The 86,295-nt window shown below is 69.0% G+C and carries 80 protein-coding genes; 35 read left to right on the top strand and 45 right to left on the bottom strand.

Translation table 11 applies throughout. The features are described 5' to 3' along the window. Positions 1-224: 224 nt before the first annotated feature. The gene (locus tag AC07EQ_RS36850) at positions 225-1,067 is read right to left on the bottom strand and encodes a hypothetical protein (RefSeq protein WP_478392440.1); all 843 of its coding nucleotides are present in this window, start codon (positions 1,065-1,067) and stop codon (positions 225-227) included. A gap of 209 nt (positions 1,068-1,276) precedes the next feature. Between AC07EQ_RS36850 and AC07EQ_RS36845 the strand changes: the two genes are divergently transcribed. Then, on the top strand, positions 1,277-2,131 hold the full coding sequence (locus AC07EQ_RS36845; protein WP_478392439.1) for a polysaccharide deacetylase family protein: 855 nt from the start codon (positions 1,277-1,279) through the stop codon (positions 2,129-2,131). Positions 2,132-2,190: 59 nt separating this feature from the next. Here the strand turns inward: AC07EQ_RS36845 and AC07EQ_RS36840 are convergent, their stop codons facing one another. The 3 genes from AC07EQ_RS36840 to AC07EQ_RS36830 all read right to left on the bottom strand — a co-directional run bounded on the left by AC07EQ_RS36840 (position 2,191) and on the right by AC07EQ_RS36830 (position 4,389). Then, a complete protein-coding gene (locus AC07EQ_RS36840) occupies positions 2,191-2,538 on the bottom strand; it encodes a PRC-barrel domain-containing protein (protein ID WP_478392438.1) in 348 nt (115 codons plus the stop codon). Between the two features lie 221 nt (positions 2,539-2,759). Further along, the gene (locus tag AC07EQ_RS36835) at positions 2,760-3,563 is read right to left on the bottom strand and encodes a lysophospholipase (RefSeq protein ID WP_478392437.1); all 804 of its coding nucleotides are present in this window, start codon (positions 3,561-3,563) and stop codon (positions 2,760-2,762) included. A 127-nt stretch (positions 3,564-3,690) separates the two neighbouring features. Further along, positions 3,691-4,389 carry a DUF4232 domain-containing protein gene (locus tag AC07EQ_RS36830; RefSeq protein WP_478392436.1) on the bottom strand — a complete coding sequence of 233 codons (699 nt, stop codon included), beginning with the start codon at positions 4,387-4,389 and terminating at the stop codon, positions 3,691-3,693. 387 nt (positions 4,390-4,776) lie between these two features. On the opposite strand from AC07EQ_RS36830, the gene AC07EQ_RS36825 reads away from it, so the two are divergent. Together AC07EQ_RS36825 and AC07EQ_RS36820 are read left to right on the top strand one after the other, a co-directional pair. Beyond that, on the top strand, positions 4,777-5,571 hold the full coding sequence (locus AC07EQ_RS36825; RefSeq protein ID WP_478392435.1) for a GH25 family lysozyme: 795 nt from the start codon (positions 4,777-4,779) through the stop codon (positions 5,569-5,571). A gap of 185 nt (positions 5,572-5,756) precedes the next feature. Then, positions 5,757-6,896 carry a hypothetical protein gene (locus tag AC07EQ_RS36820; RefSeq protein WP_478392434.1) on the top strand — a complete coding sequence of 380 codons (1,140 nt, stop codon included), beginning with the start codon at positions 5,757-5,759 and terminating at the stop codon, positions 6,894-6,896. Here the strand turns inward: AC07EQ_RS36820 and AC07EQ_RS36815 are convergent. After that, the gene (locus AC07EQ_RS36815; protein WP_478392433.1) at positions 6,851-7,930 is read right to left on the bottom strand and encodes a copper resistance D family protein; all 1,080 of its coding nucleotides are present in this window, start codon (positions 7,928-7,930) and stop codon (positions 6,851-6,853) included. The two genes, AC07EQ_RS36820 and AC07EQ_RS36815, sit on opposite strands and share 46 nt — an antisense overlap. A gap of 953 nt (positions 7,931-8,883) precedes the next feature. Between AC07EQ_RS36815 and AC07EQ_RS36810 the strand changes: the two genes are divergently transcribed. Genes AC07EQ_RS36810 through AC07EQ_RS36795 form a run of 4 tightly spaced genes read left to right on the top strand, consistent with a single transcriptional unit; the run spans position 8,884 to position 13,192 of the window. Beyond that, entirely contained in the window at positions 8,884-9,873 is a 990-nt protein-coding gene (locus AC07EQ_RS36810; protein WP_478392432.1) for a DMT family protein, read from the top strand. Continuing rightward, entirely contained in the window at positions 9,870-11,102 is a 1,233-nt protein-coding gene (locus AC07EQ_RS36805) for a glycosyltransferase (RefSeq protein ID WP_478392431.1), read from the top strand. The genes AC07EQ_RS36810 and AC07EQ_RS36805 overlap by 4 nt, the downstream gene beginning before the upstream one ends. Before the next feature lie 6 nt (positions 11,103-11,108). Next, positions 11,109-12,029, top strand: coding sequence for an alpha/beta fold hydrolase (locus tag AC07EQ_RS36800; protein WP_478392430.1), 921 nt, complete (start codon positions 11,109-11,111; stop codon positions 12,027-12,029). Then, positions 12,026-13,192 (top strand): glycosyltransferase family 4 protein, encoded by a 1,167-nt coding sequence (locus AC07EQ_RS36795; RefSeq protein WP_478392429.1) that lies wholly within the window; start codon positions 12,026-12,028, stop codon positions 13,190-13,192. Before AC07EQ_RS36800 ends, AC07EQ_RS36795 begins: the two co-directional genes overlap by 4 nt. Positions 13,193-13,363: 171 nt before the next feature. Here AC07EQ_RS36795 and AC07EQ_RS36790 read toward each other — a convergent pair whose 3' ends face one another. After that, positions 13,364-13,804, bottom strand: a complete 441-nt coding sequence (locus AC07EQ_RS36790) for a peptidase inhibitor family I36 protein (RefSeq protein ID WP_478392428.1) — start codon at positions 13,802-13,804, stop codon at positions 13,364-13,366. A 243-nt stretch (positions 13,805-14,047) separates the two neighbouring features. Between AC07EQ_RS36790 and AC07EQ_RS36785 the strand changes: the two genes are divergently transcribed. Both AC07EQ_RS36785 and AC07EQ_RS36780 read left to right on the top strand, forming a co-directional pair. After that, a complete protein-coding gene (locus AC07EQ_RS36785) occupies positions 14,048-15,703 on the top strand; it encodes an FAD-binding dehydrogenase (protein WP_478392427.1) in 1,656 nt (551 codons plus the stop codon). A 45-nt stretch (positions 15,704-15,748) separates the two neighbouring features. Further along, positions 15,749-16,039: a YrhK family protein gene (locus AC07EQ_RS36780; RefSeq protein WP_132488424.1), complete on the top strand. Its 291-nt coding sequence runs from the start codon at positions 15,749-15,751 to the stop codon at positions 16,037-16,039. 33 nt (positions 16,040-16,072) lie between these two features. On the opposite strand, the gene AC07EQ_RS36775 is transcribed toward AC07EQ_RS36780, so the two are convergent. From AC07EQ_RS36775 to AC07EQ_RS36765, 3 genes are all read right to left on the bottom strand, one after another. Beyond that, positions 16,073-16,435, bottom strand: a complete 363-nt coding sequence (locus tag AC07EQ_RS36775; RefSeq protein ID WP_478392426.1) for a hypothetical protein — start codon at positions 16,433-16,435, stop codon at positions 16,073-16,075. Positions 16,436-16,732: 297 nt separating this feature from the next. Next, positions 16,733-18,325 carry a solute symporter family protein gene (locus tag AC07EQ_RS36770; RefSeq protein WP_478392425.1) on the bottom strand — a complete coding sequence of 531 codons (1,593 nt, stop codon included), beginning with the start codon at positions 18,323-18,325 and terminating at the stop codon, positions 16,733-16,735. Continuing rightward, positions 18,322-18,741 carry a DUF485 domain-containing protein gene (locus AC07EQ_RS36765; protein ID WP_478392424.1) on the bottom strand — a complete coding sequence of 140 codons (420 nt, stop codon included), beginning with the start codon at positions 18,739-18,741 and terminating at the stop codon, positions 18,322-18,324. Before AC07EQ_RS36765 ends, AC07EQ_RS36770 begins: the two co-directional genes overlap by 4 nt. Before the next feature lie 707 nt (positions 18,742-19,448). Between AC07EQ_RS36765 and AC07EQ_RS36760 the strand changes: the two genes are divergently transcribed. From AC07EQ_RS36760 to AC07EQ_RS36745, 4 genes are read left to right on the top strand one after another with little or no spacing between them, the layout of a single operon-like run. Further along, positions 19,449-22,406, top strand: coding sequence for a nitrate- and nitrite sensing domain-containing protein (locus AC07EQ_RS36760; protein ID WP_478392423.1), 2,958 nt, complete (start codon positions 19,449-19,451; stop codon positions 22,404-22,406). A gap of 54 nt (positions 22,407-22,460) precedes the next feature. Then, positions 22,461-22,901, top strand: a complete 441-nt coding sequence (locus AC07EQ_RS36755; RefSeq protein ID WP_358578166.1) for a roadblock/LC7 domain-containing protein — start codon at positions 22,461-22,463, stop codon at positions 22,899-22,901. A gap of 7 nt (positions 22,902-22,908) precedes the next feature. After that, positions 22,909-23,490: a DUF742 domain-containing protein gene (locus tag AC07EQ_RS36750; protein WP_478392422.1), complete on the top strand. Its 582-nt coding sequence runs from the start codon at positions 22,909-22,911 to the stop codon at positions 23,488-23,490. Continuing rightward, positions 23,471-24,100, top strand: coding sequence for a GTP-binding protein (locus AC07EQ_RS36745; RefSeq protein ID WP_132488436.1), 630 nt, complete (start codon positions 23,471-23,473; stop codon positions 24,098-24,100). The genes AC07EQ_RS36750 and AC07EQ_RS36745 overlap by 20 nt, the downstream gene beginning before the upstream one ends. A gap of 58 nt (positions 24,101-24,158) precedes the next feature. On the opposite strand, the gene AC07EQ_RS36740 is transcribed toward AC07EQ_RS36745, so the two are convergent. Continuing rightward, positions 24,159-24,974 carry an SAM-dependent methyltransferase gene (locus tag AC07EQ_RS36740; RefSeq protein WP_478392421.1) on the bottom strand — a complete coding sequence of 272 codons (816 nt, stop codon included), beginning with the start codon at positions 24,972-24,974 and terminating at the stop codon, positions 24,159-24,161. 77 nt (positions 24,975-25,051) lie between these two features. After that, on the bottom strand, positions 25,052-26,155 hold the full coding sequence (locus AC07EQ_RS36735) for a winged helix DNA-binding domain-containing protein (RefSeq protein WP_478392420.1): 1,104 nt from the start codon (positions 26,153-26,155) through the stop codon (positions 25,052-25,054). A gap of 126 nt (positions 26,156-26,281) precedes the next feature. Here AC07EQ_RS36735 and AC07EQ_RS36730 point away from each other — a divergent pair, with 126 nt between their 5' ends. After that, positions 26,282-27,025 carry a decaprenylphospho-beta-D-erythro-pentofuranosid-2-ulose 2-reductase gene (locus tag AC07EQ_RS36730; protein ID WP_478392419.1) on the top strand — a complete coding sequence of 248 codons (744 nt, stop codon included), beginning with the start codon at positions 26,282-26,284 and terminating at the stop codon, positions 27,023-27,025. A 210-nt stretch (positions 27,026-27,235) separates the two neighbouring features. On the opposite strand, the gene AC07EQ_RS36725 is transcribed toward AC07EQ_RS36730, so the two are convergent. Then, positions 27,236-27,946 carry an ArsR/SmtB family transcription factor gene (locus AC07EQ_RS36725; RefSeq protein ID WP_478392418.1) on the bottom strand — a complete coding sequence of 237 codons (711 nt, stop codon included), beginning with the start codon at positions 27,944-27,946 and terminating at the stop codon, positions 27,236-27,238. Positions 27,947-28,010: 64 nt separating this feature from the next. Between AC07EQ_RS36725 and AC07EQ_RS36720 the strand changes: the two genes are divergently transcribed. Next, positions 28,011-28,799 carry an isocitrate lyase/PEP mutase family protein gene (locus AC07EQ_RS36720; protein ID WP_478392417.1) on the top strand — a complete coding sequence of 263 codons (789 nt, stop codon included), beginning with the start codon at positions 28,011-28,013 and terminating at the stop codon, positions 28,797-28,799. Here the strand turns inward: AC07EQ_RS36720 and AC07EQ_RS36715 are convergent. The 7 genes from AC07EQ_RS36715 to AC07EQ_RS36685 form a co-directional block, all read right to left on the bottom strand. Next, the gene (locus AC07EQ_RS36715) at positions 28,754-29,497 is read right to left on the bottom strand and encodes a dienelactone hydrolase family protein (RefSeq protein WP_478392416.1); all 744 of its coding nucleotides are present in this window, start codon (positions 29,495-29,497) and stop codon (positions 28,754-28,756) included. The two genes, AC07EQ_RS36720 and AC07EQ_RS36715, sit on opposite strands and share 46 nt — an antisense overlap. Before the next feature lie 282 nt (positions 29,498-29,779). Beyond that, positions 29,780-31,285, bottom strand: a complete 1,506-nt coding sequence (locus tag AC07EQ_RS36710; RefSeq protein ID WP_478392415.1) for a PucR family transcriptional regulator — start codon at positions 31,283-31,285, stop codon at positions 29,780-29,782. Beyond that, positions 31,282-32,361, bottom strand: coding sequence for a DUF917 domain-containing protein (locus AC07EQ_RS36705; protein WP_478392414.1), 1,080 nt, complete (start codon positions 32,359-32,361; stop codon positions 31,282-31,284). The genes AC07EQ_RS36710 and AC07EQ_RS36705 overlap by 4 nt, the downstream gene beginning before the upstream one ends. A gap of 158 nt (positions 32,362-32,519) precedes the next feature. After that, complete coding sequence (locus AC07EQ_RS36700) at positions 32,520-33,620, bottom strand: DUF917 domain-containing protein (protein ID WP_397525965.1); 1,101 nt, start codon at positions 33,618-33,620, stop codon at positions 32,520-32,522. Then, on the bottom strand, positions 33,617-34,687 hold the full coding sequence (locus tag AC07EQ_RS36695) for a DUF917 domain-containing protein (RefSeq protein ID WP_478392413.1): 1,071 nt from the start codon (positions 34,685-34,687) through the stop codon (positions 33,617-33,619). Before AC07EQ_RS36695 ends, AC07EQ_RS36700 begins: the two co-directional genes overlap by 4 nt. 142 nt (positions 34,688-34,829) lie before the next feature. Then, complete coding sequence (locus AC07EQ_RS36690; protein ID WP_478392412.1) at positions 34,830-36,389, bottom strand: hydantoinase/oxoprolinase N-terminal domain-containing protein; 1,560 nt, start codon at positions 36,387-36,389, stop codon at positions 34,830-34,832. A 47-nt stretch (positions 36,390-36,436) separates the two neighbouring features. Further along, positions 36,437-37,765 (bottom strand): purine-cytosine permease family protein, encoded by a 1,329-nt coding sequence (locus AC07EQ_RS36685; protein WP_478392411.1) that lies wholly within the window; start codon positions 37,763-37,765, stop codon positions 36,437-36,439. 167 nt (positions 37,766-37,932) lie between these two features. Here AC07EQ_RS36685 and AC07EQ_RS36680 point away from each other — a divergent pair, with 167 nt between their 5' ends. After that, positions 37,933-38,841 carry an erythromycin esterase family protein gene (locus tag AC07EQ_RS36680; RefSeq protein WP_478392410.1) on the top strand — a complete coding sequence of 303 codons (909 nt, stop codon included), beginning with the start codon at positions 37,933-37,935 and terminating at the stop codon, positions 38,839-38,841. Between the two features lie 56 nt (positions 38,842-38,897). Further along, a complete protein-coding gene (locus AC07EQ_RS36675; protein ID WP_478392441.1) occupies positions 38,898-41,159 on the top strand; it encodes a molybdopterin-dependent oxidoreductase in 2,262 nt (753 codons plus the stop codon). A gap of 204 nt (positions 41,160-41,363) precedes the next feature. Here AC07EQ_RS36675 and AC07EQ_RS36670 read toward each other — a convergent pair whose 3' ends face one another. From AC07EQ_RS36670 to AC07EQ_RS36655, 4 genes are all read right to left on the bottom strand, one after another. Further along, positions 41,364-42,440, bottom strand: coding sequence for a peroxidase-related enzyme (locus tag AC07EQ_RS36670; protein ID WP_478392409.1), 1,077 nt, complete (start codon positions 42,438-42,440; stop codon positions 41,364-41,366). Positions 42,441-42,514: 74 nt separating this feature from the next. Next, positions 42,515-42,925 carry a VOC family protein gene (locus AC07EQ_RS36665; protein WP_478392408.1) on the bottom strand — a complete coding sequence of 137 codons (411 nt, stop codon included), beginning with the start codon at positions 42,923-42,925 and terminating at the stop codon, positions 42,515-42,517. A 78-nt stretch (positions 42,926-43,003) separates the two neighbouring features. Then, positions 43,004-44,452 carry an MFS transporter gene (locus tag AC07EQ_RS36660; RefSeq protein WP_478392407.1) on the bottom strand — a complete coding sequence of 483 codons (1,449 nt, stop codon included), beginning with the start codon at positions 44,450-44,452 and terminating at the stop codon, positions 43,004-43,006. Between the two features lie 17 nt (positions 44,453-44,469). Then, complete coding sequence (locus AC07EQ_RS36655) at positions 44,470-45,030, bottom strand: NADPH-dependent FMN reductase (RefSeq protein WP_478392406.1); 561 nt, start codon at positions 45,028-45,030, stop codon at positions 44,470-44,472. Between the two features lie 116 nt (positions 45,031-45,146). On the opposite strand from AC07EQ_RS36655, the gene AC07EQ_RS36650 reads away from it, so the two are divergent. Next, the gene (locus tag AC07EQ_RS36650; protein ID WP_478392405.1) at positions 45,147-45,782 is read left to right on the top strand and encodes a TetR/AcrR family transcriptional regulator; all 636 of its coding nucleotides are present in this window, start codon (positions 45,147-45,149) and stop codon (positions 45,780-45,782) included. 42 nt (positions 45,783-45,824) lie between these two features. On the opposite strand, the gene AC07EQ_RS36645 is transcribed toward AC07EQ_RS36650, so the two are convergent. Beyond that, complete coding sequence (locus AC07EQ_RS36645; RefSeq protein ID WP_478392404.1) at positions 45,825-46,709, bottom strand: NAD(P)-dependent oxidoreductase; 885 nt, start codon at positions 46,707-46,709, stop codon at positions 45,825-45,827. Between the two features lie 214 nt (positions 46,710-46,923). On the opposite strand from AC07EQ_RS36645, the gene AC07EQ_RS36640 reads away from it, so the two are divergent. Then, positions 46,924-48,585: a hypothetical protein gene (locus tag AC07EQ_RS36640; protein ID WP_478392403.1), complete on the top strand. Its 1,662-nt coding sequence runs from the start codon at positions 46,924-46,926 to the stop codon at positions 48,583-48,585. Between the two features lie 104 nt (positions 48,586-48,689). On the opposite strand, the gene AC07EQ_RS36635 is transcribed toward AC07EQ_RS36640, so the two are convergent. From AC07EQ_RS36635 to AC07EQ_RS36620, 4 genes are all read right to left on the bottom strand, one after another. Continuing rightward, entirely contained in the window at positions 48,690-49,256 is a 567-nt protein-coding gene (locus tag AC07EQ_RS36635; RefSeq protein WP_478392402.1) for a dihydrofolate reductase family protein, read from the bottom strand. Beyond that, positions 49,244-50,104: a metalloregulator ArsR/SmtB family transcription factor gene (locus AC07EQ_RS36630; protein WP_478392401.1), complete on the bottom strand. Its 861-nt coding sequence runs from the start codon at positions 50,102-50,104 to the stop codon at positions 49,244-49,246. Before AC07EQ_RS36630 ends, AC07EQ_RS36635 begins: the two co-directional genes overlap by 13 nt. 164 nt (positions 50,105-50,268) lie before the next feature. Further along, on the bottom strand, positions 50,269-50,931 hold the full coding sequence (locus AC07EQ_RS36625) for an alpha/beta fold hydrolase (protein WP_478392400.1): 663 nt from the start codon (positions 50,929-50,931) through the stop codon (positions 50,269-50,271). Positions 50,932-51,065: 134 nt separating this feature from the next. Continuing rightward, entirely contained in the window at positions 51,066-51,542 is a 477-nt protein-coding gene (locus AC07EQ_RS36620) for a MarR family winged helix-turn-helix transcriptional regulator (RefSeq protein WP_478392399.1), read from the bottom strand. A gap of 80 nt (positions 51,543-51,622) precedes the next feature. On the opposite strand from AC07EQ_RS36620, the gene AC07EQ_RS36615 reads away from it, so the two are divergent. Beyond that, positions 51,623-52,186, top strand: coding sequence for a carboxymuconolactone decarboxylase family protein (locus tag AC07EQ_RS36615; RefSeq protein WP_478392398.1), 564 nt, complete (start codon positions 51,623-51,625; stop codon positions 52,184-52,186). Here AC07EQ_RS36615 and AC07EQ_RS36610 read toward each other — a convergent pair. From AC07EQ_RS36610 to AC07EQ_RS36600, 3 genes are all read right to left on the bottom strand, one after another. Beyond that, on the bottom strand, positions 52,164-52,913 hold the full coding sequence (locus AC07EQ_RS36610) for a GntR family transcriptional regulator (RefSeq protein WP_478392397.1): 750 nt from the start codon (positions 52,911-52,913) through the stop codon (positions 52,164-52,166). The two genes, AC07EQ_RS36615 and AC07EQ_RS36610, sit on opposite strands and share 23 nt — an antisense overlap. 38 nt (positions 52,914-52,951) lie before the next feature. Next, positions 52,952-53,641 carry a deoxyribose-phosphate aldolase gene (gene deoC, locus AC07EQ_RS36605; protein ID WP_452617134.1) on the bottom strand — a complete coding sequence of 230 codons (690 nt, stop codon included), beginning with the start codon at positions 53,639-53,641 and terminating at the stop codon, positions 52,952-52,954. 218 nt (positions 53,642-53,859) lie between these two features. Next, entirely contained in the window at positions 53,860-54,756 is an 897-nt protein-coding gene (locus AC07EQ_RS36600) for a ribokinase (RefSeq protein WP_478392396.1), read from the bottom strand. 139 nt (positions 54,757-54,895) lie between these two features. On the opposite strand from AC07EQ_RS36600, the gene AC07EQ_RS36595 reads away from it, so the two are divergent. Further along, positions 54,896-55,861 carry a nucleoside hydrolase gene (locus tag AC07EQ_RS36595; RefSeq protein WP_478392395.1) on the top strand — a complete coding sequence of 322 codons (966 nt, stop codon included), beginning with the start codon at positions 54,896-54,898 and terminating at the stop codon, positions 55,859-55,861. 31 nt (positions 55,862-55,892) lie between these two features. Next, complete coding sequence (locus AC07EQ_RS36590; protein WP_478392394.1) at positions 55,893-57,293, top strand: MFS transporter; 1,401 nt, start codon at positions 55,893-55,895, stop codon at positions 57,291-57,293. A 293-nt stretch (positions 57,294-57,586) separates the two neighbouring features. Here AC07EQ_RS36590 and AC07EQ_RS36585 read toward each other — a convergent pair whose 3' ends face one another. After that, on the bottom strand, positions 57,587-58,414 hold the full coding sequence (locus AC07EQ_RS36585) for a GIY-YIG nuclease family protein (protein WP_478392393.1): 828 nt from the start codon (positions 58,412-58,414) through the stop codon (positions 57,587-57,589). Positions 58,415-58,531: 117 nt separating this feature from the next. Between AC07EQ_RS36585 and AC07EQ_RS36580 the strand changes: the two genes are divergently transcribed. Beyond that, on the top strand, positions 58,532-59,905 hold the full coding sequence (locus AC07EQ_RS36580) for a DNA cytosine methyltransferase (RefSeq protein WP_478392392.1): 1,374 nt from the start codon (positions 58,532-58,534) through the stop codon (positions 59,903-59,905). A 3-nt stretch (positions 59,906-59,908) separates the two neighbouring features. Next, positions 59,909-60,685 (top strand): very short patch repair endonuclease, encoded by a 777-nt coding sequence (locus AC07EQ_RS36575; protein ID WP_478392391.1) that lies wholly within the window; start codon positions 59,909-59,911, stop codon positions 60,683-60,685. A gap of 111 nt (positions 60,686-60,796) precedes the next feature. Here the strand turns inward: AC07EQ_RS36575 and AC07EQ_RS36570 are convergent, their stop codons facing one another. The 3 genes from AC07EQ_RS36570 to AC07EQ_RS36560 are packed head-to-tail and all read right to left on the bottom strand — an operon-like array spanning position 60,797 to position 65,428. Next, complete coding sequence (locus AC07EQ_RS36570) at positions 60,797-61,414, bottom strand: hypothetical protein (RefSeq protein ID WP_478392390.1); 618 nt, start codon at positions 61,412-61,414, stop codon at positions 60,797-60,799. A 9-nt stretch (positions 61,415-61,423) separates the two neighbouring features. After that, a complete protein-coding gene (locus AC07EQ_RS36565) occupies positions 61,424-63,082 on the bottom strand; it encodes a DEAD/DEAH box helicase family protein (protein WP_478392389.1) in 1,659 nt (552 codons plus the stop codon). Positions 63,083-63,091: 9 nt separating this feature from the next. Further along, positions 63,092-65,428 carry an ATP-binding protein gene (locus AC07EQ_RS36560; protein WP_478392388.1) on the bottom strand — a complete coding sequence of 779 codons (2,337 nt, stop codon included), beginning with the start codon at positions 65,426-65,428 and terminating at the stop codon, positions 63,092-63,094. 721 nt (positions 65,429-66,149) lie between these two features. Between AC07EQ_RS36560 and AC07EQ_RS36555 the strand changes: the two genes are divergently transcribed. Together AC07EQ_RS36555 and AC07EQ_RS36550 are read left to right on the top strand one after the other, a co-directional pair. After that, a complete protein-coding gene (locus AC07EQ_RS36555) occupies positions 66,150-67,625 on the top strand; it encodes a PIN-like domain-containing protein (protein WP_478392387.1) in 1,476 nt (491 codons plus the stop codon). A gap of 449 nt (positions 67,626-68,074) precedes the next feature. Then, positions 68,075-69,619 (top strand): HNH endonuclease, encoded by a 1,545-nt coding sequence (locus AC07EQ_RS36550; protein ID WP_478392386.1) that lies wholly within the window; start codon positions 68,075-68,077, stop codon positions 69,617-69,619. 168 nt (positions 69,620-69,787) lie between these two features. Here AC07EQ_RS36550 and AC07EQ_RS36545 read toward each other — a convergent pair whose 3' ends face one another. After that, positions 69,788-70,072, bottom strand: a complete 285-nt coding sequence (locus tag AC07EQ_RS36545) for a hypothetical protein (protein ID WP_478392385.1) — start codon at positions 70,070-70,072, stop codon at positions 69,788-69,790. Between the two features lie 365 nt (positions 70,073-70,437). Here AC07EQ_RS36545 and AC07EQ_RS36540 point away from each other — a divergent pair, with 365 nt between their 5' ends. The 4 genes from AC07EQ_RS36540 to AC07EQ_RS36525 all read left to right on the top strand — a co-directional run bounded on the left by AC07EQ_RS36540 (position 70,438) and on the right by AC07EQ_RS36525 (position 73,618). Beyond that, on the top strand, positions 70,438-71,277 hold the full coding sequence (locus tag AC07EQ_RS36540; protein ID WP_478392384.1) for a helix-turn-helix domain-containing protein: 840 nt from the start codon (positions 70,438-70,440) through the stop codon (positions 71,275-71,277). Positions 71,278-71,282: 5 nt separating this feature from the next. Next, positions 71,283-71,465: a DUF397 domain-containing protein gene (locus AC07EQ_RS36535; RefSeq protein WP_478392383.1), complete on the top strand. Its 183-nt coding sequence runs from the start codon at positions 71,283-71,285 to the stop codon at positions 71,463-71,465. A gap of 166 nt (positions 71,466-71,631) precedes the next feature. Then, on the top strand, positions 71,632-73,098 hold the full coding sequence (locus AC07EQ_RS36530) for an AlkA N-terminal domain-containing protein (RefSeq protein WP_478392382.1): 1,467 nt from the start codon (positions 71,632-71,634) through the stop codon (positions 73,096-73,098). A gap of 13 nt (positions 73,099-73,111) precedes the next feature. Then, positions 73,112-73,618, top strand: a complete 507-nt coding sequence (locus tag AC07EQ_RS36525; RefSeq protein ID WP_478392381.1) for a methylated-DNA--[protein]-cysteine S-methyltransferase — start codon at positions 73,112-73,114, stop codon at positions 73,616-73,618. Between the two features lie 305 nt (positions 73,619-73,923). Here AC07EQ_RS36525 and AC07EQ_RS36520 read toward each other — a convergent pair whose 3' ends face one another. Continuing rightward, on the bottom strand, positions 73,924-74,505 hold the full coding sequence (locus AC07EQ_RS36520) for a TIGR03086 family metal-binding protein (RefSeq protein WP_478392380.1): 582 nt from the start codon (positions 74,503-74,505) through the stop codon (positions 73,924-73,926). A gap of 61 nt (positions 74,506-74,566) precedes the next feature. Here AC07EQ_RS36520 and AC07EQ_RS36515 point away from each other — a divergent pair, with 61 nt between their 5' ends. Next, positions 74,567-75,301 carry a DUF6597 domain-containing transcriptional factor gene (locus tag AC07EQ_RS36515; RefSeq protein WP_478392379.1) on the top strand — a complete coding sequence of 245 codons (735 nt, stop codon included), beginning with the start codon at positions 74,567-74,569 and terminating at the stop codon, positions 75,299-75,301. Positions 75,302-75,583: 282 nt separating this feature from the next. On the opposite strand, the gene AC07EQ_RS36510 is transcribed toward AC07EQ_RS36515, so the two are convergent. Then, on the bottom strand, positions 75,584-76,075 hold the full coding sequence (locus tag AC07EQ_RS36510; protein WP_478392378.1) for a hypothetical protein: 492 nt from the start codon (positions 76,073-76,075) through the stop codon (positions 75,584-75,586). A 68-nt stretch (positions 76,076-76,143) separates the two neighbouring features. On the opposite strand from AC07EQ_RS36510, the gene AC07EQ_RS36505 reads away from it, so the two are divergent. Next, complete coding sequence (locus AC07EQ_RS36505) at positions 76,144-76,644, top strand: MarR family winged helix-turn-helix transcriptional regulator (RefSeq protein WP_478392377.1); 501 nt, start codon at positions 76,144-76,146, stop codon at positions 76,642-76,644. A gap of 27 nt (positions 76,645-76,671) precedes the next feature. Here the strand turns inward: AC07EQ_RS36505 and AC07EQ_RS36500 are convergent, their stop codons facing one another. From AC07EQ_RS36500 to AC07EQ_RS36480, 5 genes are all read right to left on the bottom strand, one after another. Beyond that, positions 76,672-77,814 carry an alpha/beta hydrolase family protein gene (locus AC07EQ_RS36500; RefSeq protein WP_478392376.1) on the bottom strand — a complete coding sequence of 381 codons (1,143 nt, stop codon included), beginning with the start codon at positions 77,812-77,814 and terminating at the stop codon, positions 76,672-76,674. A 77-nt stretch (positions 77,815-77,891) separates the two neighbouring features. After that, positions 77,892-78,644 (bottom strand): MerR family transcriptional regulator, encoded by a 753-nt coding sequence (locus AC07EQ_RS36495; protein WP_478392375.1) that lies wholly within the window; start codon positions 78,642-78,644, stop codon positions 77,892-77,894. Between the two features lie 101 nt (positions 78,645-78,745). After that, a complete protein-coding gene (locus tag AC07EQ_RS36490) occupies positions 78,746-79,852 on the bottom strand; it encodes a helix-turn-helix domain-containing protein (RefSeq protein ID WP_478392374.1) in 1,107 nt (368 codons plus the stop codon). Between the two features lie 27 nt (positions 79,853-79,879). Then, positions 79,880-80,572 (bottom strand): hypothetical protein, encoded by a 693-nt coding sequence (locus tag AC07EQ_RS36485; RefSeq protein ID WP_478392373.1) that lies wholly within the window; start codon positions 80,570-80,572, stop codon positions 79,880-79,882. Between the two features lie 80 nt (positions 80,573-80,652). Next, the gene (locus AC07EQ_RS36480; RefSeq protein WP_478392372.1) at positions 80,653-80,835 is read right to left on the bottom strand and encodes a hypothetical protein; all 183 of its coding nucleotides are present in this window, start codon (positions 80,833-80,835) and stop codon (positions 80,653-80,655) included. Positions 80,836-81,000: 165 nt separating this feature from the next. On the opposite strand from AC07EQ_RS36480, the gene AC07EQ_RS36475 reads away from it, so the two are divergent. After that, on the top strand, positions 81,001-82,284 hold the full coding sequence (locus tag AC07EQ_RS36475) for an MFS transporter (RefSeq protein WP_478392371.1): 1,284 nt from the start codon (positions 81,001-81,003) through the stop codon (positions 82,282-82,284). 11 nt (positions 82,285-82,295) lie between these two features. Beyond that, positions 82,296-83,261 carry a phosphotriesterase family protein gene (locus AC07EQ_RS36470; RefSeq protein ID WP_478392370.1) on the top strand — a complete coding sequence of 322 codons (966 nt, stop codon included), beginning with the start codon at positions 82,296-82,298 and terminating at the stop codon, positions 83,259-83,261. A 55-nt stretch (positions 83,262-83,316) separates the two neighbouring features. Here the strand turns inward: AC07EQ_RS36470 and AC07EQ_RS36465 are convergent, their stop codons facing one another. Together AC07EQ_RS36465 and AC07EQ_RS36460 are read right to left on the bottom strand one after the other, a co-directional pair. Further along, positions 83,317-84,693, bottom strand: a complete 1,377-nt coding sequence (locus AC07EQ_RS36465) for a serine hydrolase (protein ID WP_478392369.1) — start codon at positions 84,691-84,693, stop codon at positions 83,317-83,319. Further along, positions 84,690-84,938 (bottom strand): hypothetical protein, encoded by a 249-nt coding sequence (locus AC07EQ_RS36460; RefSeq protein WP_478392368.1) that lies wholly within the window; start codon positions 84,936-84,938, stop codon positions 84,690-84,692. Before AC07EQ_RS36460 ends, AC07EQ_RS36465 begins: the two co-directional genes overlap by 4 nt. A 189-nt stretch (positions 84,939-85,127) precedes the next feature. Here AC07EQ_RS36460 and AC07EQ_RS36455 point away from each other — a divergent pair, with 189 nt between their 5' ends. Further along, positions 85,128-86,051 (top strand): GbsR/MarR family transcriptional regulator, encoded by a 924-nt coding sequence (locus AC07EQ_RS36455; RefSeq protein ID WP_478392367.1) that lies wholly within the window; start codon positions 85,128-85,130, stop codon positions 86,049-86,051. The last annotated feature ends 244 nt before the right edge of the window (positions 86,052-86,295 follow it).

The following is an 86,295-nucleotide window of genomic DNA, read 5'->3' as shown; positions in this document are numbered from 1 at the left end:
CCCGCATCGCGTTCGGCTTCCGAAGCCCCGAAGCACTCATCGCCCTGGCCATGCTCGCCCTCGGCGGCCAGCCCCCAACCCTCCCCGGACGCGCCTGAACACCCACGGACCAGTCACAAGAGCCTGAAATTGCGGGAGTTCTCCACAGCTGACGGCGTGTCGGGGTCACGACACGCCGACGGAGTGCGGTTGCGGTTTCCATTGAAACTGCGGCCGGACGCCGGTCAGCCGCGGTCCGTGGTGCCCACTGTGGATTGAGGTTCGTCGGCTTCGGCCTCGACGGCGGACACCTCGATCGCCGCGACGCCGGACGGCGGCGTCGGCGCTGCCGACCACCGGGCGGTGGCGCGGTGTTCGTCGACGCGCAGCCGCGACCAGCCGTTGCCGCCGAGGGCCGAAATCGCGCCGAGCACGATCTCCGGCAGGTCGCCCAGCGCCGGCCCGAGGTCCATCGCGACCCGGACCAGCGGCGGATCCACCGAATACTCGATGATCGCGGCCGTGTGCGACAGGCGGCTGGCCACCGCCCGCGCCGGCCACTCCGCGCCCGCCCGCCGCTCGGTGACCACGTCCACGAGCAGCCGCAGCCGCGGGCGCGGGTTGCCGCTCTCGTCCAGGTCGCCGATGCCCTCCGGCACCTCCGCCGGCGGCTCGTCCGGGTCGCCGGGGTCGGACCTGCCGAACAGGATCGACCCGCCGGACCACGCCTCGACCAGCAGCCGCTCGCCGCCGGCGACCAGATCGCCCACCAGCTCCGGGTGCTCCACCACCGTCCACGCCGTCGGCGGCTCGCAGGACACCCGGTGCCTGGCGTAGTCGGGCCCGAGCTCGCGCAGGAAGTTGCGCACCGCTCGGGACAACCCGGCCACGTGCTGCGCGGTTTCCGCGCTGGCCCGGCTGATCGTGACCGACCAGCAGCCGGGCTCCTCGTCGGAGCAGTCCCCGGACGCCACGATCCGGCCGTCGATCCGCCGCACCAGGCCGCGGCAGGCGGCGCGGGCGGCGGTCTCGTCGTCGGCCGCGACGACAACGGTGATCAGCAATTCGAGCTCGGTGTTCTCAGCCATCGCGAGAAGCATTCTCGCGCACTGAACCGGAACGTCGAACGGATGATCAGGTGAAGTCGCGACGCGCGGGCGGACGGCTTGTGTCCGACGACACAACCGACCCGTTTGACCCTCACACTGATGTGATGGTTGGAGCATGGCCGCAACACCCGGAAAACGCCGCGATAGCAGGGAAAACCCGCCGCGGGCAGCCCGATCAGGAGGCGGCAGTGCACAACCAGCTCTTCGACTACAGCCCCATCGTCGACCGCGCCCCGGTGCGGTGGCCGGACGGCGCCCGGCTGGCGTTCTACGTGGGCCTCAACGTCGAGCACTACGAGATCGACCGGCCGTCCACCAGCATCTTCGCCGGGACCAGGGACCTGGCGCCCGACCCGCTGAACTACGGCTGGCGGGACTACGGCCCGCGGGTCGGCATCTGGCGGCTGGTGGACATCTTCGACCGGCACGGCATCCGCCCCAGCGTGCTGCTGAACTCCGACGTCACCGAGCACAACCCGCAGATCATCGACGCGGGCAAGCAGCGCGACTGGGCCTGGTTGGCGCACGGCAAGAACAACTCGATCCTGCAGGCGGACATGCCGGTCGACGAGGAGCGCGCCTACCTGCGGGACGTGGTGGACACCATCGAGGCCGCGACCGGCACCCGCCCGCGCGGGTGGATGGGGCCGGGGCTGACCGAAACGTTCCACACGCCGGAGCTGCTCGCGGAACTCGGCCTCCGGTACGTGCTGGACTGGAGCAACGACGACCAGCCGTACCGGCTGAACGTGCCCGGCCTGCTCAGCGTGCCGTACCAGACCGAGCTCAACGACGTGACGATGTTCGTGGGCACCGGGGTGAGCGGCCCGGACTTCCTGCAGGCGGTCAAGGACCAGTTCGACCAGCTCTACGCCGAGTCGGCGGACAGCGGGCGAGTGATGTCGCTGGCGCTGCACCCGTTCGTCATCGGCCAGCCGTTCCGGGCCAAGTACCTGGACCAGGCGCTGGAGTACATCACCGGCCACGCGGGCGTGTGGCTGACCACCAGCGACGAGATCGCCGAGCACCACGCCAGGAACTAGGCCTGTTCCAGGCTCGTCTGCGTGGCGGTGCAGGTGGCGGAACCTCAGGTGTCTTCTCGTCAGGGCTGCTGCTCGGCCTCGGCGGGCTGTTCACCCTGGTCCAGGCCGTAGTAGTGGTAGAGGTCGCGGCCTTCCTGGTCGGAGAGGTGGCCGTGCTCGGCCTCGATGCGCGGGGCGTTGCGCACCCGGTCCTTGGAGACGCGCAGGTCGAGGCGGTTCTCCTCGGTGGTCGCGCCGGCCAGCGGCACGAAGGTCTCCTTGACGCCGAACACGCCGATCCGGACGGTGACCCACTCCGGCTGGTGGGTCACGTCGTCGACGTAGACGTTCCCGACCCGGCCGACGCGGTCGCCGTTGCGGTCGAACACCGGAGTGCCGATCAGGTCCTGTGCGCGCTCGACGTTCATGGCCACCTCGCTCGCTCCGCCTCGCCCGGAGGCGCCGACCCCCCGTCGGCAATCCTCAAGCTGCCCGTGGAGCGCTTGGGCTGCAACTGCGCAAGCGACACGCCTCACCTGAACAGGTAATGATCGAGATTATTTGGCGCCCACTATTAATGATCCTTCATTTTCGGGCATGATCCGCGTGCCCCGGCTTTGTCCTTGCGAAATCGCGCGGAGGCCAGTGGTCACGAGTTCAGTTCGCGGCCGATGAAGGTGAGGACGTCGTTCATCACCTCGGTCTTGTTGATCTCGTTGAACAGCTCGTGGCGGCCGCCCGGGTAGATGTGCTCGTGGAACTCGCCGCCGCGAATCCGGTCGATGCCGGTGCGGGTGTCGGCCTCCGGCACCAGCTCGTCGTCCTCGCCGTGCACCCACAGCGTCGGCCGGTCCAGCACCGGCCCGTCGTTGATGGCCAGCAGGCACTCGTCGATGGCCTGCAGCGTGGCGCGCTTGAACGGGCCGTGCCAGACCAGCGGATCGGCGACGTACGCCGCGCCGACATCGGGGTCGCGGGACAGGATCGCCGGATCGATCGGGGCCTCCGGGATCTCGTCGTGCTCCAGCAGGTCCAGCATGTGCCAGGTGCCCAGCACCGGCGCGGACAGCACGACCGCCGCCAGGTGCTCCTGGTGCTCCTGCGCGTAGCGGGCGGCGAGCATCCCGCCCATCGAATGACCGATGAGGACGACCGGCAGGTCCGGGTGCTCGGCGGTGACCTGCCTGCGGAGCTCCTCCAGATCGGCAACGATCGTCTCGGCGTCCTCGAAGTAGACCCGGTCGCCGGGGGAGCGGCCGTGCCCGATGTGGTCCGGGGCGTAGACCAGCGCGCGGGCGCCGACCAGCTGCTCCGCGACCCACTGGTACCGGCCGGAATGCTCGCCGTAGCCGTGCACGACCAGCGCGATCCAGCCGGGGTTGGTCCCCGACCACTCGCGCACCGCCAGCTCGCCGTGCCGTCCGCTGACCACTCGATCCGTTGACTCGATCATGCCGCCACCCCAGCACACCTCATCCGGTCGGGCCAACCCCGGCCCTTCCCCGCCGAACGGCGATTTCGCGCGAAATCGACCGGCTCCCGGTGCGGGAGCGCCGATTCCGCGCGAAGCCGCGCTGCCGTCACTGGTGGTACGCGCTGTTGTCGATGCTGCCGAACCCGCAGACCGGGCCCACGTTCCAGGTGACGGGGAGCGCGTCGGTCTCGTCCGGCGGGATGACCTGCGCGCGCACCGGAGTCGGCTGGCAGGGGCCGTCCGTCGGCTCGCCCTCGTGCGGGACGGCCGTCCAGTGCAGCGTCGCGCGGGCCGACTCGCCGGGCGCCAGCGTGATCAGGCTCGGGCCGGGGTTCGGCGTCCGCTCCATCTTGGTGGGCACCGCCTGGCCGGAGGCATCGACCAGCTGCATCCCGCCGTAGCCGTAGAGCGTGCAAGTCTCGTTGCTGGAGTTGCGCAGCACCAGCTCGGCGTAGCGCTGGCCCGCTCCGGCTTCGGCGCCCTCCACCGAGCCCGTGAGCATCGAGGTGTGGCAGCGCTCCACCTTCTTCGGCTGGACGCGCCCCGGCGACGAGGCCGGCGTCGTGCTGCCGCCCGTGGCGGGGCCGTTCCCGGCCGCCTCGGAAGCTTGGGGATCCGGTCGCGCATCCGTGCTCGTCGCCGGTGGTGCCGGCTGGACCTTCTGCTCCGGTGCCGTGAATACCTGGCCGGTCTGCGCGGTTTGCGCGCTGTGCGCTCCGCAGCCCGCCATCAGCCCGGCGATCAGCAGGGCCCCGGACGCCTGGAGCGTCCGCGAGCCGAAAATCCGCAATCGGTTCGGGGTCACGGTGACCACCTCCCGTCCCCGGCCTCGCGGGCGGGGTCGTCGGTATTTGCTCTGCTGTTCCTGAAGACGTCCGGCCGTTGGCGAGGTTGCCCGCACGGTCGATTTTCCGCCGTCGGGGGACTTCGTGACCTGCGGCGCGGCGGATGCTCCGGTTGCCCCGATCGACTGCCTCGACCAGCGGATCGAGTGACGGACGACTGCGCCGAATAGGTCTTGTCACGGCTAGATGCACCCCGATTCGGGTAATTCACGGCGCCACGAATCCGTTACGCATCGCGCAGATATCGACCAATCGGGTGGGGATCTTGACCTGAACGGCGGGACTGCCCCTTTGCCCGACTTCGATAGTTTGGCAACTGCAGAAAGGCCGAAGTCAGGGGGTTGATCATGGCCGAGCGAATTCCGGGCATTGACGTCGCGCGATATCAGGGGGAACCGGACTGGGGGGCGGTTCGCGGCGCCGGATATGCGTTCACGTACATCAAGGCGACCGAGGGAATCGGATATGTGAGCCCGACGCTGGACGCCCAGCTGGCCGGCGCCCGCGGCGCCGGGATGGTCACCGGGCTCTACCACTTCGCCCGCCCGGACACGAATTCGCCGCAGCAGGACGCGGCCGACTTCGCCGCCCAGCTGGCGCGGCTGAACTCCAGCGCGGCGGGCAACCTGCCGCCGTGCCTGGACATCGAGACCGACGCGCCGAACCTCGGCGGCTGGGTCAAGGGGTTCATCGACGCGGTCCGCGGGCACACCGGGCGGCACGAGATCGTGGTCTACGCCTCGACGTCCTGGTTCCAGAGCAAGCTCGCGCCGGAGACCTGGGTCGACCCCGGCGTGTTCCTGTGGGTCGCGCACTACGGGCGCCCGCCGGGCGAGCCCGGCTACCTCACCGACCGGGTCGCCATCCACCAGCACGCGTCGGACGGGAAGGTTCCGGGAATCGCCGGCGACACCGACGTGAACGTCTCGCTGGTCCCGCTGGAGGTGCTCACCGGGGCCGGTGCCCCGCCGCCTCCGCCACCACCTCCGCCGCCGGCGGAGACCTACGTCGTGCAGCCCGGCGACACGCTCTCCGAGATCGGGCAGAAGCTGGGCGTCGACTGGCGGGAGATCGCGCGGGTCAACGGCATCGCCGATCCGGACCTGATCTACGTCGGCCAGGTGCTGAAGATCCCGCGCTGAGACGGTGCCGTTCTCCCGGCGGAGCCCTGGCGGTCCTCGTGACGGGCGTCCGGGGCTCTGCCGACGTGCTCTTTTCCGGCGAATTGCCCAAAACGTTACTGCCGCGTACGTCGTTGCCGCACACTCGCGATCAGTACCGACTACCGTTTTTCGCGTGAACATCGCGCAAGGTGGAGGTGAACGCGATGGCGGGTACAGCTGAGCTGGTCCGAAGCCACTGGACGCGTGGTGAGCCGGGTCGGGAGGCTCCCCCGGAACTCGTGATCGCGCTCTATCGCTGGTGGGTGATCGCGATGGCGCTCAAGATCGCGGGCGCCACCTGGGACATCTGCTGGCATTTCCGGTGGCTACGCGACGACCTCGCGCCACCGCACATGATCAACACGGTCGGCACCGTGATCGTGATCGGATTGGTGGTCTTCCACACCTACACCGGCATCGGCGCCGATCGCGCCACGCTGCGCTGGATGCAGTGGGGGCTGGGCATCTTTCTGGTCGCCGCGCCGCTGGACGTGATCAACCACCGGATCAACGGGCTGGACATCACCGCGTGGAGCCCGTCGCACGCCCTGCTCTACCTCGGTACCGGGCTGATGAGCGTCGGCCTGCTCCGCGGCTGGGCTCGCTACGGCGGCGGCGACCGGTACTACTACCCGATCACCTGCTTCCTCTGGTTCACGGTGCTGGACAACTTCCTGTTCCTCAACCAGCACCAGGAATACGGCGTGCTCGGGCTGGCGGCGTGGGAGCGCGGCACGCCCTACGCCGAGGACATCCTGCTGCAGTTCGCCGCCGACGACCTCGGGCGGCCGCTGGACTGGATCGCCGTCGAGTCCTTCACGCTCCCGGTGCCGGACTGGGTCTACCCGACCTGGGCGGTCATGACCGGGCTGGGCACGCTGCTGCTGGCCCGGCAGCTGGTCGGGCGCCGCTGGACGGCGACCACCATCACCGCCGGCTACCTCGTTTTCCGCTGCGTGGCCTGGGGATTGCTGGCGGCGGCGGACTTCCCGATCTCGACCGTGCCGTTCTTCCTGCTCGCCGGGGCGGTGGCGATCGACCTGTCGTTCCGGCTGGCGCCGCGCATCCGGCCGTTCGCCGGGGCGGCGATCGTGACCGCGGTGGCGTACCTCGCCCTGCGGGCGCAGCAGACCTACATCGCCGCGCCGCCGGTCGACTACTGGTCGGTGCTGTACACGGTGGTCATGTTCGCCGCGGTGTGGTGGGGCATCTCGTACCTGGTCGAAACCGAGCGCGGGCGCCGGCTGCTGTCGCGCGGTCAGACGATGACCGGGGCGCGGGAGAGCACGACGCCCAAGCCGTAGGCGATACCCATCACGCCGACCTCGGCAGCGGCCCAGCCGATCAACGCGGCGCGCTGGTGGCGCGCGATGCGGGGCAGCAGGCGGAATCGCATCTGCGAGGCCACGATGCCCAGCAGCACCAGGCAGCCGGTCTTGGCCAGGATGATCTGGCCGTAGCCGGTGTTGATCAGGCCGGGCAGGCCGACGGTCGGCGTGATGATCAGCACCATCAGGCCGTTGAACAACCCGGAGGCGCCGACCACGAAGATCGCGATGGTCGCGAGCTTCGAGAACCGCGGCAGGGCCTCGGCGAGCAGCCCGCGGCGAGGGGCGACGAACAGCGCGATCGCGGCCAGACCGCCGGTCCACATCGCTGCGCCGATCACGTGCAGTTCCATCGAGATCATGCTGAAGTCGTGGTACTGCCAGTCCGTGGCGTGGCCGGTCAGCGGCATCGGGAGCAGGCCGAGCAGCGCGATGATGGTGCGCAGTTCAGCCGGGACGCTCTCGCCGAACCGGACCGCGAGCAGGCCCAGCACCGCGCACACCAGCCCGGCGCCGGCGCTGGCGAGCAGGCCGGGGCCGGCCGGCACGTTCGCGACGTAGTCGATCAGCAGCTGGGTGGTCACGGGACGACCGGGGCTGAGCTCCGCGGCGTGCAGGACCAGCGAGACCAGGGCGCTGAGCATCCAGATCAGCGAGGTGATCACGGTGACCCGCCGGGCCAGCGCCATGACCGGCTCGGTGTGCTTCGGGCGGTCGAAGCCCAGCAGCTTCGGCAGCAGGCTCAGGCCGACGGTCCCGAGCGCCGCGATGTCGAGCACGGCCCGGACGACGGGCAAGCCGAAGTGCACGAGCGGCGGCGGGTCGGCGAGGCCGGGGATGGTGCCGACTGCGGTGTAGGCCGTCGCGGCGAGCGCGGTCAGCAGCGCGCCGCCCAGCAATGCGGCCACTACGGCTGCCTTGGCGCCGAACACGTTGCGTTCGTCGGCGTCGGCGGGGTGCTCCGGCTTCGCGGTCCGGCCGTGCTGGGAGACATCAGAGTCGGCAGCCACGGGTGCATCGTCTCACCCGGACGAGCGCACATCGGCCTTCGGCCCCGAGGATGAGCCGAATTTGATCACGGGTCGTGACCGATTTGTTTCGGTGTGCGAACGGTTTGCGGGGCGTGATGTTGTCGCGATGTCGCATTCGTCACCGTTTCCGCGACGATTAGTTGATCTTCATTGTTTCCGATTTCCCTGCTGACGGGGTGTTTTCGGCGGCGCATCGATATTGCGCGGCTTTGCGGTCCAGGCGCCGTCGTTGGCCTCCGGGCGAGTCGGGATGTGTTGCTGGCAAAGTCCTCAGCGACGTTGTTCTACAGTCGTGCACGTGGATCCGGCGGACAGTGCAGAAGCGCACGCGCGAGGTGCGTCCGGCGCGCCTCCATCGTGCGCGAGTGCAACGATTCTGAAACCGGTTGGGTTCATTCCGCTTGTTTCTCCTGGCGGTCGACTTTCGTTCACCGGATCGGTTCGCACATATTCGTCTGGCGTTTCACGAGCCGACGAAATTCCGTGCTTTGCTGTAATGCCCGCCGGGTGGGCCGGGATGTGCGTGCGGGTTACCCGGAGAGTTGGCCGGGTCGGTGCCGCAGTGTGTTTGCGCAGGTCCGGAAGGTTGCTGGGGTCGGTGCCGGGGCGTCGTGGCCTGGGGGCCCGGCGGACGCCCCAGGGTGCGAACCCGGAACGTCTCAGGGAAATTGGGGGTCCGGCCCCGGATGTGAGTCGGACTCGCGAGACGCGAGATTGAGCGGTGTGGACGGACAGCGAAGGCGGGAATCGGCGGGTTCCGAGCCCGATACTGGTAGCAGGCCGACGCGGCGGACGCCGCGGGGCTCGAAAGCGGGACGTGACATGGATCGCGCACTAGGGTGTTCGGTAGCCGAACGTTCCCGCAGCCTGGTGAAGAGGACTGATCCGGTCGTGCAGCACCATCCGGCCACCGTCGCGGGACGTGGTCCACGATGACTGCGCTCGCGGTACTGCTCGCCGCACTGGGGGCCTGCGGCTATGCCGTGGGGGCGAGGCTGCAGCACGCCGCTGTGCACGACGCGATGGACGGCCGCGGGCTCGGCCTCCGCAGCCAGGCCCAGCTCATCCGCAACCCCCGCTGGTTGGTCGGCCTCGCCGCGCTCGGCAGCGGCACCATCCTGCACGCCTGCGCGCTCGGCCTGGCACCACTGAGCGTGGTGCAGCCGGTCGGCGTGCTGGCGCTGCCGATCACCGTCCTGCTGAACCTCAGGCAGCAGGGCATCACCGCCCGGGACCTCAAGCCCAGCGTTGCGCTGTCGGTGGTCGCGGCCACCGGCGGCGTCGGTGCCTTCGTCTTCCTCGCCGCGGGCAGCGCGACGGCCACCCCGATCGCCGGTGACGAGCAGCTGCTGGCGACGCAGCTGGTGGCCGGCGCGATCCTGGCGGTGGGCGTGCTCGCGATGCTGACCCGCTCGAAGGCCCGCTGCGTCCTCTTCGCCGCCGGTTGCGCGGTGGCGTACGGGTACGTGTCGGTGCTGATGCGGGCGGTGGCTCAGCAGCTGGGCACGACCGAGCTGCTGGACATCAACCCGCTTCCGCTGCTCGGCATCGTCGTCGCGATGGTCGTCGGCGGTTGGCTGCTGCAGCACGGATACGCCAGCGGCCCGCCGGACCTCGTGGTGGCCTGCCTGACCGTGATCGACCCGCTGGTGGCGGTGGGGCTGGGCATCGGCCTGCTCGGCGAGGCCGATCAGGTCAGCGCCTGGACCGCCGTCGGCGAGGGCCTGTGCGCCGTCGTGGCCTGCGCGGGCGTCTTCGCGCTGGCCCGCTACCACCCCGACACCCAGGAACGGAGCGAGCCCGACGCCGCTGCGCTCCCCTCGACCACCGTGACCACTGCGACCTCACCGAACACTTCGAACGGCAGCAGTGATCTTGCCGGACCGAGTTCGACAGATCGTCCTGACGGGAGTTCCACTTGACTTCGCAACCGCCCAGCAGGCGCCCGATGCGGATCGTGGTCGGCGCGACCACCTACCCCCCCGACGTGAACGGGGCGGCGAACTTCGGCCACCGCCTGGCGACCGGGCTGTCCGGTCGCGGCCACGACGTGCACGTCGTCTGCCACTCGACGGACCGGGAGTCGCGCTCCGAGGTCGAGGACGGCGTGACCGTGCACCGCGTCGCCTCCTACAGCTCGCCGTTCCACCCGTCGATCCGGGGCCTCCTCCCTTGGCAGGCCCGCCAGGCGGACCGGCTGATCGCCGAGATCCAGCCCGACGTCGTGCACGTGCAGTCGCACTTCTTCATCTGCCGCGGCCTGATCAACTCGGCGCGCCGCCGGGACATCGGGCTGATCGCCACCAACCACTTCATGCCGGAGAACATCTTCGGCTACTTCAAGGTCCCGGAGTTCCTCCAGCAGGCGGCCGGCCGGCTGCTGTGGCACAACCTGGTCAAGCACTACGGGAAGGCGCAGCTCGTCACCGCGCCGACCCCGCGCGCAGTCCAGCTGCTGCAGGAGAACGGGTTCACCGACCTGGCGCTGCCGGTCTCCTGCGGCATCGACGTCGAGCGGTACCGGCGGCGAGCCCGGAGCTACCGCAAGCAGCACCCCGACCCCGCCACCCGCACCGTGCTGTTCGTCGGGCGCCTCGACGAGGAGAAGCACATCGACGACCTGCTGCGGGCCATGGCACTGCTGCGCACCGAGGTCCCGACGCGGCTGGAGATCGTCGGCAACGGCAGCCGTCGCGACGCCTTCGAGCAGCTCGCGGTGGAACTCGGCATCGCCGACCGGGTGCACTTCCACGGATTCCTCAGCGATGACGAACTCCTGGACGCCTACGCCCGCGCGGACCTGTTCTGCATGCCCAGCATCGCCGAGCTGCAGAGCCTGGCCACCATGGAAGCCATGTCGGCGGGCACCCCGGTGGTGCTGGCCAACGCGATGGCCTTGCCGCACCTCGTGCAGCCGGGCGAGAACGGCTGGCTCTACCCGCCGCGGGACGTGCACGCCCTGGCCCGGGCGATCGACGACGTGATCAGCGATCGCGCGACGATCGACCGGATGGGCGCGGCCAGCGAGCGGTTTGTGTCCCGTCACGACATCGACGAGATCCTGGGCCGGTTCGAGGCGATCTACCACCACGTGACGGACCCGGAGAGCACCGTCGAGCTCGACGAGATCCGCACCGAGCTGGCGAGCTGACCCACCATGATCGTCCCGGAACTCCAGCCCGCGGAGCGGGTGGAGCACATCAGCGGCGCCGAGCTGCACTACTGGGTCTACCGCGACCACCTCGCCGAGAGCGGTTCCACCGCGCCGGTCGCGTCGACCGAACCGGTTGACGCAGCCGAGACGGTGGTGATGGTGCACGGCCTGCGCGGTACCCACCACGGCCTGGAACTCGTCGCGGCGGGCCTGCCGGACCAGCGCGTCGTGATCCCGGACCTGCCCGGGTTCGGGGACTCCGGGCCGATGACCGGGCGACGGCATGACGTCGCCGGCTACGCGCACGTCATCACCGAACTCATCGAGCGGCTCGGCGGCCGAACCCGGCCGGTGGTGCTGGTCGGGCACTCCTTCGGCTCGATCGTGGCGTCGCGCGTCGCCGCCGCCTCGCCGGAACTCGTCCGGCGCCTGGTGCTGATCAACCCGATCGCGACGCCCGCGCTGCGCGGGCCTCGCGTGGTGCTGTCCGGGCTGACCTCCGCCTACTACACGCTGGGCAAGCGGCTGCCGCTCCGGGCCGGGCACTCGTTGCTGAGCAACAGGTGGGTCGTGCTCGCCGCGAGCCGGGCGATGACGCGGACGAAGGACAAGCAGCTGCGCGGGTTCATCGACGAGAACCACCTGCGGTACTTCAGCCGCTTCCACAGCCCGGCGCTGCTCAGCGAGACCTTCGAGGCTTCGGTGACGCACACCGTCGCGGACCACGTCGCCGAGCTCGGGATGCCGACCCTGCTGATCGCGGGGGAGTCCGACGAGATCGCGCCCCTGGCCGGCCAGCGGGCGCTGGCGGCTCGGTTCTCGGACGCCGAACTCGTGGTGATTCCGAACGTCGGCCACCTGGTGCACTACGAGACGCCGGAACCGGCGGCCGAAGCGATTCGACGATTCCTCGGAACGCCATGACCGGCGTCGGGCAGCACGGGAGCGGTACCTCCGGCCAGCGTTCGGGCGAGGCCGGGGCGGCGACGATGAACGTCTTCGTCGACGCGCGTTGGACGCGAACCGATCAGCACGACGGGATCAGCCGCTTCGGCGCGAGCTTGATCGAGGCATTGCACCACCTCCATCCGGTGACGATGTTGATCCATGACGAGCGGCAGCTGCGGCTGCTGCCGTCCGGGGTTCCGCACGTGAAGGTCAACAGCCCCTTCTCGCCGCGGGAGTTGTGGCTTTCCCGAACGCTCAACCGGCTCGGTGCGGATGTCGTGTTCAGCCCGATGCAGGTGATCGGCGGGTTCCGGCGCGACTACCGGCTCGTCCTCACGCTGCACGACCTGATCTACTACCGGCACCCGCAGCCGCCGGGTTTCCTGCCGCTGCCGGTGCGCATCGCGTGGCGGCTCTACCACAAGGCGTTCTGGCCGCAGCGGGTCATGCTCAACCGGGCGGACGCGGTGGTCACGGTCAGCGAGACGACCCGCAAGCTCATCGAGGAACACCGGCTCACCCGGCGCTCGGTGACGGTTGTCCACAATGCACCGTCTCCGTCGTCGGGGGACGGGGCCGGCAACGTGGAGCCCGGCGCCGATTCCGGTGCGGAGCCGGGTGGGCCGCGGGAGCTCGTGTACATGGGCTCCTTCATGCCGTACAAGAACGTGGAAACGTTGATCGTGGGCATGGCTCTCCTTCCGGAACACCGGTTGCACCTGGTCAGCCGGATCGCAGCCGCGCGCGAGGCGGAATTGCGCGCGCAGCTGCCTCCGGACGCCGATGTCGTTTTCTGGCATGGCATCAACGAAAGCGACTACCAGGCGCTGCTCGGCAGGGCGAGCGCCTTGGTGACCGCTTCGCGGGACGAGGGTTTCGGGTTGCCGATCATCGAGGCGATGAACGCGGGGACGCCGGTGGTCTGCAGCGACCTGGAGATCTTCCACGAGGTGACCGGGGGACACGCGAGGTTCTTCGACCCGGGGTCGTCGAAGGACTTCGCCGCCGCGGTGCGTGCCGTGGAGGATCCCCGGACGCGTGCGGATCTGATCGCCGCGGCTCGCGGTCAGGCGGCGAAGTTCACCTGGGCCAACTCCGCCGAACGCCTGCTGGAGCTGATGCGGGACCTGGTCCGCTGAGTTCCTGCCGGGAATCGGTGCTGCGCGTGGTTTCTGCGGCGGGTTCTCAGGCGTCGTCTCGGGGGACGACATCGGCGCTGCGCATCGGTGAATGCGCGAACGGGATGTCGTCGACGGCGTCTGAGATTCCGCCTGTGCAGCGAATTGCGTGTCGAGGCAGGCTCTCGCCGGTCAGTGCGACCAGATCTTGATTGCTCGCGCGACGTAAGTCGCCCGTGGATTCTGGGAACCTGTTGGATACGTGCTGAATTCCGCTTCGGTGTCGCAGTCGGGATCCTGGTAGACCGTCACCGGGCGGCCGGTGTTGTTCGCGAAGGACCGCGCCTCCGCGCCAGGCTGGAGCCGGACGCACTGCTCCAACGAGGTCGCCTGGAGGCCGACCTCGTGCGACCGGCCGGTGAAGTTCTCCTCCGGCCAAGTGCAGAAAGACCCTGAGGGACAAGGACTTTCCGGTGGTGCTGCGTATGCTCCGCCTGCACCGACCGCGATCGCGGCGAGGACGGACAGCACCGGGACGACTATTCTCCGGAGACCGCTTCGCCAGGTCTCTCGCCGGGCGGACGAGCGGATCGCGATTCGGCGCGGTGCGGCGGAAGAAGCGCACTTGGACATGCTAAAACCCTTTCATGGGCGGATAATGAGTGGATCGCGACCGAAATCGGCTCGCTGAAAACAAGATTCCCGAAGCCTGGATCGAAATGCCAGCGAATTTGCTGGATACACCCCGACCGGGTGGAATTCCGCGCCTACGCGCAATGTCGCGGCGCCGCGGCGATCGGCCGGACGGGCTGTCGGAGCGTCCCCGACTGCGGTATACAGGCACTCGGTTACCACTCGGTAGTGCGGAGGTCGGCAGTGACGTTGGACGCTGATGTCATCGTGGTGGGCGCCGGCCTGGCCGGCCTGGTCGCCGCCGCCGAGCTGGCCGACGCGGGCCGCCGGGTCGTGCTGGTCGACCAGGAACCCGAAGCCTCCCTGGGCGGCCAGGCGCACTGGTCGTTCGGCGGCCTGTTCCTGGTGGACTCCCCGGAACAGCGCAGGCTGGGCGTCCGCGACTCCCACGAGCTGGCCCTCCAGGACTGGCTCGGCTCCGCCGGGTTCGACCGGCCCGAGGACCACTGGCCCCGGCAGTGGGCGGAGGCCTACGTGGACTTCGCCGCCGGGGAGAAGCGCTCCTGGCTGGTCGAGCAGGGCGTGCGGTTCTTCCCGCTGGTGCAGTGGGCCGAGCGCGGCGGCCACCTGGCGACCGGGCACGGCAACTCCGTGCCGCGGTTCCACGTCACCTGGGGTACCGGCCCCGGGGTGCTCGCCCCGTTCATCCGCCGCGTGCGGGAGGCCGCCGAGCGCGGCCTGGTGACGTTCCGGTTCCGGCACCGCGTCAGCGAGCTGATCACCAGCGGCGGAGCGGTGACCGGCGTGCGCGGCGAAGTGCTCGTGCCGAGCGCGGTGGAGCGCGGTCAGCCGAGTTCTCGCGACGTGGCAGGCGATTTCGAGCTGCACGCGCAGGCCGTGGTCGTCGCGTCCGGCGGCATCGGCGGGAATTTCGACCTGGTGCGCCGGAACTGGCCCGAGCGCTACGGCGAGCCGCCCAAGGAGATGATCGCCGGCGTGCCCGACCACGTGGACGGGCGGATGCTGGAGGTGGTGTCCCGCACGGGCGGGCACATCATCAACCCGGACCGGATGTGGCACTACACCGAGGGAATCCGCAACTACGCGCCGATCTGGAGCAAGCACGGCATCCGGATCCTGCCCGGGCCGTCGTCGCTGTGGCTGGACGCGCAGGGCAGCCGGCTGCCCTCGCCGCTGTTCCCGGGCTTCGACACCCTCGGCACGCTGGAGCACATCGTGCGGACCGGCCACGACTACACCTGGTTCGTGCTCAACCGGCGCATCATCAGCCGCGAGTTCGCGCTGTCCGGCTCCGAGCAGAACCCGGACCTGACCGACCGCAGCATCCGCAAGCTGCTGCAGCGCGGCGGCGGTGCCACGCCGGGGCCGGTCGCCGAGTTCGTCCGCCGCGGCTCCGACTTCGTCGTCCGGCGCACCGTGCCGGAGCTGGCGCGCGGGATGAACGACCTGGTCGGCGAGCCGCTGATCGACGCGGCCGCGCTGGAACGCGAGATCGTCGCCCGGGACCGCCAGGTCGAGTCGGGGCTGGGCAAGGACGAGCAGGTCATCGCCATCCGCGCGGCCCGCCGCTACGTGGTCGACCGGATGATCCGGGTCGCCGAGCCGCACCGGCTGCTGGACCCGGCCGCCGGGCCGCTGATCGCGGTGCGGCTGTCCATCCTGACCCGCAAGACGCTGGGCGGGCTGGAGACCGACCTGTCCGGCCGGGTCCTGCGGGACTCGGGCGAGCCGCTGCCCGGGCTCTACGCGGCCGGGGAGGTCGCGGGCTTCGGCGGCGGCGGTGTGCACGGGTACCGGGCCCTGGAGGGCACGTTCCTCGGCGGCTGCCTGTTCTCCGGCCGGCAGGCCGGGCGAGCGGCCGCCGCTGCCGTCGGCTAGCGCTGCTGACCTGCGGAGTTCGCCCGGCTCGCGGACAATCGGATCATGCGAGATCCGGCCGAGTCGGGCCCGTTGGTGCTGCGGATCGGGCGCGAGGAGCTGCTGATCCGGCGGCGGTACGAGGTCATCAGCATCGTCAACGACTTCCTGATCGCCGTCTGGTTCGCCGTCGGCAGCCTCCTGTTCTTCCACGAGTCCACGGTGACCGCGGGCACCTGGCTGTTCCTGCTGGGCAGCTGCGAGCTCGCGGTGCGGCCGGTGATCAGGCTCGCGCGGCACGTGCGCCTGCGTCGGTTGCGGCCGGCCGGGCTGCGCGGATCTGATCAGGATTTCTGACCCGCCCATTCCCGGCGGCCGAATGCGACTCGATCACAGGAAGCAGCCGCTGACGAATCCGCTGACGCGGGTGCGGCGATTCGTGATGTCGAACCATTCCGAATTCGCGGATCCGTCCGGGCAGCGGACGGATTCCCCGCGGGCCGCCTGGCGAATGCTGACGTCGTCGCCGGGATTTCCCACGCCGCGTGCGGCGCTGCCGGTATCGGGCGCCGAGCGGATCAGCACCCCGGGCTCGCGGAAGTCGCCCGACCGGCCGCGGGAAGCTTTCTGGACCAGCTCGACCAGGCCGTTCTTGACTTCGGCCGCGATGGTGACGACCTGGGTGCCCAGCCCGGACATGGGCAGGACGGCGGCGGTGACCGCAGCGAGCAGTGCATTGCGAACCGTTCGCATGGAATACCCCCCGATTCGCCCGCCGGACCGCTTCCCATTGCCCCCTGCTATTGCCGAAGCGCCCCGTTGGCGGGCAGTTCCATTTTATGGAGAATTGCGGCCGCCCGGCAGTATCCGATTGGGTAGAGCGCAATCGAGCACGGGGACCGGACGGCCGGTGACCCATGGCGATCGGGCGCACGGCGGAGCCCACCTGTGGGTTAGCACCGGTCGGGCCACCACTGCGGTGCGTGCAGACGAAGACGGCCCCGGGACACCGAGGTCCCGGGGCCGTTCCCGAAGGGAATCCAGTCGGCGTCAGCCGGCTCGGGAGCCGATGCCGGTCAGGGCGCGGACCTCCATCTCCGCCTGGCGGTCGTCGTCGACCGAGTCCTTGCCGACGAAGGTGCCGATGATGCCGCAGATGAACGAAACCGGGATGGACACGATGCCCGGGTTCTTCAGCGGGAAGAAGGCGAAGTCCACGCTCGGGATGATCGAGTCCGGCGAACCGGACACCACCGGCGAGAAGATCACCAGCAGCAGGCAGGAGCCGAGCCCGCTGTAGATGCCCCACAGCGTGCCGGTGGTGTTGAACCGCTTCCAGAACAGCGAGTACAGCAGCGTGGACAGGTTCGCCGAGGCGGCGAACGCGAACGCCAGGCCGACCAGGAACGCGATGTTCTGCCCGATGACGAGGATGCCGCCGAGGATCGAGGCCACGCCGATCACCAGCGCCGTCAACCGGGCCACCCGCACCACGGAGTCCGAGTCGATGTCGCCGCGGCGGATCACGTTGGCGTAGATGTCGTGCGCGAACGACGCCGATGCGGTCAGCGTCAACCCCGCCACCACCGCCAGGATCGTGGCGAAGGCGACCGCGGCGATGATGCCCAGCAGCACCGTGCCGCCGATCCGGTAGGCGAGCAGTGGGGCGGCGGAGTTCTCCGCGCCCGGCGCGTCGAGGATCGCGTCCGTGCCCACCAGCGCGGCCGCGCCGTAGCCGATGACAAGGGTGCAGATGTAGAACGTCGCCACCACCCAGGTCGACCAGACCACGGAGCGGCGGGCCTCGCGGGCGTTGGGCACGGTGTAGAACCGCATCAGCACGTGCGGGAGGCCGCCGGTGCCGAGCACCAGGGCCATCGACAGCGACACGAAGTCCAGCTTGGTCAGTTCGGACTTCCCGTACTGGACGCCCGGGGCGAAGATGTCGCGGCCGTGCGGGTTGTTCTCGGCGGCGTGCTGCAGCAGGTTCGTGAAGCTGTAGCCGAACTTGCCGAGCAGGAAGATCGTGATCATCAATACCGACAGCAGCAGCATGGCGGCCTTGATGATCTGCACCCAGGTGGTGCCCTTCATGCCGCCGACCAGCACGTAGATCATCATGATCGCGCCGACCGCGGCGATCACCAGGGCCTGGCCGAACTTGCCGTGCACGTTGAGCAGCAGGGCGACCAGGCCACCCGCGCCGGCGATCTGGGCGACCATGTAGATGATCGTGATGGCCAGCGTCGAGGACGCCGCCGCGGCCCGCACCGGGCGCTGGCGCATCCGGAAGCTGAGCACGTCGCCCATGGTGAAGCGGCCGGTGTTGCGGGTGCGCTCGGCGAGCAGCAGCAGGTTGATCAGCCAGGCGACCAGGAAGCCGATGGAGTACAGGAAGCCGTCGTAGCCGTAGACCGCGATCGCTCCGGCGATGCCCAGGAACGACGCGGCCGACAGGTAGTCACCGGAGAGCGCGATGCCGTTCTGCACGCCGCTGAACGAGCTGCCCGCGACGAAGTAGTCGCTGGAGGTGCCCCGGTTGCTCACCCGGTACACGACGAACAGCGTGATCAGCACGAACGCCGCGAAGACGCTGGTGTTGATGATCGCGTTGTCGGCCGGGATCAGCTGCGGTTCGTTCACTGGTCGGACTCCCCAGCGTCCTGTCGGATTCGGTCGACCTCGGGGTCGATTCGGCGGCGGGCGAACCGGACGTAGAGCGTGGTCAGGCCCAGGGTGGTGACGAACTGGCCGACACCCATGACCAGGCCGACGTTGATCTCGCCGATGAGCGGCTGGGCCATGAATTCCCGGGCGTAGGCGGCGACCGCCACGTACCCGAGGTACCAGATCAGGAAAAACGCCGTAGCCGGGAAAATGAACCATTTCAGTCGGCGGCGCAGGTCGCGGAATTCAGGGCTCTGCTGGATAGCGGCGAAATCAGGACGTTCGTTAGTCGCGCGAACGGAGCTCTTGTCGATTCCACCGAAGGCCACCCGCGGATTTCCGGGCTGGTCGCGGGGACCGCCGCGCAGCGCGGATTGCGTTGCGTTGCTCATGCATCCTTCCTGGAACTTCGCGGTGGGCCGCTCGGCTGAAGGGCCTGGCGGTGGCGGGGAATTCTAACCATGTGTCGCGCGAGATCGACAGTGTGGCGATCCCCACGTGGTTTCGGCGGTTGCGGAGCGGCTCGCGGGCCTCGGCGATGCCGGTCGTCGACGCTTGGTTACTGTCCGGTATTGCCAGGTCAGAGGTCTGGCTTCGGCGTTCGTGATCTTGTTGACCAGGTCTTTTGCGCTGCTCGTGACCAAAGTGGATTACCCCGCTCTAGGCTGAACGAGTGAAAAAGCAGTCGGGCGCGGAGTCGGGTTCGAACACTCGGTGTTACACCGCCTGATTGTCGTAGCGGAATGGGAAAAAGCCCCCGGTGCTATCCGCGGTCCTGGGCCTTATAGTGCTTGGGCACTGAAAGACAGTCGCGCGATCTGGAAGGTCACGGTTCGGTACCAGTGTTCGAAATGCGCCAACCGGGGACGCTCGTGGTTACTCTGAGTGAATCTGATCACGCATTGATACGGTGCCGTGCCGTAAGCCGTTTCCGGGCGTCGGGTGGTGCTCGACCGCGGCTGGATTTCACTTCCGACAGCCCAGACGACGATTGCGGGACCGCACGCATGCGCCGTTCTCCAACGCATTGTTCGCCCGAGAGGGCCCAGACCTTGATTGACCTGCACCAGGCCCCGAGCTCGCAGCCTGGAGGGCGCTCGTGACCGCGGGTGGATCCGAGCGGGTGCGCGACAAAGTCGTGCAGTGGCGCAACTGGTCGCTGCCGACGAAGCTGGGCGCGGTCGTGCTGGTGCCGGTCATCTTCGCGATCACGCTCGGTATCGGGCAGATCCGGTGGCAGGTCGATCGCGCCGCCGAGTACGGCCGCGTGGCGGACGTGCTGAACGCGGTCGACCGGATCGAGCCGCTGCTCGTCGGGGTCCAGCACGAGCGCACCCGCTCCGTCGAGTTCCTGGTCGGCGACGGCGACCTCGCCGCCGCCGAAGAGCCGGCCGCCGCGGTGGACCGGGCGGTCGCCGATCTCGGGCAGATCCTGGCCTCGCCCGACGTCGACACCGGCGTCATCGCCGACCGCTACGGCGAGCTCCGGCCCCTGCTGGACGGGCTCGGGCAGCTCCGCCAGCAGATCCGCGAGCACCGGATCAGCCCGGCCCAGGCGATCGGTGACTACACCCGCGTGATCAACTCGGTGCTGGCCCTCGACCGCGCGCTGAGCAGCAGCGTCGCCGACCGGAGCCTGTCCAGCACGGCGACCGCGCTGCAGGACATGCTGGGCCTGACCGAGGAAGTGCGGTTGCAGCAGGCCTGGGTGCTGACCGGGCTGACCGAGGCCGACATCGATTCGGTGGCGCTCGGGAACCTGAGCGGTTCGCGGGCCCGTCTGCTCAGCAAGATCGGCGATGCTCGTTCCACCGTCGCCGAGTACTGGCAGCAGCGGCTGGACCAGACGCTCACCGCCCCGGCGATCGTGGATCGCAACCGGATGCTCGACGCGATCGTGCGCGAGAGCACCGACAACGTCTTCTCCGGCGAGTTCTCGGTGAAGCGCGACGCCTGGAACACCGCCACCGAAGCTTCGGTCACGTTGATCGACCAGGGTCACGACGACCTCGCGGCCGACGTCCGCGCCACCGCTTCGCGGCTGGAGGACGAGGCCAGCAACGCCGCCGGCTGGGACTCGGTGCTGCTGCTGTCCGCGCTGATCGCCGCCGCCGCGATCATCATCGTGATCGCCCGGCAGCTGCTCGGCTCGCTGCGCGACCTGCGCAGCAGCGCGCTGGACGCCGCGGAGTACGAGCTGCCCGCGGCGGTGTCCAGCATCCGGCAGGGCCGGATCGCCGACGCCGTCGTCGAGCCGTTCCCGGTGGACACCACCGACGAGGTCGGCCAGCTGGCCCGCGCCTTCGACGAGGTGAACCAGCAGGCGCTGCGGCTCGCGGTGGAGCAGGCGGACCTGCGGCGCGGCTACGGCGAGGTGTTCATCAGCATCTCGCGGCGCAGCCAGAGCCTGCTGGAACGGCAGCTGCGGCTGTTCGAGCAGCTGGAGCAGGACGAGGAAGACCCGGACCAGCTCGCGCGGTTGTTCCAGCTGGACCACCTGGCCACCCGGATGCGGCGCAACAACGAGAACCTGATGGTCCTCTCGGGCAGCGACCTGGCGCGCCGCTTCACCCAGCCCACCGACATGGCGGACGTGCTGCGCGCCGCCGTGTCCGAGATCGAGCAGTACCCGCGGGTCGTCGTGCAGCCGCCGCCGGCGGTCAAACTGCGCGGGCACGCCGCCAGCGACCTGGTGCGGCTGGTCGCCGAGCTGCTGGACAACGCGGCCAACTTCTCCGCCCCGGACACGACCGTCACGGTGTCCAGCTACCAGTCCGGCGACGGCACGGTGGTGCTCGACGTGCTGGACCAGGGCATCGGCATGGGGCACGACGAGATCGCCCGGGCCAACGAGCAGCTGGCCACCGCGGACGAGGACGACCTCGGCACCTCGCGGCGGATGGGGCTCTACGTCGCCGGGCGGCTGGCGGTTCGCCACGGCGTCGGCGTCGAGCTGCACGGCGGGCCGGACGTCGAGGGCGTTCGGGCGACCGTGATGATCCCGGCCGAGCATGTCGTCTCGGTCGAATCCGGGCCGGCCCTGCAGCCCACGGCGGCGCCGCCGGGACAGCGCAACGGGCACTCGCACACGGACCTGCCGACGTCCGGTGTGCTGCCGCGCCGCAATGCGCAGCCCGAACCGGCGCAGGACAGCTCGCCGTGGCAGGAACCGGCGACGGCAAGCCTCTTCGAGCCCGGTCCCACCCGGGAGGAATCGCCGACGGAGCACCTCTTCGACGCGCCGCTCGACATCCCGCAGCAGCCGCGCGCGGTGTCCTCGGACCTGGGCGTCGACTGGCCGAATGCCGAGCCGCCCGAGGAACGGCCCGCGCCGGAGGCGCCGCTGTTCACCGAGGCGTCGACCCAGTGGTTCCAGCCGGCCGGCGAGAACCCGTTCGCGAAGGAGCGGGCCGCCGCCGACGATTTCGGCTGGCCCGACGCGGAGGGCGAACCGGCGGGCTTCCCGTCGAGCGCGGACTTCCCGCCGGACGACCGGCAGCCGGAGGAGCCGTCGGTCACCTCGTCCGGGCTGCCGCGCCGCGTGCCGCGCGGGCAGCAGCAGCCGGAACCGCCGGCCGACAAGCCCTCCCGCAGCGCGGAGGACATCAGCCGGCGGCTGGCCCAGAACGGTGTCCAGTTCGGGCACCCGGCCGACGTGCCTGTGGAAACGCCCGCGGAGACCTCCGGGGCGGGTTCCTGGTTGTCGGAGCCTGCACAACAGGACCCGTGGACGGAGCCGGCCGGATCGGACGGCCCGGCGGCCGCCGGATCGTCCTGGATCCCGGACACCTCCGGGGCGGAAGCCTGGAACTTCGCCGCCGACAAGGCGCGCGAGGCGGCGGAGGCCGCGGCGAACCCGCAGCCGGCGTCGTTCACCCAGGCAGGCCTGCCGCGCCGGACCCCGAAGGCGCACCTGGTGCCGGGCAGCGTGACGAATGCCGAAAGTCCGGTCGAGGCCGAGCCCTTCCAGCGCGACGCGGATCAACTCCGCGGTCGGCTGGCCGACTTCCAGAGCGGTATCAGTCGTGGTCGGCATCGAGCAACCGATGAGGGCTGACATGGATTCCGCAGCGCGAAGGCGTGATCACCGCGGCAACGAACAGGAGGTTGCATGACTGCTCAGGAGATGATTTCCCGCAGGTTCGGCTGGCTGATCACTGACTTCACCGAGCGCGTGGCCGGTGTGGCGCACGCGATCGTGGTGTCTGCCGACGGCCTGGTGCTGACCGCCTCGGCGAAATTGCCCAGGGACCGGGCCGATCAGCTGGCCGCGGTCGCCTCTGGGCTGCTGAGCCTCACTCAGGGCTCGGCGAAGTGCTTCGAGGCTGGACGAGTGGTTCAGACGATCGTCGAGATGCAGCGCGGCACCTTGCTGCAGATGGGCATCAGCGACGGCTCCTGCCTGACCGTGCTCGCCGCCCCGCAGTGCGACATGGGACTGGTCGCCTACGAGATGACCATGCTCGTGGAGCGCGTCGGCCAGATGCTCACCCCGGAGATCCGGTCGCAGCTGCAGGGGGCGCCGAACGCGTTCACCGGCCAACTGGTGTGAGGATGCGATGAGTAGACGCTCTGAATATCCACGGCAGGGCCGAAGACGGGACAGCTCGGGAGACGACAGCTTCGCCCACGTCGTCAACGGGTTCACCTTCGGCAGCGGGCGCAAGAAGCGCAAGCGCGACGAGCCGCAGGAACAGCCCGTCGAGTATTACGAGGACCAGTACGACGACCAGTACGGCGACTACGGCGATTACGACGACCGGCAGGAGCCGTACCCGGACGAACCCGTCGAGCCGGAGGCGCCGGCCGCGTCCAGCATCCGCTCCTACACCTGGACCGGCGGGCGCACCAGGTCGAACCACAAGCTGGAGCTGGAAACCCTGGTCTCCACGGGGGACGTGTACCAGCCGGGCGCGGCGGTTCGGCTGGAGCACCAGTCGATCGCCGAGCTGTGCCAGCACCCCAGGTCGGTGGCGGAGGTGGGGGCGCTGTTGTCCGTGCCGATCGGGGTCGCCCGCGTGCTCCTGGCCGACATGGCCGAACTGGGGTTGATCACCGTGCACCAGACGGTGAGCGAAAGCGGTAGCGCACCACACATGGTGTTGATGGAAAGGGTTTTGAGTGGACTCCGTCGGCTATAGCGCGCCCCAGCTCGGCTCCGCGCCGCCGCAGGCCGTCAACCAGGGCAGCACCACGTCGACGTCGGCGAAGATCGTCGTCGCGGGTGGTTTCGGGGTCGGCAAGACGACGTTCGTCGGGTCGGTGTCGGAGATCGTGCCGTTGACCACCGAGGCGGTGATGACGGAGGCCAGTCGTGGCGTCGACGACCTCGGCGCCACGCCGAACAAGACGACCACCACGGTGGCGATGGACTTCGGCCGGATCTCGCTGGCCTCCGACCTGATCCTGTACCTGTTCGGCACGCCAGGGCAGCAGCGGTTCTGGTTCATGTGGGACGACCTGGTGCGCGGCGCGATCGGCGCGGTCGTGCTGGTGGACACCCGGCGGCTGGCCGACTCGTTCTCGGCGATCGATTTCTTCGAGGACCGCGGGCTGCCCTACCTGGTCGGCGTGAACCTGTTCGACGGCCAGATGCTGCACTCGATCGAACAGGTCCGCGAGGCCATGGCGATCGGCCCGGACGTGCCGATCGGGCCGTGCGACGCCCGGGACCGGGAGTCGACCAAGCGGACCCTGATCGCGCTGGTCGAGCACGCCATGAGGCACTGGACCTCTCGGCAGCCCGGCTGATCCAGGCACGAGATCGGGGGTGTTCCGGGCAGCCGCCCGGAACACCCCTGGCTCTTCTTCAGGCCTTGCGGGCGACGCCGCCGAGGAGGTTGTGCTCGGCGTCGGTCGGCTCGGTGAGGCGCGGGCCGTCGGGCCACCAGTCGAAGAGGTACGCCAGGCCCGGCTCGACCATTTCGAGCCCGCAGAACAGATCCTGGATCTCGTCCCGATTGCGGTAGTAGCAGCTGCCCATCATCGAGTTGAACCGCAGCTGGGACTCCGTCGCGAGTGTGGCCCGCGAGCTGCCGTCGGCCGGGTTGTGCAGGTGCGAGATCGCGAGGTAGGAGCCCGGCGCCAGCGCGTCGACGTAGGCCGACATGATGCCCTGCGGATCCTCGTCGTTGGTGACGTGGTGCAGGGTGTTGCACTGGATCAGCGCCACCGGGCGGCTCAGGTCCAGGTACTTGGTCACCACCGGGTCGGACAGGATCTCCGCGGGATTGCGCAGGTCGCCGACCGCGAAGTGGGTGTAGTCGTTCTCCTCCAGCAGCGCGCGGCCGTGCGCCGCGACCGACGGGTCGTTGTCGATGTAGACCACCCGGGCCTCGGCGTTGAGCCGCTGCGCCGCCTGGTGGGTGTTCTCCGCGGTGGGCAGCCCGGAGCCGAGGTCGAGGAACTGGTCGATGCCGGCGTGGCCGGACAGGAACCGGACCACGCGGATCAGCCACGCCCGGCACTGCCTGCCGACCTGCACCGCCTCGGGGGCGATCTTCTGGATCTGCTGCAGGACCTGGCGGTCCACCTCGAAGTTGTCCTTGCCACCGACGAAGGCGTCGTAGACCCGCGCGATGCTGGGCTTGGTGGTGTCGATCTGCGGCCTGTCAGCAGTTGCCATGGGGAAGGGTCCGCTCGGTCCGGGGTCGAAACGATCAAGAGCAGGGTATTCCGCCGAATGCGCCAGGTAAACACCTGTTACTGATCGACTTCGGTGATCCGGACGTCGTGGCCGGCATCCGGCTCAGCGAACTCCAGCAGCCGGCGGCCTTCCGCCTCGATGGCGTCGGCGTCCTCTTCGGACAGCTTCCGGTACGGCTCGACCAGGAGCGTCGCGGAGTTCTTCCGCCGGTCGATCCGCCAGGTGCCGTGCAGGAAGCCGTCGACCAGGATCGTGCCCGGCAGCACGGCGTTCTTGACGGCGAACAGGCGCTTGCGGTCGTCCTCCCGCATGACGCGGGTGCGGTCCTTGTGCGAGAGCAGCAGGTTGTCGAACGGCGGCAGGAAGCGCGGCGGGCTGGGCACGTCGGGATCAGGGCGGGGCGCGTCGGGGAGGTCGAGCAGTTCGCGGCCGTTCTCGTCGCGGAAGCTGCGCAGATCCAGCTTCGACGCGACCGCCTTGAAACCTGTGAGGCCGGACCAGGTCTGCACGTCCGCGACCGCGGCCGGGCCGAAGGCCGCGAGGTAGCGGCGCAGGACGTCTTCCGGCGCGGGCTCCGTGGCCAGCGGGCGGCCGAGCCAGGTTTCGGCCGTCGCGTAGGTCGGCTGGCCGCTGCGACCCCAGATCGCGCGCGGCGGGACCTGCACCAGCGGCAGCAGGCTGCGGACCGCGTGCGCCAGCGACGCCGGCTTCCGGTCCGGCCACCGCTCGGCGAGCAGCGGGCCGAGCTGGGCGGCCGTCCGGGGCTGCTCGTCGAGCAGTTCCCGGGCAGCGGCGGCGAGCTCGGCGTGGTCCAGCTCCGCGATCTCGTCCCGGTGCTGGTTGTCCGTGCGCAGGCCGCGATCCATGATCGGCTGCACCAGCGGGCGCAGCAGCAGGCAGTCGGCGGCCGAGACCAGGTGGACGGTGCCGCGCATCAGCACGATGCGGACCACGCTGCGGTCCAGCAGCCGCTGCGTCAGGTCGTCGGGCCGGAACCCGGCGATTCGGGTCCACAGGCCGAAGTAAGGCGGGAACGGCGCCTGCGCCTGCATCCCGACGAGGTGGTCGATCACCTCCACCGCGGACCGCTCGGAGCGGCGCAGCAGCAGTTGCCGCTCCAAGGTCGCGCGGTTCAGCTCGCGCAGGCTCAGCACCGTCATCGTTTTCCTCTCGACGGGGGCCGACCTTATGTCGTGGGACCGACGGGCTCGCCTCGATGGGCGGCGCGAGCAGGCCGTTCGTGCCGGTGCGAGGCCGGCGGGGTCGCCGATGGCAGACTTGCGGCGATGAGCGGAGCGGTATTGGTCCTCGGGGGCCGCAGCGAAATCGGTGTGGCGGTGGCGGAGCGCCTCGTCAAGCGCGGGCACGGCACCGTGGTGCTGGCGGCGCGGCGGTCGGCGGACCTGGACGCCGAGGAGGCCGCGCTCCGCGAGGCCGGGGCCACCGACGTGGCGCGGGTGGAGTTCGACGCCTCGGACGTCGACAGCCACGCGGAGCTGCTCCGCGGCATCGTCGACCGGCACGGGCCGATCGCCGTCGCGGTGACCGCCTTCGGCTTGCTCGGCGACCAGGAGCGGGCCGAGCGCGACGCGGCGCACGCGATCGACATCGTGCACGTCGACTACGTCGCGCACATCAGCGTGCTGACGCACCTGGCGAACCTGCTGCGCGAGCAGGGCAGCGGCGAGATCGTCGTGTTCTCGTCGGTCGCCGGCGTGCGGGTGCGGCGCGCGAACTACGTCTACGGGTCGGCGAAGGCCGGGCTCGACGGGTTCGCCAACGGGCTGTCCGACGCGCTGGTCGGCAGCGGCGTGCGGTTGCTGATCGTGCGGCCGGGGTTCGTTATCGGCCGGATGACCCGGGGCATGAGCCCCGCGCCGTGGTCCAGCACGCCCGACCAGGTCGCGGATGCGACGGTCAACGCCCTGCGGCGGGGGCGGCGAGTGGTGTGGGTGCCGCCGATCCTGCGCTGGGTGTTCGCGGTGATGCGGCTGGTCCCGCAGCCGATCTGGCGCCGCATGCCCCGCTGATCCCCAGGGCTCGTGCCGCGCGGCTGCGCCTGCCGCATGGGTGCGGTTTCAGTTGAAACCTGACCTTGGTGGGCGGTGGGGTCTGGGGTACGGCCGCAATTTCCATTGAAATCGAAGGTTCGATTTCAATGGAAATTGCGGGAGATCCGGTGTCGGTGCACGTAGGTTCCAGGTCGTGAGTGTGGACTCGGGGCGTGGGGACGTGGTCGTTCAGAGCAGACCTTGGGCCGTTGCGTCGATCGCGAGGAGATCGCGGAGGGCCTCGGTGCCCGGATCGGTCAGGCGGACCGCTCGGCCCGTGCCGATCCGCTTGATCCAGCCGTTGTCCAGGAAGCTGCGCAGGAGGTGGGCTCCGGCCGCTCCGGCCAGGTGGGAGCGGCGCTCCGTCCAGTCCAGGCAGGCTCGGGCCAGCGGGCGCCGGGTGCCGGTGAGGTCCGCGGCGGGGATGCCGAGGGTGCCGGTCAGCCAGTCCACGCCCGCCTCGGTCATCGCGAATCCGCCGGCCTGGTCGAGCAGGCCCGCGGCGGTCATGCCGTCGGCGATCGCGACCCCGATCCGGCCGGCCAGGTGGTCGTAGCAGGTGCGGCCCCTGGCCAGGGCCGCCGAGGCGCCGACCGCGCGCAGGCCGCGCGGCTGCTCCCGGCTCGGCCCCAGGTGGCCGATGAACGCCTCCAGCAGGTCCGCCGCCTGCGAGTTCGCGAGCTGGACGTACCGGTGCCGTCCCTGCCGGCGCTCGACCAGCAGCCCGCCCGCGACGAGCCGGTTCAGGTGCTCGCTGGCCGTCGAGGCGGCGACCCCGGCGTGCGTGGCGAGCTCGGTCGCCGTCCAGGCCCGGCCGTCGAGCATCGCCAGGCAGAACGCGGCACGGGTCGTGTCGGCCAGCAGCCCGGCCAGTTGCGCGACATCGCGTGCCATCGTCATGCGGTCATCCTGCAACACCCACGGTTCGGCGGCCGCCGAACCGTCCCGGTCCTACGGTGCGGGCATGTTCCGAGAATTCCACGCGCTGCACCACGCTGACGCCCCGCTGCTGCTGCCGAACGCCTGGGACTTCGCCTCCGCTGCGGCGCTGGTCGAGGCCGGTTTCGAGGCGATCGGCACGACGAGCCTCGGCGTTGCCGCCGCCCACGGCCTGCCGGACGGCGAGGGCCGCACGCGCACGCAGACGATCGAACTCGCCCATCGCCTGGCGGACCTGCCGCGGCCGGTCACCGTCGACATCGAATCGGGCTTCGGCGGTGGCCCCGGCGAGGTCGCGGAGCTGGCCGCAGAACTGGCGGCGGCGGGCATCGCCGGGATCAACCTCGAAGACGAGCTCGGCGATCCCGGGCGTCATCAAGAACTGATCGGCGCGGTGAAGGAGCGAGTGCCGGACCTGTTCCTCAACGCCCGCACCGACACCTACTGGCTGGGTGACGAACCGTCGCCGGCCGACACGATCGACCGCGCGAAGCGCTACGTCGCCGCTGGTGCGGACGGCGTCTTCGTGCCGGGCATGGCTGCGGACGACGACATCCGCGCGCTGCGGGACGCGATCGACGTGCCGATCAACATCCTCTTCCAGCCGGGACAACGCATCGAGCACCTCGCGGAGCTCGGCGTCCAGCGCATCAGCACGGGCTCGCTGCTGTTCCGCGCCGCGCTGCACGCAGCGGTCACCACGGCGCGCAGCGTCCGCGACGGTGCGCCCTTGACGACCGGTATCCCCGCTTATTCGGTTGTGCAGGACTACGCGATCGGTGGCCGTCGGCGGGGTTCCGGCGGCTTCCAGTGACCTCCGTCCGGGCCGGTCCAGCGCTCGACCCCGGCGCCGAGGTAGTTGCGGAACCAGCTCGCGGCCAGCTCCGCGACCTGGTCCAGCGCGCCGGGTTCCTCGAAGAGGTGACCGGCGTGCGGCACGATCTCGATCTTGACGTCCGTCAGCGGCAGCGACGTGAGCAGCTCGGCCGCCTGCCGGTTCAGGTTGAGCACCTCGCGGTCGTCGCCGCCGACGATCAGCAGCGTCGGCGCCTGCACCGATGCCAGCCCCTCGCCGCCGAGATCCGGGCGGCCGCCGCGCGACACCACGGCGGCGACGCGGTCCGGTCGCCGGGCGGCGGCCTTCAGCGCGGCGGCCGCGCCGGTGCTGGCGCCGAACAGGCCGATCGGCATGCGCCTGGTGGCCGACCACTCGTCGAGCTGGTCGATCGCGGGCATCAGCCGTTCGGCGAGCAGCTCGATGTCGAAGCGCAGTTCGTGGGTCCGCTGGTCGAACTTCGCCTCCTCCGGGGTGAGCAGGTCCAGCAGCAGGGTGCCGAATCCGGAGTACTGCAACGACTCCGCTACCGCCCGGTTGCGGGGGCTGTGCCGGGAGCTCCCGGAACCGTGCGCGAAAAGAACCACCGCCCGAGCAGGCGGTGGCACGACGAGATCCCCTTCGAGGTCGCCCTTGGGGGTCTTGACGATCACCGGCTCGGTTGCGACTTGAACCATGTGAGCCTCCTCCAGTTCCGCAAGCTCCGACTACCCCGACCCGCGTGCGCCGACACGCGGTGACCTGAGGTGAGACCTTCTCGGTCGAGTCACGTCGGGGCGGGCCCGGACGCCCGGTCGCGGCCGGTGCGGGCCCGGGCACTTGTTCCGTGCGGTGATTTCGCGCGAAATCACCGCACGGCACGCCTGCCAGGTGGCGATTTCGCGCGAAATCACCGCCCTGCGGCCTCCGGAACAGCCTCTGCGGCAGCCGGAAGTGCTCACGAGCCCTGAGCCGGGGGCCTAGCCCTCGGCGAGGGTGACCGCGCGGCAGGCCAGGTGGAGGGCCAGGCGTTCGTCGCGGTGGCTCAGGTCGACCGCGAGGAGGCGCTCGATCCGTTCGATGCGGGCCGCGACCGTGTTGCGGTGCACGCCGAGCACCGCCGCCGTCTCCGCGATCGACGACTCCGCGTCCAGGTAGGTCGCCAGGGTCCGGATCAGGTCGCCGGGTTGGCCGCGCAGCGGCGCGACGAGCGCGCGGGCCGCCGGTTCGAAGGTGTCCGTGCGGGTCCACTCCAGCAGCAGCTGGGCCATGCCGAGCTGGTCGACGTGCAGGAACCGGCCGGACTCCGGGCGGGTCCTGGCCATCCGCGCGGCGTCGGTGGCCTCGGCGATCGTCGTCGCCAGCCCGTCCGCCTGCGGGTGCGGGCGACCGACTCCCATGTGCGCGTCCAGCGTGCGCTGCAGCTCGTGGGTGGCGGCGCGCAGCTGGGCGGCCAGTGCCCGCACCCGGTCGGCCGTCGGCTCCTGGTCGAAGGTGACCCAGCCGGTCCAGCCGTCGCCGTGCTCGACCACCACCGCGTCGACGCCCTCGGCGTGCAGCACCCGCTCCACCTCCCGGCCGCGCGCGACGGTGTCCACTGTGGATTGGCTGCCGATCCGGATGCCGACGTGCCAGCCGCCGAGCCCCCAGCCCGCGTCCGCCGCGCGACGGCGCAGGTCGGCGGTCGGCTCGTCGTCCAGGCGCAGCAGGTCGCTCAGCAGCGCGGCCCGGGACCGGGCGTCGCGTTCGAGCTCGAGCCGGTTGGCGAGCAGCCAGCGCTGCACCGCCGCGGCGGCGACCGACAGAGCAGGCGGCACGATGTCGGCATGTGCTGCGTTGGCGTCGGGCAGCTCGGTGGCCAGCCAGAGCGTCGGTCGAGCCGTGTCGGCGAGCAGAACCGGGTGCGCGAGCAGCACGCTCTCATCGAGCTCGACGCGCTGCGGAACCGGCTCGTGCACGCGGACTTCGTTGGTGTGGGGGAGTTTTCCGGCGAGCAGCGTGCCGCTGTCGTCGAGCAACGCGACCGGCGCGTCCAGCAGGCCGTTCAACGTCGCGACGATCTCCTCGGGCGAGCGGATGCGCGAGCCGAGCGCCTCGTGGGTCGCCAGCACCAGGTCCGCGCGGTCGAGCGCGGGAGCCGCCAGCAGGAGCCGGGCGGAGATCAGCAGGTCCAGCGGCGATGCGGTGGCCGCCAGCAGCGGGATGCCGAGCCGGTCGGCGAGCAGCCGGGTGGTTGCCAGCAGCTCGCCGGCCGGCAGCAGCACGCCCGCGCCACCGCCGTCGGCGACCCGGCGGAGCAGGGCGTCGATGCGCCAGTCGGTGGCCGGCATCGGCTGCACCAACACCACGAGCTCGCCGGGCTCGACGGGACGGTCGGGCGCCATCGGCCGCGCCAGCCGCACGACGCGCTCGACGTCGCCCGCCAGCACTCCCACCGACTCGCGCCACTCCGGCAGCGCGAGCAGCCGGCGCACGCTGATGCTCATCGCCGCACCTCCAGCAGGATCGGGTCGCAGTCGATGCCGAAGGCGCGCGGCTCCAGCACCGGCAGGCGCCGCGGATCGGTCCAGAACTCCGCGGCGGGCAGCTGCAGGACGGTGACCTCGACGCCTTGGCGGACGACGTCGCAGGGGATCGGCACGCCGGTGCGGCGATCGAGCACCGCGAGAACGTCCGGTGTGGACGCCACCGGTTCGCCGTCGAGCATCGCGAACAGGTACTCGTTCTCCATCTCCAGCCGCAGCAACGACCGGCTCCGGTGATCCAGGATCGTCGCGCTGCCGCGGGCGAACCCGGTCCGGCCGTGCTCGCCGGGGCCCGGCCGCCGCGACACCTCGACCACCCGGCCCAGCCCGACCACCCGCCCGCCGGTGGCCGCCGCCAGCTCCTCGGCGCCGGATCGTTCGCCCACCGAAAGCGCTTGCCGGCCAAGGGAAACCGCGGAACTCATGGTGCCGGGAATCGTGCAGGACGGCAGCTCGCGCGCGGAGATCGGGGCGAGCGCGAGAACCGCCCAGCCGCCGGAACCGGCGAGGAAGGCGCGTGCGGTGCGCTCCAGCTCGGCGGCGGTCGCCTCGGCGAGCACCAGCACCTGGCCGCCGGGCTCGGCCAGCGCCGCGGGCGTCAGCCCCTTGCCCGCGGCGGCCACGGAGAGCTGGTTCAGCCGGGGCAGGCCGCGCCCCGACAGGTCGGCGTCCACCACCGGCAGGCCCAGCTGCCCGCCGACGACCAGCGGCAGGACCCCGTTGAGCCCGCCGACCTCGATCGAGGCCAACGCGTCCGCGCGCCGGCCGGTCCACCGCTCGATCGCGGCGATCGCCGCGCCGAACTCCGCCCCGCTGGGCAGCTTCTCGGCGAACACGGCGGTCGCGCCGACCACGCCGACCGGCACCACCTGCGCATCGGTGCCGAGCTCGCCGACCGGGGTGAGCGCCACCCGGTGACCGGCGGCGAGCCGGTTGCGCAGCAGCGCGGCGCCGGTGACGGTGTCGCCGCCACCGCCGGAACCGAGCAGCGAAACGCCCCGCTCCAGCGCGGGCACGTCCGGCAGACCGATGCGCATGCCCCACAGCCTGCCCCACCAGCGGAGACCGAGCCCGGGTGGGCACTCACCCCGCGGGTCACCGGTGGTGTGCACAGTTTCAATTGAAACTGTGCACACCACCGAAGGCCTCGCTGGACCCGTGGGTGGCCTCGAACAGTTTCAATTGAAACTGCGGATCAGGGGTCGACGAGGTCTTCCACGGGGTGGAAGTCGTAGGGGAGACCGAAGGCCGCCGGGCCGAAGACCGCCAGGGCTTCCGGGGTTCGCATCAGGTCCGGGGTGGAGATGCCGATGACCGTGACCCGCTGGCCGTAGCGCAGGGTTTCGGTGGTGATCGGCTCCGCCTGCTCGGATTCCAGCACGCACACCAGGTCCGGCACCACGCACCGCACCTCGCCGTCGACCAGCGCCACCAGGTTCTCGTTCTGGAACTCCAGCTCCAGCTTGTGCTCGCCGTCGAAGGACACCGCCGCCGCGCGCCCGCGGGCGAACCCCGCCTCGGTGCGCCGCTCCACGTCCGAAACCTTGCCCCGGAACAGCACCCGCAGGTTCCCGTACAGCGTGTCCTTCAGGACCTCGCCGAGGTGCGCGATCGGATCGCCGTTGCCCTCCCGGGCCTCGCGGATGGCCTTGCCGACGGTGTGCGCCAGCGTGAGCGTGCGCGGGATCGCGGTGCGCTTCACGTCCGCGCCGCTCATCGAGTACTCGGCGATGTGCGCGACGCCGCCCAGCCTGATGGTGATGCCGCGCGCCAGCCACTCCATCCGCTCGTTGTCGTCGCCAGCGTCGATCACCGCCGTCTCGCCGCGCTCTCCGGCCACCGCCATCGGCGACCCCGTCACGCCGTAGACGCCGAAGGTCTCCATCTGCAGTTCCGGGAACGCCCGGCCCATGCCGTCGGCGTCCACCACCGGCAGGCCGGTTCGCGCGGCCACCACCAGCGGGATCATCGAGTTGATCCCGCCGCACTCGATCGGCATGGTCGCGCTCGCCTCGGCCCCGAGGTAGGACTCCAGCGCGCGCAGCGCCGACACCGGCTCGTCGCCGCTGGGGATCTTCTCGTGCACCACCGTGGGCGCGCCCATCTGCGCCGTCGGGATCACCAGCGCATCATCGTCCACTTCGGACGGATCGAGCACCGTGATCGGCCCGGACTCGCGGATCGCCTGCTGCACCAGCAGGCGGCCCACGTACGGGTCGCCGCCGCCACCGGTGCCCAGCAGCGCCGCGCCGCGGGCCAGGTCTTCGAGGTGTTCCTCGGTCAGCTGCCAGCTCACCGCGCGACCCCCACCGGGTCGATGTCGTAGCCGAAGTAGCGCGGCCCGGCCAGCTCCAGGCCCGCCGGGGTGTGCCAGCGCGGGTCGGCCGGCGCGGCGATGACCGCGATCCGCTGGCCGAAGCGCAGCGCCTCGGTGGTGACGGCCTCGCCGGACTCCCGGTCCAGCGTGCAGATCAGGTCCGGCACCGAGGCCAGGACGGCGCCGTCGCGCTCGGCGACCAGGTGCTCGTTCTGGAACCGCAGCACCAGCTCGCTGCCGCTGTCGCCGTCCATGCCGGTCAGCCGCGCATCGCCGCGCGCGAAGCCCGAGACGGTGCGCCGCGAGACGTCGACGACCTTGCCGGTGAACAGCCGTCGCCCGCCCAGCCGCGCGACGACCGCGTCCACCGGATCGGCGTGCTCGGCCTGCGCGGTGCGCACCAGCCGGCCCAGCTCGGCGCAGAGCGTCAGGGTGCCCGGCACCAGCGAGTCGCGGGCCTGCTGCCCGGTCATCGCGTACGTGCTGATCATCGCCGAGCAGCCCATGTCGATGGTGGCGCTGCGCGCCAGCCGCTCGGCCCAGTGGTTGTCCACCGTGTCGAGAACGCCGCGGTTGCCCTTCTCATCGGCGATGGCCATCGGGGTGGCCTCGACGCCGTACAGCGTCGGCAGCACCATCTGGATCTCGGGGAACGCGCGCCCCATGCCGTCGCCATCGATCAGCGGCAGGCCCAGCTGCGCGGCGGCGGCGACCGGGATCAGCGAGTTGACCCCGCCCGCTTCGGCGCACGCGATGTGCGTGAGCTCGCGGCCGAGGTAGTCGGCGAGGGTGCGGGCCGCCAGGCCGATCTGCTCGATCGACGGCAGCTTCTCGACCATCACGGTCGGCGCGCCCATCATCGCCACCGGCAGCACCGCGGCATCGGCAGGCACTTCTTCCAGCGGCGTCAGGGAAACCGGGCCGTGCTCGCGCACCGAGGCGGCGGCCAGCAGCCGGCCGATGTGCGGGTCGCCGCCGCCACCGGTGCCCAGGATGGCCGCGCCGCGGGCGATGTCGTCCAGGTCGGAAAGCGTGATCTCGCGCATGCTCAGGCCCTGTGTTTCTGCGGGACACCCGCACCCGGTCGGCGTCGATGAGCGGGAAGTTCGGTGGTCATTCGTCGCCGCCGCTGTGTTCTGCGGGACACCCGCACCCGGTCGGCCTCGATGAGTGAAGTGTGCGTGATCGTCACTCATCGCCGCCTCCGAGCTGCAGGTCGCCGACGGCCTTCGCCCGGATCCGGGTCGCGTTGCCCGGCAGGTACGGGATCGGCACCTCGTCGAAGTCCACGATGTCCACTGTGGACGGTCTCGCGCCCGCCGCCACCGCCCGGTCGATCGCCTCCTGCTTGGCCTCGTCGACCACCGACTCGCGGCGGCCCGGCTCGATCGCGTACACCCGGTCCACCTCGCCGCCGATCTGCGCGATCGCGGCCCCGATGGCGTTGGCCACCGCGTAGTTCTCCGGCCGGTGCACCTCGCCGGCGTCGCCGAGCTCGTCCGGCAGCAGCACCGAACCGCCGCCGACGGCGACCACCGGCAGCGGCTCCGCCGAGGTCCGCATCCGCTCGACCGCGTCGGCGTTGTCCGCCGCGATGCGCTCCAGCGCGGCCCGCACCAGATCGCGGTCCAGGTGCTTGACCAGCTCCGGGTCGCCGATCTCGGCGCGCCCGGCCGCCACCGCGATGTCCGTCGCGGTCAGCGTGTCGCCGCCGAACACCAGCGCCTTCGAGGTCAGCCGGTAGCCCACCGACTCGGGCCCGACGGTCACCGCCGACGGCTCGCCGCGCACCAGGCTGCCGCCGCCGATGCCGATCGACAGCACGTCCGGCATCCGGAAGTTGGTGCGGATCCCGGCGACGCTGACCGCCGTGGTCGCCTCGCGGGGGAAGCCCTGGTTGAGCACGCCGACGTCGCTGGTGGTGCCGCCGACGTCGACCACCGCGCAGGTGTCCAGGCCGGAGAGCACGGCGGCGCCGCGCATCGAGTTCGTCGGGCCGGAGGCGAACGTCGCCACCGGGTAGCGACGGGCGAAGTCGACGTCCATCAGGGTGCCGTCGTTCTGGCTCAGGTAGAGCGGGGCGGTGATGCCCGCGCCGGTCACCGACGACGCCAGGCCGTCGACGATGTTGGCCGCGAGCTCGCGCAGCGCGGCGTTGATGACGGTGGCGTTCTCCCGCTCCAGCAGACCGATCCGGCCGATCTCGTGGGACAGCGAGATCGCCACGTCCGGCAGCTCCGCGGCGATGAGCTCCGCCGCGCGCTGCTCGAATTCGTGGTTGACGGGCGAGAACACCGAGGTGATCGCGACGCTGCGGATGCCGTTGCGGCCCATGTCGTCGATGGCCTTGCGCAGCTCGGCCTCGTCGAGCTCGGCGATGTGCCTGCCGTCGAATTCGTGTCCGCCGTGGCACAGGTAGCTGCGCCCGGAAACGGCGTCCACCAGCCGCTGCGGCCAGTCCACCATCGGCGGCAGCGACGCCCCTGCGGGCAGGCTGAGCCGCACTGCGGCGGTCGGGGCGAGGCGGCGGGCCTCGACGAGCGCGTTGATGAAGTGCGTGGTGCCGATCATCACCGCCCGCACCCCGGCCGGGTCGAACGCGTGCTGTCGCTGCAGGCCGTCGATGGCCGCGACGATCCCGGAGGTGACATCGGTGGTGGTGCTCATCTTCACCGCGGCGAGCACCAAGGTGTCGTCCAGCAGGACGGCGTCGGTGTTGGTGCCGCCGACGTCAATGCCGATGCGCAAGTCGGAACTCCTTGTCTGGGTTGGTGTCGTGAGCGCCGAGTCCGGTTCTAACCGGCGTCAGCGCTCGCGACCTCGGCGGTGGTACGGGTGCTGCCGACGCCGCGGACGAGGCCGAGCTTCCCGGCGACGACGTAGAGCACGAACGCGAGCACGAGCGAGTTGATGCTCGGCAGGCCGATCTCGACGAACCCGCCGACCAGCGAGGAGACCAGCCAGACGACCAGCGTCGCGGGCACCCAGTTCGGCGCGGAGGCCGGGATCTCGCCCAGCGCCCGCGACGCCTCCAGCTCCCCACGCCAGCGCCGCACGATGAAGTACTCGGCGACCATGATCCCGCCGATCGGCGGGAACACCACACCGAGCACGGTCAGGAAACCGGTGAACTGGTCGAGGATGCCGACGGCCGCCAGCACGCTGCCGATCAGGCCGAACACGGCGGTCGCGACGCCGCGGTTGAGCTTCTTGCCGAAGACCGTGCCGACGAAGTTCACCAGGCCCAGCCCGGACGAGTACAGGTTCCAGTCGTTGATCTTCACGGTGCCTGCGACGACCACCAGGATGCCGACCCAGCCGACCGAGGAGGTGACGATGGTGGTGATGTCGGCGGACCGCACGGCGTGCGCGAGCAGCACCCCGGCCAGCCCGATCACGTACTCGCCGAGGGTGATGCCGACCAGCGTCTGCTTGACCACGTCGCCGACGGAGCGGTTGAAGCGGGTCATGTCCGGGGTGATCACCGCGCCGGTGATGAAACCGCCCGCCACCAGCGTGGTGCCCTCCAGCAGCGACAGCTGCGGGCCGGGCGGGGCGGAGGCCATCAGCGCGCCGACGTCGTGCTGGAGGAGCTCGACGCCGATCGACCAGCCGACCAGAACCAGGAAGGCCGGCACGGTCACGTAGGCGACCCAGGCCATCGAGCCGAACCCACGCAGCACGACCGCGGTGACGATCAGCCCGAACACCAGCGCCCAGCCCCATTCCGGCAGTCCGCCGACCAGCGCAACCAGGCCCTTGGCGGACACGGCGGACTGGATGCCGAACCAGCCGATCAGGCTGATCGCGATGGCCAGGCCGATCAGCGCGGACCCGGCGCGGCCGAAACCGGTCCAGCGGGCCAGCATCGAGGTGGACAGGCCCTCGCGGGCGCCGATGATGCCGACGAAGATCGCGACGATCTCCAGGATCACCGCGCCGAGCGTCAGCGCGAGGAAGGCGTTCCAGAAGGTCATCCCGAAGCCGAGGGTGGCGCCGAGCAGGAACTGGCTGAGCGCGGACACCTGGCCGAACCGCTGCACCGCGACGGACCACCAGGAGTAACGGGCGCCGGCGGGAACCCGGGTCAGCGCGTAGTCGTCGACCCCGACGGATGAGGCCATGGCGAGCTCCTTCGGATGGGCGCCGGTGTTAGCCGGTAACCGTAAGCCCAGGTCAGCTCGCCGTCAGTGGGCTTAATGCACAGTACGGACGGTAGGAGAGTGCCACTTGCACAGTCCGCGTCCGGCCGTGTTGACCTCCACTTTGGTCGAGATTTTACGTTCGGATCATGGAACGAACAGAGCAGTGGATCAACAGCCAGGCGGTGCGGCTCACCTCGCTGGACCCCCGCGCACCGCACGAGGACCTGCGGCCGCTCCGGGACCGGCTGCGCGACGCCACGGTCGTGGCGCTCGGCGCGTCGTACCGGGGAACTCACGAGCTGGCGACCGCCGCGCACCGCCTGCTCCGGTTCTTGGTGGAGGAACTGGGGTTCCGGTCGCTGTTGCTGGAAGGCGACGACGTCGCGAGCGCCGAGCTCGACGCCTACGTGCGGACGGGGCGGGGAGATCCGCGCGAGGTGCTGGCCGGCGCCCGGTCCTTCCTGCGCACGGAGGAAGTCCTCGATGCCGTGCGGTGGATCCGCGGTCACAACGAGCGGCACCCCGACGACCAGGTGCGGTTCGCCCTGGCGGACCCGGAGGTCGGGCCGTGGGGGGATCTCGCGGACATCGAGCGCGGACTGGCCGAGAACACCATCCGCTGGCACGAGCGCACCGGGCACAAGATCGTCTACTGGGGCGGCCTCGCGCACCTCGTCGACGGTGCGGCGCGCACGGTGTCGCCGGGGGCGCTGACCCACCGCAACGCGGGCAGCTACCTGCGTGAACGCTTCGGCGCCGGATTCGTCCCCGTCGGATTGACCTTCCACGAGGGCCACGAGGTGCCCGCACCGCCCGCGGACTTCGCGGAGGCCGTGCTCGCCGCCGGGCCGGACGCCTACGTGCTCGACCTGCACGCCGACGCCCCGGCGGACGTGCGCGCCTGGCTCGACGCCCCGGCGCGGACGCGGCTGATCGGCCCGGACTACGACCCCGCCGACGACGCCTCCTACCACCTTTCCGGCGGGTCCCTGGCCGAATGGCTCGACCTCGTGGTCCACGTCCGCGAGGTCGGCGCCGCCCGTCTCCTCCGCTGAACCCGGCCGCAGGGCTTCGGTTGGGGCAGGTGATTTGCGACGATGCTGAGGTGACCATGCATCGGCAGCAGAGCTCGCACTGGGGACTGTTCACCGCGGCCGGCACGCCGGACGGACTGGACGTCATCGCCGATCCCGGCGACCCGGACCCGGCTCCGCTGCTGCGCAACGTGCCCGCAGCGCTCGACGAGCGGGTGCGCGTGCTCGCGCCGCACGTGCGGAAGGGCTGGCTGGAAGGCCGGGGCGTGCGCGGCCAGGACGAGTACGTGCAGGTCAGCTGGGCCGAGGCGGTCGAGCTCGCGGCGGGCGCGCTGGACCGGGTCCGCCGCACCCACGGCAACGAGGCGATCTACGGCGGCTCCTACGGCTGGGGCAGCGCGGGCCGGTTCCACCACGCGCAGAGCCAGATCCACCGGTTCCTGAACGTCATCGGCGGCTACACCCGCTCGGTGAACTCCTACAGCCTGGGCGCCGCCACGCCGCTGCTGCGGCACGTCGTCGGCAACGAAGACCCGATCGACCGCCCTACGGCGTGGCCGGTGCTGGCCGAGCACACCGAGCACTTCGTCTGCTTCGGCGGCATTCCGGCGAAGAACTCGCAGGTCAACTCGGGCGGCATCAGCAGGCATTCGGTTGCCGGGCACCTGCGCCGGGCAAGGGCGCGCGGCGCGCGGTTCACGCTGATCAGCCCGCTGCGCGACGACCTAGCCGCGGAGCTCGACGCCGAGTGGCTGGCGCCGGTGCCCGGCACCGACACCGCGCTGATGCTGGCGCTGTGCCACGTGCTGATCGAACGCGGTTGGCAAGCCGAGGAATTCCTCCGCACGCACTGCGAGGGCTTCGAGGAGTTCTGGAAGTACCTCTCCGGCGCAGCGGACGGCACCGCGAAGAGTCCACAGTGGGCAGAGGAGATCTGCGGCATCGACGCGGCGATGATCGTCGGGCTCGCCGAGTCCATGGCGACGCGGCGGACGATGGTGACGCTGAGCTGGTCGCTGCAGCGCGCCCGCCACGGCGAGCAGCCGCTGTGGGCGGGCATCGCGCTGGCGTGCGTGCTCGGCCAGATCGGCCTGCCCGGCGGGGGATTCGGCCACGGTTACGGCTCGGTGGCAGGCATCGGGGTGCGCCCGCTGCCGCACCGGTTGCCGACGTTGCCGCAGGGCGTGAACCCCGTGCGCCAGTTCATCCCGGTCGCGCGCATCGCGGGCATGCTGCTGAACCCGGGGCAGGAGTACGAGTACAACGGCGAGCGGCGCACGTACCCGGACATCAGGCTGGTGTACTGGGCCGGCGGGAACCCGTTCCACCACCACCAGGACCTGACGCGGCTCGCCGAGGCGTTCAACCGCCCCGAGGCGGTCATCGTGCACGACCCGTTCTGGACGGCGACGGCGCGGCACGCCGACATCGTGTTCCCGGCCACGACCACGCTGGAGCGCAACGACCTGGGCTGCGCCAGGGAGGATCGCGTGCTGGTCGCCATGCGCCAGGTGGTTCCGCCGCTCGGGGAGGCACGGTCGGACTTCGAGATCTTCGCCGCGCTGGCCGAGGAGCTCGGGCTGGCGCAGGAGTTCACCGAGGGCCGCGACGAGCGGGCCTGGCTGGAGCACCTGTACGAGCAGTGGCGGCAGAACTTCGATCCGGGCCTGGACTTCGCGCAGTTCTGGGAGAACGGCCGGCTGGACCTGCCGGGAGAGCCGGACGACCAGGTCCTCTACGACCGGTTCCGCGCCGACCCGGCCGGGAACCCGCTGCCGACGCCGAGCGGGCGGATCGAGTTGTTCTCGCAGCGCATCGACTCCTTCGGCTACGCCGACTGCCCCGGCCACCCGGCCTGGCTGGTCCCGGAGGAGCTGCAGGTCCCGCCGGGATCGGGCGAGTTCCCGCTGTTCCTGGTCGCGAACAACCCGGCGACCCGCCTGCACAGCCAGCTCGACCACGGCGCGACGAGCGCGGATTCCAAGGTCCACGACCGGGAACCGATGCGCATCCACCCCGCCGACGCGGCGGCGCGAGGACTGTCCACAGGGGACATCGCGCGGGTCGTGGGCGCGACGGGCAGCGCCCTCGCGGCGGTGGTGATCAGCGACGCCGTGCGGCCCGGCGTGGTCCAGCTCTCGACCGGCGCCTGGTTCGATCCGAGCGCGCCCGAGGTCGCGACCTGCATCCACGGCAACCCGAACGCGGTGACGCGGGACATCGGAACCTCGAGCCTGGCCCAGGGCTGCACGGGCCAACTGACCCGGGTCGAAGTCCGACGCCACGAGTCTCCGCCACCACCCCTGCGAACCCGAACCCCGCCGATCGCCCCGAGATGACCGGCCCGGATCCCGGTTTTCCCGCAATTTCAATGGAAATCGAACCTTCGATTTCAATGGAAATTGCGGAAGTTGTCCACAGCCTCCGGCGTGTCGTGCACCCGACACGCCGGAGGGTGTGCAGTTTCAATTGAAACTGCGGGACATCGGACTCAGGGACATCGGACTCAGGGACATCGGACTGCGGACATCGGACTGCGGGCATCAGCCTGCGGCGTTGCCCAGGGTCATCAAAAGCCGGTTGTCCCAGGTGAACATCGCCGAGACCGCGACGAGGTCGCGGACGTCGTCGGCGCTGAGGCCGACGGCGTGCAGGCGGCGGATGTCGGCGGCGGACAGCGCCGCCGGGGTGGGGGCGAGGGCACCCGCGGTGTCGACGATGGCGCGCCGGCGCGGATCCGCCACCGCCGCCGGGCCCGCCTCCGCCAGCGCCACGGCGGTGATCTGGTCGCCCGACAACTGCACCTGGCGGCGGCCGTGCACCCCGGCGCAGTACTCGCAGCCGGTGATCAGCGACGTGGCGAGCGCGGCCAGCTCGCGGTCGGCCGGGTCGAGCGCGCCGGAGCCGCTCATGATCGCGTTGTGCAGCGCGGTGCGCTCCGCCAGCAACTCCGGATCGTGCCGCAGCGTCAGGTAGAACGGAGACCACTGCGCCCCGGCGGATTCCTCCGGCGCATCCGCCTGATCGACCCACGGAACCCAGCGCAGCGCCCGGAACGCGTCGGCGGGGGCGGGGAGCTCGCAGCCGTCGGCGGTGGCCCCGGTCTCGATGGTGTTCACCGGGCCGTCGGGAACCGGCCCGTCCCCGGCCTCCTCGACGAGCGACAACCCGAGCAGCAACCGGACCCGGTAGCTGACGTACGCGACGATCTGCGCCGCGACCACCACCTGCGCGGAGCTGAACCCGTGCTCCCGCAGCGCGGTGATCTCGTCGAATCCCGCATCGGCCGGGTCCAGCGCAACCTGCTCGCAGTGCGCGAGCAACGCCTGCAGCGCCTCCGGAAGTTCGGGCCAGCGCTCGACGTCGAGGACCACCTCGGCGGCGCCGTCCCCGGCCAGCGAATCGAGCTGTGCGGCCAGCTCGTCCGCGTACTCCTGGTGTTCGTTGACCAGCGCGACGCGCAACGCGATCCGGGCCCGATCGGCGTGGCTGAGCACGGATTCGCCGGCCGGGCGCAGCACCGCGGCATCAACGCTCGCGGTCAACTCGCGCACGTCCGGCCGCAGCACGGCCAACGCCTCTTCGGTCCGGCTGACGCGCTCGCTGCCGACGATCGTCATAAGCATCCCATCCGCTAGAACGGCTTCTCCCGCAATAGTTTTCCATTGCGCGCTCCAGCGGTGATCCCGGGCCGTCAGCCGGGGAGGTTCAGCTGCCAGGAGACGCCGAAGCGGTCGTTGACCCAGCCGAACTTGGGGCTGAAGCCGTAGGAGCCCAGCGGCATCAGCGCTGCGCCGCCCTCGACGAGCGCCGCGTAAGCGCCGTCGAGCTCGGCTTCCGTGCGGCAGTTGACGAACAGCGACATCGACGGCGTGAAGGTGAAGGCGTGCGACACGTGGCTGTCGATGCACATGAACTGCTGGCCGAGGATCGTGAACGTGGCGAGCTGCACGGTTCCCTCGTCGCCCGGACCATCGGCGCCGTAGCGGGTGATGTCGAGGATCTCGCCGTCCTCGAACAGCGAGGTGTAGAAGTTCATCGCCTCCTCCGCCTTGCCCTCGAACATCAGGAACGTCGTGATCCGCGGGGAATCCGGGCTGGTCATCGTGGCTGCTCCCTCGAATGCCGGTTTCGCGCCGCAATCTAACGTCCGCGCCGATCACCCGCACGCCGCGAGGAACGGTCAGCCGGCTTGCGGGACCGCGTGCCGGGCTGGTTCGCGGGCCGGGGCGAGCAGGGCCGCGACCGCCAGGGCGCCGAGCGCCGTCACCGCCGCGATCGCCCAGAGCAGGACCTGCCAGGAGTCGCTCAGCTGGGCGGCCAGGAAGTCGTGCTGCGCGGCGGCCAGCTCACCGGTCGCCACCTTCCCGGCCTGGTCGCCGACGCGGCTGGTCAGCAGGCTGATCAGCACCGAACCGAACAGCGCGAGCACCAGCGTCTGGGAGCCGCCGCGGATCGTGTTCAGCAGGCCCGCCGCCATGCCGGTCCGGGACTGGGCGACCTGGTTCATCGCCTGCGCGTCGATGAGACCGGTGGCCAGGCCGATCCCGACGCCGACCGTCAGCAGCGGGCCGAGCAGCGCGCCCGCGCCGATCCCGAGGTGCAGCACGGTCAGCCAGGCGTTGCCCGCCGCGATCAGCAGCAGCCCGGCGGTGATCAGCGCGCGCGGCGAGACACCCCGGTTGACCAGCCGACCGCCGAGCAGCGGCATGAACAGCGTCGGCGCCGTCGACATCAGCATGATCAGCCCGGCGTCCCGCGCCGACATCCCGTTCGCGCCCTGCAGGAACGTGGGCAGGTAGGACATCATCCCGCCGAAGCCCAGCACCATCACGACGCCCGAGGTGAGCCAGCCGACGAACCGCCGGTTGCGCAGCAGGGTCAGGTCCAGCACCGGATGTGCGCTGCGCCGTTGGACGGCCGCGAACAGCGCCAGCAGTGCAGCGCCCGCGGCGAGCAGGCCCAGCACCAGCGGGCTCGTCCAGCCGGCCCGCGAGCTCTGGGTGATCGCGAACATCACCGAGGCGAGCCCGAGGATGAAGGTCACCGCGCCGCCCCAGTCCACCCGCGGGCGCCGTTCGGCCCGCGACTCGGCCATCGCGAAAGTGCCTGCCAGCAGGAGCATTCCGGCGGCCGCGAAGGTGCCGAACGTCGCGCGCCAGCCGAGCGCGCCGACCAGCCAGCCCGCCAGCGTCGGGCCGATCGCCATGCCCAGGCCCGCGGTCGTGCCCATCGCGGCGAACGCCCTGGTCCGCTCGGTCCCGGTGAACGTGGCCGCGAGGATCGCGCCGCCGCCCGCCATCACGCCCGCTGCCCCGACGCCGGTGAGCGTGCGGGCCACGTCCAGCACCAGGATGTCCTGCGTGAGCGCGGCGGCCAGGCTGCCGAGCGCGTAGATCGCGGCACCGACCCGGTAGATCCGGCGCCTGCCGAACAGGTCCCCGGTCGAGCCGGCGACGAGCATGAACGACGAGGCCGTGAGGAAGTAGCCGGTCACCACCCACTGCAGGGCGCCGCCGGAGGCGTCGAGCGAGGCGCCGATCTGGGGCAGCGCCACGGTCGTGCCGGACATCGACATCGGTAGGACCAGGTAGCCCAGCAGCACGACCGCCAGGGTGAGCTTGTTCTGCACGGGAGAGCTCCGGGGGATCATGCGGCGTACGGTTCGGTGGCGCGGGCGGAGCGCAGGGCGCGCGCCCACCAGGTGAGCTGGCCGAGCATGCCCTTGGCGGCCTCGTTGCAGCCCTCGTCGATCGGGGTGCCGGTCTCGTCGAAGCGCTCCCAGGCGTTGTGGAAGCTGACCGTGTCGCGGACGGTCGTGGCGTGCAGTTCGGCGAAGACCAGCCGCAGCTGCTCGACGGCGCGCAGGCCGCCGCCCATCCCGCCGTAGGAGGCGAAACCGACCGGCTTCGCCTGCCATTCCTCGCGGTAGAGGTCGATGGCGTGCTTCAGCACGGCCGGGAAGCTGTGGTTGTACTCGGGGGTCACGACGACGTAGGCGTCGGCGGCGGCCAGCCGCCCGGCCAGCTCGACGACGGGCTGGGCGCCGAAGTCGAGGGTGGCGGGCAGGTCGATCTCGGCCAGGTCGATGACGTCGACGTCGAGGCCGCCGAACTCCCGGGCCTGCCGGGTGAACCAGTTGCCGACGGTCGGGCCGAAGCGGCCCTCGCGGTTGGTCCCGATGATCACGGCCAGGCGCAGTGCGGACATCTTTCGCTCCTCGTGGATCGGCGTTCCGGTGGGCTCCGGAAGCGACGCAGTGGTAAAGTACAATATGTAATGCATTTAATGCAACGATCGTTGTATTTCGGTTGGAAAGGGCATTGATGAGCAGGGAAAACGTCTCGCGTCGCGGCTCGGAGAAGCGCCGGGCGATCATCGACGGGGCCCGTGAGGTGTTCGGCCGGGACGGCTACGCGCGCGCCAGCATCGACACGATCGCCAAGGCGGCCGAGGTGTCGACCCGCACCATCTACAACCACTTCGCGGACAAGGGCGAGCTGTTCCGCGAGGTCATCCTGGAGAGCGCGGCGGCGGTCCGGGACGCGCAGCTGGCCGACCTCGACCGGCACCTCGGCAAGATCGTCGACCTGCGGTCGGACCTGATCGGCCTAGGGCGCGCCTTCACTGCCGTGATGCCCGAGTTCGGCTCGCACTTCTCCCTGGTGCGGCAGATCAACGCCGACGTCGGGCACATCCCGGCGGAGGCGCTGGCGCAGTGGCAGGAAACCGGCCCGCGGCAGGTGCAAGCCGATCTGGCCAGGCGGCTGGCGGAGCTGGCCGACAGGGGAATGCTGGAGATCGACGACCCGCAGCGGGCGGCGGTGCACTTCGTGCTCCTGGTCGCCGGGGAGGTGCAGAGCCTGACCTTCATGGGCGCGCAACCGATCGACGAGGACGAGCTGAACGCCATCGTCGCCTCCGGCGTCGAGGTGTTCCTGCGCGCCTACGGTCCTCAGTAGGTGGTCATGGCATCAGCGGTGCGACTGGGCGGGCGTCCGCTCCTACCGCTTCCGGAAGTGCTCCACCAGCCGGGAGTAGTTGTCGTTGGCGTGTCCCGCGCCGACCGCCTTGGAAATCAGTTCGAGCGTGTAACCGGGGAACTCGTCGTCGATGCCGCGAGCCCGGCTTTCCCGGACCAGGTCTTCCGCCGACGGCAGGTGGTGTTGCAGCGCACCGAACTCCGCCGCGTACTCGCCGCGATCGACCTCCCCGGCGAGCGACGGCAGTAGGCCGAGCATCGCCGAGAGGGACGGGCCTGCCTGATCGACGAAGCGAGCCACCGGAATGCCTTCGCTCGACAGCAGCGCTGCCGCGTGCAGGAATCCGTTGAGCGCGCCCCACATCGTGCCGTGCACCGCCATTCCGTACAGGGCGGGGGCGCCGGCGTCGGCGGAGATCAGGCTGCTGCGGCCGCCGATGAGTTCGAGCGTGGCGCGGTAGCGCTCGTACGCGGTTCCGGAGCCGCCGAGGAACACCACGGCCTCCGGATGCCCGATGCCCGGAGCGATCGTCATGATCTGTCCGTGCAGGTAATCCGCGCCCGCGGCGGTGGCCCATTCGGCGACGGCCGCGGCCTCCGCGGAGGTGCCGTCGGTCAGGTTGAGCACGGTGCGCCCGGCGAGCGATTCACCTGCCGATTCCAGGAGCTCGCGCGCGGCATCGTTGCCCTTCACGCTGACGACCACGAGCGGGCTGGCCGCGACCGCGTCGCGAACAGTGGCCGCCTGCTGCGCGCCCTCGGCCACCAGGCCGCCTGCCTTCCCGCTCGTGCGGTTCCACACCGTGGTCGAGTGCCCGGCGGTCAGGAACGCGCCGGCGAGCGCGCGCCCCATCTCGCCCAGGCCGATCACGGTCACCGCGGGCCGGCTGTCGATGTTGCTGGTCATGGACGTGCCCTCTCTCGCATTCGGTCGATCGAGAGCACGCTAAGAGTTCTAGTTAACGCGAGGTCAACATCTCATCGGCACGAGTTCCAGGGGCGAGATCGAGGTTCCCCGGCACATCCAGGATCGCTGCGCCGTCGGCCACCATCGGCCACCGTCGGGCGGTCGGAGCGGCCCACTGCCTTCGCGCCGGCGTCCGGGTCGATACGCTTTGAACATGGAGCGCGATCCGGTCGACAGCCTGCTGCCAGAACTGGCGGAGTGGGCCGATAAGCAGGCACAACCGGTGCAAGGGAACAGCAACGACGCCGAGATCCTGCTCCGGCTGCTGTACGAGCACGTCGGCCTGCCCGAACTCGGCGAACTGCGTCCGGACGATCTCGACGAACTGCTGCTGGAGCAGTTCCCCGCCAAGGTCGCAGTCGAGGAGGACGAGGACCTGACCGAGGTGCTCGCGACGCTCCGCGAGCTGCTGACCTTCGCCGGTGACACCGGCCGGATCGAGTCGGCGCTGGTGGACGACCTGCGGCGGAAGGTCGACGAGATCGAGCCGCGGTTCGGCGAGGTCGCGATGGCCCCGCCCGGCGAGCAGCCCTACGACCTCCGGGCGGAGCTCGGGCTGCCGGACCGGCTGCCGCCGCTGCGGTTGCCGTCGGACGAGGAGCTCGCCGCCGCGGCGCGGCAGAGCCCGCTGCTGGACCGGGCCCGGCGGCTGGCCGTCCGCACGGTCGCCTGCCCGATCCAGGCCGGTGCGCTGAGCACCGCCGACGCCATCGCTGCCGCCGAAGCGCTCGGCTTCGCGGTTCCGGACGCGGTGGAGGGCATGGCGGACATCCCGGAGCTGGAGCGGCTGTGGGAGTGGGCGGCCGAGCTGGAATTCATCGGCCCCTCAACGGAAATCGTCGAGGTCGGCCCCAGCGTCGACGACTGGCCGGACGGCGACGACCAAGCGGTGCTGGACGTCTGGGCGGACGCCTTGGGGCTGCTGCTGGAGGAGATCTTCCAGGACGAGTGCGCGGACCTCGACCTCGAGGACATCGCCTACTACGCGATGGTGTCGCTGTTCCTGGCCCGCAGCGAAGGTTCGTCCGTCGCCGAGCTGCGCGACATGATCCGCGAGATCGCCGTGGACGAGACCACTTCCGACGACGCGTGGGACAACTGGGTCGCGACCTGCGGTGATCCGGCGGAGCGGCTGCTGGCGGTCCTCGCCGACCTGGGTGCGGTGACGGTGGAAGGGGGCATCGCCCGCCTCACCCCGCTCGGCCAGTACACCTTCGGCGGCGCGTTGACCGACGGCGGCGTCGAGGTTCCGCTGCTGCCGCCGGTCGAGGAGATGGCCGCCTTCGACCTGGTGGACTTCGCCAAGGGCGCGACCGACGAGGAGCTGGACGCGGAAACCGACGCCTGGTTCGAGGCGCGCGGAGCCGTCGCCGCCACCGACGACCTGCTGACCGCCGCCGCGGAAGGCGAGGCGGAAGACCGGATGATCGCGGTCTCCATCGCGGCGCCGCACGCCGCGACCGCGACGCAGCGGTGGCGGCAGGCGCTGGACGAGCCGATGCTCCGGCCTTACGCGAAGGTGACGCTGCACCAGCTGGATCCGTCCGAGGAGCTCGAATCGACGGTGGCCGACGCGGCGCGGTTGCTCACCGACATGCTCGCCGCCGCGCTCGACTCGGTCGACCCGGAGGAGCTGCCCGACGTGCTCGCGGAGACCGTGCCCGCCGGGCAGGAGCCGGCGATCTTCGAGGAGATGTGGCGCCTGGACCACCCGGACGTCCGCGAGGTCCTGGCCCTGATCGGCGCGCAGCACCCGGACAAGAAGATCGCCAAGGCGGCCCGCAAGGCGGGCTTCAAGATCGCACCCGAGGAGTGATCCGCGGCCGGCTCCGGTAAGCGACGGGCCCGTGAGTCTTTTGGGTTGTTATAGCAACCAAAAAGACTCACGGGCCTGACCGGCGGGGTCCGCTGCCGTGGGGATTACCCGGCGGCGGGGGTGGGGCGGTAGCACAGGCGGACCACCCCCGAGGGGAAGGTCGTCGTGTTGACGAGTTCCAGCCGGACGGGGCCGAGATCGTCGAAGATCCGCGGTCCGGTCGCCCACAGGTAGGGGCTCACGTTGAACCAGAGCTCGTCGACGAGATCGTGGGCGATGAGGTCCCGGGTCAGCTCGCCGGCGCAGGGGACGATCAGGTTGCCGTGGTGTTCGTCCTTGAGGCGGCGCACGCTCTTGGCGAGGTCGCCGTCGATCAGGGTGGCGTTCCACTCCAGCGGTCCGGTCAGCGACCGGGACGCGACGTACTTGGGCATGCCGTTCATCCGGGCCGCGTACGCCTCGAAGCCGGGGACGTCGGCGAGCTGGGGCCAGGCGGCGGACAATCCCTCGTAGGTCTTGCGCCCGAGCACCATGGCGTCGGCCGCCTGCCACATCTCCAGCCCGGCCTGCATGCTGTCGGGATCGGTGACCAGCCACCCGTGCGGCTCGGGCGCCGGCGCTTCGAAGGCGCCGTTGACGGTCATGCCGACGTTGATGATCAGTCGTCCCACGAGGAGCTCCTTGCGTCGATGTCGTGCTCGGTGTTGTCGGTGAGGGTCGCCGCGAGCTTGTCGAGGCACTGGCCGAAGCCGATCTCGATGCCTGCGATGAAGTCTGCGGAGTCGACGGTGCTGTCGGTGATCCGCCAGTGGGCGTCGAGCTCCGTGCCGGTGTCGGTGGGCCGGAGGCCCAGGTCGACGTGCGCGGTGAAGGCGAGGCCGCCGTCGGGGAGCAGCGGGGAGAGCCGGTAGGTGAGGCGCTCGCCGGGGCGCACGTCTTCGACGGCTCCCTCCGCGCGTCCGGCGACCGGGTCCGAGTCGCCGGTGTCCTCGACGTCGCGGTACTCGTGGACGATCCGCCCGCCCGGTCGCGCCTCGAAGACGAGCTCGGAGACGCGCAGGTCGTCGGGTGTCCACCAGTGGGCGAGCAGTGCGGGATCGGTCAGGTGGCGCCAGACCAGCCCGGGACGCCCCGCCAGCGACCGGTGAAACCTGAACGAGCGGCCGTCGGCCCACCCTGACTCCTCGGCGGCGCGCCGTTCCGCGTCGAGGCTGGCCCCGTAGCGGTCGTAGGTCTCGTGCGAGCCACCGACCTGGTCCGCGGCGTCGGCGAGCCGGTTCAGCGCGGCCGCCAGGTCTCGCAACGGGCCGGGCCGGAGCGCGTAGATGCGGCGCTGGCCGGTGCGCTGGGAGGTGACGACGCCGGCGCGTTCAAGGGTCTGCAGGTGCTTGGTCGTCTGCGGCTGGCGGGCTTCGGCGAGCTGGGCCAGGACGCCGACCGAGCGGGGCCGCTCGGCCAACAGGCTCACGAGCCGCCAGCGGGCCGGATCGGCCAGTGCGGCGAGGAATGCTGCGTCCATGGGCAGAAGTATTCGCCATGGAGAATGTTCGTGTCAAGGAATACTTCGCGGGTCGAGCGGCCGGTGACGTCTTGAGCCCGTCCTGGCGGGCCGACCCGTGCGCGTTTTGTGCTGCCATGGCGACACAAAACACGCACGGGTCCTGGCCAGCGGGTGCTCCGCGCCTAGGTGGCTGCGAGGAGGATCTTGCGGAAGTCGTCCGGGGCGTCGGCCACGATGTTGTGCCCGATCGGCAGCGACCGGACGTGCCACGCCGGATCGTTCCGCAGGCGCTCGTAGGTCGAGGCGAACGGGGTGTGCTCGAACTCGGCGCAGAACACGTACTCGCGGCGCGGAATCCGGTCCAGCGCGCCGGTGAGCCGGATGCTCTGCACCAGCGTGGCCAGCGGATGCGGCGTCGCGCGCGGGCTCAGCACCGGCAGCGGCGCGACCGAGAAGCCGTCGCCCGCCGAGCCGCCGATGTACCACTGGTGCCAGCGGTCGTCGGTCAGCGACATCACCGAATCGCCATTCTGCGGCACGAAGGCGTCGACGTAGACCAGCGACGCGATCCGCTCCGGCACCCGGTCGGCGGCCCCGGTGATCACCATCCCGGCATAGCTGTGTCCGCACAGGACGACATCGCGCAGGTCCGCCTCCTCCAGCAGGCGCACCACGTCGTCGATGTGCGTGTCCAGGTTGACCGCGCCGGCCGGCCCGGCTTGTGGGCCGAGACCGGTCAGAGTCACGGGGTACGCCCGGTGTCCCTCGTCGCGCAGCTCCGCGGCCAGCGGCTCGTACCACCATCCGCCGTGGCAGGCACCGGGAACCAGCACGTAGATCGCCATGTCACGTCTCCTTCGAGGTCGTCGTGACAGCAACCCTAGGAGCCGTTTAGGACTACTTCTGTCCGCAGGGATGCCTTCTTTTTGGCGGTGAACGGCCTGTTCGCCTCGATAGGTGGCGCGAACGGGCCGTTCGCTCACGACGACGTACCGAACCACCCCGGAACGTCGAGGCGGAACGTCTCCGCCGGCGTCATGCTGCGCAGGTCCGACTCCAGCTCCCGAAGTCGCTGCGCGCCAAGGGTTTCCGCCCACTGCGACCGGAGCGCTTCGAAGATCACCGCCGAGCGGGCGAGCACCTCGACCCCTCGGTCGGTGAGCCGGATCAGCTTCCGCCGCGCATCCGCTGCGTCATCGGCCCGCTCGACGTAGCCGAGGCTCGCCAGGCGGTCCACCGTCTTGCCCGCGGCCTGCTTGGAGATGCCGAGCCTGCGGCCCAGCTCGCTGGCCGTCGCGCCGTCGCGCCCGATCGCCTGCAGGGCGAATCCGTGCGCCGGGCGCACCTCGGGATGTCCCTGCGCGGCCAGTTCGGCGTGCAGCTGGTCGATCAGCGAGCGGAATCCTGCGAACAGCAGCAGGGGCAGCTCGAATCCGTGCGCCTCAGCCGTTGCCATATTCGACAACCTGGTTTACTTTTTCGACAACCATGTTGTCGATTCTAGGCGCCGGAGGGCGCCACCTGGAACGGGGGAACATGTTCACCGACCACACGGTGGAGTCCGCGCCCGCGGAGTCGCGGCGGGCCATGGAAGCCACCGCCAAGCGCCTCGGCCACCTGCCGGCGGCGATCGGGCGGCTCGCCGAGTCGCCGCACCTGCTCGACGGATTCCTCAAGCTCAGCGCCATGTTCGAGGCGACCACGCTGGACCCGCTCGCCCGCGAGACCGTGATCCTCACGATCGCCACCCGCAACGAGTGCCACCTCTGCGTCGCGATGCACACCGCCAAGCTGACCACCATGGGCGCGAGCCCCGGGACCATCGCCGCGCTGCGCGACGGAGAACCGCTGGACGATCCGAGACTGGAGGCGATCCGGGAGTTCGCGGTCCGAGTGGTGGAGCGGGCCGGGGCGGTGGAACCCGAAGCGCTGCAAGCATTCCTGGCGAACGGCTACACGACCCGCAATGCGCTCGAAGTGGTCCTCGGCATCGGCACCTACACGATGTCCACGCTGGCGAACCGGCTGGTCGAAGCGCCGCTCGACGAGTGGCTCGAGCCCTTCGCGTGGCCGGGGCTCAGCGGGTCAGCAGGGAGGTGACCTTCACCGCGGTGCTGTTGATCCACACGTCCGAGTACTCCACGGCCTGGCCGTCGCGGGTGTAGGTCACCTGCTCCAGGTACAGCACCGGCGTGCCCGCCGGGACCTCCAGGGCCTCCGCGACGTCCTCGCGGGCCGGGTCGGCGCTGAAGGTCCGTCGGCCCTCGGCGACCGGCAGGCCGTAGGACTCCTCCAGCACGTCGAACAGCGAATGCCGCTCGAAGTCGACCTTCTCGATGCCGGGGCAGAGGTCCGCGCGCACCCAGTTGACCAGGTACGCGAGCGGTCCCTGCGCACCCCGGAAGATCCGGACGAGCTTGAGTCCGGGCGTGCCGGGCGGCGCGCCGAGGAGGGCCTGCACGGTCATCTGCAGGCCCTCCAGGCGAGCGCCGATCACCTGGACGTCCAGCGCGAACCCCTGCGCGCGGAAGTCCTCGGACAGCGAGTGCAGCCGCTGCGCGATCCGCGGCTCCAGCACGCCCGCGGTGACGAACGTGCCGCGACCGCGGGTCTGCGTGAGCAGCCCCTCCTCGATGAGGACGGCCAGCGCCTTCCGCAACGTTCCGCGGCTGACCCCCAGCTGCTCCGCGAGTGCGGGCTCCGGCGGCAGCTTGTAGTGCGCCGGCCACTGTCCACCGAGGATGTCATCGCGGAACACCGCCGCGATCTGCACGTGCAGCGGCTCGGGTGCGTCGCGCGAGATGCGCGACGCGTCGGTCTCCGTCACCTGACCCCCCGGTGTTGCGCGCCTTCGACGATCACGACTCAGTATGACGAAGCTGCCTCGCCGCCCGTGACGATCGCGATGCCGGCGCTGGTGCCCAGCAGCGACGCGCCCGCGTCGAGCAGCGAAACCGCCTGCTCGACGGTCTTGATCCCGCCCGAGGCCTTGACCGCGACGCCCGGCCGGGCGCGTTCGACCAGGTAGGCGATGCTGTCCGGGTTGGCGATCTCGACCGCCCCGCTGCTGGCGTTCTTCAGGTAGGCCGCCCCGGCGTCCATCGCCAGCTCGACCGCGCGCTCCCGCTCGGCCGCGGTGAACTTCGGCAGCTCCAGCATGACCTTCACGGGAATCCCGGCGGCTTCCACCACGGCGGCGATGTCGTCCCGGAACTCCTGCTCCATGCCGCTGCGCAGCCAGCCGACCTGCACGCCCATGTCCAGCTGGTCGGCGCCGGCCTCGGCGATGGCGCGAGCCTCGGCGGCCTTGCCGGCGGAGGTCATCGAGCCGACGGTGGGGAAGTCCAGGGCGCTGGCGACCTGCACGCCGGTGCCGCGCAGCCGCTCGGCGACCAGCGGAACCCACGACGCCGGGACCATCGCGGCGTTGAAGCCGAAGCGCACGGCCTCCTCGCAGTGCCGGATCATGTCGTCGCGCGTGATGCCGATGTCGATGGCGGTGTGCTGGATGAACGGTGCGAGGGAAGCCGGTCGGTCGGCCGAGTAACTGGGCACGTCGATCACCTTTCGTCGAGCGAGTGTTTCAACGGTGGTTTGCGTAGCGGTGCGGGTGGCGGAACCTCAGCGGCCTTCTCGACTCCGGGATCCCCGACTTATGTATGCCCAATACGCGGCGCTGGGGCTGTCCTCGCTGGGAGAACCCCGGCAGGGGTGGGCATCGTGGACCCGCGGCGGTGCAAGCTGCGTCCCACACCGCAAGCGGCTGCCGCCGCTTATAAGGCAAGGCCTAGATCTTCGGAGTGGGGCAGGCCGGGGATCACCTCGTGGTGGGCGACGGCGAACGCCCCGGCCGCGGCGGCGTAGCGGGCGGCGCGGCGCAGGTCCCAGCCGCGGCACCACGCGACGGCGAAGGCGGCGTTGAACGCGTCGCCCGCGCCGGTGGTGTCCACGACGCGAGCCGCCCGGACCGGCGGGATGTGCGTGCGATCGGTGCCGTCGTCCACGTAGGCGCCGTCGGTTCCGCAGGTCAGCGCGATGGTCGAGGAGAACCGCTCGCGCAGCGCGTCCAGCAGGGCATCCGGGTCGGCGGTGTCCAGGCCGGTCAGCACCTGGGCCTCGGTGAGGTTCGGGGTGAGCAGGTCGACCAGGTCCGCGGCGTCCTGCGGCAGGTCGCGGGCCGGGGCCGGGTTGAACAGGACCCGGGTGCCGCGGTCGGCGGCGGTCCGCACCGCGGAAACGACCACGTCGGCGGGGATCTCGTTGCAGACCATCAGCAGGTCGGCGGCGGCGATGACGTCGGCGAAGCCGTCGACGTGCGCCGGGCGGAGCAGGTCGAGGGCGCCGGGCGCGACGATGATCCGGTTCTCGCCGTCGTCCTCGACGAGGATCACGCCGGTCATGGTCGACGCGTCGACGGTGACGACGGCGCTCGCGTCCACGCCCTCGCGCCGCCACAGCTCGCGGCCCTGCGCGCCGAGCACGTCGTCGCCGACCGCGGTCAGCAGCGAGACTTCCGCGCCCAGCCGCGCGGCGCCGATGGCCTGGTTCGACCCCTTGCCGCCGGGGCCGAGCGAGAAAGCGGCCCCGCCGAGCGTCTCCCCGCGCCCCGGCATCCGGCTGGTGCGCATGGTCATTCCCGTGCCGTAGCTGCCGACAACCGCGATCCGCATGACACCTCCCTGGTATGTACAAAAGTGTACATATGTGAGTCCGGTAGGCCCCGATTGACGCGTCAACAGGGCAGACTTACAGTACATCCGGCTTTGCCAAGTGAACAAAGACGTGAACAATGGCCGCACTGGAGACGTCATGCCTGAGCGCATCCCACTGGTGATCGACACCGACACGGCGCAGGACGACTGCATCGCCCTGCTCGCGGGCTTGCTCGACCCCCGAGCCGACCTGCGCGCCGTGACGATGGTCGCCGGCAACGTCGACTTCGGCCACCAGGTCCGCAACGCCTACCTGACCTGCAACGTCGCCGGACGGCTCGGCGAGGTCCCGATCCACCTCGGCTGCCGCCGCCCGATGGTCCGGGCGTGGGAGAGCGCGGAGAACGTGCACGGCGACGGCGTTGGCGGCCTGGCGATGGACATGACGGGCTGCGACCCGGAGCCCGAGCACGCGGTGGACGTGCTGATCCGGCTGGCCGCGGAGAACCCCGGCGAGCTGTCGATCGTCGCGATCGGCCCGCTGACCAACATCGCGACGGCCGTCGTGAAGGACCCGGACTTCGTCCGGAACGTCAAAACCCTCTACGTGATGGGCGGTTCCAACAACGCCCGCGGCAACATCACCGCAGCTGCGGAGTTCAACTTCTACGTCGACCCGGAGGCCGCCAAGACGGTGTTCGCGGCGGGCTTCGAGATCGTCGTGGTCCCGTGGGCGCCGCTCACCCTGGATCAGGCGGTGTTCGCGCAGCCGGAGCTGGACGAGATCGAGGCGTTGGGCACCCCGCTGTCGGACTTCTTCACCCGGGTCTGCGCGGCGACGCTGGATTTCGACCGCAGCGTCGGCATCGACGGCACCACCCACCCCGACTCGCTGACGGCGGCGGTCCTCCTGCACCCCGAGCTGATCCGCAGCAGCGCCCGCTACCACGTCGACGTGGAGACGGCGGGCGAGCTGACCCGCGGCTACGCGGCGATGTCCTGGGGAGTCCACGGCCTGGAAGCGAATGCGACGGTCGTCGAGGAGATCGACGCCGAAGCGTTCTTCGAATACATCAAGGGCCTGCTGGCCACGAAGACCACCCCGGCCCGCGAAATCGCCTGACCGCCCGGGCTTCACGAGCGAGAGCGCTGAGATGACTGCAACTGCCCCGCCGCGCGTCGCGGCCCGCCCGCCACTGGTGCTCACGGCCCTGCTGGTGGCGGTGGCCAGTTTCCAGATGAACGCGACCATGCTGTCGCCGGCCATCGACAACATGGCGACGTCGTTGAACACGGACGTCGGCACGATCGGCCTGACCGCGACGGTGTTCCTGTTCGTGGCGGGCCTGGCGGGCGTGGTGCTGCCCCGCTACAGCGACATCATCGGCCGCCGCCGCGCGCTGTTCGGTTCGATCGCGGTGATGGCGGCGGGCAGCCTGATCGCGACGATCGCGCCGAACGTCGAGGTGCTGATGGTCGGCCGAGCCCTGCAAGGTGCCTGCGGCGCAACGATTTCCCTCGGCATCCTGACGCTGCGCGACATCTTGCCGACCAAGCAGTTCGGCCGCTACCTGGGCATCCTGACGGCGGTGAACAGCGGCGTCGCCGGCGTGGACACGCTGCTGGGCGGCGTCATCACGGACACGATCGGCTTCCGGGGCATCTTCGGCTTCACCTTCGTCCTTGAGGTGATCGCGGTGGTGATGATCGGCGCCTGGGTCCCGGACTCGGAGCGCACGGGCACCCGCATGGACTGGAAGGGCGCGGCGGTGATCTGCCTGGCCCTGCTGGGCCTGAACGCCTGGCTCTCGCTCGGCCCGACGGTGGGCTGGTTCGCCCCGTGGCCGCTGGCGTGCCTGGCGGCGGGCGTGGTGCTCCTGGTGGTGTTCTGGCTGGTGGAACGCGGCCAGTCCGACCCGCTCCTGCCGCTGCCGGCCCTGCGCAACCGAGGCGTCTGGGGCCTGCTGGTGACGACGTTCTGCACGATGGCGTCGATCTTCGCGGTCCTGACGTTCGTGTACCCGACGCTGGCCCAGAACGCGACGGCGGGCTTCGGCTACGACGGCACGACGACGGCCCTGATGTTCCTGATGCCCTACGCCCTGGCAGGCTGGATCCTGGCGCCCCTAGCGGGAACCCTGGCCCCGAAGATCGGCTACCGGAAGATGCTGAGAATCGGCCTGGTGGGAAACCTGGCGCTGATCGCGGCAACGGTCGTCGCGGTGAAGTCCCCGTGGCTCCTGTTCGCCCTGGTAGCGCTGATGGGAGTGTCCTACGCGGCGTGCGCAGCAACGGCCCTGAACGGAATGGGAGTGATCTACGCACCGTCGGAGTCCCCAGGAATCCTCCCAGGCCTAAACGCAACAATGTTTAACCTCGGAGCCTCCGTCGGCATCGGAGTCCTGTCGGGCCTCGTGTCCCAGGGAACCCCGGAAGGTGCGATGGACCCAGCAGGCTTCACAACGGCCCTGCTGGTAGCGACGGTGATCTCTGCGGCGGCCCTGCTAGCGTCCTTCTTCCTTCCAGGTAAGCAGAGCGCGGTGGAGAAGGTCTGATCGAGAGGTAGCCGGCCCCACTCCCGCCGCTTGGAGCCATACGCTGCCCTTGTCACTGGCGTTCTCCGGAAGTGACGCCCGGATTCCGGAAGCGGAGCCGAGCCGTTGGTCCAGTGACCCGGGCGCAAGCATTCAGTGGGGTTCGAGGGTTTTCGGGTTTAAGACAGCCGCTCCGTGGACAAGGGGTCAAAGTTCTCCGGCTAGAAGGCAGCGGACACGTAAGGTTCAATCTCTAGTGTGGACGTGAGGGTGCCAGCGAGTGTCAGCTCGATCGGGTATCAAGTCCAGACGCGTCAATCGTCCGTCTCCGGCTCGGAGACCTCGCTAAAGTCAATCACGGGTACGGCGTCGATAACCTCTCCTTCGCGATAGTAGCGCCGCGCGCTTTCATAGTTCCGCCCCAACTCGTGATACATGATCACGTATCCCATGAGCGCGGTGATCTGCCACCCGGGGAGCGCGAGGGAGATCAACGTCAAGACCTCACCCGCAGCTGGTTCGGCTGCGGGGATCGTGACGACCTTACTCTCGAACGCCGATACGTCTCCATAGCGGAAGTTGTAGGGAAGACCTGCCTTGACTGCCCGCAGCAGGTCGCCCAGCCCGTACTCGCCGAGGGTCAGGTCCTCGACCGGGCGGCCCAGGTCAATGGGGTACAGCATGTCGAAGTGGTTCCGCTTCACGGCGGTGGTGTCCCGTCGTCTCCCCGGGTCCTTGTTGCCGAAGCCGTTGTTGTTCCACGGGATTCCGCCTCGCCCCTTGTGTTGGCTGATGAGGAGCTGCTCAGGAGCTAGGGCGGAGAAGTCCTCGGCGACGTACAGGCACGAGAACGCGACCTCCGCGAGGGTGATGTTGTGCCGCCCGGAGAGCTTGCGAAGATGCTGACGCAGGCGGCCGGGCAGTGACTTGTCCGCCTTGCCGACGTAGACGAAGTCGCCGTTCAGGAAGAGCTGATAGACACCGGGCCGCTCTTCCAAGTGGGCGATGTTCTCCTCCGCAAGCGTGGCCTGGTCCAACAGCTTAAGAGCCTCGGTGAGCTGGTCGCCGAGAGCTTTCGTGATGCTGAGCCTGAAGTCGTCGTGATACCTGAAGCTGCCGCTCGCTTCGGGCGTATGCGCCATCGTCGCCGTCCCCTCAATCGCGTCTGCCGACAGAACCCTAGTACGTCCCAAGCGAATTCAGACACGCCATTGGTGAGGCAATCGCCGAGATCAAAAATTCCGCGGTACACTTTGCACATGGTTGATCAGCAGAAGGACGATAGCGAACCCCGCACCAGCGTGGAGCTGTTTGCGGGCGGCGGCGGACTGGCGATGGCCGTCCACCAGGCGGGCTTCCGGCCACTGCTGTTCAACGAGAACGACAAGCGCTCCTGCGAGACGTTGCTAGCGTCCGCCACCAAGACGCTAGCGGACGATGGTGTAGTGAGGGCACACGACGATAAGCCGGCTCCCCCGGAGATCGGCAGTCCGGCTCCGCTCTTCGCTGGGGATGTTCAGCTACTGAATATGGAGAACTTCAACGGCAAGGTCGATGTGCTCGCCGGTGGCCCGCCCTGCCAGCCGTTCAGTCTTGGCGGGGTAGCGAAGGGCGACGAGGACAAGCGGAACATGTTCCCGTACATGTTCAAGGCCATAGAGCAGATGCAGCCCAAGGCGATCATCTGCGAGAACGTGCGGGGCTTACTCAGGCCCTCGTTCAAACCATATTTCGATTATATCGTTCGCGAGCTGCAACTACCCTCCTACCAGCGAAAGGCGGGGGCCAAATGGTGGGAGCATGACAAGGATTTGGCCGAGGAACTCGACTCGCGACCCGATACCGATGACGATGACCAGCGGTACCGGGTCGTGGTGGCGCCGGTGAACGCCGCTGACTATGGAGTTCCTCAGATTCGGCATCGGGTGATACTTGTCGCTTTCCGCGCCGATCTTAACGTGAACGTTGACGCGTTCAAGAAGAACGTACTCACGCCTCGGTTCTCAGAGGCTGCCCTGCTCCGCTCGATCAAAGACGACACCTATTGGCAAAATCACCCCGAAGTGCCAGGCCACGTCCAGGATTGGGTCCGTTCCAGGCTTCCCAAGGAGATCCCGGAGGACGACCTCCCACCGTGGCTTACCCTCCGCGATGCCATCCGAGGCTATTGCTACGACACCGATGACGATAAGATGGAAAAGAAGAAGAGGCTTCCGTCTCTTCCTGAGGTAGATCTCGACAAGCTAGACCGAATCACGGAACAAGCTGCCGAGCACGGGATCGTCGACCACGTCGGATGGCCCGGCGCACGCATCTACCAAGGCCACACCCCGAACGAACTCGACCGGCCCGCCAAGACCGTCAAGGCCGGCGTGCATGGCGTACCCGGGGGTGAGTCCGTGATGCTGCTCGACGATCAGGTGGGCGACGCGGATTCGCCCACCGGTTACCCGTACAAGCACCGGTACATGACCGTTCGTGAGACGGCTCGTGTTATGACCTTCCCTGACGAATGGCGCGGCGCTGGCCCTCGCGGCGAGAAGATGCGACAGTTGGGCAACGCGGTCCCTGTTGCCTTGGGAAGGTTCTTCGCCACGGAGGTTGCTAAGGCGCTTAAGCAAGCAGGGCATTGAGTCATGTCGCGTGCGAACGATGATCAGCGGTGGAAGAAGAACGCCGCTTCCGAACGTGCGTACAAGCGCCGTGCCGGCACATCACCGACTGCCGAGCAGGACCGTGCAGCCGGTGGACGTGGTCGCCGTTGGGTCGATCTCGGTGATGGCCGGTACGCGTGCGCCTCCGTGACTCTGCGCCTCTATCAGCGCACACGACGAATCCGCGCGTACCTTCGTTGGTGGGATGCGCCCAAGTCGCCGGAGAGGTATCTCGGCGAGGTGAACCGCGCTACGAGGGCCGCGAACCTGGCGGAGGCGTGGCAACGTGCCCGTGACGCTGGTCTCCTCGCGGAAGAGGTTCTTCCGGCCGGGTCGAAGGCGTCGTCCACGCAGGTTCGGTCGGTCATGCGTGCCAACCGCGGCAGGGATACTGGCCCTGAGAAACGTCTACGCTCGCTGCTTCACCGCGCAGGGCTTCGCTACCGAGTGGACGCTCGTCCGCTGGCTGATGTGCGACGCAGGGCTGACGTGGTGTTCCCGAAAGAGCGCGTGGCCGTGTTTGTCGATGGATGTTTCTGGCACGGTTGCCCAGATCACTACCGACCTGCGGCCAAGAACGTCCGTTTCTGGCAGGACAAGATCGAGGGGAACCGAACACGGGACGAGGAAACGAACACCAGACTGATCGATGCGGGCTGGGACGTCATCAGGGTGTGGGAGCACGAGGACCCGGCCGAGGCCGCCGACCGCGTAGAGGCGACGGTCCGCCAACGCCGACAAGACCCTGGCCCGTTCTAGAAGGGCCAGGGATCGACGTAATCCAGGACCATGGCTCCTTTTTTAGTTGGCCCTACCATCACCACGGCGGTCCGCTGATTGCACGGCATCGCGATCATCCGATGCTGTGTGTTATTTGCCACCGATGTAATCCGGATTGGGGATCGTTGAGCGGTGGAGATGCGCGAGGCGGATGTTCGAGTGATCCGCGATACGCTCGTGAAGACTCTTGGTCTCCAGAGAAACGTCCTCGCCATCGCGGGTCGTGACGACGATTGCCGGGGAGTCCTCACCTCGGACTGCAGCGTTGAGTGCTGCCCAGACAAGGTCGCGCAGGCTGGCCGGCTTGCCCCAGCAGACGTAGTGCTGGCTCATCCCGTTTCGGGCATAGCAATGATTGGGCTTTTCGCCGACCGAGTCTGGCGCCACCTCCCATTCGGGCCCGAAGGCGGCGTGGACGATCTCTAGCGGCCCTCGGAAGCGCTGTTCGGTGTATCGCACGAAGCCGCCGATGCCTTCCTTCGCACGGGCATATTCCTTCATTGGAACGTCCTTGATCCAGACGCGCATGTCTTTTTCCTGGTAGAAGGACCGTAGCGCGCCTCCGACTGCGGGGTCTTCGATCCATTTCCTGTATTGGTCGGTCTTCTCCGCGTTACTGAGAAGCTCCCAGTCGATCTGATCGGCTTGCCGGTAGATCTCTAAGATCACACGCTCTCGGATCGCCGAGGGAAGCTCGTTTCGCGGCATTGGTCTCTCCTAACGCGGAGGTGTTTCAGGGAACTGAAGGCGGTAGTCGTCGTAGGCTGTCTCGAGGCTCGCAGCGTCCTTGATCCATTCCTCCATGAGGCTAGCGACGCGTTGGTCGCTGAAGTCGATCCGCGAGGGCGTCAGTTTTGCGAGTGTCTCGATCTCTCCATCCCGAGCCGGCAGCGACCGCTTGAGGCTGAGAGCCGCTGCGATACGACGAAGATCGCTAACGAAATCTAGCACCGTCACGCGTTCCTTCCCCGCGCGAAGCCGCAGTCCTCTACCTAGCTGCTGGACGAAGATTCGTCTTGAATGTGTTACGCGAGCGAAGCAGATGATGTTGACGTCGGGCACGTCGACTCCTTCATTGAGGATGTCGACCGAGGTCAGCACCGGTACCGTACCGGAGCGAAAGGCTAGCAACCTGCTGTACCGTTCACGCTTGCTCAGACCCGCGTGCATTGCGAGGGCACTGGGCCAGGGAGCGGCCCGCCTGAGCAGCTCGGCGAGCCGCTCTGAGTGTTCGATCGTGCGGCAAAACACGAGCGCACGCGGCCTCTGCGTAGCTGACCATGCGGAGACAAGCTCATCCCGGATTGCTTCGTCCCGCTGTGGCAAGAACAACCGGGCATTCAGTTCCGCGAGTCCATAGGAGTGAATACTCGCCTCTCGCACCATGTCCCAGTCGATGTCGTCGACAAATAGACGGTAATCGACCTGGGCCAAGTAACCCCGCCTCATTCCCTCCTCGATGCCGAGGGCGAAACTCGGCGGACCGAGTTGATCCGTGATGTCGTGCGCGTCTCCTCGCCAAGGCGTCGCGGTGACACCAAACTGACGTGAGGACGAGAGCGTTGCCAGCAGTTCTCCGTACTGCCCTTCCGAACCCAGGTGATGGGCCTCGTCAACCATGACGAGGCCTGGACGGTAACCAAATCGTGCAGCCGACAACGCGGAACCGAGACTGGCGAACGTCACACCGGCGAGATCTTCCGGCTTGGTGTCTCCCGTGAGCAGCCTGGTCGGCACCTCCTTCGGGAGATGCCTCCAGAGAGCGCGCTCGAGTTGGTAGACCAACTCCTTGGCATGGGCCACCACCAGCACGTTCTCCGACGGGCGTCGCTGTAGGTGATTGGCGATAAGCTCACCGGCCACTACGGTCTTCCCCATCCCCGTCGCGAGCACGAGAAGCGCGCGCCCAGAGGCGTCCAGATCCGATCTCAAGGCAGCGACGGCCTCATCCTGGTACGGGCGGAGGGCGTACTGTCCGAAACGCCTCGGTACTCGTTCGAAGCTGGCTCCCAGGTCACTTCCGCTCCAGAGCAGCACACGCTGCCCCTGGCGCGACAGATCGGCCGCGCGCTGGCGAGCAGTCGGGCTGAACCGCGCGTTTGTGACTACGACCGCGTGACGAGCTCGGTAGGTATCCAAGGCACGGACCACTTCTTCGACAGCTTCGGCCCCGACCGCACCTCGCTTTTTCCATTTGCACTGAAACACCCATTCCTCGGCCTTGGCTTGGGCTAGGAGATCACCTCCTCCATCTCCTGGCCCGTCAATGTTGGCCACAGCGCTAAAACCAAGGTGCCACAGGAGTCTTTCGATCTGCCTGGGGAATTGAAGTGGCCCGACATCCAATAGAGAATCCCGCGACAGGAAGCTCCGCACGCCGCTCCCTCACTCGTCTTCGTCGACGAGATCGCGTGCCACAAGGCGGCAGCTGAACCGCATACGGCCTAGTTCCTCCAGATCCAGCCGCGGCCTGTGCTCTTCCAGGAGTGCGATGTCTGAAAGTGGGTTGGTCAGCCTCTCCAGAACGAGTTCTCGAGCTGTGCTATCAGCGATCGAGGAGAACGGGCGCCTGAAGACGCGACCGTCGAGGAACGTCTCCGGGGACGACTGGATGATCCTTACCAGCGAGTTGGCGGGAAGGTAACGGACGAATTCGCCATTTGCTACGGTTTCGCTCCATTTGGCTCCGCTTGTCGATTCGACAGCGAAACGACGTTCGGCGCTAGCGCGTCCCGGTTCTGCGACAACCGCCCAATACTTTTGAGGGCTCGCTGCGATCGCTCGCACTAGGGCCGATCGAATATGTTCCAGGATGCGTTCGGCTTCGTCCGCAATCGCTGTAGGGCTGAGGCGACTCATTGCGCTTTGATCTTTCAGTGCCGAGACGATCTCGCCCAACGGGGTGTTGTAGCTCTTGGCTCGATTTCGCATGAAATCTGCGACCTCTACGAGCGCGAGATCGCGGAGGTCTGAACCGTGCTCGACGAAGACTGCGGCTCCAGTGTCAACGAAAACCTCCAAACGTGGGGCGCTCTTCATCATCGCGAGCGTGGGCACCTCCAGTCCGTCCTTGTCGTGAATGCGATGGCCGCGCACCGCCCATACTGTAAGCTCGACCCCCCCGAGCTTCGGATGCGAATAGCCACCGGCGAGCTCCACGACACGATCGGCGTTGTCCCGGTATCGCTGTAGACGTTCGTCGAGTGTTTCCTCTCCCCCTTCAGGCTGCTGGGCTGAGGCCTCCGAATCAGTGTCACGTGGCGTGGCAGAAGCAGAAGATTCGTGCCCGCCGTCCCCGGGAAAATCACTTCCGATCCCAGGAAGGATGTCCTTGTCTTGGTCCTCGGGCTCCGGGACAACTGGGTTGTCGTGCTGGTAGGCGGCCTGGTACCAGATTTCATCACTTTGGTATTCGGGATCGCCTGCCCAGAACCGTTTGGCCCACTCGGCCGCCTTAGCGTGCAGAGCGACTTGGCCGTCCCCTGGAATAAGATACCGGAGTCCAGGATCTTGACGTCGGTAACCGGTGAAGAGTCGAGAGAGTGGACTTTCGTTCATGGGCAGCTTCAAGCGTTTCGCGATGTTGGGTCGAATCGGACTGCTGCCACGAACTGTCATGATTACTTGTCGCCATTCGTGGGTCTCAAACTCGAATGCCGACTTCTGATAGTTGGGGGCGACATGGTCGCAATGGACCTCGCCGACGATGCGCCCAGTCGCGACCTTGGCGTCAATCGGGTATTCGAGCTCCGGCTCCGCGATATCGTCCTCGTCTTGCCAGTAGAACACCCTTTTGTCCTTGAGGAGGATCTTGCGGCCGTTACGCAGGAAGTCCACTCCATAGTCGCTCCTGTGGACGAACCGCTGAATCCCCAGCCACCCCCAGATCCTGCGGCTCCTCAACTCAAGTCGAGCCTCGCCGCACTCCTCGCACCGTTCGGCCTCTGCGCGGCTCCAGGCGCCGCAATCCATGCAGGCCATCTTGTCGCTCAACGGATGATCGATCCGCTGAACGGCGTGGATGTCTACTCCCTGGCGCGTGACGTAGCGTTTCTCGTCCCAGACGCAAGGGATGCGTGGCTGGACCTTCTTGTTGTTGACGGTCAGCAGGAAACCGCAGTCGTGCAGGAGATAGCTATAGACGTCGCCGAGCTTCTCCCGGATAGCCTTCTGAGTTCCGGGCCGGCGCAGGGCTTCGAACTGATCGGCTTTGAGGTCACCGATGGTCACGATGGTGCCGTGCTCGAAAGGATTGTTCTTGGGCACGAGGCGATAGGGCGCCTCAAACTCCGTTGATTGAGCGATCGCACCGAGATTGAGAACGACCTCGATCCAGTTCGGGTCACCGCTGCGAGTCGTCCGCACCGTGGTCTGCCGGCCGAGCCTCGCGGTGCTGATGTTGAAACCCATGCCGAACAGCCCGAGCGAGCCGTGCCTTCCGTTGCCCGTCCAACCCGCTCTGATCGCGTTGGTTAGGCCATCCAGGCTCATCCCCCGGCCATTGTCCTTGACGATGATGCCGGACGTCGGCCTTGCTGCGTTCGCGGCGGGGAGGGTGATCGAGACGGCGGGGCGCTCATCTTCTGGCCCTGCGGCCTGGAATTCGTCGAAACTGTTGTCCACGAGTTCGGCCAGGCATTGCCAGGGCGCGAACTCAATGTCACCGAGGACGCCGAGGATTCTCGGATGCGGCGTGACGTTGATGGTCTGGCTGTCGCTCAAGGATCTCCCGCTCCCACTCTGGCGGCCAATCGCTCCCCCCGCGAGCGCATGCCACGCCCCGGGCGTCGATCACCCTTACGAGACTAGCGGCCGGGCCACGCTTCGGATGTTGATTCGCGTCCTTTCGGGCGATATTGGCACGTCCGCTGCGGCTTCGAGAGGAGATTTGACCAGGTCACTGCATAGGGTCGCCGCCCTTGGCGGCCATCTGATTTCTCGCGCTCCCCGCAACCCTAGGTTGCGTAGGAGTGATCGACTTAATCAGCATACCGCATACCGCATACCGCATACCGCATATATTGCCGATAGCGCCGGCTCCTCTGGGCTGTTCGGTTGAGGACGGGCTCACTCGGAGGGTTTCACAGTGATGACGCATTGTCGGGTCGGCCTCGTCGATCGTCTCCCTTGCGCGAGTGGTGGCGGCGTGATAAAGGGCGCCACTATGCTTGCGCTGACCTCTCCAGGAAACCGAGCGTTCACGGCTGGCAGTGTGAGGGCCCCGAGCTCGACTGGAAGGACATGCGGTTCAATGGCTTCTGTGGATGATGCTAGTGACTGCGGGAAAGGTCCGGCGCGCTGGGAGGCTTCGCTTCTGGGGTTGAGCAGGTCCGTGACGGGCTACTCTATGCGCCTGGATTTCTCAATTCATAGGGCGATGAGCCCCAGTCATCCGCGATGATCGCGTCGACGGACGAGACCGACAGCGGCGAGGGGTGGCGCTGTGCCAGAGGGAGAAACGCCAGTCGACCCGGTTAGCAATGGCCTGGTCGATGGCTTCGAAGGCTATCTTTCGCCCTCAGACGAGCAATACCGTGCGGTGCTCACTGCGGGCCTCGTCGTCCTTGATACCAATGTGCTGTTGAACCTCTATCGGCACGAGGAGCGAACGCGCTCCGATCTACTCGCGGTCTTGGAACGGTTGGGGGCCTGTGTCTGGCTCCCACACCAAGCGGCGCTTGAGTTCTGGCGAAATCGAGAACAGACGATCGCCAACCGCAACAAGAGTACCGACGAGACGTTGTCCAGGCTCACGAAGCCGGAACTCGCGGTTGAGGAAGCTTTGCGGGGCTGGGCCAAGAGCGTCGGCCTCCCGCCGGAGCGACGCGACGAGCTCCTGCAGTCACTGGCTGAGTATTTCGACGCCCTCAAGTGGACCCTCAAGGAAGCCATCGCCGACGAGACCCTCTCTCGGGCCAGGGACACCAACGCGGACCCTATCCTGGAGCGCCTCCGCCCCCTCTTGGACGGGCGGGTGGGGCCCGAGCTTTTTCCTGAGGACTACGAGAACGCCGTTCGAGAGGCTGACCGCCGAGCGCAAGAGAGAGTTCCGCCAGGTTACAAGGACAAGGACAAGGAGGACTCCCGAGGCAGGGGTGACTACTTAGTCTGGGAACAAACACTTCGGGAGGCCGAACGCCGCAGAGCCGATGTGTTGCTGGTGACAAGTGACACCAAGGAGGACTGGTGGCGCATGGTTCGCGGACAGGCGCGGGGTCCGCGGCCGGAGCTCCTCGCGGAACTGCGCGAGCGGACGGGCGGCCACCTCTTCATGCTCCAGCCCCAGGACCTCCTTCGCATTGCCGGTCGCCTGCTCGACGTCGACGTTCGACCGGGATCTGAGGGCGAGATCGCGCGCACTGTCGAGGGCGCCTCCAAACGCGAGCGCATCCGTTTGTACGTGACGGCGGTCCTCGCTGGGACGCTTCCGAAGAGCTTCGTCCTCCGATCTAGAGGGACCCTGGCTGAGCAGAGCTGGGACATTACGGTCGACGAGAGGGGTGTGCCGGTCGCTGGAATTTGGATCTATGACCCGATCAGGCCATTCAACGACCTCTTGACCGACTCTGTCCGCACGACTGGAGAGGCGATGACAGCGGCTCTCCTCGAAAGCCCTCCCAGTCCCCGAGATCTGTGGACCGGGTGCATCGTCGATCTCGATGGCTTATTGAGGAACATCGAGACCGATAGGGCTCCCTCGCAGGTGGCGTCTCTCAGCAGCCGTGAGCCGGATCCCTCCGAACAGGCGTTGTCGATCTTTCAACCTTACGCCGAACAGCTTTCAGAGGCTGGGATAGACCACATCGAAGTACTCGCCAGCACGGACGGCGAGTCAACCGTAGATGATAACGACTACTCGCAGATCGATCGGATGGTGCGCCGTCTACGCGATCATCTCGGCGGAGGCGTGGAAGGTTGACCCCCGTGTTGCCGTTTTGTGGCTCTGAGCAAGAGCCACGGTCGCCATGCCCAGCATGACTTAGTCCTCCACTTGCTGATAGACCTCTGTTCATCGCTAGGTGTCAAGCGGCGGCGGGTTCTGGGATATTCCTGGTGTTCAACCTCGTCCTGGTCGTGGCGTGGTGTCCTTCGCGCTGCCCGGCAGGATAGACGCAGTCGAGAAGGTTTGATCGCTTAATCCGTTAGCTGCTAGCGGCAATCGCTGACGTCCTCGCTGCTGTCGGCTTGGTGAACACTGTGCCGCGTGGCAACAAGCTTGCGTGGCCGATCTTGCCACCTTCTCCAAACGGTTGGTCGCAAAACCAGATGTCTGGTTCGAAGCGTTCCATGAACATTCGCTGTGATCGTTGCAGACGACGAACGCTCATTTGTGGGCGGCTCGTCAGGGTGATCTATATCCTCGATCGAGTGACAGCAGAGGGCATCACCGCTGATCTGGTAAGGGCTGCGATCTCGGAGCACGACGAGCTCGGGCTGGCGTCGTTCTGCCGCCGGTACGGCTTCGACCGAGGCCGGGAGTACGTCATCACGGAGGACGGGCGGAGGTATGGGACAAAGGTCATCTTTGCTGCCGCTCACGGTCTGCTACCCGGTCGGGCTCCGTTGCTACCGCACGAGGTGGGCGAGGATGAGTTCGTCAACGCGGTGTTCGAGCGTGAGGGTTTCGCAGTCAGCGAGCTTCGGCCACCGACATGGACCCGGGCGGAGCTCGTCCTTGCCTGCTCGTTGTTGTTCAAGAACGGCAAGGAGGCTTTGCGCGCCACGGACCAGCAGGTGAAGGAGCTTTCTGCGCTGCTTCAGAAGTTGCCGCTCCATGAGCCGGAGGACCGCGGTCGGCAGTTCCGATCGGCAAACAGCGTGCAGCGGAAGCTGTACGACCTGATGACTCGATTGCCGAGCTATGCGAATGCCGAGACGAGGGCCGGACAGCTGGACCGGGTCGTGCTGCAGTCGTTCCTCGATGACGAGGAGGCGATGCACGCCGAAGCAGCTGCGATCAAGACCGCGCGTGCCGTGCCCAAGGCATGGGCGTTGTTCTCGTCGGAAGAACGCAAGTACGGCGGTAACACCGGCTACGACGATGTCCTGGGCGTGCAGTACGTCTACGACAACAAGGTGTCCAACTACCGCCGGGTTGAAGTCGGCGACCTGGTGGTGATCCGGGATGTGGCGGAGGTGCACGGTGTCGGCCGCATTCACCGGATTGAGCAACAGGCCGGAGTGACGAAGTCGCAGCTCGTCTGCCCGAAGTGCGACTCCGGGCGGTTCGATGAGCGGAAGGTGCAACGACCCAGGTACCGCTGTCGAACTGCGGCGTGTCTTATGGAGTTCGACGAACCGAGAGAGAGATTCGTCGAGGTCACTCAGTTCGTGGCTTTCTATGGTGGATTCTGGCGTCCGCTCGATGGGGCAATCGAACCAGCGGACCTCAAATCCGCGTTGTTGGACAGGGCCGATCAGAATGCGATCCGTTCGGTCGATCCGCAAAAGCTGCAGGCGATGTTGTCCGAATTATCGGTCCAACTGCCGCCAACGCAGTCCAGGGGCGGTGACACCAAGCGGACGCCGCTTCGTGGAGGGCGACGCCAGGCCACAACCAAGGTCCGCAACGGCCAGGGGACATTCCGCAAGGAGTTGCTGAAGAAGTACGGGGCGGTGTGCGCAGTGACCGGTGCTTGCCCGGTTGAGGTGCTGCAGGCTGCGCACCTCAAGGGGTTCGCCGAGCACGAGACGCACGAACTCGATGAAGGCGTCCTACTGCGCGCGGACGTGCATCTGCTGTTCGACAATGGTTTGCTCACGGTGGACCCGGAGTCGTGGCGGGTGGTGCTTGCGCCGTCGCTGGATGACTTCCGTGTATACACGGAGCTAGCCGGTGTCGAGTTCATCAGGGGACCGAGTCCGGAGGCAATAAGAAAGCACTTTGACGACGTAACGGCAATGTGGGCCTGAAGCGCAGGGTGATCGGTGACCGGGCGCGTGGGGAGGGGTATTCGCGCCCGGTCACCGGCGTGGGCCAGTGCGGCGGAGGTCGGGGGAAGCGCCGCACCGGCCCGGCTGGGGAGCCCTGAGTCGTGCGTGGGTGTTCCGCTAAGAACCGGAAGGATCACTCACGAGTGTTCAGGCGCGCAGGTGGTGGCGTCCGATGGGTTCGTCGGGGTCGGTGGTGGGGAATTCCGGTGTTATGCGGGGATGTTCGTGTTCCGACCCGTGCTCGTCTGCCGCTTCTCGGGTTTCGGCTTCGATGTCGGCGATGAGGTGCCAGACCGTGTAGGCACCTTCGCCACCTCCGGCATGCTGACCTGTCGTCACGAGCGCGAGTGTTCGGGTGGGGATCTGAGTGGTGAGCATGGCGAGGATCAGCAGGTTGAACAGGACGAATGTGCTGAGCTGAATCCAGAACATGGGTTTCTCCCTATTGTTGACGTTTCCGCTGGTCAGTCGTCGTGAGTGGTGATGGCTGCTAGAGCGGCCATCACCACTCACGACCACCCGGCGGTGATCCGTCGCCAGCAGTCCATGCAGGTGTCCTCGCGGATCCAGTCCACTTCGGAGCGATCGTGCAGCTCCGCTGCGTCCGCTTCCGCTCCGCCGTGACCGGGCGCCAGACATAGGTCAAGTAGTCGAGTGCGGACAAGGCGTCCTCCGTTGATGTCGTAGCAACGCTGTGTGCCATTCTGATTTCAGCGTGTGATCGATGTTGCTGCAACAAGCTCGAGAAGCTGCAACCTGATCAAGCTACGTACTGTCACACCAACGGAGGGAACGTCGTGCCTCGCAAGAAGCCTGGAGTTCGGGCTAGGGGTCTTGGAGCCGAGCTTGCGGCGATGCGGGAAGCCGCAGGACTCACGATGACGGGTGTCGCTGCGCAGCTCGGGTGGTCCAAGTCGACCCTGTCTCGTCTGGAGAATGGACTGCGCAACATCGTTCCGGAAGAAGTGGCAGCGTTGCTGGCGCTGTACGGGGTGACCGGGGCCGAGCGTGATCGGCTTATCGGGATGAGTAGGAGTCTCGACGAGCCCGGCTGGTGGGCTGTCGGTCTCCCTGGCCTGCCTTCGGAATCTGCGACCCTCGCTAGCTACGAAGCTGAAGCCTCACGCATGGTCAGTTGGGAACCGATGCTCGTTCCTGGCCTGTTGCAGACGCTGGAGTACTCGCGGTCCTTCATGCTTGCCGATGGGATTGCCCCTGACCAGGTAGAGCTCCGCTTGACGGCGCGTCTTCGGCGTCAGCAGGTGCTCCGTCGTCCGGGGATTGAGTACGTCGGCTTGATCGGTGAGGCCGCGCTTCGAGCGCTTGTCGGTGGTTCCGAGGTGATGAGTGAGCAGCTTTGCCACCTTGAGGAAGTCGCGAAGCTGAAGTCGGTCTCGGTGCGGGTTGTGCCGACCCGGGCTAGTGCACATCCGGGCATGGTTGGCGGGTTCCTGCTGATGGAGTTCCCGTCAGCGCGGCCCGTCGTGCACACCGAATTGGCCAGGTCTGCGGTGTTCCTTGATGAAGCGCCGATGACTGGGGCCTACTGCGAAGCGCTGGAACGCATCGACTTGGTGGCACTCAATGCGAGAGAATCTCAGCATCTGATAGCGGAGATCGAGCGTGAGCTGAGGTAGCAACCGTGCTGGATTGGTCCCGGGCAGAGTGGCGGAAGTCAAGCAGGTCGGGATCTACCTCGAACTGTGTCGAGGTAGCCAGGACCGTGGAGCTCGTCGGCGTCCGGGACTCGAAGGACCGAGGCGGGGCGAGGTTGGTTTTCGGGCTTGCGCAGTGGTCTGCGTTTGTCTCAGCGCTTAGGAGCTAGCGCCTGCGCGGTGTGCTGATTGCCCCGGCAGCTGGTTCGCGGTGATTAGGCCCGACGGGCCGCGTTCGTTGTCGGCGCCGGTGGCCTCTACGGCGGCTGAGCGGTGGGCACGTTGATGTCGTTTTTCCGCTAGCACCGGGTCCGTGGTGCGGCGATGCTGGTTGGCATGCATGAGGATGTGGCGCGGTGTGTTCGGGCCGTTCAGTCTAAGGACTCTCGGTTCGACGGGTGGTTCTTCACCTGCGTGATCAGTACCGGGATCTACTGCCGGCCCAGCTGTCCGGTGGTGCCTCCCAAGGTGGAGAACATGCGGTTCTACCCGAGCGCCGCCGCTGCTCAGCAGGCCGGGTTTCGGGCCTGCAAGCGGTGTCGACCGGATGCCAGTCCCGGGTCTCCGCAGTGGAACGAGCGGGCTGACCTCGTCGGGCGGGCGATGCGGTTGATCGCCGATGGGGTTGTTGACCGGGAGGGCGTTCCGGGGCTCGCCGCGCGGCTGGGGTACAGCGTGCGGCAGATTCAGCGACAGCTGCTGGCCGAGCTCGGGGCCGGGCCGCTCGCGCTGGCCAGGGCGCAGCGCGCGCAGACCGCGCGGCTGCTGATCGAGACCACCTCCGTGCCCATGAGCGATGTCGCGTTCGCCGCCGGTTTCGCCAGCGTGCGGACGTTCAACGACACCGTGCGCGAGGTCTTCGGGCTCGTTCCGAGCGAGTTGCGGGCGCGCGCTTCGAAGCGGCAGCCGGCCGCCGCCGGATCGTTGGCGTTGCGGTTGCCGTTCCGGGCGCCGTTGTGCCCGGACAACCTCTTCGGGCACCTCGCCGCGACCGCCGTGCCCGGGGTCGAGGAGTGGCGCGATGGGGCCTATCGCCGCACCTTGCGCCTGCCGCACGGGCACGGCGTCGTCACGCTCCGGCCGCAGCCCGAGTACATCGACTGCCGGCTGACCCTGACCGATCTGCGGGATCTGTCGGCCGCCATCACCCGCTGCCGCTGGCTGCTCGACCTGGACGCCGATCCGGTCGCCGTCGACGATCTCCTGCGCGCGGATCCGGTGCTCGCGCCGCTGGTCGAGAAGGAGCCGGGGCGGCGGGTACCGCGGACCGTCGACGCCGCCGAGTTCGCGGTGCGAGCCGTTCTCGGGCAGCAGGTTTCCACCGCTGCGGCCCGGACGCATGCAGCCCGCCTGGTCACCGCCCATGGCGAGCCCGTCGACGACCCGGCGGGCGGGCTGACCCACCTGTTCCCGGACGCGGCGGCGCTGGCCGAGCTCGACCCGGAGACGCTCGCCTTCCCGCAGTCGCGGCGCAAGACGATCACCACGCTGATCGGTGCCCTGGCCGGCGACGACATCGACCTCAGCGTCGGCAGCGACTGGCATCGGACCCGCGCTCAGCTCGCCGAGCTGCCCGGGTTCGGCCCGTGGACCGTCGAGACGGTCGCCATGCGCGCCCTGGGCGACCCCGATGCGTTCGTGCCGACCGATCTGGGCATCCGGTACGCCGCCCGTAACCTGGGTCTGCCCTCGACGCCCGCGGCGCTGACCAGACATGCGGCCGCTTGGCGCCCCTGGCGCGCGTACGCCGTGCAATACCTGTGGGCGACCGGCGACCACGCGATCAACCGGCTTCCCGCCTGAGGAGAGGATTTCCGTGCATTCGGTGAAGACCGTCATCGACAGCCCCGTCGGGCCGCTCACCCTCGTCGCCGTCGACGAGGCCCTGACCGGGATCTACATGGAGAGCCAGCGACACCGCCCGCCCGAGGAGACCTTCGGCGAGCCGGACGCCGCGCCATTCGGGCCGGTGATCGAGCAGCTGGGCGAGTACTTCGCGGGGCAGCGCAGCGAGTTCGACCTGGCCATGGCGCCGGCCGGCACCCCGTTCCAGCGCACGGTTTGGGCCGCCCTGTGCGAAATTCCTTACGGCGAAACGATTTCCTACGGCGAGCTGGCCGAGTGGATCGGCAAGCCCAGCGCCTCGCGGGCCGTCGGCCTGGCCAACGGCAAGAACCCGATCGGCATCATCGTGCCCTGCCACCGCGTCGTCGGCTCCAACGGCAACCTCACCGGCTACGGCGGTGGGCTGGACCGGAAGCAGCACCTGCTCGACTTCGAGCGGCGCAACCACGCGGGCGCGCAGGCGGCGTTCGACTTCTAGTCGCGCGCCGGGCGTGTCTGGGGGCGTTTTCGCGCGAAACCGTCGCCCCGCCCTCACGAGGAGCGCCGGTTTCGCGCGAAAACGGCGCTCCACGGTCGTCCGGAAACGACTGCTTGGGCTGAGCTCATGGCATCGGCGCGGGCGTCCACCCGGCGGTTCGCCCGCCGGTCTGATGGTGCTCGGCGGGCTGTTCCTGCTCGGCGCCATCGCGGACTGGAAGGGCAAGCTCGACCGGCGCCGCGCCCGCGCCGCCGGCTGAGGAGTGACCAGCGGGACCTTTCAAGCTCCCGTTAGCCCGGGCGTGGTCAGGGCGTCCAGGCGGGGTTGCGGCCGGTCCGGCCGAGGATCCGGTCCAGTGTGGACGCCGATGCCGGGACGGTGATCTCGGCGTCGTAGACGCCCATCGCCCGGCCCTGGTCGGCGGTTTTCGCGACCTCGTCGTGCACGTAGTCGAGGACGTCGTCGTCCGGCGCCACGCGCTGTCCGGTGGCCTTCGCCAGATCCCAGCCGTGCACCACAAGTTCCACCACGATCATGCCGCCGACCAGCGAGGCGGGCAGCTCCGTCGGGCCGCCCATGTGCGTGGTGCCCTCCCACGCGCCCGGCTCGCTCCACGAGCCCGCGGTGCGGTCCAGCAGCGCCACCAGGTCCGCCGCCCAGTCGCCGCCGGTCAGGTCGAGGTCCTGCTCGGCTTCGGCGGGCGGTGGCACCGTCTCCTTTCGCGCGGCGGCCTCCAGCGACGGCCCCCAGAACAGCAGGTGGTTCACCAGCTTGCGCACGTCGTACTCGGCGCACGGTGTCGGGGCGTCGAGCTGGTCGGGCTTGATGTTGCGAACGACCTCCCGCAGCGATGCGGCCGCGCGGGTCAGGAACTGAGCTTCGGACATGGCCCCAGACAAGCACGGCGGGCGGCCGACGTCTTGAACGAACGCGACATAGGATCCACCCGTGACCAGGGACGCCCGCGGACTCAGGGGTGCGTGGACGAAGTACCAGCGCCACGCCACCCACGCCCCGTCACCGGACCTCGCCCGCCACGTCGAGCGCTACTGGGTCGTTTCCTGGGACTACCGCGAGCCCTACCGGCAGCTGATCGTGCCCTTCCCGAACGTGCACCTGACGTTCCAGGACGGCGGCGCGACCGTGAACGGCGTCTTCAGCGGCCACCAGACCAGGGTGCTGGAAGGCCGCAGCGGGGTGTTCGGGGTGGCGTTCCGGCCCGGCTGCTTCCGGCCGTTCCTCGGCGCATCGGTCTCGGCGATCACGGACCGGTCGATCGACGCGCGCGAGATCTTCGGCCCGGGGCTGCCGGACGCGCCGGATGTGGCCGAGGTCGAGCGGTTCCTCCGGGCTCGCTTGCCGCAGCCCGACCCGAAGGCGGACGACGCTGCGGACATCGTCGCGCTGATCGCCGCGGAACCGGAGATCACCAGGGTCGACGCGCTCGCCGATGAGCTCGGCACGAGCGTCCGGCGGCTGCAGCGCCTGTTCGCGGAGTACGTCGGGATCGGGCCGAAGTGGGTGATCCGCCGCTACCGGCTGCGCGAGGCGACCGAGCGGATGGGGGAGGGGAACTGGGCGGCGCTCGCGGCCGAACTCGGCTACGCCGACCAGGCGCACTTCGCCCGGGACTTCAAGGACATGTTCGGCGAACCCCCGACCTGGTACGCCGAGCGGTGCTAGCGCGGCGGTGATTTCGCGCGAAATCACCCACCGCCCGCCACGGGAAGCGGTGATTTCGCGCGAAATCGCCAGCCCCCGGAGAGGCGACTTCGTGAGAAGCCCGGGGTGTCAGCGGCCCGGTCGGCGCCGGTCGCATCGAGGTCCCCTTCCCCGTTCGGGCACCGGACTCCGCACCCTCGGCGCGGGGTGGAGCCGCAGAGGAAACTGCGGTCGGGCCGGACGCGGCACACCGGCCGACGGCCGGCGTGCGGAGGCGTCCGCGACCGAAGTCGGGGGCAGGTCTCATGCGTTCGCGGGGCGAGCGCTGGTGGCGTGGAAGTACGCCGCGACGGTGACCATGACGGCCAGTGCTACCGGCGCGAACGCGACCGCGAAGTCCACCGGGCGGGCCGCCATGAGGAACGCGCCGGCCAGGGTGAACGCCGGTGCGCCCCACTGGACCGCCGCGGTTCCCGCGTTCGCCTGGCGGGACAGCCGGCCCGGCCGGCGCAGCAGCCTGTTCGTGTAGATCGAGGTCGCCAGGATCGAGATGCTGGAGGCGATCCCGGCCGCGACCCAGGCGCCGACCTCGGAACCCTGCCGCAGCAGGATTCCGCCGCTGACCGCGACCAGGACGTTGACCAGCGGTATCACGTTCACCAGCACCTCAAGTCCGGGCGCGCGCTGCCCGGCCGCGTCGCGGCGGAGCCGGCTGAGCTCGGCGGTCTGCACGCCGAGCATGACGGTGAGCAGCAGGGCGAGGGTGACGTGGACGGCCAGCACCGTGCTGTGCATGGGAGCTCCTCCAGGTTGCTTCGGAAATCAGATTAGTTTGGATCTCCAAACATAGATATCATGGTGTCGTGACCGCAACGCCCGAGACGAGTCCCGACGCGCCGCGCCCCACTTCGGCGGAATTGCTGGTGCTCGGCCAGGTCCCGCTGATCGCGGCGTCGTTCCGGCGCGTGCGCAGCGAGATGCCCGAACAGCTGCGCACGACCTTCGAGGAGCACAGCCTGAGCGCACGGCACGGCGCGGTGCTCACCCAGCTCATGGCCGGGGAGCCGGCGAGCGTCAGCGAGCTCGCGAAGCGACTGCGGCTGTCGCTGTCGACCGTGAGCGAACTGGTCGGCGCGCTCGGCCGGTCCGGGCTCGTCGTGCGCGAGGAAGACCCCGCCAACCGCAGGCGGACCCTGGTGTCCTTTCCGCCGGGAGTCCGGGCGGTGTACGAGGAGTTCGTCGCCATCCGCTGCGCGCCGCTGGTTCGGGCGATGTCGAAGCTCTCGGCGCGCGACCGGGCAGGCTTCCTCGCCGGGCTCTCGGCCTGGGCGGACGAAGAGCGGGAGATGGACGGACGTGGCTGACCACAGTGGACCCGTCGCCGGAGCCCGTCAGCGGGGTAGGTGCCGTGCGAAGAACGTGCGCACGTGGTCGCGGATCGCGGGCACCGATTCGGCCGGGTCGACCGCGCCGACCAGCTTCGCCCGGTCCTCGGCGCTCATCAGCCCGGCGTCCTGGAGCTGGGGTGCTTGGGCCCCGTAGTCGGTGAACACCCAATGTGTGGCGTTGTCGAGCTGTTCCCAGCGGGTGCATCCCCGGTGGGCGAGCATCGCCGTCCAGGTGCGCTCGAAGCGCTCGTCGCGGAAGCCGTCGGTGCCCAGCAGCAGCAACGGCCGGTCCACGCCGTCCCGGGCGACCGGGAGCAGTTCGCCGCCCTGGCCAGGTTGTTCCGGCTGGTAGTCGAGGTAGCCCTCCATGTTGACGGCGGCGTCGAGGCGCTGGTCCTCGTACAGCGCCTCGGTCACCGTCGCGCCGCCCGCGGAGTGGCCGTACGCGCCGACCCGCCGCAGGTCCAGCGCCCGGCCGAGGTTCTCGGGCAGCGCGCGAGCTTCCGCGTCCGGATTGCGCCCGGCGGCCAGGTCGTCCAGCCGGTCCAGGACGAACCGGGTGTCGGCGACCCGGGTGTCGAGCATGGTGCGGAACAGCTCCGGGTCGGTCCGGGGATCGCCGGGGATGTCGATCGTGCGCACCCGGCCGCCGGGGAATTCGACCTCGCTGGTTTCGCCGGGGTGGTCGATGGTCACCACGACGTTGCCGTGGCTGGCGAGTTCTTCGGCGAGCCCGGTGCCGATGGTGCGCGGGTCGGCGCCGCCCGGGCTGTAGAGCAGCACCGGGCGCGCGACGGGCTGGGCGGGCGCGCCGGTGTGCGAGTGGGTCGCGGTGGCCGCCCAGTCCACGCCCTCGTCCGGCAGCTCCGGATGCAGGTAGACAGGGTCGAAACCCTTGAACACCTCCGCCGCCGCGGGCGTCAGCTGCGGTGCGACTTGGTATCCGCGGACGGTGCTCGCGGGGTAGAACACCGTGACCATCAGTTCCCTGGCGGCGCCGTTCCACGGGTCGGTCCGGTCGCGGTCGACCAGGTGCAGCATCGTGGTGCCGAGCCGGTGCGGTCCGGTCGGCGCCGGTAGCCGCAAGGTCGTCGGCTCCGCGTGCGCGGTGCCGCTTGCGGCGGGGATCGTCGTTGTGCGCAACATGTTTTCCCTTCCGTTCCCAGGGCATGACAGGTCGAGCCCGCAACTTCCGTTCGGGCCTTTCGTCGAACCGGCCGGGTTCAGTTCTTCCGCATGACCGCGCAGGCGCGGTCCAGGTAGTCCAAGAAGTCCTCGCCGAACATGAAGCCGCGGTCGTCGGGGATGGCGCGTTCCCGGAGGAAGCGGAGCATCGCCTGCAGGATCGCGGGATCGCCGCCGGTGAACAGGTCGCCGAGCTCGAACAGGCGCCGCGTGGCGCGCTGCACCTCGGGATCGTCCACCGGGTCGTCGGCCTCGCAGTGCCGCACCAGCTTCGCCGCCACCAGCGGCCATTCCGCGTCCAGCAGCTTCCTGCCCGCCGCGCCGAGCGCGTCGGCGCGTTCGTCCAGGACTGCCTGCTGCTCGTCGGTGATGTACTGGTCGATCGTGGTCATCCGGCCCAGCGCGGTGAGGAACTCGCCGCCTTCCGGGCGCCACGAGCCGTCCAGCTGCTCCAGCAGGTTCCTGGTCCGGTTCCGCAGCGCGTCCAGCCGGCTCGCCTGCTCGTCGAGCTGGTCGAGGTGGCCGACCAGCACTTCGCGCAGCGCGGCGGGATCGGCCAGCACGTCGCCGATCTCCTCCAGCGACATCCCCAGCTGCCGCAGCAGCCGGATCTGGTAGAGCCGCTGCAGGTCCTGCTCGGTGTACCGGCGGTGCCCGGACCGGGTTCGCTCGCCGGCCCGCAGCAGCCCGAGCTCGTCGTAGTGGTGCAGCGTGCGCACGGTCAGGCCGGTAGCCCTGGCCAGCGCCCCAACGCTCCAAAGCGGCTGCTTCTCGCCCCCGGTTCCGGTCACGGGAACGACACTAGAACCTCCCGCTACGTCAGGTTCAACACCCGATTCGGCGCGTAACCGATCCCCAGCGCACGTGAGCCGCGACCGTCACCTGCGTGTGATCAGCTAGGTGCAATCGGGGTTAGTCGCGGCTGCCGGGCAGTTCTCTTGCCATCAAAACCTCGACCCGTGCCGGTACCCGGCACTGCGGTGATGCTGAGCCCGAGCATGAGATTGGTCAGATCCTCTAATGGGAGGCAGAGTTCATCGGCGACGTCGACAAGGCTGATCCGCTGTCCGCGAAGCGCACGCAAGACCTTCGTCAACAGTTGAGAATTTTCCCGGGGAACCCCACCGGGTTCGGCCCCTCGGAACCCCTGCTGGCTGAGTTCCACGCATGCGGATCGATAGTGATCGCCCGTGAGAAGCCCGAGGTCACGAAGCCGGTGCGTTAGCGCCATGGCCGACACTCGCCAAATGGCCCTGCCCTCGATGATCTGACTTGTCAGCGGTTCTCTTGGCATATGACTGAGCACGCTCGTGCGCGGCATGAGGAAAGCGCTCGCAAAGGCGTTGGCTTCATCTTCTGCTTCCTGCGACGGTAGCTCCGCAGCCCCTGAGTGGAGCACCAGGTGTCCGAGTTCGTGTGCGACATCGAACCGGCCGCGTTCCCCCGAAGTGAGGGTGTTGAGGAAGATGAACGGCCGCCCTCCGTGCCAAAGTGAAAAAGCGTCGACCTCGGCATCTTCTGGTGACAGGGCGAACAGTCGAACGCCGCGTGACTCCAGGAGGTGCACCATGTTCGTCGTCGGTTTGAGCTCGATGCCCCATGACGCCTGCACCATCTCCGCTGCGATCTCCGGGTCCACCCGATCGATGATCGGTACTGCGGCTTCCGGCAGGTCGAAACGGCTTTCAAGCCAACGGTTGAACTCCACTGCGAAAACGGCCGAGCTCGTCGCGGCATCGCGTTTGATCGCTGCGGTCTTCTTGCGAGCCCGGAAAGAAGGCGCACCCGATGCGATCTCATCGGGTTCAGGTGCCGCGAAGAAGTTCAGCGGGAACCTGAGTTGCTCCACGAGGGAAGCCAGTGCCGCGCGGTCGGGTTCCAGTCGGCCGCGTTCGTAGTCGCCGATGCGCCTTGCGGTAACTCCTGTCCGTCTTGCCAGTTCAGCCTGAGTCAGCCCACGACGTCGGCGGGCAAGTGCGAGGCGGCCTGGCGAGAACATGACTCCGCCATTGTCCACCCGTCGCGGTCAGCCCAACCCAGCACCGGGCTGAAGAGCTCGAACGTAGACATCGATCTCGTCCGGGTCCTCGGGTCCTCCGGGCATCACGATGGGGGCGAACCGGAGCGGTGGAAAGACCAGTCGTTCTCTCCAGGACGTGATGTGGCTGTCGGGAGAGATCGGGGCAGCCAACGAGACCTCTCTGCGCACCATGAACTCGTCGCCGACATCGAGGGGATAGGTCACAAGGAACCACACGTCCATCGCAGCGAGGTCTTCGATGTCAAGATGCCCGCGGTTGCTCGACTGCGTCAGGTCGAGATCGAGTGTCGGCTGCCCGGTACCTTGCGCTGTAGCCTCAGCAACCACCGCGCCCTTCGGGTACTTGCTCCGGGGGCCCGTCTTCGAGCGGGCGTCGCCCGTGTTCTGGTCACCCAACAAGACACCCAATGCCCTGCTCTTGTGGGCTTCGTACACCAACGGCACGTTGCGTGGATCCGCGTATCTCCAGCTGGCCTCAGCCACTACGCGGCGACGGAGCTCACCTACCCGTGCGATCCAGTCCTTGAGGCCGGGCGCAGATCGGGGCTCGAAGTCGTTGTTGGAACGCCTAGCGTTCACTCCGGCTCGGATGGCCTCATCAACCTGAGCGATATCGAGCCCAAGCTCTTCAAGGCGGCGTTCCGCAGCCGTACCGGTCCGGACGATCGTGCCTGACATCAAGCCCTCCCCAGCGCCGATGATCTGTTTCTAACGAAAGTGGATCTCCCTGGGAAACCGCCAATCGGGGCGGCGTCGCCTTACGTGGTCAACTCCCCGCCGTCAGCGACCATGCGGCCGTTGTGGATCACCGACCGGTCGCGGCCGCGGTCCATCACGGCGGAGGCTACGATTTCGCCGTCGACGAGTAGCAGGCCTGCCTGCGGGAACGCGATGCTCTCGACGTCGCAGCGGTCGCGGTGCGCCCCCTTCGCGGCCAGCACTCCTCCGAAGCGCTCCAGCCCGCATTTCGCCGATGCCGGAATCCACTGTGGACGTGTGGAGGCGGGTCTTGCGGCCCTCGGCCGGCCGCCTTACGATCCCTGCTACTCGATCGATCGATCGACGGACCCGGTCCGATCGGATCGGCTCGCGGCGGGAGTGATGGGATGCACGGCACCAGAGAACTGCGGCGAGTCGCTTCCGCGGCGTTCATCGGCACGGCGTTGGAGTGGTACGACTACTTCCTCTTCGGCGCGGCGGCCGCGCTGGTCTTCGACCGCGTGTTCTTCCCGGACCTCGATCCGGGCGTCGGCCTGATCGCCTCCTTCCTCACGTTCGCGGTCGGCTTCGTCGTCCGGCCGCTGGGCGGGATCCTGTTCGGGCACATCGGCGACCGCCTCGGCCGCCGCCGGGCGCTGACCGCCACCCTGCTGATCATGGGCCTGTCCACCGGCGCGATCGGCCTGCTGCCGGGATACCAGCAGATCGGCTTCATGGCCCCGGTGCTGCTCGCCGTTCTGCGCTGCCTGCAAGGGCTTTCCGCGGCCGGCGAGTGGTCCGGGGCGACGCTCATGGCGGTCGAGCACGCGCCAGAGGGGCGGCGCGGCTGGTACGGCGCGATGCCGCAGTACGGGGCGCCGGCGGGGACGCTGCTGTCCAGCGGCGCGATGGCGTTGGCGACGCTGCTCCCCGAGGAGCAGTTCGTGGCGTGGGGCTGGCGGATCCCGTTCCTGGCTTCGTTCGCGCTGCTGCTGGTCGGCTTCCAGGTCCGGCGCCGGATCGAGGAATCCCCTTTGTTCGAAAGGGAATCCCGGGAGAAGGTGCCCGTCCTGGCGGTGCTGCGGGGCCATTGGCGGGAGGTGGTGATCGCGTTGTCGGCGACCATCGCCAACACCGGCGGCCTGTACCTGCTGACGACGTTCCTGGTCGGCTACGGCACGACCGCGCTCGGCCTGCCCAGGCACGTGATGCTCGCGGCGACGCTGATCCCGGCGGCGCTGGAGTTCCCGGTGATGGCGCTGAGCGCCCGGCTGGCCGACCGGTTCGGCCCGGGCCGGATGTGCGTTGTCGGCTCGCTGCTCTCGGCGATCACCGCATTCCCGGTGTTCCTGCTGGTCGACACGCGATCCCCGGTGCTGGTGGTGCTGGGCGCCGCCGTCGGGATCGGCATGCTCACCATCACCTATGCGGCGCTGGGCACCCTGATCGCGTCGATCTTCCCGCCGTCGCTGCGTTACACGGGCGTCGCGATGGGCGTCAACCTCGCCGGGGTGGTCGGCGGGCTGCTGCCGTACTTCGCCACCCAGCTGCTCGTGCTGTCCGGCAACGCTTCCTGGCCCGCGGCGACGCTGCTGCTCGTGATCGCGGTGTGGAGCCTGCTCGGCAGCCTGGCCGCGCAGCGCCGCCTGGGGACGAAAAGCCAAGCGCGCCAACCCGAATCGGTGGCCTGAGAGGAATGAGCATGCCCAATGCGATGACCACATCAGGTCCGGTCGACCGCGACCGGCTCGGCCCGACCCTGCCGCACGAGCACCTGTTCATCAACCTGCTCCGCGAGCGCCGCGGCGACGGCCTGATCACCGACGAGCGGCTGGTCACCGCCGAAGTCGGCGCGTTCGCCGAACTCGGCGGCGGCACGATCGTGGACCTCACCTCCGCGGAACTGACCGTCGGAGCCGCCCCGGACCCCCGCAGCGACGCCGCAGGCGACACCCGGGACCCGGAGAACGTCCTGGCCGTCGCGCGCGTCGCGAAGGCCGCCGGGCTCAACGTGGTGCTGGGCACCGGGCACTACCGAGACCCGTTCCTGGACCGGGACTGGTTCGACCGGCACGACCCGGACCAGATCGCCGAGCGGCTGGTCCGGGACCTGACCGAAGGCTTCCCGGGGACCGGCACCCGGGCCGGCATCATCGGCGAGATCGGCGCCGACAAGTGGTACATCTCGGCGGCGGAGGAGCGCTCCTTCCGGGCCGCCGCCCGCGCCCACCGCGCAACCGGGGCGGCGATCTACACCCACGCGGCGCGCTGGCCGGTCGGGCTGCCGCAGCTCGACCTGCTCGCGGCGGAGGACGTCGCGCCGGAGCGGATCGCGATCGGGCACTGCGACCTGGTCGAGAAGCCGGGCTACGCGCTGGAAATCGCGCGGCGCGGGGCCTACGTCGGGATCGACACCATCTTCACGGCGAACCCGCACGAGGTGCGGCGGCGCGTGGCGCTGGTGGTCGAGCTCGCGCGAGCGGGACATCTCGACCAGATCCTGCTCTCCCACGACGTCTGCGTGAAATCGCAGCTCAGCGCATACGGCGGCACCGGCTACACGTTCCTGCACTCGACTTTCCGAGACGCCTTGCGGGCGGCGGGGATCGACGACGGGGAGTTCGAGCGGATCACGGAGGACAACCCGGCCCGACTGCTCTGCGGCTGACCCCGTGCTGAAGCGGCGCTTCCAGCGCCAGCCGACGCGAGCGAGGTCCGCACGGTCAACCCGATCGCGGGTGCACCCGGCTGTTGGTGTGGAGGTATCGGGCAGCGCCGTCCGCGAAGTCGTAGATCGCGACCGTCTGGGTGTCTTCCAAGGAATCCGCCGGCGGCATCAGGAAATGCGTCTCGCTCACCGGGAGCAGCTCGTACCTGATGCGGTCCGGTTTCTGGAGGAACTCCGCCTGCATCGGGTCGAGGACCAGGGTCAGGTGCAGCCTTCCGCCTTCGGCTGAGACCTCGTAGCGGGCGCCGGGGCGCTCGTAGACGCCGACATAGCTGGACAGGTCGAGGTTCCGCGTCGCGTCCGGTGCGGGCAGGTCCGGGACGGTGACCGTGCCGAGGTCGGTCAGGATCTCGTTGAACACCTCGCGGTAGAAGCTTTCCCGCGGCCCGCCGTTGGTCAGCATCGCGATGGCGGTGTTCGAGTCCGGCAGGAGCCGTAGCCGGGCGTTCTGGCCGATCGTGCTGCCGTCGGTCGCGTAGACGGTTTCGCCGTGCCAGTCGCACGCGATGAGACCGAGCGCCCATTCCGGCCCGAACATGTACGGGTCCGGTACGGGCACCCGCGAACGCATCATCTCCCGGATGCTCTCGGCCGAGACGATCCGCTTTCCGTTCGCCGCCGTGCCTTCGTCGAGCAGGACGTGCGCCATTGCGAGCACCTCCCGGGCCGTCGAGGTGATGCCCCCGCCGGGGTCGAAGGCGCGCGGCAGGTAGTCCACCGGGGTGACGATGGGGCCTTCTTCCGGGGAACGGATCAGGTGGCCGGTCGCGGCGCGGGTTTCGTCCACCTGCACGCGTCGGCTGCTCGTGCTGGTCAGACCCATGGGTTCGAAGAGGCGATCCCGCATGACGTCGTCCCAGCGCTTGCCGTCGTGCACCTCCAGGATCCGCGCGAGGATCGCGTAACCGAGCGCCGCGCTGTAACCGTGGGTGTGGCCGACCGGGAAGACCTGGGGCGCGTCGGCGATGTTCTCGACCATGCGCTCGTAGACGTCGTCTTCTTCGCCGGGATCGCCGTAGGTTTCCTCGATACCGCTGATGTGGCACAGCAGGTGCCGTGGGGTGACCGTGGCGCTCGCCTCCGGATCGGCAACCGTGAAACCGGGCAGATAGGTCCGCACCGGTTCGTCCAGATCGACTTTCCCCTCGTCGACGAGCTGCATGAAGGCCAGCGCGGTCCACGTCTTGGTCATGGAGCCGCACTGGTAAACGGTGTCCGTCGTAACGGGTTCCCGCGTTTCCACGTTCTTGACACCGACCGCGAGCTCGGCGAGTTCTCCGCCGTGGAGCACACCGATCGCGGCGCTCGGGATGCCGTACTCCGCCAGGAGTTCCGTGACCCGGGCTCGAATCCGCGGCACGTCGATCGTCATCGCGGGAGACCGACCGCGTTCGCGGCGTCCGCTTCGAAGTACTCCGTCGTGGCACAGGCGCCGGTGTGCGCCTCGAAGAAGTCCCGAACGGCATCGATGGAGTCGTGGTCGATGACGTTGACCGCCTTGGCCCCGTCCTTGCTCGCGACCGCCAGCTTCCACTTGGCGCCCTTGGGGAGCTTGGCGTGCGCCGTCTTCAGGCCACTCCAGAACTTGCCGTCGTCCGAGACGGTCGATATGGCCATCACGTGCATCGTTGTGCCCTCTCTTTCGGAATGATGAAAAGCTACGTTGCGTTTCAGATTTGGTCAACGACATGAGAGTGCAAAACAGTAGTTGAAAACCAATCGTTGCAACAGGATTGTGAATGAATGCAACTGTCCAAATGGGATCGTTGCAATGTACTGTCGATGAATGCAAGAGGAGGTGTGCCGGTGCCAGGAGGCAGGCTGACCCACGAGGACCGCCGGCGGATCGCGGCATGGCTGGCCGACGGGCTCGGTTACGCGGAGATCGGCCGTCGGCTCGGCCGGCCGACCTCCACGATCAGCCGCGAGGTGGCGCGAAACGCCGCATCAGGCGACTACCTGGCCGACCACGCGCAGCAGGCCGCCGGCCACCGTGCCCGCCGACGCAAGCCGACCCGGCCGGCCGAGCCGGCGACCGACGGGCAGCCGACCGAGGTGAAGCGCGGCTTCGTGGACCAGTTCGCGGCCCGGCTGACCGCGACCGGCCTGCCCCGGATGACCGCCCGGGTGTTCGTCTGCCTGCTCACCGCCGACGCCGACGGGCTGACGGCAGCCGACCTGGTGGACCGGCTGCAGGTCAGCCCGGCATCGGTGTCCAAGTCCATCGGCTACCTCGAAGCCATGGAATTGGTGGTGCGCCAACAGGATCCCGGTGGGCGCCGCGAGCGGTACGCCATCGACGACGACGTCTGGCTTCGGGCGTGGCAGGCCGACACCGGCGCACACGGCGAGATCGCCACCGCCGCACAGCGGGGCATCGAGATCTTCGGCGCCGACACGACCGCCGGTGACCGGCTCGGCAAGATGGGCCGGTTCTTCGCCAGGCTCAGCGAGCAGATGAGCGGCAGCACCCTCGCCGAGGCCGTCGTGCACGACGCGCTGACCGTGCTCGCCGCCCTCGTGCACGCCGGCCGACCGGTCGCCCTGGACGTGCTGGCCACCGCGCTCGACTGGCCCCGGGAGCGTGCCACCGCCGCGCTGGACGCGATCCAGCGTCAACCGGCGATCGCCGATCCCCTCGCCCTGCGGGCCAGCGGGCCCGAGACGTACGTCCTCACCACGAGACCGGACCGCCTGAGCCCGGCGCAACGCGCAGCACTCGAGAAGTGAGTCGGCGCGCCCTCGATATGGGCGCCGGCATGCGCAGGTCGGCTCGGGGCGGAGCGCCTTCCGGTAGGTGCGGGCCGGGGCGCTTCCCACGCCGGACGCCGTCGGCACCCGGACCCCTCCGAGCACGTCACCCAGGGGTGTGGTCTTGGCGTTTTCGATGCTCCTATTGTTTGTCAAGTGGTGGTGAGGGCGAGGTCTGTGGTGATGGTGCGGTAGATCTTGCGGGCGAGGTAGCGTTTCAGGC

Source organism: Saccharopolyspora sp. NPDC045839, from assembly GCF_056431645.1.
The sequence above is the reverse complement of the archived record's forward strand: the minus strand, read 5'-3'. Positions and strand labels throughout refer to the sequence as shown.

Bases quoted from the DNA above. Each gene is read 5' to 3' on its own strand.
- AC07EQ_RS36850 (WP_478392440.1), bottom strand. From the start codon at position 1,067: ATGGCTGAGAACACCGAGCTCGAATTGCTGATCACCGTTGTCGTCGCG.
- AC07EQ_RS36840 (WP_478392438.1), bottom strand. From the start codon at position 2,538: ATGAACGTCGAGCGCGCACAGGACCTGATCGGCACTCCGGTGTTCGAC.
- AC07EQ_RS36835 (WP_478392437.1), bottom strand. From the start codon at position 3,563: ATGATCGAGTCAACGGATCGAGTGGTCAGCGGACGGCACGGCGAGCTG.
- AC07EQ_RS36825 (WP_478392435.1), top strand. From the start codon at position 4,777: ATGGCCGAGCGAATTCCGGGCATTGACGTCGCGCGATATCAGGGGGAA.
- AC07EQ_RS36820 (WP_478392434.1), top strand. From the start codon at position 5,757: ATGGCGGGTACAGCTGAGCTGGTCCGAAGCCACTGGACGCGTGGTGAG.
- AC07EQ_RS36810 (WP_478392432.1), top strand. From the start codon at position 8,884: ATGACTGCGCTCGCGGTACTGCTCGCCGCACTGGGGGCCTGCGGCTAT.
- AC07EQ_RS36800 (WP_478392430.1), top strand. From the start codon at position 11,109: ATGATCGTCCCGGAACTCCAGCCCGCGGAGCGGGTGGAGCACATCAGC.
- AC07EQ_RS36795 (WP_478392429.1), top strand. From the start codon at position 12,026: ATGACCGGCGTCGGGCAGCACGGGAGCGGTACCTCCGGCCAGCGTTCG.
- AC07EQ_RS36790 (WP_478392428.1), bottom strand. From the start codon at position 13,804: ATGTCCAAGTGCGCTTCTTCCGCCGCACCGCGCCGAATCGCGATCCGC.
- AC07EQ_RS36780 (WP_132488424.1), top strand. From the start codon at position 15,749: ATGCGAGATCCGGCCGAGTCGGGCCCGTTGGTGCTGCGGATCGGGCGC.
- AC07EQ_RS36775 (WP_478392426.1), bottom strand. From the start codon at position 16,435: ATGCGAACGGTTCGCAATGCACTGCTCGCTGCGGTCACCGCCGCCGTC.
- AC07EQ_RS36765 (WP_478392424.1), bottom strand. From the start codon at position 18,741: ATGAGCAACGCAACGCAATCCGCGCTGCGCGGCGGTCCCCGCGACCAG.
- AC07EQ_RS36755 (WP_358578166.1), top strand. From the start codon at position 22,461: ATGACTGCTCAGGAGATGATTTCCCGCAGGTTCGGCTGGCTGATCACT.
- AC07EQ_RS36750 (WP_478392422.1), top strand. From the start codon at position 22,909: ATGAGTAGACGCTCTGAATATCCACGGCAGGGCCGAAGACGGGACAGC.
- AC07EQ_RS36740 (WP_478392421.1), bottom strand. From the start codon at position 24,974: ATGGCAACTGCTGACAGGCCGCAGATCGACACCACCAAGCCCAGCATC.
- AC07EQ_RS36735 (WP_478392420.1), bottom strand. From the start codon at position 26,155: ATGACGGTGCTGAGCCTGCGCGAGCTGAACCGCGCGACCTTGGAGCGG.
- AC07EQ_RS36730 (WP_478392419.1), top strand. From the start codon at position 26,282: ATGAGCGGAGCGGTATTGGTCCTCGGGGGCCGCAGCGAAATCGGTGTG.
- AC07EQ_RS36725 (WP_478392418.1), bottom strand. From the start codon at position 27,946: ATGACGATGGCACGCGATGTCGCGCAACTGGCCGGGCTGCTGGCCGAC.
- AC07EQ_RS36720 (WP_478392417.1), top strand. From the start codon at position 28,011: ATGTTCCGAGAATTCCACGCGCTGCACCACGCTGACGCCCCGCTGCTG.
- AC07EQ_RS36715 (WP_478392416.1), bottom strand. From the start codon at position 29,497: ATGGTTCAAGTCGCAACCGAGCCGGTGATCGTCAAGACCCCCAAGGGC.
- AC07EQ_RS36710 (WP_478392415.1), bottom strand. From the start codon at position 31,285: ATGAGCATCAGCGTGCGCCGGCTGCTCGCGCTGCCGGAGTGGCGCGAG.
- AC07EQ_RS36705 (WP_478392414.1), bottom strand. From the start codon at position 32,361: ATGCGCATCGGTCTGCCGGACGTGCCCGCGCTGGAGCGGGGCGTTTCG.
- AC07EQ_RS36695 (WP_478392413.1), bottom strand. From the start codon at position 34,687: ATGCGCGAGATCACGCTTTCCGACCTGGACGACATCGCCCGCGGCGCG.
- AC07EQ_RS36685 (WP_478392411.1), bottom strand. From the start codon at position 37,765: ATGGCCTCATCCGTCGGGGTCGACGACTACGCGCTGACCCGGGTTCCC.
- AC07EQ_RS36680 (WP_478392410.1), top strand. From the start codon at position 37,933: ATGGAACGAACAGAGCAGTGGATCAACAGCCAGGCGGTGCGGCTCACC.
- AC07EQ_RS36675 (WP_478392441.1), top strand. From the start codon at position 38,898: ATGCATCGGCAGCAGAGCTCGCACTGGGGACTGTTCACCGCGGCCGGC.
- AC07EQ_RS36670 (WP_478392409.1), bottom strand. From the start codon at position 42,440: ATGACGATCGTCGGCAGCGAGCGCGTCAGCCGGACCGAAGAGGCGTTG.
- AC07EQ_RS36665 (WP_478392408.1), bottom strand. From the start codon at position 42,925: ATGACCAGCCCGGATTCCCCGCGGATCACGACGTTCCTGATGTTCGAG.
- AC07EQ_RS36655 (WP_478392406.1), bottom strand. From the start codon at position 45,030: ATGTCCGCACTGCGCCTGGCCGTGATCATCGGGACCAACCGCGAGGGC.
- AC07EQ_RS36650 (WP_478392405.1), top strand. From the start codon at position 45,147: ATGAGCAGGGAAAACGTCTCGCGTCGCGGCTCGGAGAAGCGCCGGGCG.
- AC07EQ_RS36645 (WP_478392404.1), bottom strand. From the start codon at position 46,709: ATGACCAGCAACATCGACAGCCGGCCCGCGGTGACCGTGATCGGCCTG.
- AC07EQ_RS36640 (WP_478392403.1), top strand. From the start codon at position 46,924: ATGGAGCGCGATCCGGTCGACAGCCTGCTGCCAGAACTGGCGGAGTGG.
- AC07EQ_RS36630 (WP_478392401.1), bottom strand. From the start codon at position 50,104: ATGGACGCAGCATTCCTCGCCGCACTGGCCGATCCGGCCCGCTGGCGG.
- AC07EQ_RS36625 (WP_478392400.1), bottom strand. From the start codon at position 50,931: ATGGCGATCTACGTGCTGGTTCCCGGTGCCTGCCACGGCGGATGGTGG.
- AC07EQ_RS36620 (WP_478392399.1), bottom strand. From the start codon at position 51,542: ATGGCAACGGCTGAGGCGCACGGATTCGAGCTGCCCCTGCTGCTGTTC.
- AC07EQ_RS36615 (WP_478392398.1), top strand. From the start codon at position 51,623: ATGTTCACCGACCACACGGTGGAGTCCGCGCCCGCGGAGTCGCGGCGG.
- AC07EQ_RS36600 (WP_478392396.1), bottom strand. From the start codon at position 54,756: ATGCGGATCGCGGTTGTCGGCAGCTACGGCACGGGAATGACCATGCGC.
- AC07EQ_RS36595 (WP_478392395.1), top strand. From the start codon at position 54,896: ATGCCTGAGCGCATCCCACTGGTGATCGACACCGACACGGCGCAGGAC.
- AC07EQ_RS36590 (WP_478392394.1), top strand. From the start codon at position 55,893: ATGACTGCAACTGCCCCGCCGCGCGTCGCGGCCCGCCCGCCACTGGTG.
- AC07EQ_RS36585 (WP_478392393.1), bottom strand. From the start codon at position 58,414: ATGGCGCATACGCCCGAAGCGAGCGGCAGCTTCAGGTATCACGACGAC.
- AC07EQ_RS36580 (WP_478392392.1), top strand. From the start codon at position 58,532: ATGGTTGATCAGCAGAAGGACGATAGCGAACCCCGCACCAGCGTGGAG.
- AC07EQ_RS36575 (WP_478392391.1), top strand. From the start codon at position 59,909: ATGTCGCGTGCGAACGATGATCAGCGGTGGAAGAAGAACGCCGCTTCC.
- AC07EQ_RS36570 (WP_478392390.1), bottom strand. From the start codon at position 61,414: ATGCCGCGAAACGAGCTTCCCTCGGCGATCCGAGAGCGTGTGATCTTA.
- AC07EQ_RS36545 (WP_478392385.1), bottom strand. From the start codon at position 70,072: ATGTTCTGGATTCAGCTCAGCACATTCGTCCTGTTCAACCTGCTGATC.
- AC07EQ_RS36530 (WP_478392382.1), top strand. From the start codon at position 71,632: ATGCATGAGGATGTGGCGCGGTGTGTTCGGGCCGTTCAGTCTAAGGAC.
- AC07EQ_RS36520 (WP_478392380.1), bottom strand. From the start codon at position 74,505: ATGTCCGAAGCTCAGTTCCTGACCCGCGCGGCCGCATCGCTGCGGGAG.
- AC07EQ_RS36510 (WP_478392378.1), bottom strand. From the start codon at position 76,075: ATGCACAGCACGGTGCTGGCCGTCCACGTCACCCTCGCCCTGCTGCTC.
- AC07EQ_RS36500 (WP_478392376.1), bottom strand. From the start codon at position 77,814: ATGTTGCGCACAACGACGATCCCCGCCGCAAGCGGCACCGCGCACGCG.
- AC07EQ_RS36490 (WP_478392374.1), bottom strand. From the start codon at position 79,852: ATGTTCTCGCCAGGCCGCCTCGCACTTGCCCGCCGACGTCGTGGGCTG.
- AC07EQ_RS36485 (WP_478392373.1), bottom strand. From the start codon at position 80,572: ATGTCAGGCACGATCGTCCGGACCGGTACGGCTGCGGAACGCCGCCTT.
- AC07EQ_RS36475 (WP_478392371.1), top strand. From the start codon at position 81,001: ATGCACGGCACCAGAGAACTGCGGCGAGTCGCTTCCGCGGCGTTCATC.
- AC07EQ_RS36470 (WP_478392370.1), top strand. From the start codon at position 82,296: ATGCCCAATGCGATGACCACATCAGGTCCGGTCGACCGCGACCGGCTC.
- AC07EQ_RS36465 (WP_478392369.1), bottom strand. From the start codon at position 84,693: ATGACGATCGACGTGCCGCGGATTCGAGCCCGGGTCACGGAACTCCTG.
- AC07EQ_RS36460 (WP_478392368.1), bottom strand. From the start codon at position 84,938: ATGGCCATATCGACCGTCTCGGACGACGGCAAGTTCTGGAGTGGCCTG.